Origin of the sequence: Tsuneonella rigui (assembly GCF_003958625.1) — a bacterium.
GTDB classification, from domain to species: Bacteria; Pseudomonadota; Alphaproteobacteria; order Sphingomonadales; family Sphingomonadaceae; genus Tsuneonella; species Tsuneonella rigui.
Map to the genome: position 1 here is coordinate 53,372 of NZ_RSEL01000007.1, position 111,882 is coordinate 165,253.

Genomic DNA, 111,882 nt, shown 5'->3' on the forward strand with positions numbered 1-111,882 from the left:
GGTTCGGCCGACGAAATCCGATACGCGCTCCGACAGACCCGTTCCGTCAGGCAGGATCGAACCGCCGTTGTTGAGGCGGTACGATTGGCCGATCGTGGTGCTGATGCGCCAGTTGGGACGAGTGTACTCCCAATCGAAGCCATAGGTAACGCGCGGACGGTCCTCGACCCGGTCGTAGCCGGGAAAGCGGTTGAGCGCGAAGAGGTTCGAATCTTCGAGGTCGATCGCGCGTGCGTCTTCGTTGGGCACGGCAAGGTTCTTGATCTTGGGCGACAGCACCAGTTGCACGCGCGGTGTGAGGACCTGGGTGCCGCCAAGGAACGAGCCCACGAAGGGCCATTCGACATCGGCCGCGGCGAGGGCCACGGCGCGTGTCTCCCACCCCGGATTGCCGCGATAGATGGCCGTGGCGGTGAGGCCGTTCTCGTCCGAATGATAGACATCGCCGCGGGCGAGGGCGGTCAGCGTGATCAGCTGGCCCCAGCTGGTCACGCGCTTGAGGTCCCACCGCGCTCCGCCGATTGCGCGCTGCGTATCCTGCCCTTCGGTGCGGTAAAGTGACAGGGTGTTGGCGAACAGCTCCACCTTGCCGCCGACGATGGGCGCGTCGAGCCGTTTGCGGAAATCGATCAGCGGCAGCGCCACCGGCACTTGTCCTTGCGGCGCGCCGAGCCGGAGCGTCTGCGTCGCAAAGCCCGAGATGGCGAGGTAGGAATCGAGGTCGATCCGCTCGAGCTCGAACATCGAGCGCAGCCGGTCGTCCCGGCTGATGTCGTAGCGGCGCAGGAACGTGCGGTCGGTCGCCCGGCGGGCGGAGAAGTTGAGGCTCCAGTTCGGGTTGAACTGGTAGCGGCCGTTGGCGAACAGATAGCCGCGGAAATCGTCTTCGGCGATGCCGTTCATGCCCACGCGCTGGCTGACGGTGCCGTAGCCGGTCACCTGATACGCGCCCTTGTCCATCAAGTGCCGCCACTGCGCGCTCGCCATGGGCGGGGCATCGGTGAAGGCGTAGGCGCTGAGCGTCAGGTCCTTGTTGGGCGCGAGGTTGAGATAGTAGCTTCCGCTGACCTCGAACCCATTGTTGCGCGAGAACTGCACGTCGGGAACGAGGAACCCCGACACCGGCCGGCCATCGGTGCGGATGGCAAGGCCCGGTAGCGGGATCAGCCGCGCGCCGAACAGCTCCAGAAATGCGCCATTGAACCGCACCCGCTTGTCGGCGGGCGAATAGACCACCCGATCGGCGGTGATGCGCCAGCTCGGTTCGCGCGGGCAACCGGTGGCGGTGACCACTTCGCAGCCGGTATAGGCGGCGCGAGTGAGTTCGATCGTGCCATCGGCCTGGCGGGTGCCGCTGGCCGCAGCGAGTCGTCCGCCTTCACGCAAGGCGAGGAGAAGGTCCTCCATCGCGCCCGCCTCGAACTCGTCGGTCAGTTCGATCCGGCTGGTGTAGAGCTGGTTGCCGTCCTCATCGACGAAGCGGACGTTGCCGCTGCCGACGATTTGGCCGGTCTTGCGGTTCCAGGTGACCTCGTCGGCGCGGACCGACTTGTCCTCGCTGCGCAAGACGACGTCACCCGACGCGGTGACCGTGTCGGCGTTCTGGTCGTAGGCGACCGAGTTCGCCTCGAAGTTGATCTGACGGTCGCTGGTCGGCGCGGCGGGCAGGGTCGCCGGGTCGATCGGCGGCATCGGCGTGGACAGCGGAGGCGGAGTGCCTTCCGGTTGCTCGGGGGTGCCCATCGCCTGACCCGCGCCATCCTGCGCGAACGCGGGTGCGGCAGCGAGCGCGAGGCCCATGGCGAGCACGCTCGCAGCCCATCCGCGCAAGCGGCGAGAACGAGCTTGCTGCAAACCGGTCGAAGCGGGGAGCATGCCTTGCCTATCGCAGCACTGCCGCCTAATCGCAATCGCCAACGCCGCCCCCTGTCGTTTCACCGCGGCGGACGGTCGCAGCCATGATATTTCCCGGAGTTTCCATGAAGATCGAATTCGCCTCCGCCGTACCCGCCGGCACTCAGATCGTGGCCCGCATCGTCGCGCAGGATTCGCTGCCCAACGGTCTGGAGCCGACGCTGGCGCACGGCGCGCAGGCGGCGCGCTTCAAGGGCAAGGCGGGGCAGGTGTTCGACGGTTCGGCGGAGCGGGACGGGCAGATCGTGCGCGTGGCCCTCGCGGGTGCGGGCGAGCCGGGTGATGAGGGGCGGATCGCGAACCTCGAGAAGGCCGGCGCGGCGCTGGCCGCCAAGTATGCGACCTCGGGCTCCGATTCGATCGCCATCGAGGCGGATGGCCTGACTGCCGAGGAGCTCGCGGCGGTGCTTACCGGCCTGCGGCTGCGGGCATGGCGCTACGATCGCTACCGCACGCGCATCAAGGATGAGCAGAAGGTCACGCTCGCAAAGGCCGTCGTGATCGGCGCGCCCGAGGGCGGCGAGCAGGCCTGGACCGAAGCGACCGCGCTGGCCGAGGGCGTCGAATTCACCCGCGAGCTGGTCACCGAACCGGCGAATATCATCTATCCCGAGAGTTTCGTGCAGCGTTGCCGCGAGCGCTACGAGGGCACCGGCCTGGAGATTACCGTGCTCGGCGTCGAGGAGATGACCAAGCTCGGCATGGGCGCGCTGCTCGGCGTGGGGCAGGGCTCTGAGCAGCCTTCCCGGCTGCTGTGCGTCAAGTGGAACGGCGGAGCGGCGGGCGAGCGGCCGATGGCGTTTGTCGGCAAGGGCGTCACGTTCGATACCGGCGGCATCTCGATCAAGCCGGGACCCGGCATGGGCGACATGAAGTGGGACATGGGCGGCGCCGGCGCGGTCGCGGGCGCGATGCTCACGCTTGCGCTACGCAAGGCGAAGGCCAACGTGGTCGGTGTGATGGGACTGGTCGAGAACATGCCCGACGGCAAGGCGATGCGTCCGGGTGACGTGCTTACCACCATGAGCGGGCAAACGGTCGAGGTGCTCAACACCGACGCCGAAGGGCGCCTGGTACTGTGCGACGCGCTGACCTGGGTGCAGAAGGAGCACGATCCGGTGGCCATCGTCGACTTCGCCACCCTCACCGGAGCGATGATCATCAGCCTCGGCTTCGAGTACGGCGGCATGTTCTCAAACGACAACGAGCTTGCCGACGCGCTTGCCAAAGCGGGTACTGCGTGCGGGGACAAACTGTGGCGGATGCCGCTCGGCCCGGCGTACGACAAGTTGATCGATTCCCCGATCGCCGACATGCAGAACATCGGTCCGCGCGAAGGCGGCTCGATCACCGCGGCGCAGTTCCTCCAGCGGTTCATCGACAAGGGGCGGCCTTGGGCGCACTGCGACATCGCGGGGATGGTGTGGGCGGCCAAGCCCGGTGCGACCTGGGACAAGGGCGCGACCGGCTACGGCGTGCGCCTGATCGACCGCTACGTGCGCGACGTCTTGGAGAGCTGATCTCGGCGCGCAATCGATGCAACTGGATTTCTGGCAGTACTCGCAAGGGCCGATCGAGCGCATCGTCGCGCTGATCGCCGAGCGGGTGCTGGCTGGGGGCGACCGCTTGCTGGTGGTCGATGCCGATGGCGACCGTCGCGCTTCGACCAGCAAAGCGCTGTGGGAGGCGAAGCCGGAACGATTTCTCGCCAATGGTGATGCGTCCGAGCCCCATGCCGCGCGTCAGCCGATCCTGCTGTCGAGCGAGTGCGAACCGGCCAACGGCGCCAAGGTGGTGGTGTTGGCCGATGGCGAGTGGCGTGAACCCGGTCCGTCGTTCGACCGGGTGATCCTGCTGTTCGGCGAGAGCCAAGCTGAACCGGCGCGCGCAGTCTGGCGGCAGTGCGATGGGCGAGAGGACGTAACCCGCGGCTACTTCGCGCAAGAGGCGGGGAAGTGGGTCAAGCGTCTGTGAGCCTTGCGCCGAGTGCGGCCCCTCGCTAGGGGCGCGCGCAAATCTCCCCACCATTCGTTTCGCAAGGACATTTCCCATGGCGGTCACCCGCACCTTTTCGATCATCAAGCCCGACGCCACCCGCCGCAATCTGACCGGCGCGGTCACCAAGATGCTCGAGGAAGCCGGCCTGCGCGTCGTCGCCTCGAAGCGCATCCATATGACCCGCGAGCAGGCCGAGGGCTTCTACGCGGTGCACAGCGAGCGTCCCTTCTTCGGCGAGCTGTGCGATTTCATGACCAGCGGCCCGGTGGTGGTGCAGGTGCTCGAGGGCGAGGACGCCGTGAAGCGCAACCGCGACGTGATGGGCGCGACCAATCCGGCAAATGCGGACGAGGGCACCATCCGCAAGACGCTCGCCGAGAGCATCGAGGCCAACACGGTCCACGGTTCCGACAGCGACGAGAACGCCAAAATCGAGATCGATTACTTCTTTAAGCCCGAAGAAATCGTCGGCTGATTTGACCCCGGCGAAGCGAGGTAGTCTCGCTTCGCCTGCCGATAACAAATGAGAGACTCGTTCCCGGGCATTCCGTGCTACGGCGCGTGAATGCTGTGGGGACGGGGACAGAAGTGCAAGGCGCTCGCCGGGCGATTCGTCGCGGCGCTGAACGCGCACGATACCGACGCCTTGAGCGCGCTGGTCACCGAAGATTTCACCTACATCGATAGCTGGCGCGAGGGCGTCACCGGCCGCGAGCGGGTGATGGAGGGATCGCGCATGCTGTTCGCGAGCGATCCGGACTTCGGGATCGAGGTTGAATCGATCAGCTACAGCGAGCCGTTCGCGCTGATGCGGGGCTGGGTGAACAGCTCGAACCCCGAAGTCGGCCGCCGCCGTGCGGTGTGGCGCGCGCGCTGCGAAGGCACGCGGATCGCGGAGTGGCAAGCCTGGGCCGAAGGCGCGCCGCCGCGGCTCAACCGGACGTTCTCGCCTGAGGCAACGATCGACATGTCCGACCGCGCGCCGGAGACTCCCGGCACGCCCTGACAGGTTATGCACCGCGCTGGTTTGGGCGCGGCGCGCGGCTGTGATATCCTGGTTCCGAGGGTCGCCTCCTTCTGGGGGAGGGATGCCATGAGCCGTTCGCTCGCCATGCTCACCGCGGTGCTGTGCTACGCCGCGTTTTTCGCTTCATTCGTCTACCTGGTCGGGTTCGTAGCCGGAATCGATCTGTTGCCGGTCCATGTCGACAAGGGGCTGATCGCGCCGCCGGCCACCGCCGCGCTGATCGACATCGCGCTGATTGCGCTGTTCGGCGTCCAGCACTCCGTCATGGCGCGGCCCGCGTTCAAGGCGGCCTGGACGCGTGTGGTCTCACCTGCAATCGAGCGTTCGATCTACTGTCTCGCTGCCGCGCTTTGTCTGATCGCGCTTTTCGCCTTCTGGCACCCGATCGAAGGCACGGTCTGGTCGATCGAGATGCCCGCGCTGCGGATGGCGATCTGGGGCCTGTTCCTGCTCGGCTGGACGATCCTGTTCATCGCCACCTGGCTCATCAGCCACTGGGAGCTGTTCGGCCTGGCGCAGGCTTGGCGTCACTTCCGTGGGACTGAGGCGCCCGCGCAGCCGTTTCGCACGCCGTTTCTCTACAACTGGGTGCGGCACCCGATCTACAGTGGCTTCCTACTGGCGTTCTGGGCGACGCCCGAGATGACCTATGGCCACCTGCTGCTGGCGATCGGCTTCTCGGTCTACATCTTCATCGGCATCGCGCATGAGGAGCGCGACCTGATCGGAACCTTCGGCGAGCATTACACCGATTATCGCAAGCGCGTCGGCGCGGTGATCCCCGGCGTGGGGCGGCGAACCTAGAACTCGTCCGCCGCGTCCATCAGCGCGGTGAGCTTCTTCGGTGCAACCGCGCGCCAGCTGCGCTGCAGCCAGCCGTCGATGGCGTTCCAATCGGTGTCGCCGAGGTCGAGACGGATACCGATCCAGTCGCCGCCGAAATAGGCGGGGCGGTAGTAGCGCTCGGGATCGAGGTCGATCAGTTGCGCTTGCTCATCCGGCCCGCTGATCTTGGCAAGCAGGGCGGTCTTGCCGTCGCCGTGGTGATCCACCGAGACCCAGGCGAACTTCTTGCCCTTGACGATGCCGAAGCACGGCATGCCATGGCTGGTGGTCTCTTCCGCCTGCGGCTGCGCCAGCGCCAGCGCGCGCACTTGCGCGACCAGCCAATCGGCGTCGAAGGGCCGCGAGACGTAGTCCGACAGCACCCGCGGATAGAGTTGGTGCTCCGCGATCAGCACCCGCGCGGCGAGCGTCTCCGGGGTATCGCCGGGCATCACCGCGACCTCGGCCTGGCCAAGCACCTCGCCGGAATCGAGGTCGTCGGTCACCAGATGCACCGAACACCCGGCCTTGGCATCGCCAGCATCGAGCGCGGCACCATGGGTGCGAAGCCCCGGATACTTGGGCAGCAGGGAGGGGTGGACGTTGAGCATCCGCCCGCTCCACCCTGCGACGAACTCCGTTCCAAGCACGCGCATGTAACCGGCCAGCGCGATATATTGCGCGCCGCTGGCACGGATGGCTTGGTCCATTGCCGCATCGTGCGCCGATCGGTCCATTCCTTTGTGGCTCAGCGCGAAAGTCGGCACTTCCTCGGCCTCAGCCAACTTGAGGCCCGCCGCATCGGGATTGTTGCTGGCGACCAGCACGATCTCGTAGCCGGCATCTTCGAACCGGCTCGCATAGAGCAGCGCGGCCATGTTGGTGCCGGCGCCCGAAATGAGCACGGCGACCTTGGCAGGCTCACGCGAGATGGCGTGCCTCCCACGCCTCGCGCGCGCTCCACGCGTCGGCGCTGCCGCGCACGGTGCAGCCGCGCGGACCTTCGATCACTTCGCCGATGCGCGTGACGGTCTCCCCGTTTGCTTCGAGATCGGCCGCAACCTCGCGCGCCAGCTCCGGCGTCACGGCGAGCACCATGCCGGTCCCGCAGTTGAAGGTGCGCGCCATTTCGCCCGGCTCGATCGCGCCTTGAGCCTGCAGAAATGCCATCAGCCGCGGCTGCTCCCACGCATCGGCGTCGATCACCGCATGCGCGCCCTCGGGCAGCACGCGCGGGATGTTCTCCAGCAGGCCGCCGCCGGTGATGTGCGCCAGCGCGTCGATCTTGCCGGCACGGACGAGCGGCAGCAGCGCGGCGACATAGATGCGCGTCGGTGCGATGAGCGCGTCGATTAGCAGCGTCTCGGGATCGAACAGGGCGGGGCGGTCGAGCCGCCAGCCCTTGTCCGCCGCGAGCCGCCGCACCAGCGAGAAGCCGTTCGAATGCACCCCGCTGCTCGCGATGCCGAGCAGGACGTGCCCCGGCGCCACCTTGTCGCCCGTAAGCTGCTCACCGCGCTCGACCGCGCCGACACAGAAACCGGCGAGGTCGTAGTCGCCCGCGGCGTACATCCCCGGCATCTCGGCGGTCTCGCCGCCGATCAGCGCGCAGCCGGCCTGCTTGCACCCATCGGCGATTCCGGCGATCACCCGCTCGGCGATGCCGTTCTCAAGCTTCCCGGTGGCGAAATAGTCGAGAAAGAACAGGGGCTCGGCGCCCTGGACGATCAGGTCGTTGACGCACATCGCGACGAGATCGATGCCGACCGTGTCGTGCCGGTCATGCTCGATTGCGAGCTTGAGCTTCGTGCCGACCCCATCGTTCGCTGCCACCAGCAGCGGATCGCTGTAGCCCGCCGCCTTCGGGTCGAAGAACCCGCCAAAGCCGCCCAGCTCGCTGGTCGCGCCGGGCCGCGCGGTCGCCTTGGCGAGCGGCGCAATCGCCCGCACGAGCGCGTTGCCGGCGTCGATCGAGACCCCCGCTTCCGCATAGGTGTAAGGACTGTTGCGGCCGGGCGTGTTCATGGCCGGGCGCGTAACGCTTTCGCTCTTGGATTTCCATGGGCCTTTCGGCAAAAGGCCGCGAGTTTCCCCATGGCTTCCGCACCCACCCTCCCGCGCGACCCGCGCCGCGCCGTCCTGATCGGTGTCGCCGCGCTCGCCGTAGCGGTGCTGGCGCTGCTCGGCGGCAAGGCGCTGTGGGCGCAGATCGCCGGCGATCGCGGCATCGCCGCGGTGGCCGCCTCGGGCGATATCCAGGTCGGCGGGATCGAGGTCGACGTCACGGCGAAGACGCCCGAGGAAGCGCGCGAGCAGGGCTGGCGCGAGGCGATGAAGCTCGCGTGGAAGAAGATCGGCGGGCCCGCGATCCCTGACGGCCAGCTTTATTCACTGGTCTCTTCGGTGGTGATCGAGAGCGAGGAACTCGGGCCGCATCGCTACATCGGCCGGCTCGGCATCGTGTTCGACCGCACCCGCGCGGGCGGCCTGCTCGGCCGGGGCGAGGCGATCGCGCATTCGGCGCCGATGCTGCTGGTGCCGGTGACGTTCAGCGGCGGCGCGCAGACGGTCTACGAGATCCGCAACCCGTGGCAGCGCGCCTGGGCCGAATACCAGCCGGGCGCAAGCCGGATCGATTACGTTAGGCCCACCGGCGCCGGCAGCGATTCGCTGCTCGTCACCTACGGTCAGACCACCCGCCGCAGCCGCACCTGGTGGCGCAACGTGCTCGACCAGTTCGGCGCGAGCGACGTGCTGATCGCTATCGCCGACCTCAAATACCAATACCCCGGCGGGCCGGTGCAGGGCACTTTCACCGCGCGCTACGGCCCGGACGACACTTTTCTCGAAAGCTTCACGCTCACCGCGCCCAACCAGGCCTCGCTGCCCAAGATGCTCGACCAGGCGGTGCAGCGCATGAACGCTGTGTACGAGCAGGCGCTCGCCGACGGGAAACTCAAGCCCGATCCCACGCTCAACCTGGGCGCGCCGCAGATCGATCCGGCGATCCAGCAGTTGATCGAGCTCGGCCGCGCGGCCGAGGCGCAGGCGCGCGCCGCCGCTCAGTCCGCAGCCGTGCCGACCCCGACACCCACCGAGACGGCCACGCCTGCGGTGATCAACAGCTTCACCGTGCAATTCCCGTCGCCCACCGCGAGCGCGTTCGAGGGCACCGTCGCCTCGGTGCGCGCGGCGATCGGCGTGCGCAGCGCGGCGGTCACCAGCACCGCGATCGGCGGCACCTCACTGATGACGGTGAGCTTTGCCGGCGACGCGGCGGGATTTGCCGCAGCGCTGCGGACCCGCGGTTACACCGTGCGCCAGTCGGGCAACCAGTTCTCGATCAGCAGGTGAGCGGGTTCGCATGAGCCAGATCGCGCTGCCGCTGACCACGCGGCGGGCGGACGACCCGGCGCGGATCGTGGTCGGCAACGCCAACCGCGCGGCGATCGACGCGCTCGCCGATCCCTCGGGTTGGCCCTACGGCGCGGCGATCCTCGCCGGACCTTCGCGTAGCGGCAAGACCTTGCTGGCCCGCTGGGCCGAAGGGCAGGGCGCGGTCGAGGCGATCGACGACGCAGACAGCGCCGACGAGACCGAGCTGTTCCACCGCTGGAACCGCGCGCAGGAAAGCGGCCAACCGCTGCTCCTCGTCACCAATCGCGACCCGTGGGAGATCGCGCTGCCCGACTTGCGCAGCCGCCTCGGCGCCGCGCTCCACCTTATGATCGGCATCCCCGACGACGAGATGATCGCCGCGCTGATCGAAGCGCATGCGGAGGCGCGCTCCCTTGTCCTCGGCGATGGCGCGCTTACCTATCTCGTGCCGCGGCTCGAACGCAGCTTTGCCGGGATCGAGGCGGTGGTCGCCACGATCGACCGGTTGAGCCTCGAACGCATGGCGCCGCCGACGCTGTCGGTCTGGCGCGACGCGCTCGAAGCGGTGCAGGGTGCGGAGCAGCCGCGCTTGCTTTGAGGCGCTTTTGGTGGGAGTCTCGCCCGCGATGCTGGATCGTTTGACCGAGTACCTGGATTCCGTCCGCGCCCGCGACCCCGCGCCGCACTCGCGGTGGGAGATCCTCCTCTACCCCGGAGTGATCGCGCTCGGCCTGCACAGGGTGGCGCACTGGCTCTACGAAGCGCGGCTCTATTTCCTGGCGCGGCTTATCAACCACGTCAGCCGGTTCCTGACCGCGATCGACATCCACCCCGGCGCCACGATCGGTCGCAACCTGTTCATCGACCACGGCTTCGTCGTGATCGGCGAGACGGCCGAAGTGGGCGACAACGTGACCATTTACCAGTGCGTGACGCTGGGCGGCACCAACCCGACCAACGGCGTCGGCGGCAAGCGTCACCCGACCGTGCGCGACAACGTCATCATCGGCTCGGGCGCGCAGATCATCGGCCCGATCACGCTCGGCAGCCGCGCGCGCGTCGGTGCCAACGCAGTGGTGACCGACGACGTGCCCGAAGGCGCAACGATGATTGGCCTCAAGGCGCGCAGCACGCTGGTGCCGGCCGAGGAGTGGATCAAGGATTTTATCCCCTATGGTACGCCCTGCGAGGAGAACTGCGCGCCCAGCCGCGATTGCGTCGAGAAGCTGGAGACCGAGCTCGCCTCCCTGCGTGCCGAGATGGCCGAGTTGAAAGCTGCCATGCCGACGCCGACTCCCGTGACCGCCAAGCGCAGTGGGGCCAAGCGCGGATGAGCTTCCTTCCGGGCAGCGGCTCGGTTGTCCTATTTCCCGGCCGCGTCCCGAACCAGATCGGCTTCGAGCGCACCGAGCTGATGCGCATCCTCGACCTCTACGGCCGGATGGTCGCGGCCGGTGAGTGGCGCGACTACGCGATGGACTTCACCCGCGACTTCGCCGCCTTCGCCGCCTTCCGCCGCGCCGCCGAGCGGCCCCAGGCGCGGATCGAGAAGCGCCCCGCACTACGTGGCCGGCAAGGCATGTGGACCTTGTTTGGGGAGCACGGGCAGGTCCTGAAACGCGGCCACGAACTCGCCGGGGTGCTGGCCCCGGTCGAGCGTCGTCTAGTCAAGGCAGTCGAGGATTAGTCAGCGGTCGAGCGTAGGCTCGCCGGACTGTAGTCGCAAAAAAGGCCGGCACCCCAAAGGGCGTCGGCCTCTTTCGTTGTCGATGCCTCAGGCCGAAGCCAACGCGACGCCGGTGACCGGCAGGCGTGCCTGCAGGTTGCCGGGCAGCATCGCCACCACGCTGCGGCGGATCGGAGTCCAGAATGCACTCAGCGTCAGCAGGGCCGAGCCGATCACCAGCGCGGTCAGCGCGATGTTGAGCTCCACCGCGCCGAAGCGGTCGAACAGCCAGGTCAGCGCCGCCAGCACATAGGCCAGCGCCGAGACCAGCAGCGCACGGCGGTCGATCGCGAGCGCGACGAGGCCGAGCGCGACATAGACCAGCAGCACGCCGACCACCCCGCCGACTCCGACAGTGTCGCCGCGGGTGATGCCGAGCCAGTAGAACAGCGGGTGCGCGATCATCGGCGCGGCCAGCAGGTGCAGCCAGAAGGCGACGTCGCTGCGGCGCGTGGTGCGGGTGCGGTCGCTCATGTCCCAACGCATCGCGAACGCGAAGATCGCAATGCCGGCGGCGAACACCAGCGGCATCAGCGTGCTCTCGGGCTCGAGGTTCTCGGGTCCGATCGCCGCGAGGATCAGTGCGATGACGGTGGCAGCGACCGCGGCCGCGCCGGCAGCGACGGTGATCGGAACCATGAAGCGCCGCCAGTGCAGCCACGCCGCGCCCGCGGTGAGCAGGGCCGAGCCTGCGACAAGTCCGGCAGCCAGTCGCTCGTTCGGATCCTGACCGTCGAACGCCAGCACCATGAAGCCGAGCAAGCTCTCCATCACTCCGCCCACAAACGCGAGCAGCAGCACGATGCTGGGCAGCGCCATGCGCCGCTTGCGGGTGAAGAATTCGGCCATCGTCCACGACGCGCCGGCGATCAGCAGGCCGGAGAACGGCGGCGGACCGTCGAGATTGGGGGTGAACACCTGGCCGATGCCCGCCATCGCGACCAGGATCATCGCCACCGCGATGGTGACGAAAATGTCGTTGAAGCCGGTGATGAGGCGGAAGTGCTCTTCGTCGCCCAGCGGCATGGCGTGGCGCGTGGCCACGTGCGCACGCAGCGCGTCGGCCGCCTCGGCGCTCAACGCGCCCGAGCTGACCGCCGATTGCAGGTCGTCGTCTGAATACATGGCGTACTCTCCCCGTTAGTCGGAGGAGAATACGCCGTGGTGTATTAGTGTGTCAATACGGCGGGACTAGCCGCGCGCGGAGGTCGGACCGCTGCCGCCGGTGACCTTCTGCATCGCGGTCATGATCGCGGCCGACTGCTCGCTGCCCGAGTTGGGCGAGCGCAGGTTGGTCTGCGCGCTGATCTCGTCCCAGTGCGCCGCGAAGCCTTCGACGGTGCGCTCGCCATCGTGAAGCCACACCGCGTCGTTCATCATCACCCACGCCGAGTGGTAGCCGCCGCCGCCGGCGCCGACGATGGCATTGGTCGGCGCATCCTCGCTAACGAGGTATAGCGCGGCCGGGACCACGTTCTCGGGCGCGAACAGCTTGTATGCCTGCTCGGGGAACAGGTCCTCGGTCATGCGAGTGCCGGCGACCGGCGCCAGCGTATTGACCTTGATCCCGTACTTCGCGCCTTCGAGCTGCAGCGTCTTGGTGAGGCCCGCGAGGCCGAGCTTGGCGGCGCCGTAATTGGCCTGGCCGAAGTTGCCGAACAGGCCGGTCGAGGACGCGGTCATCAGGATGCGGCCATAGGCCTGCTCGCGCATCAACTCCCACACCGCCTTCGACGCGAAGGCCGAGCCGTTGAGGTGCACGTCGACCACGAATTCGAAGTCCTTCGGCTCCATCTTGGCGAAGGTCTTGTCGCGCAACACGCCCGCGTTGTTGATCAGAATGTGCACGCCGCCCCACTTCTGCTTGGCGTCGGCGACCATCTTCTGCATCTGCTCGAACTCGGTGACCGAGGCGCCGTTGGAGATCGCCTCGCCGCCGGCGCGCTCGATTTCCTCGACCACCTGCAGCGCCATGTCCGAATGGCCGGTCCCGTCGCGCGCGCCGCCGAGATCGTTGACCACCACCTTCGCTCCGCGCCGCGCCAGCTCAAGCGCGTATTCGCGGCCCAGGCCACCGCCAGCGCCGGTGACGATGGCGACCTTGTCCTTGAACGAAATGGTCATGGCGTATTCCTCCAGAATGGCGGCGCTTGGGTTTACGCGCCCGTAAAGTAGGCCGCGGCGTTGGCACCAACCGCGGCGCGATGCAACCGGGTCAGATGCTTTCCAGCGCGGGTATCAGCTCGTCGTACGACATGATCACCGCATCGCCGCCGAGTTCGGCCGGCGGCTTGTCGCAGTAGCCGAAGCCGGCGACTACCACCGGCACCCCGGCGGCGCGTGCCGACAGCACATCGTAGCTGCTGTCGCCGACATAGGCGAAGCGCCCGCCGCCGAGCCGGGCGCGGGCTTCGATCAGCGGATCGGGCGCCGGCTTGGAGCGGCCCTTGCCGAGGGTGTCGCCGCCGAGGATCGTTTCGAAGTAGCGGGCCAGATCGAGTGTCTCGAGGATGTTTCGCGCGAAGCTTTCGAACTTGTTGGTGATCAGCGCCAGCCGAACACCCTGTTCGGCAAGCTGATCGAGCGCTTCATTGACGCCCGGATAGGGCCGCGTGTGGACGCAATTGTTCTCCGCGTAGAACGCCAGCAGCGCCTTGTAGAGCACGCGGAACTCATCCTCCGGCAATCCGCCGCGGCTGTCGATGACGCGCTTCAGCATCATCTTGGCGCCGCCGCCGATCAGGTCCTCGATGCTGTCGACCGGGACCGGCTCCTGCCCGCCGACGACCAGCGCGTGGTTGACCGCGGCGCCCAGGTCGCGGTGGGTTTCGAGGAGCGTGCCGTCGAGATCGAACCCGACGATGTCGAAGGGAAAATCGGCCATCGCGGGCGGCGATACCCTCCATTCTTCCAACCGCAACCAATTGGTGCCATTGGCGCCCAAATGAGAGATTTCGCCGCCGTCATCCTCGCCGCGGGCAAGGGCACCCGCATGAAGAGCGACCTGCACAAGGTGCTCCATCCGATCGGGGGGCGACCGATGCTGCACCACCTGATGGCGAGCGTCGACGCACTCGGGCCCAGCCACACGGTGGTGGTCGTCGGCAGCGGGCGCGAGCAGATCGAAAGCGCGGTGTCCGGCCGCGCGACCACCGCCTTGCAGGAGCCGCAGCTCGGCACCGGCCACGCGGTGCAGCAGGCGGAGGCCAGCCTCGCCGGGTTCCCGGGCGATGTGCTGATCCTCTACGGCGACGTGCCGTTCGTGCGGACCGAGACGATGCGCAAGATGCTCGACCGCCTGCACGCCGACGACGCGCCGGCGGTGGTCGTGCTCGGCTTCGAACCCGACGATACGCTGCAATACGGCCGGGTGATCGCGGGGGCCGACGGCACGATCGAGAAGATGGTCGAGCACAAGGACGCGAACGAGGCCGAACGCGCGTGCCGGCTGTGCAATTCGGGCCTGATGGCGGCGCGCGGCGAAGACCTGTTCGCGCTGCTCGGGCGGGTCGGCAACGACAACGCGGCGGGTGAGTTTTACCTCGTCGATGTCGTCAACGTCGCGCGGGCCGATGGCCGCAAGAGCGCCGTGGTGGTGACCGACGATCCGAACGAGGTCGCCGGCATCAACTCGCGCGGCGAGCTCGCCGCTGCCGAGGCGCAGTGGCAGGATTTCAAACGCGAAGAGGCGATGGCGAACGGCGCCTCGTTGCGCGCGCCGGAGACGGTTTTCTTCAGCTGGGACACGGCGCTCGGCCGCGACGTCACAGTGGAACCGAATGTTATTTTCGGCCCCGGCGTTTCGATCGCGGATGGTGCGATCATCAAGGCCTTTTCACACCTTGAAGGCGCGACCGTGGGCACGGGCTGTGAAGTCGGTCCATTCGCCCGGTTGCGGCCCGGTGCGGTGATGGAAGCCAAGTCCAAGGTCGGCAACTTCGTCGAGATGAAGAAGGCCGTGCTGGGCGAGGGCGCCAAGGCCAGCCACCTGACCTACCTCGGCGATGCAGAAATTGGCGCGGGCGCCAACATCGGCGCGGGCACGATCACCTGCAATTATGATGGGTACTTCAAGTACAAGACCGTCATCGGCCCGCGCGCCTTCATCGGCTCTAACAGTTCGTTGATTGCACCGGTGCGGATAGGCGCCGACGCGATCGTTGCGGCGGGCAGCGCCGTCAGTCGCGATGTGGCGGACGGCGAGCTACGCATGGTCCGCGCCGAGCAGCTGGTGAAGCCGGGCTGGGCTGATCGCTTCCACGACACGATGAAGAAGCGCAAAGCCGAAAAGAAGGGTTAGCGCCGGATCGGCTTTTCCCGCGCCAGGTGGTTGCGGATCGTGGTCGCCGCGACGCCCGCCTGACCCATCGCGTTGCTGATCTGGTCGAGCCCTTTCACCACATCTCCGGCGGCGAAGAGGCCGGGGATCGAGGTCTCGTAGTGATCGTCGGTAATCACGCACCCGTCCTCGGTGGTCCTGGCTCCGATCAAGCCGATTAGCTCCGACCGCACATGACTGCCGAGCGCGGGATAGACACTGTCGAACGATAGCCGCTTGTCGCCCGTATCGAACGCAAGCTGATCGCCCTCGATCTTATACCCGCCGCACGGGCCGTCTTCGACGACGATCCCGGCCTCCGACAATTGCGACGCGCATTCCTCGTCGAGGTCATGCTTGCCCTGCGGGCAAACGAGCGTGATGTCTTTGGTGAATCCGCGCAGGAACAGCGCTTCTGCGGTCCCGTGATCGCCCGATCCGATCACCGCGATGCGTTTGTCGGTGACTTCGTAGCCATCGCATACCGGACAATAGCGCAGCAGGCCGCGGGCGAGAGCCTCGTCATGCACGTCATCGGCGAGCGCATCGGGCCGCCGGTTGATCACCCCGGTAGCCAGCAGGACCGAACGGGCGCGATAGGTACCGCTGTCGGTCCCGACGACGAAATGATCCTCGACCTTGGCGAGGTGATCGACCTGCTTTTCTTCGCGTATCGCGCCGTACTTGCGCGCCTGCTCGCGCATCCGACGAAGCAGTTCCTTCCCCTCGATCCCGTCGGGATAACCCGCGTGATTGTGCGTGCACGGAATCCACGCCGCGCGGCTGGTGCCGCTGTCGAACAGCCGGATCGAAAGATGGTAGCGCGCGAGGTAGATCGCCGCCGTCAGGCCCGCTGGTCCGGCGCCGATGATGATGCAGTCGTCGGGCGCTACCTCGTCGGTCACTGTTGCCTTGCCCTCCAGCCTTGCGCATGGCGAGCCCGATGACCTTCGCCGCCACCGTCTTAACGCTCTATCCGGAGATGTTTCCCGGCCCGCTCGGCATTTCGCTCGCCGGGCGCGCGCTCGAGCGGGGCGATTGGACGCTTGAGACCGTCCAGATCCGCGACTTCGCGCGCGACAAACACCGCACCGTCGATGACACCCCCGCGGGCGGCGGCGCGGGGATGGTGCTTAAGGCCGATGTGCTGGCCGCCGCGTTTGATAGTGTTGCGAGCGACCGGCCGGTCCTGGCGATGACGCCGCGCGGCAAGCCTATCGCGCAGGACCGCATCCGCGAGCTTGTCGCGGGGCGGGGCGTGACCATTCTTTGCGGACGGTTCGAAGGGTTCGACGAACGTCTGTTCGAGGCGCGCCCAGAGATCGAGCAGGTCAGCCTCGGCGACGTTATTCTCTCGGGCGGAGAGCCCGCTGCGCTGGCCATCCTCGACGCTTGCATTCGCCTGCTTCCCGGCGTAATGGGCGCCCCGCTTAGCGGAGCCGAGGAGTCCTTCGAGGAAGGATTGCTCGAATATCCGCAGTACACCCGACCATTCGAATGGGAAGGGCGCACGATCCCCGAAGTGCTGCGATCGGGGGATCATGCGAGGATCGCGGCGTGGCGCAAGTCACAGGCCGAGACCGACACACGGCTACGCAGGCCGGACCTTTGGGAGCGCTACAGTGGCGCTCGGGGCCAGCCTGCCTCTGGTGCGCGGCGAGAAACGAAGGAATCGGACCAGTGAACCTGATCCAGCAGCTCGAGGCGGAAGCCGTCGAGGCCCTGACCCAGGGCAAGGAAATCCCCGCTTTCCGCGCCGGCGATACGCTGCGCGTGGGCGTGCGCGTCGTCGAAGGCACGCGTACCCGTACCCAGAACTTCGAAGGCGTGTGCATCGCGCGCTCGAACCGCGGCATCAACAGCAATTTCACCGTGCGCAAGATGAGCTTCGGCGAGGGCGTCGAGCGCGTCTTCCCGCTCTACTCGCCGAACATCGAGAGCGTTACTGTGGTCCGCCGCGGTGTCGTGCGTCGCGCCAAGCTTTACTACCTGCGCGGCCGCACCGGCAAGCGCGCCCGCATCGCCGAGCGCAAGCAGACCGTCAGCCAATAAGGCTTTCAGCCAAACGAAATCGAAGGGCGCTCCGGGAGACCGGGGCGCCCTTTTCGTTTGCGCGTGAAGAAAAATGGCGGGGCGGCGCCGGGGGGCCGATGGTGCCGCCCCGCCAATCGAGGGCGTAAGACTGATCCAGGAGACGCCGCAGCGCGAACGCTGTGGATCCCCCTCCCGCAGCGTCGCGGGCCGGCGCGCGTGCACGCCGTCGTGTCCTTTGCACGCCGGCCCCGTGTTGGTGGGGCGAGACGAGCCCCCGGTGCCGGCCCCGGCAGCTTGGAGGAGCGGCTGTTAGGCAAATCTCAAGAATTGCGGTCAACCCGAATTTAACCATGGCGAGAGATCGCTTGGCCGTCCGGGCGTTGCGCTTTGCGTCGATGAGCGTAGAGGGACCGTCCGTTTTTTGCATGTGCGAAGGAGTGTGCCCGTGGGTTACCGGGTGGCCGTGGTCGGCGCGACCGGCAATGTTGGACGTGAAATGCTCGCCGTTCTGGCCGAGCGCGAATTCCCCTGCGACGAGATCGCCGCGGTCGCAAGCTCGCGCTCGACCGGGACTGAGGTCGAATTCGGCGACACCGGCCGCATGCTCAAGTGCAAGAACATCGAGCATTTCGATTTTACCGGCTGGGACATCGCCCTGTTCGCCGCGGGCAGCGGCCCCTCGGCCGAATACGCGCCCAAGGCGGCAGCGGCCGGCTGCGTGGTGATCGACAACTCGTCGCTCTACCGCATGGACCCGGACGTGCCCTTGATCGTGCCCGAGGTGAACCCCGACGCGATCGACGAATACAAGAAGCGCAACATCATCGCGAACCCCAACTGCTCGACCGCGCAGATGGTCGTTGCGCTGAAGCCGCTGCACGATGCGGCCGGGATCAAGCGCGTGGTCGTCTCGACCTACCAGTCGGTCTCGGGCGCGGGCAAGCAGGGCATGGACGAGCTGTTCGAGCAGAGCCGCGCGATCTTCGTCGGCGACCAGGCCGAGCCCAAGAAGTTCACCAAGCAGATCGCCTTCAACGTGATCCCGCACATCGACAGCTTCCTCGACGATGGTTCGACCAAGGAAGAGTGGAAGATGGTGGTCGAGACCAAGAAGATCCTCGATCCCAAGATCAAGGTCACCGCGACGTGCGTCCGGGTGCCGGTGTTCGTCGGCCATTCGGAAGCGATCAACCTCGAATTCGAGCGCGAGATTTCGGCCGAGCAGGCGATGGAGATTTTGCGCGAGGCGCCCGGGGTGATGCTGATCGATAAGCGCGAGGACGGCGGCTACATCACCCCCATCGAGAGCGTGGGCGATGCCGCGACTTTCGTTTCCCGCGTGCGTGAAGACTCGACGATCGAGAACGGCCTCAACATCTGGTGCGTGTCGGACAACCTGCGCAAGGGTGCCGCGCTCAACGCGGTGCAGATCGCCGAGCTGCTCGGTCGGCGGCACCTCAAAAAGGGCTGAGCGTGCGGCTGACGATGGGCGTGCTCGCCGCCGCGTTGCTCGCGGCGGGCTGCCATGATCGCGCCCCCGCTCCTCCCAAGCCCACTGCTTCGACCGCCGCCAAGCCGAAGCCGATCAACCGCGCGGTCCTCGACCATGAAGGTGTGACGTTCGACTCGCCGGCGGGAAGGACGTTCGAGTACAACTTCGGTGCCAGCCGTACCGAGGTTGAGGCGGTCGCGAACCGCTTGTTCGGTGAGGGCGACCGCTCCGCCAACGGCGAGTGCGGCGCAGGACCGATGGAATTCACCCGCTACGGTCCGCTCACGCTCAACTACCAGCACGATAAGCTGGTCGGCTGGCTGGCAAACGAAGGGGTGCAGGTCGTCACGACCGACGGCGTGAAGCCCGGCACTTTCATGCGCGATCTCAAGGTCACTCGCAGCGTTCGGATGGTGGTGGACAGCACGCTCGAGGGCGAGTTCGACTATCTCGCCGCGGACGGCCACCCGATCGGCGGCTTCGCGAAGGGCAAGGGGCGTGACGCGAAGATCGCCAGCCTATACGCAGGGACGAATTGCTTCTTTCGCTGACAGGGGTAATGCGATGGCGCTGACGGCCGACTTGTTCTTCAGCTTTCGCAGTCCGTACAGCTATCTCGCGGTCGGCCGCTATCGCCAGCTGGCCGAAGACTACGCGGTCGATATCGCGCTGCGGCCGGTTTATCCGCTGGCGATTCGGGAGCCGGATTTCTTCGAGCGGAATCACCCGAACTGGCTGCGCTACACGATGCTCGACATGTTCCGTGTGGCGCAGTTCGAGGGCATTCCGTTCGGCCCGCCGCGCCCCGATCCAATCGTGCAGGACGTAGCCACCCGCAAGATCGCTGCGGAACAGCCTTATATCCGCCGGATCACCCGGCTGGGTCAGGCAGCGGCCCGGCGCGGAAAAGGGCTGGCGTTTGCCGCCGAAGCGGCGCGGCTGATCTGGGGCGGAGCGGAGAACTGGCACCAGGGCGACCATCTCGCCGGTGCGGCCAGCAGCGCAGGGCTGCATCTCACCGAGCTCGACGCCGAAGTGGACCGCGATGCCGAAGCGCTCGACGCCGAAATCGGCGCGAACCAGCAAGCGCTGGAGGATGCAGGCCACTGGGGCGTGCCGACACTGGTATTCGATGGCGAGCCGTTTTTCGGCCAGGACCGCATCGCCATGGCCAAGTGGCGCATGGAGCAGAAGGGCTTACAGCCTCGTCAGTGATCCATCGCCGGGGCAGGCCCGGGCCCTTGGGGCCGGCCGCGGCGCATCAGCAAGACCAGCGGCACCGCGGCAAGAGCCAGCCACATCATCAGGTAGAAGTCGTCCACGTAAGCGACCATCGCGGCCTGGCGATTGACCTCATTGTCCATCATCTGCAGCGCAACGTCCGCGGCCGATTGGTAACGGTCGATCGAAGACAGATCGATGTTCACGACACCCGATGGATCGAGCCGCGAGCCGATCTCCTCGTGGCCGCGCTGGATGTTAGCCGCGAGCGCAATGGTTGTGATCGAGATGCCCACCGATGCGCCCACCGACCGCGCCAGGTTCAGAAGGCTCGATCCGTCAGTGCGCAGGTGAGGGGGCAGGGTGGAGAAGGCCATCGTGTTCAGGGGAATGAACACCAGGCCCAGGCCTAGCCCCTGGATCAAGCCGGCGCTGACGAAATGCCAGGTGTCGGCCGCGAGCGACCAATGCGCCATCATGAGCTGCGAATATGCCGCGATCAGGAATCCGGTGCCGACAACAAAGCGCGCGTCGGCTCCGCGCCGGATCAGCAGGCCCGAGAGCTGCATGGAGATGAGGACGCCGACGCCACGGGGCATCAGCACGATGCCGGTATCGATCACACTGTAGCCGAACAGGCGCTGCAACATCGGCGGCATCAGCGCCATGTTGGCGAACATGACCACGCCGATCACGATCATGAAGCCGAGGGCGATGGCGAAGTTGCGGTCGGCAAATAGCGATCGCGCGAACAGCGGCTGCTTTGCAGTGGCGAGGTGGATCACTGCCATCCACCCGGCGCTCAAGGTCACGAAGGCGTAGAGCCAGATTTCTCCAGCGTCGAACCAGTCCACGTGATTGCCGCGGTCGAGCATCAGTTGCAGCCCCGACAGCGATAGGCCGAGCAGCGCGAAGCCCACGATATCGAACCTGCGTTTCGCGGCATCGCGACCGGGCAGCTCCGCCAGCAAAATAGCGAGCGACAGGATGCCGACCGGTAGATTGACGTAGAATACCCACCGCCAGTTGGCGCTTTCCGTCAGCCACCCGCCTAGGATCGGACCCAGGATCGGACCGATCATGATGCCCATGCCCCAGATGGCCATGACCTGGGCGTGCCGGCTCGGCCGATTGGTATCGAGCATGAAGCTTTGGCTGAGCGGGGGAATAAATGCGCCCGCGACACCCTGCAGCGCGCGAAAGACGACCATCGATTCGAGGTTCTGCGCCAATCCGCACAGCATCGAGGCAATGATGAACCCGGCGACGGAGCCGATGAAGAGCCGGCGCCCGCCGATGCGATCGGAGAGCCAGCCGGTGATCGGCATCGCCACCGCGCTCGCGACGATATAACTCGTCAGGACCCAGGTGATGCTGTCGGCGGTGGCGCCGAGCGAACTTTGCATATGCGGGATCGCCACATTGGCGATCGTGGTGTCGAGGATCTGCAGCAGGGAAGCCGCCATGATGCCGACCAGCAGCAGCGGCTGGTTGCCGACCGGCAGACGCGGCTCGTCCTTGACGACGGGGTCCGGGTCCGCCGTCGGTCGCCGGGGTAGCGCGGCGGATGCCATGCTGGCCTAGCGGCTGCGGCCGTCGGTAAAGACGGTGACGTCGCTGGAAATGCCGGCAATCATCTGCCGGGGCGGGGTTCCGTCGATCGCCACGCGAACTGGTACACGCTGGGTCACCTTGACCCAGTTGCCGGTCGCGTTTTGGGCCGGCAGCACCGAGAACTCCGATCCGGTGCCTGCGCCAATCGAGGCAACATGGCCTTTCACTCGCAGCTCGGGATAGGCGTCGAAGCGGATTTCCGCGGGCTGGCCGACCTTCATCTCGTCGAGATCAGTCTCTTTGAAGTTCGCCTCGACGTACGTAGTCCCGGTCGCCACCAGCGTGACCACCGGCAAACCTTGCACGATCTGGCTGCCGACCTGAAGCCGATCGGCCTGCGCAATGCGGCCGTCCATCGGCGCGCGCACAGTGGTGCGGCTCAGGTTGAGTTCGGCCACCGCGCGCTGCGCCTTGGCCGCGGCAACTTGCGGATTTTCACCCGGCACTTGCGCACCGGTAGCAAGTTTCGCCCGCGCGGCTTGCGCACGCGCCTCGGCCGCGCGCAGTTCCTCCCGGGCCTGCGCAACCGCGTGCTGCGCCGCCTGGTAATCCGCCTTGGTCGTGAAACCGCGGTTCCACAGCGCTTGCTGGCGGCTCAGAGTCGCTTGCGCAAAAGCGATATCCTCACGGGCTCCGGCGATATCCGCGCCGGACAGGTCCGACGAATTCTCAAGCGCGACGACATTTGCCTGGGCCAAGGCGATCTGCGCATCAGCCTGCTGAATTTGGAGGCGGAACGGCTCCGGGTCGATAACGAACAGCAGGTCGCCCTTGTGGACGATCTGGCCGTCCCTGACCGCGACCTGGACAATCTTGCCGCCCACTTCGGGGCTGACGGAAACCTTGTCCTGCTGGACGTAGGCATTGTCGGTCGAAACCTTGCCCTCGAGGCTCAGCCAATAGAGCACGCCTCCGATCAGTAGCGCGAGCGGCAGGGCCGCCATCAGGGCCAATCGGCCCCAACGGCGTTTGGGCTTGTCGGTGGTTTCGATCACCTGCTCGACCGGTTCGGCCTCGCTGGTTTCGATGGAGCTGGGGTCCGCCTCAGCCATGAGGCGCGCGCCGCTTGAAGCCGGTCGTCATGAGTTTCCCAAAGCGCAATCGGTTGCGAAATGCAATCATGCTCAAACGCCGCAAACGCCTTTCGTATTCCGTTTCGGGCGATAAAAGCTTGGCCATGGCCAAGATTGAGAAGAGCGGCGGCTGCCAATGCCGCCGCGTTCGCTACACCGTCCAGGTCGATCCGAATGACGCTGGACTTTGTCACTGCCGCATGTGTCAGCGCGCAACCGGCGGAGTTGCGGCGGCGCTGGTGAGCGTCAAGCAGTCCGACGTTGTCTGGGACGGAGAGCCCGCGTGGTACGATAGCTCTCCGATCGCCCAGCGGCCGTTTTGTCCGCACTGCGGCACCCCGATCGGCTTTCGCTTCCGCGAAGGATCGGAGAACATGGACTTCACGGTCGGCAGCTTCGACGAGCCGTGGGATTTCGTGCCGAAGACGCACTTCGGTGCGGAGAGCGTGATTGAAGCGTGGGTCGATACCAGTGCCCTGCCGCGCACCCGCACCGGCGAGCACGAGGTGATTATGAAGCGGTGGCGCGAAGCCGGCGCGGAGCCGCCTGCATGAGCGCGACTCAGCAGATGGTGCCGGGTTTCGACGGGCAGCCGCTCGCAGTGCATCGGGTCGGCGCGGGACGTCCGGTGCTCCTGCTGCACGGGCTGTTTTCCGAAGCGAACACCAACTGGATCAAGTTCGGGCACGCCCAGCGCCTCGCGGACGCGGGGTTCGAGGCGATCATGCCTGATCTCCGCGCGCATGGCGCGAGCGCCAAGCCGCATGACCCCGCTGCCTATCCGCGCGACGTGCTGGTGCGCGACTTGTTTGCGGTGGTCGAAGAATTGGGGCTCGAAACCTACGATCTCGTCGGCTTCTCGCTCGGCTCGCGCACGTCGGCGCGGGCGGTGCTTGCCGGGCTGTCGCCGCGGCGGCTGGTGCTGGGCGGCATGGGTCTCGAAGGCCTCGCCGGATGGAATCGGCGCGCCGACTTCTTCATCGACGCCATCGACCGCTTCGATAGCGTGAAGCACGGCGATCCCGCGTTCTTCGCGGTCAGCTTCATGAAGACCCAGAAGGTCGACCGCGAGGCGGCGCGGCTGCTGTTGCAGTCAGTCGGCGATACCGATCCGGCCGAGCTCGAGCGGATTACCATGCCCACGCTGGTGCTGTGCGGCGCGCAGGACCGCGACAACGGCGATCCGGTGAAATTGACCGAAGCGCTGCCCGATGCGCGTTTCGAGGAAGTGCCGGGCACGCACATGAGCTCGGTCACCGAACCCGCGCTGGGAGAGGCTATCGTGCGCTTCCTCGCCGGTTGATTCAGCGCGCACTCATGTGCGAGAGCGTGACCTATCCAAAGTAATCTTCCCCAGTTCAGAGAGGCTCTGTCATGAAATTCGCTTCGACCGCGCTCGCCGCGCTTGCCGTTGCGCTCGCCACGCCCGCCTTCGCGCAGGAGGCCGCGCCGGCCTATCCGATGACCGCAGAGGGCGCCGCGCAGTTCGTCGCCGCCGCGGAGCAGGACTTCGCCACCTTCTCGGTCGAGAACAACCAGATCAACTGGGTGAACTACAACTTCATCACCGACGATACCGACGCGCTTGCAGCGCGCAGCAACGCCGAGCTGACCGAGAAGGCGGTCAAGTACGCGCTCGACGCCGCCAAGTACGCCGCGCTCCCGGGCCTCGACGCCGATGTGAAGCGCAAGCTCAACATCATGCGCAACGGCATCGTCCTGCCCGCGCCGACCACGCCCGGAGCCGCCACCCAGCTCAGCGAGATCACCACCGCGCTCTCCAGCCAGTACGGCAAGGGCAAGGGCACGCTGAACGGCAAGGAGATCTCGGGCTCCGACATCGAGGCCGAGATGGGCAACCTCGAGCACACGCCCGCCGAGTTCGCCGAGATGTGGGCGAGCTGGCACGACAACGTCGGCGCGCCGATGAAGGACGATTACGCCAAGATGGTGACCATCGCGAACCAGGGCTCGAAGGAGCTCGGGTTTGCGGACACCGGCGCGATGTGGCGCTCGGGCTACGACATGACGCCCGAAGAGTTCACGGCGATGACTGAGCGGCTGTGGAACGAGACCAAGCCGCTCTACGAGGCGCTGCACACCTATGTGCGCTGGAAGCTCAACGAGAAGTACGGCGACGCGGTGCAGCCCAAGACGGGCCCGATCCGCGCGGACCTGCTGGGCAACATGTGGGCGCAGGAATGGGGCAACATCTACCCGCTGGTCGCTCCGGCCGGCTCGGGGGATCTCGGTTACGACATCGGCGAGCTGCTCAAGGCCAAGGGCAAGACCCCGCTCGACATGGTCCACTACGGCGAGAACTTCTATTCCTCGCTCGGCTTCGCCAAGCTGCCCGATACGTTCTGGACCCGCAGCCTGTTCGTGAAGCCGGCCGATCGCGAAGTGGTCTGCCACGCCTCCGCATGGGACATCGACAACAAGGACGACATCCGCATCAAGATGTGCACGAAGGTGAATGCGGACGACTTTGTCACCATCCACCACGAGCTGGGCCACAACTACTACCAGCGCGCGTACAATCAGCAGCCGTTTACCTACATGAACGGCGCGAACGACGGATTCCACGAGGCGATCGGCGATTTCATCGCGCTGTCGATCACCCCGCAGTACCTCGTCGACATCGGCCTGCTCGACAAGGCGCAGGTGCCGAGCGCGGACAAGGACACCGGCCTGCTCCTGCGCCAGGCGATGGACAAGGTCGCGTTCCTCCCCTTCGGGCTGCTGGTCGACAAGTGGCGCTGGGGCGTGTTCGACGGATCGATCACGCCGGATAACTACAACACCGCGTGGGTCGACCTGAAGAAGCAGTACCAGGGCGTGATCCCGCCGGTTGAGCGACCGGCGAATGCGTTCGATCCGGGCGCCAAGTACCACATCCCCGGCAACACGCCGTACACCCGCTACTTCCTCGCGCGGATCTTGCAGTTCCAGTTCTACCAGGCGGCGTGCAAGCAGGCCGGCTGGAAGGGCCCGCTGCACCGCTGCAGCTTCTACGGCAACAAGGAAGTCGGCGATAAGCTCAACGCGATGCTCGCGATGGGCGCCTCGAAGCCGTGGCCCGATGCGCTGCAGGTGTTCACCGGCACGCGCGAGATCAGCGCCAAGCCGATGCTGGAATACTTCGCGCCGCTTAAGAAGTGGCTCGACGAGCAGAACAAGGGCAAGCCCAAGGGCTGGTGACGGCCCGCAGATAGCCTCTTTGCGCGCAACGTGATTCCCGCCACAAGGCCAATCGGGCCGCGGTTGGCCTTTGGGGGGAATCACATGCGTATTACGGGCGGACTCGTCATGGCGGCTGCTGTCGCCGGCCTTTTGACCGGCACGCCGGCCGTTGCGGCGGATGACGTGGTCACAGCCTACAATCCCGGCGGGATGGCCAAGGTCATGCGCGATGCCGGGTACACGGCCGATCTCGACGTCGACGATTACGGCGATCCGGTCATCAAGACGTCGTTCGGAAACTACGGCGGAACGATCTATTTCTACGGCTGTGACGAGACCAATCACGATCGGTGCGATTCGGTGCAGTTCCGTGCAGGGCTCGACCGCAAGACAGCGATGCCGCTGTCGCTGTTGAATCAGGTGATCAAGAAGTATCGCTATTCGGCGGTGTGGCTGGACGACGAGGGCGATCCATGGGTCAACTTCGACGTCTTCACCAATGCCGGGATCTCGAAGGACGTCTTCCTGACCGCGCTCAAGGCTTACACCGAGAACCTCGAAAACGTGGCCGATCAGGTGTTTGCGGAGGAACGCGGCGAGTAGTTGCTTTCAGGCGTTGCGGGCCATCAGGCCGCCGTCGACGGGGATCACCGCACCGGTGATATAGCTCGCCGCGGGCAGCACGAGGCTGAGCGTGATGTGGGCGACTTCCTCCGGCTCGCCGTAGCGGCGCAGGGCGGTGCGACGGCGGGCGAACTCGGCCTTGGCCTCGTCGGGCACTCCGGCGGTCATCCCCGTATGGATCGGCCCGGGGCACACGCAGTTCACAGTGATTCCCTCCTTGCCGAGATCGACCGCGAGGCCGCGCGTCAGCCCAACGACGCCTGACTTGGCCGCCACGTAAGGCGTATCGCCCGCGGTCGCGCCAAGACCCTCGGTAGAGGCGACGTTGACGATGCGCGGGGCGTCGCTCCTTCGCAGGTATGGCAAGGCCGCGCGCACCATTCGCTGGTGCGCCGTCAGCATCACCACCAGCGCGCGATCCCACACTGCATCGTACTGGTCGCCCGCGTCGAGCGGCGCGAACGACGATACACCCGCGTTGTTGACCAGGATGTCGATGCCACCGAGTTTCGCCGCGATCTCCGCGACGACCCGCTCGATCGCGGCGCCATCGGCGACATCGAGCGCGAAAGCATGCGCGTTCTCGCCAGCCTCCTCAGCGACCTGCTCGCACGCCGCAAGGTCGAGATCGGTCACCGCCACCTTCGCGCCTTGCGCCGCAAACATCCGAGCGGTCGCACGGCCCATACCACTCGCGGCACCGGTGACGATGGCGACTCGACCGGCGATCGAGCGCGACCGATCCGGCGCGCTGCTCATCTAAACGGCGGCTCGTTGAACGCGCGCAGCTTGCGAGAATGCAGCCGATCGCCCTCGTCGCGCAGTCGGCGGCAAGCGGTGACGCCGATCTGGAGGTGGGCGGCGATCGCCTCTTCGTAGAACTTGTTCGCCTGGCCGGGTAGCTTGATCTCCCCGTGCAATGGCTTGTCGCTGACGCACAGCAGGGTGCCGTAGGGGACGCGGAAGCGGTAGCCTTGACCAGCGATCGTGGCGCTTTCCATATCGACCCCGACCGCGCGGCTTAGCGACATCCGGCGGGCGGACTGGGTGTACTGCAGTTCCCAGTTGCGGTCGTCGGTGGTGACCACGGTGCCGGTGCGCATACGCTGCTTGAGGTCGTTGCCGTGCGCGCCGCTGACTTCCTCGGCCGCCATGTACAGCGCCTGCTGGACTTCGGCGATCGCAGGCAAGGGAATCTCGGGCGGGAGCACGGGGTCGAGCACGTGATCGTCGCGCAAATAAGCGTGGGCGAGAACGTAGTCGCCGATCTTTTGGCTCGGGCGCAGGCCGCCGCAGTGGCCGATCATCAGCCAGGCCTCGGGCCGCAGCACCGCCAGGTGATCGGTGATCGTCTTGGCGTTCGACGGGCCGACCCCGATGTTGACCAGCGTGATGCCCGAGCGGTTCTCACCGATCAGGTGGTAGGCCGGCATCTGGTGGCGCCGCCATGCAGTGTCGGATAGCTGCAGACGCGCGTTGCTTTTGCGCTCGGTCAGCATCAAGCCGCCCGCGCCGGCGAGCGCCGTGCAGCCGTTCTCACCTAGTTGCTCGGCCGCCCAGTCGACGAATTCATCGACGTAGCGGTGATAGTTGGTGAACAGGATGAAGCGCTGGAAATCCTCGATCCGCGTGCCCGTGTAGTGCGCAAGGCGGGCGAGCGAGAAATCGGTCCGCAATCCATCGAACAGCGACAGGGGGATCGTCGGGCCGTCAAGGTCGATGCCATCGGCCAGTTCGTCGCCGATCAGCGCTAGCTCGGTCGCCGGGAAGTGACGAGCGAGCTCCTGCGGACTGATGCCGGCCATCTCCGCGCCGGCAGCCCCATCGAGCACGTAGGGGAAGGGGATTTCCTGGCGAGAGGCGCGCACTTCCATCTCGACCGGGTAGTCGCCCGTGATGTGCTCAAGCTGGTCGCGCAGGTAGTCGGCGAACAGCGTCGGACGAGTGACCGTGGTCGCGTAGGTGCCGGCCACGTTAAGCCGGCCGAAGGCCCGGCTCCGACTTTGAACTCGATCGCCGCCGCCGTAGCGTATCACCAGTTCTGGGTACGCGTAGCTGCCGTCGATACGCCGTGAGGGGGCGGGCAGGCTGCCGTCGCGGGCATAGGCGAGGACATCGGCACGCAGTGTGCCCACCGCACGTTCGTAGAGTTCGGACAGCTGCTGAAGGATCGTTTCGACTGATTGCATCGGAGGCCCGATAGACCGCGCGGCGGCAAAGAAAAAGGGGCGCGGAACCCGCTGGTCCCGCGCCCCTTGATCTGGGCTCCGTAGAGAAGCGCTTAGCCTTCGCTGGCTTCGGCGCGCTCTTCGAGCAAGTCGGCCGGGATTTCGCCAGGCTCGAGCGACGGATCGACTGCTTCGGTGAAGCCTTCGCTCTCGTTGCGCTCTTCCTCGGCCATCGCGCCGATGACGTCGACGCCCTGGCGCTGCAGCTCGGCTTCGTCGTCCGAACGGGCAACGTTGGCCTTGACGATTACGTGCACCTCGGGGTGCAGCGCGATGGTCACGTCGTGGATGCCGAGCGTCTTGATCGGGTGACCCAGAACGACCTGGCGCTTGTCGACCTTGTGGCCGCCGGCCTCGAGGCCCTGGACCACGTCGCGGACGCTGACCGAGCCGTAGAGCTGGCCGGCGTTCGAAGACGAACGGATCAGGACGATCTCGGCGCCTTCAAGCTTCTCGCCCGCCTTTTCGGCATCGCTGCGGCGGTTGGCGTTCTCGGTCTCGAGACGCTCGCGGTTGGCTTCGTAGACCTTGCGGTTCGCATCGTTGGCGCGGAGCGCCTTCTTCTGCGGCAGCAGGAAGTTGCGCGCGTAGCCGTCCTTGACGGTCACGACATCGCCCATGGCGCCAAGGTTGGCGACGCGTTCGAGCAGGATGATATCCATGTCCGTGCGCTCCTTACTTCACGATGTAGGGAAGGAGACCGATCTGGCGCGAACGCTTGATCGCGGTCGCCAGCTCACGCTGCTTCTTGCCCGAAACGGCGGTGATGCGGCTCGGCACGATCTTGCCACGCTCGGACATGAAGCCCTGCAGCAGGCGCACGTCCTTGTAATCGATCTTCGGCGCGTTCTTGCCCGAGAACGGGCAGGACTTGCGGCGGCGGAAAAACGGGCGGGCCATCAGTCGCGCTCCTCACGGTCACGGCGGGGCTTGCGATCGCGATCGCCGCCACGCTCACCACGGTCGCCACGGTCGCTCTTGCGCATCATCACGCTGGGACCAGTCTCGTGCTCATCGACGCGCACGGTCAGGTAGCGGATCACGTCTTCGTTGATCCGGGTCTGACGCTCGAGCTCGGCGACGACGCCACCGGGGCCTTCGATGTTGAGCAGCACGAAGTGTGCCTTGCGGTTGCGGTCGATCTTGTAGGCGAGGTTCTTGAGACCCCAGGTCTCGGTCTTGGTCACCTTGCCGTCGTTCGCTTCGACGATCTCGGTGGCCGTCGCGGCCAGTGCATCGACCTGAGCCTGGCTCAGATCCTGGCGCGCGAGAAAGATGTGCTCGTAGAGAGCCATATTCTCGGTTCCTTGTTGTGGCCGATCGCTGGCTTGTCCGCGCGGATCGCGGGGCCCCTCCGGCTTTCTTCTTTCCCGGCCCGGAGGCTGGGAAGCGGCGCACATAGCGGCATCGCCCACAAAAGCAAGTCTTGTGCGCCTGCGAAGGCGCGGGCAGGGCGGCGGCTGAAGGAGAACGCGATGCCCGGCGGTTTGGTTGCGCTGCTTGACGATATCTCGGTGATCGCGCGCGCGGCCGCCGCCTCGGTCGACGATGTCGGCATAGCCGCCGGCCGTGCGGGCGCCAAGGCGGCAGGCGTGGTGATCGACGATGCGGCGGTGACGCCGAACTACGTCACCGGCTTCACGCCCGACCGCGAGCTGCCGATCATCGCCAAGATCACCAAGGGTAGCCTCAAGAACAAGCTGCTGATCCTGCTGCCGGTGGCGCTGCTGCTGAGCGAGTTCCTGCCGTGGGCGATCACCCCGCTGCTGATGCTGGGCGGCGCCTACCTGAGCTATGAGGGCGCGGAGAAGATCATCGAAAAGCTCGGTGGCGCGAAGCACGGCGAGACGCTGGAGGACGACGTCGAGGATCCCGTGGCGTTCGAGCAGTCGCGGGTCAGCGGGGCGGTGCGCACCGACTTGATCCTGTCGGCGGAGATCATGGCGATCACGCTCGCCTCGGTCGCCGCGGAAAGCCTGCTCGCACGCGCCGCGGTGCTGGCGATCGTCGGCATCGGCATCACGGTGGTGGTCTATGGTGCAGTTGGCCTGATCGTGAAGATGGACGATATCGGGCTGCATCTCGCCAAGCGCAGTTCCGCGTCGGCGCAGCGCATCGGGCGCGGCCTGGTGCACGCAATGCCCCACGTGCTGACCGCGCTGTCGGCGATCGGCACCGTGGCGATGCTGTGGGTCGGCGGCGGAATCGTGCTGCACGGGCTGCTGGAACTGGGCGTCCCGGGCCCCGAACACCTCGTGGAGACTGTTCGGCACTCGGTTGAGGCTGTTTCCGGAGTGTTCAGCGGGGTGTTCGGCTGGCTGACTTATGCCGCGCTGTCAGCGGCATTCGGCCTCGCCCTCGGCGCGATTATCGCGACGCTGTTGCACTGGGTTCACAACTTGCGCGGCACGCACAAGCACGCCGACTAATCGAGGCGGGCGAACAACTCGCGGGCGAACTCGGTCAGCGTATCGTCGCGTGCGCCCATGACCACGATGCGATCGCCTGGACGTGCGAGCTGCGCGATGCGATCGGCAACGGCCTCGCGAGAGGGGACGTACTCGGCGTGGCCGCCAGCTTGCTCGATCAACCCGACGACTCGTTCCGCTCCTTCGCTCCTGTCGGCGGTGCCGCCGAAATAGACCGGATCGCACAGGATCGTCACGTCTTCGGGACCGAGCTCGCGCGCAAAGGTTTCGGCAAGCTCATGTCCCATCTGCCGTAGCGGCCCGTAGCCGTGCGGCTGGAAGAACGCGACTACCCGCCCGGGGTGTTGCTTGAGCGTGCGGAGAGTGGCGGCGCACTTCTCGGGGTTGTGCCCGAAGTCGTCGATCACGGAGATGCCGCTGGCGGTGGTGCCGACGATCTCGAACCTTCGCGCAAGGCCGGCAAATGTGCCGAGCGCGGCGACTGCGTCCTCCACCGGAACCCCTGCCGCACTCGCCCCGGCGATCGCGGCGAGCGCGTTGGACAGGTTATGCCGCCCCGGCATGGCGAGACGCAGCGGCTGCGCGGACCCGTCGCGCCGGTCGATGACGGTCGCGGCGACTGCAGTCGGCTGGTCCATGATCGAGCCGGGCTCGACCGACAGATCGGCCTCTGGCATGCCGAGCGCGAAAGTGGTCAGACCGTCGATATCGTGCGCTAGCGCGCGAACCTCGGCTTCGTCCCAGTTCACCGCGCACGCTTGAGACGCTCGGAGGTAGTCGTCGAACAACGTGCGCAACTCTTCCATGCTTTTGTGGTCGAGGCTGACGTTGAGCAGCACCCCCACCGAAGGCCGGTAGAGCGCGATCGAACCGTCGCTCTCGTCCACTTCGCTGACGTAGAGCGCGCTCCCGCCGACATGCGCGCTGGCGAACGGGCTGTCGGGGGATACGAAGTTCTTCATCACCGCCCCGTTCATGATCGTCGGGTCGCGGCCAGCTTCGTGCATGATCCAGCCGAGCATGGCAGTCACGGTGCTCTTGCCGCTGGTCCCGGCGATGGCGATGCTGGTGTCGGCAGCATTGAACAGCGCGGCGTTAAGTTCTGCGCGGGTCATGCGCGGGCAGCCCAGGTCCCCGGCTCGCACGATTTCCGGGACGGTGTCCTCGACCGCGGCGCTTGCCACAACGATCTGCTCCGCGCTGGTCACCCCCCTGCCATCCTGCGGGAACAGCCCGAAGCCGTTGCGTTCGAGCCAGCCGAACTTCTCCTGGGTCCGGCCCTGATCATGGCTGCGGTCCGAGCCGGCGACTTCGCCGCCGAGCCCGTGGACGATCTGCGCCAAGGGCAGCATGCCCGATCCTCCGATGCCGCAAAAGAACCAGGGCTGGGCGCGAAGGTCGAGGGGCTTGTCCATAAATCGGCGCGGTGCGTAGTCGGGGATGCACTGGATGTGAAGCGCTGCTAGGACCCATGCGATGAGCCGCATCGCGATCTGTGCGCCCGCCACGCCTATCACCCGCGAAGCTGCGGACCGCGTGACGGCGCTGGCGACGGCCGAGTTTCCCGGTCTGGAGCTCGATTTCCACGAGCAGTGCTTTGCGGTGGAGGGCCACTTCGCTGGACCGGACAGCTTGCGGCTCTCGGCTTTGCTCGACTGCGCTAATGACCCGGGCGTCGATGCGGTGTGGTTTGCGCGCGGCGGCTACGGATCGAATCGCATCGCCGAGCGGGCGATAACTGGGATGTCGCCCGCAGCGCGCGACAAGGCCTACCTCGGGTTTTCCGACTGTGGGTTCGTCCTCGCCGGGCTCTACAAGGCCGGGATCGGTCGGCCCGCGCATGGGCCAATGGCCGGCGGCATCATGGGGCCGGACGGGACGGGAAGCGTTCGGCGGGCGCTCGGCTGGTTCGCTGGCGCCACAGACGGCCTGGAGCCGTCGCTCGATGACCGGCCGACGGTTGCTTTCAACCTCATCACGCTCGCCGCGCTGACCGGCACGCCGCTGATGCCCGACCTGACCGGACACGTCGTCATCGTCGAGGAGGTGGCAGAGCACCTCTATGCAATCGACCGGCTGTTCTTTCATCTCGCCTCGCAATTACGGGGGATAGCGGGAATGCGGCTGGGGATGATCACCGCGGTGCCAGAGAACGATCGCCCCTTCGGCACCGAGGCGGAGGATATCGCCCGCCACTGGTGCACTTCGGCCGGCATTCCCTATCTCGGCCGGGCGCAGGTGGGACACGATCCCGCCAACCGGATCGTCCCGTTCGGTCTTGCCGCCAACGCCCCTCGCGCATAGGCGCGTCGCCCAAAGGAGATTGCGATGAGAGCGTTCGTCTTTCCGGGGCAGGGCAGCCAGAAGGTCGGCATGGGCGTCGAGTTGGCGGGAGCCAGCACCGCAGCGCGCGAGGTCTTCCAAGAGGTCGACGACGCGCTCGATCAGAAGCTGTTCTCGATCATGTCCGAGGGGCCGGAAGACCAACTGACGCTGACCGAGAACGCCCAGCCGGCGATCATGGCCCATGCCATCGCCGTGCTGCGAGTGCTTGAAAAGGAGGCCGGAATTGCGCTGACCGAAGCCGCGGATTGCGTCGCCGGGCACAGCCTGGGCGAGTACACCGCCCTCTGCGCCGCCGGCGCGTTCAGCCTCGCCGATACCGCGCGGCTGCTCAAGCTGCGCGGGCAGGCGATGCAGGCTGCGGTGCCCGTCGGTGTGGGCGCAATGTGCGCCTTGCTCGGCGCGGATCTCGAGAAGGCGCAGGCCTTGGCCGAGGCGTCGTCAGAGGGTCAGGTGTGCCAGGTCGCGAACGACAACGATCCGACGCAGGTGGTCCTCTCAGGCCATCGCGAGGCGATCGAGCGGGCGGTGGCGCTGGTCAAGGAACATGGCATCAAGCGGGGTGTCTTGCTGCCGGTGTCGGCGCCGTTCCACTGCGACCTGATGCAACCCGCGGCCGATGCGATGGCGGAGGCTTTGCAGAAAGTTCCTCCGAAGGCCTTCCGGCTGCCCATTTATGCCAACGTCACTGCCGCACAAGTGGTTCAACCTGAGGAAGAACAGCGGCTGCTGGTAGAGCAGGTGTGCGGCCGGGTTCGCTGGCGCGAGTCGGTGCTGGCGATGCGGGCCGCGGGCGTCGAGGAATTCGTCGAACTGGGCGGCAAGGTGCTCGGCCCGATGATCGGCCGGATCGATTCTGATGCCAAGGTGACCAGCGTGGTGACGATGGCCGATATCGAAGCGCTGGCGAAGGAGATCGCATGATGTTCAGCCTCGAAGGACAGACCGCGCTGGTCACCGGCGCCAGCGGTGGGATCGGCTCGGCGATCGCCTATGCCCTCGCGCGGCAGGGCGCGCGGATCGCGTTGTCCGGATCGAACAGCGAGAAGCTGCGGATCTTTCGCGAGCAGCTCAATCGCGAGGTGGGCGGCGATCATGTCGAGATCACCTGCGACCTGTCCAACACCACGCAGGTCGAGGAACTGGTTCCGGCTGCGATCGACACGTTCGGCAAGCTCGACATCCTGGTCAACAACGCCGGCATCACCCGCGACAACCTCGCGATGCGGATGAAGGACGAGGAATGGGACCAGGTCATCCGCATCAATCTCGAGGCCGCGTTCCGGCTGATGCGGGCGGCCTCGAAGCCAATGATGAAGGCGCGGTTCGGGCGGATCGTCACCATCACCAGCGTGGTCGGCGCGACGGGCAATCCCGGCCAGGCGAATTACGCCGCGGCAAAGGGCGGTCTCACCGCAATGTCGAAGGCGCTGGCGCAGGAACTCGCGAGCCGCGGGATCACCGTTAACTGCGTGGCGCCGGGCTTCATCCGCACCGCGATGACCGACCAGCTGCCCGACGCGCAGAAAGAGGCGCTCAATGGCCGCATCCCGATGGGCCGGATGGGCGAGGGCGAGGATATCGGCGCGGCGGTCGCCTACCTCGCATCGAAGGAAGCGGGCTACGTCACCGGCCAGACGCTCCACGTCAACGGCGGCATGGCGATGCTGTCCTAGGGCTTATCCCCAAGGGAATCGGCCACGGCGGGCTTCGTCCTTGCCGAAAACGGGCCTCCCGCTAAGGATAATCGGGTAATTTCCGGCGCTCGCGGGCGATTCCGGCTTCCGGTTCGCAAAGGCGGCGCTTGAGGGGTAAGAGTAGGAACCGATGAAGGCCACCATCGAACGCGCGACGCTGCTGCGCTGCCTGTCCCACGTGCAGTCGGTGGTCGAACGCCGCAACACCATCCCGATCCTGTCGAACGTGCTGCTCGATGCCTCGGACGGCGGCACGCTCAAGGTCATGGCGACCGACCTCGACCTGCAGGTGGTCGAGAACATCGCCGCCGCCTCGGTCGAGAGCGCGGGCGCGATCACCGTCTCGGCGCACCTGTTGTTCGACATCGCGAGGAAGCTGCAGGAAGGCAGCCAGGTCAGCCTGGAGACCGCCGAGAACCGCATGACGGTGAAGGCCGGCCGCAGCCGCTTCTCGCTACCCACGCTGCCGCGCGACGATTTCCCGGTGATCGTCGAAGGCGACCTGCCGACCAGCTTCGAGCTGCCCGCCAAGACGCTGGCGGAACTGATCGACCGCACCCGCTTCGCGATCTCGACCGAAGAGACGCGCTACTACCTCAATGGCATCTTCCTGCATGTGTCGGACGAGGACCAGCCGGTGCTCAAGGCCGCGGCGACCGATGGTCACCGCCTGGCCCGCTTCACCATTCCGCGGCCCGATGGGGCCGAGGGCATGCCCGATGTGATCGTGCCGCGCAAAGCGGTCGCCGAACTGCGCAAGCTGCTGGAAGAGGCGCTCGACGGAAACGTTCAGATCGACCTGTCGGCAAGCAAGATCCGTTTCACCCTGGGCGGTGAGGGCGGTGTGGTGCTGACCAGCAAGCTGATCGACGGCACTTTCCCCGATTATTCGCGTGTTATCCCAACGGGTAACGACAAGCTCCTGCGGCTTGATCCGAAGTCGTTTTACGAAGGCGTCGACCGCGTCGCGACCATCGCCACCGAGAAGACCCGCGCGGTCAAGATGGGGCTCGACAACGACAAGGTCACCCTGTCGGTCACCTCGCCCGACAACGGCACCGCGGCCGAAGAAGTCCCCGCCGACTACCGCGCCGACGGGATGGAGATCGGCTTCAACGCCAATTACTTGAAGGACATTCTTCACCAGATCGACGGCGACACGGTGGAACTGCACCTCGCCGATCCCGGCGCGCCGACGCTGATCCGTCAGGATGAGAAGAGCCCGGCGCTGTACGTGCTGATGCCGATGCGGGTGTGAGCAAAATGTTCCTGCGCATTTTTGCATCTGCGGCGCTGGTGGCAGTCCAAGGACCAGCAGTGGCCGAGTCGCGGCCAGGGTCGGCATCAAACCTCGACTGCGCCGTGATATACACGCTCGTCGGACAAGGAGCGGCAAGCGATGAAGATCGCGGCCACCTGTTCTATCTTGCCGCCTATTTCATCGGTCTTCACGAAGCGGAGACGACGAGCGACATCGACGATGCATTCGTCGATCGCTACACGAATATGACGAGCGACGAAGTTGAGCGGGAAGGCCCGCTTTGCAAGGCCCGCGCCGACGGTTTCGAGGCGCGTATGGATGTACTCGTCAAAAGACTGGGGGCGAACGCGGGCTGATAGGGTCGATCAGATCGCGACGGCGATCTTGCCAAAGTGCTTGTTCGCAACCTGATGTCGGAAGGCATCGGCCAACTCGGCTAGCTCGAAGGTATCGCTGATAACCGGCCTGATGCCGTTCACCTCCAGCGCGGCGATCATGTCGAGTTGCTGGGCGCGGCTGCCGACGGTCAGGCCCTGTACGGTCAGGTTCTTGGAGAACAGCAGCGCGGTCTGCACCGGACCCGCAACGCCGGTGAGCACGCCGATCAGCGCGATGTGGCCGCCGACGCGGGCGGCGAGCATCGATTGGTCGAGCGTGCCGGGGCCGCCGACCTCGACCACGGTGTCGACCCCGCGGCCGCCGGTCATCTGCAGCGCGGCCGGGCCCCAGACCGGCGTTTCCTTGTAGTTGATCAGTTCGTCGGCGCCGAGGTCGCGCAAACGCTCGAGCTTCTCGCCGCTCGAGCTGGTGGCAATCACCCGCGCGCCGGCGGCCTTGGCCATCTGCAGCGCGAAGATCGACACGCCGCCAGTGCCCTGGACCAGCACCGTGTCGCCGGGCTTGGTCTGCGTATCGACGAACAGTGCGCGCCAGGCGGTGAGGCCGGCACACACAAGTGTTGCGGCCTCGGCGGCGCTGTAGCCCTTTGGTGCGCGCGTGAACCACGAGGCGGGGAGGGTGACCGCTTCCCGCGCAAAGCCGTCGGTGCTGTCGCCCGGGACCATCCGCTGCGCCGCGTAGGGCACGTCGCGGCCGTCCTGCCAGCCGGGGAAGAACAGGCTGAGCGCCATGTCGCCGACCGCGAAGCCGGTGTCGCTGTCGCCGACCGCGATCACTTCGCCCGCGCCGTCCGACATCGGGATGCGGCCCTGCGGCGCGGGGATCATGCCGGTGACGACCGCGAGGTCGTGGAAATTGAGCGAGCTTGCGCGCAGGCGGACGGTGATCTCGCCAGGGCCCGGCGCGGGGGCGTCGGGCAGGTCGGTGAGACTGAGGGAATCGAGCCTGGAGGGCGAAGCGCCAGTTGTGATGGCTTTGACGGTCATCGGTACGAGTTCCTGATTTCACTCTTCATTTCGTCACCCCCGGACTTGATCCGGGGTGGTGCTGCCTTCGCGAAGAAAAGCACTGGCCCGGGTCCAGCCCGGGCCGACGATATCTGCAATTAGTCGTACATGGCGACCGCTGAATTTTACTCCGCCGCCTCGGCGAGTTCGGCGCGCTGCGGGCCGCGGATCAGACCGCCGGGGGCCTCGCCGGTCCACTGGCCTTCGCGGAAGGTCACCACGCCGCTCTTGATCGTGCAGACGTAGCCTTCGGCCTTTTGCAGCAGGCGCTTGCCGCCGGCGGGCAGGTCGAACGCCAGCCACGGCTTGCCGAGCTTCAGGCGGTCCATGTCGATCACGTTGAGATCGGCGAGGTAGCCGGGCGCGATCACGCCGCGATCTTCAAGGCCATAGAGCCGCGCGGTGTCGAGGCACTGGCGTTTGACCGCGTGTTCCAGCGAAAGGCGCCCGCCGCGCTTGCGGTCGCGTACCCAGTGCTGGAGCATGAAGGTGGGCGAGGCGGCATCGCAGATCGTGCCGCAATGCGCGCCGCCGTCCGACAGCGAGTTCACCGTGTCGTCGGCCGCCTGCAGCTCCTCGAGGAAGTCGAGGTTGCCATCGGCGTAGTTGAGCAGCGGCAGGTAGATGAACCCCTTGCCTTCGTCGCGGCAGAGCAGGTCGTAAGCATATTCCTCGGGCGAAACGCCCGCGGCGGCGGCACGGACCTGGATGCTGGCGTCGGCCTGCGGCTCGTAATCGAAATCCGGATCCATCTCGTACTGCATGGTCCAGCCGCCGCAGACGACCATGATCAGCCCGATGATGTCCTGGTTGATCTCGGAGAAGTCGTTTGGCTCGGCGAGCAGCTTGGCCTTGAACGCCGGGTCGAATAGCCTAGCTTTCTGCTGCTCCCACGGCAGCTCCGCGATCTGCTGCCAGCTCGGCTTGAGCCGGAAGGGGTGGACGGTGCCCTGCCACGCCATCACGATGCCGTTCCCGCGCAGCGCGATCTGGGCGACGATGTTGGCACCATTGTCGTTCTCGGCGCGCATTGTCGCGATCTGCTCTTCGAGCGGCAGTTCCTTGGCGATCGACTGCAGCGCGGCGAAGGTCACCGGAAGGCCGGTTTCGCGGGAGAGCTGGCCCATCCAGCCGAACTCGTTCCATTCGCGCATCATATCGCTGGCCATCTCGAACACGCCGTGCCCGGCGCGGCCCATCGCGCGGCCGATGCCGACCAGTTCCTCGGCTGTGGCGGTGGTCCCGGGCACCACTTCGCCGTCGATCGAGCGGTGGAGCACGGTGCGGCTGGTCGAGAAACCGAGCGCGCCGGCGCGAACGCCCTCCTCGACGATCTTGCCCATCGCCTCGATATCCTCGGGCGTTGGGACGGCGCCGGGCATCTCGCGATCACCGAGCACATACGCGCGCACCGCGCCGTGCGGCACGTGCGTGCCGACGTCGACCGTGCGGGGCAGCTCTTCCAGCGCATCGAGGTATTCGGGGAACGTCTCCCAGTTCCACTTCATGCCTTCGGCGAGCGCGGTGCCCGGGATGTCCTCGACGCCTTCCATCAGGCCGATCAGCCAGTTGTGGCGATCCGGATGGGCGGGCGCGAAGCCGACGCCGCAGTTGCCCATCACGACGGTGGTGACGCCGTGCCAGCTCGACGGGGCCATCTCCTGGTCCCAGGTGGCCTGCCCGTCGTAGTGGGTGTGGATGTCGACGAAGCCGGGGGTGACCACCTTGCCGCCCGCGTCGATCTCCTCGGCCGCGTCGCCGCGCACGTCGCCGACCTGCGCGATCAGGCCGTCCTTGATCGCGATGTCGCCGGTGAAACGCTCGTGGCCGGTGCCATCCACGATGGTACCGTTACGGATGATCAGGTCGAATGCGGGCATGTTGGTGCTCCTCTCTCCGGAGCGGACGGTCTCATAATGCAACTAGTGAGTCCAGCGCGGCCTCAGCGGCTCGCCGTGACGTAGCGTCAGGCGGGCCCGCGAGCGCGAATCATGCTTTCGATGTCGACGAATTTCTCGCGCGGGGCGCCGTCGCGGGCGGCCTGGTTTTCGGCTTCCTCGATCTTCTTCCAGTCGCGGAAGGTGACCACGTCGAGCTTGCGGTCCGCCGCGAGCGCATCGAAGCCTGCACGGCCTTGCTTGGGCGCGTTGCCGAGCGCGCCGCTCTCGAGATCCTCGGCGATCTTGTCGATCACGCCGAAGCCGTCGGGGCGGTTGGTGCCGATGGTGCCGGTCGGCCCGCGCCGCGCCCAGCCGACCGCGTAGAGGCCGGGGACGATGCGGCCTTCGTCGTTGGCGAACTTGCCCGCGCGGTCGTCGAACGGGACGCCCGGGATCGGCGAGCTGCGATAGCCGATGCACGCGACCACGAGGTCGGCGGGGATGACGTAGGTCTCGCCGGTGCCCACCGCGCGGCCGGCCTCGACCTTTGTGCGCTCGACCTCGACCCCTTCGACCTTCCCGCTGCCGACGAGACGCGTGGGCGAGGCGAACATGTCGAAGTCGATCTCGATCGCCTTGTCGGCGCGCTCGCTCTCGGGGATCGCCGCGAAGCTGCGCAGGTGGCTGACCGACTTGCGCAGGCCGGGCTCGAGGATGGCGTCGTCCTCTACCGCAGGGAGATCGGCTGGATCGACGCGAGGGGATGCGCGCTCGAGGTGCATCAGCTCCCCCAGCTCCTTGGGCGTCATCATGATCTGGTGTGGGCCGCGCCGGCCGACGATGGTGACGGTGCGGATGTTGGATGCCTTGAGCGCGTCGAGCGCGTGGTTGACGATATCGCTGCTGGCGAACTCTTCCTCGGTCTTCGACAGGATCCGCGCCACATCGAGCGCGACATTGCCCATGCCGATCACCACGGCGTGCCCGCCCGACAGGTCGGGATCGAGGCCGGCGAACTGCGGATGGCCGTTATACCACCCGACGATCGCCGCGCTGCCGAACACGTTGGCGAGATCCTCGCCCGGCAGGCCGAGCGGCTTGTCGTGCGGCGCCCCGGTGGCGAACACGACCGCGTCGTAAAGCTGCTGCAACTCCTCTACAGAGAGGTCCTTGCCGACCGTAACGTTGCCGACGAAGCGGACGTTGTCGCTCAGCGCGGTGGTCTCGTAGCGCCGGCTGACGCCCTTGATCGACTGATGATCGGGCGCCACCCCGGTGCGGATGAGGCCGTAAGGGACGGGGAGGGTGTCGAACACGTCGACCCGCACATCGTCGCCCCACTTCTTCTGGGCGGCTTCCGCGGTGTAGTAGCCAGCGGGGCCCGAGCCGACGATCGCGAGGTGACGGGTCATGCGGCTTGCCGCAGCTCCTCGCGGTTCAGGAATTCCCGGATCGAGGCGACCGATTGCTCGCGGTGGCTGAGCAGGAACAGGTGCCCGCCGCCTTCGAATACTTCAAGCTCGCTGCCGGGGATGAGGGCGTGGAGGAAGCGGCCGTTGACGAGCGGCACGATCGCATCCTCGTCGCCCATCATGATCAGCGTCGGTTTCCTGAGGAAGGGCAGGGCGGGTGCGCTGGTCCAGCCGAGCATGGCGATGAGCTGGTAGAGATAACCGCGCCGGCTCGGCGGCTTGAGGCGGCCGATGTGCGAGTTCTTGCCCGCGGTCTTGCCAAGCGCATCCCCGTAGAGCGTGGCGAAGTGCTTTTCCATGAAGGCGGCGTCGACGTAGCGGCGCGGGTCGGCCATTTTGCTCAGCGCAGCCGGACTGCCCGGCACCATCAGCATGCCGGCGGTTGTGGCGCACAGGATCAACCGGCGCACGCGGCTGCCGTGCTGGAGCGCGAAGTGCTGCGCCATTGCGCCGCCCCAGCTCACGCCCATGACGTCGACCTGCTCGAGCTTGAGCTGGTCGAGCAGCTTCGCGGTGGTCCAGCCCATCGTGAACGGGTTGTAGGGCACCGTCGGCTCGGGCGAGCCGCCTACGCCGGGCATGTCGAACATCACGAACCCGCGATCGTCGAGCGCTTCGGCGAGCGGGGCGACCGCCTCGATATTGGCGCCGATGCCGTTGAAGAACAGCACCGGCAGGTGCTCGGACGGCGTATCGAGCCGCCAGGTGGCGACGCGCAGGGTGCGCCCGCCTACTTCCATCAAGCGGACGTCGGCGGCGGTCATCGGATCGGTGGAGATGGCGAGTTCCTTCAAGCTTGTTCGAGGACGTAACGCCCGGGCGCGGGATCGGTCGCCTCGAAACCCTTGCCGCCGAGCTTTTTCGGCGCCGCTTTCTTCGCGCCGGAGCGGTCCTGCAGCCACTGCAGCCAGAATGGCCACCACGATCCGGCTTGCTCCTCGGTGCCCTGCAGCCACTCCTCGGCGGTGGCAGGGAGGGGACCGTCGCCCTTCTGGACGTAGTACTTCGCCTTGGGATTGCCCGGCGGGTTGAGGATCGCCTGCATGTGACCCGACTGGCTGAGCACGTACGTCACGTCGTCCGAGCCGAACAACTGGGTCGAGCGATAGGTTGCGCGCCAAGGCGTGATGTGGTCGGTCACGCCGCCAAGGATGAACAGGTCCGCATCGACCTTTGACAGGTCGATCTTGTGACTGGCCATCTCCACCTCACCTTGCTTGGTGAAGGCGAGCGTTTCCGACAGCGTGAGGAAATCGCCCATCAGCGTCGCCGACAGGTTGGTTGCATCGGAATTCCAGAACAGCACGTCGAACGCCGGCGGGTCTTCGCCGAGCAGGTAGTTGTTGATGACGTAGTTCCAGATGAGATCGTTCGGCCTTAGCCAGGCGAACCCGCGCGACAGGTCGTCGCCCTTGATGATCCCGCCTTTCGCGGCGCGCTTCTTCGCCAGCTCCAGGCCGTTGTCGGTCATCAAGGCGCCGGCCTCGATGTCGCCCTGCTGCGGATGGAGCACGCACACCATCAGTGTCAGCGCGCCGAGCAGGTCGCGGTTCTCCGCCGCCAGCTTGCTCGCGAGCACCGAAGCGGTCTGCCCGCCCGAGCAGCCGGCAGAGACGTTGACCTTGTCACTGCCGGTGATCTTCGCGACCGCCCGCATCGCCTCTTCGCAGCTGGCGACATAGTCGGCCATGCCCCACGAACCCTGCTCCTTGGTCGGGTTCTTCCAGCTGATGACGAAGGTTTGGATGCCGCCTTCGACCTGGTACTTCACCACCGATTTCTCCGGCGAGAGATCGTTGATGTACATCTTGTTGATCTGCGGCGGGATGGTGAGCTGCGGGATCGCGTACACCTCGTCGGTCGCGGGCGCGTACTGGATCAGCTCCATCATCTCGGTCCGCAACACGACCGAGCCCGACGTGGTCGCGACGTTCTCGCCCAGCTTGAAGGGGCGCTTGTCCACCTGGCTGACCATGCCCTTGTTGTGGACCATGTCGCTGTAGGCGTTCTTGAGGCCCTTGATGAGCGACAGCCCGCCGCTGTCGACCAGCCGCTTCTGCGCGGTCGGGTTACCCACCAGTGTGTTGGTCGGCGCCAGCGCGTCGATGATGATCTGGCTGATGAAGTTCGCCCGGTCACGCTCGATCGCGTCGAGCTCGAGGTCGGCGAGCCAGTTCTTCATTCCCTTCTGGACCGCGAGATAGTATTGCGCGCCGGCCTTCAGGAACGGGTTGTAGGTCCACGCCGGGTCCTTGAACCGCTTGTCCTTGGGATCGGGCGCGAGCTCGCTCTTGCCGGTCATGATCTGGATCATGTCCTCGCCCATGCTGCGCGCGTGCCGCATCGTGCGGGCGGGATCGCTGGCGGTCTCGCGGAGCAGGAGCGCGACCGCGCCGGCAAAATCCTCGCGCACCAGCCCGACCATAGGCCCGAGCGCGGTGGTCGATTGGGCGGCTTCGTTTTCCAGCCTCGTGGGCATCGCTCGCTCTCCCGGCGATCTCTTGATCGCTTCGGGTTGTTGCACGGCGCTGTCGGGCTTGGCAAGCGGACCCGGCAGGCGCTCCGCAACCGCGCGTTAACCATTGTCGGCGCAAGACTTTCTTGCTCACCTAACCTCCGGCAGGCGTCCCCTCTTAACCCATTATCAAGCGCGCGCGGGCAAAACGCGCGCATGGCCGGGACGCGCGCGAACGCCCTGAAGGCAACTCCACCAGACGGGGATCGGCCCGAGGAAGACGCGCGAGCGGCGCCAGCGGACGAGGCGCCCACGCCCTCGCGCCGCAATCAAGTCGCCCGCCGCCGCCCGCGCCGCGCGGGGTCGAAGGCGGACCGCAAACCGGCCCGCGCCGTCCCGCACATTCCTCGGCAATGGAACCGGGTTGCGATCTTCGTTGTCTGCGCCGTGCTGTTCTCGGCGGTTGCCGGCCATTCAATGCCGCCGCTGTTCAGCCTTGTCTGCCTCAGCGCGGCGGTAGGAATTTTCGCGCTCGCGCCGCAACTCGCGAAAGTCGAGGGTCACGTTCCGGCGAAGTCGTCGGCTGCGCTCGGCCTCATGGCGTTTGCGGTCATCCTGCCGCTCGCGCTGACCTCGGCCGCGTTCTCGTACTGGATGCTGTTTGCGGGGCTCGCTTACCACTGGGGCGTAGCTACGCTGATCTCGCTCACCGCGGTGCTGACCGCGCTGCTGGGCAATCGGCTCAACCACATCTTTGCCGGCAAGGCGGCGTGCTGGGGCATCTACGCGGCGATGGACGGCACGCTCAACGCGGTTGGCGCCACCGGTGCCGGGATCGCGGTCATGGTGCTGGTTACCCGCTATCAATCGCGCATCAACCGGGCCGAGGACGAGCGGCAGCGGGCGCTCGAACGCGTGCGTCACCGCGCCGAGGATATCCTCCACGACTACGAGGAAACCGGGCAGGGCTGGTTCTGGGAGACCGACCGGCGCGGTCAGATCACGTATGTGTCGGACAGCGTCGCCCGCACCCTCGATCGCGGCGAGGGCGAGCTGATCGGCCGCCCCTTCGCCGAGTTGTTCAACCTGGAAATCGACAATCACGACGGCGAGCGCACGCTGCTGTTCCACCTCTCCGCGCGCTCGGCATTCACCGATCTCGCCGTCCGTGCCGGCACCGAAGCCGAAGAACGCTGGTGGTCTGTCAACGGCCGGCCGGTGTTCGACGAGTTCCGCAACTTCTGCGGTTTCCGTGGGTCGGGCACCGATCTTACCGAAAAGCGCAAGAGCGCCGAGCATGCCTCCCGCCTCGCGCACTTCGACTCGCTCACCGGGCTCGCGAACCGCTTCCAGATGTCGCAGAGCCTCGAGAAGATCCTCACCGCGCCGCTCGAGATGCACCGCGATTGCAGCGTGTTCCTGCTCGACCTCGACCGCTTCAAGCATGTCAACGATACGCTTGGGCACCCGGCGGGCGATGCGCTGCTCAAGCAGGTCGCGCAGCGGCTGGAGCGCACGGTCGGCAAGATGGGCCTCGTTGGACGCTTGGGCGGGGACGAGTTCAAGGTCATCATTCCCGGCCGGATCGATCGCGACCAGCTGGGCGCTCTGGCGAAGGACATCATCGGCTCGCTGTCGCAGCCGTACTCGATCGAGGGTCACCGGGTCATCATCGGCGCTTCGATCGGTGTCGCGCTGGCGCCCGATGACGGGGTCACCAGCGAATCGATCATCCGCAACGCCGATCTTGCGCTTTACGCGGCCAAGGACGGCGGGCGCGGGCGCTTCCACTTTTATTCATCCGACCTGCACTCGCATGCCGAAGAGCGCAGCCGACTGGAGCAGGACTTGCGCGACGCGATCGCGCACGGCAGTCTTGAACTGTTCTACCAGCCGGTCGTGCACACCGCGACCGAGAAGATCGCCGGGTTCGAAGCGCTCCTGCGCTGGCGCCATCCCACCGAGGGCTGGCTGTCACCCGCCAAGTTCGTCCCCATCGCGGAGGAGTCGGGCCTGATCGGCGCGATCGGCGAATGGGCGATCCGCACTGCGTGCCACGATCTCGCGCGCTGGCCCGAGGATGTGCGGTGCGCGGTCAACGTGTCGGCGCTGCAGTTCGCTAACCCGAACCTCCCGACGATTGTGACCAACGCAATTGCGCAGGCGGGCATCGACCCGTCGCGGCTGGAGCTCGAGATCACCGAGAGCGTGTTCCTGAGCGACAACGAGGGCACCGACGCGATGTTCGCCGCGCTGAAGGCGGTCGGCGTGCGGTTGGCGCTCGACGACTTCGGGACGGGCTATTCCTCGCTCGGCTACTTGAAGAAGGCGCCGTTCGACAAGATCAAGATCGACCAGAGCTTTGTGCGCGGCGCGACCGAGCCGGGCAGCCGTAACGGCGCAATCATCGCCTCGATCACGGGTCTCGCGCAGGCGCTCGGCATGGATACGACCGCCGAAGGGGTCGAGACGCTCGACGAGCTCGATCTGGTGCGGATGTTCGGTTGCAGCCATGTCCAGGGCTATATCTACGAGCGCGCGCTGGACGCCGAATCCGCGACGCAACGGCTTGAAACCGGCCTTGCCGCGGTGGCCAAGGGACCGCGCTCGGCACGCGCCTCACGGCACACCATGCTTCGCAAGGTGGTGCTCGAGCACGGCGGCCAGCTCTATAACGGAACGATCCGCAACATCTCGGCCACCGGCGCCCTGGTCGAAGGGCTGTGGAACGTGCCGGAGGGCACGATCTTCCGGATCGCGATCGCCGAAGGCTACAGCGTGACGGCGACGACCCGCTGGTGCTCGGAAGACCGGCTGGGGGTAGAGTTCGCTATCCCGCTCGAGCGCGATGCATCGGGGATGCTCGCCGCACTGGCGGTCGACCCGCCGGTGCCGGTTCGGCGGGAAATTCGCCGGACGGCCTGAGCGGTTAGCAAATGAGTTAGGTATCGAGGGTATAGCGACCGAAAGGCCACCGGCGATCCCGCCGAGAACGGCCCCGGGTCACATTATGTGAAAGTTCTGGGAACGTGGCACTGAGCGGTATTTTTGCGCGTCGAAGCGGCGATCAGGCCGGGGGTCCGCGCGCGTCCGTTGTCGGTGACGCACAGCGGCTCGCGCTGCTCGACCAGTTCGAGGAATCCGAGCTGGGTTGGTTCTGGGCGACCGACGTCGACGGCAAACTCAGCTACCTTTCTGCGAGCGCGGCGCATCGCCTGGGGCTGGAGCCCGATCAGATGATCGGCACCGCGCTGACCTCGCTGTTCTTGCCCGATGAGAGTGAGGACGAAGATCGCGGCGAGCGACCGTTCGCCTTCCAGCTCCGCGCGCGCAGCTCGATCGCCGACATGCCCGTGCGGATCGCGGTCGATGGGCCCGAGCGCTGGTGGTCGATCTGCGCCAAGCCGCAACTCGACGCCAAGGGTGACTTCCTGGGCTATCGCGGCAGCGCCAAGGACATCACCGCGGTGCGCGACAGTCAGCGCGATGCGGCACGCCTGTCGCAGTACGACTCGCTGACCGGGCTCGCGAACCGCCACCGCATGAGCAAGCGGCTCACCGCGACGCTGATCGCCTACAAGGCGGCCAAGCGCAGCTGCGCGCTGATGATGCTCGATCTCGACCGGTTCAAGCAGGTCAACGACACGCTGGGCCACCCGGCGGGTGACGAGCTGCTCAAGCAGGTCGCGCAGCGGCTCGAACGGATCATCGGTCCCAAGGGCGAGATCGGCCGGCTGGGCGGTGACGAGTTCCAGGTCATGTTGCCCGACATCGACGACCGCGGCCGGCTGGGGGAGATCGCGAACAGCGTGATCCAGATGGTCTCGCAGCCCTATTCGCTCGACGGTAGCCGCGCGATCATCGGCACCTCGGTGGGCATCGCCATCGCGCCCTATGACGGGCTCGAAACCGACGAATTGGTCAGCAGCGCCGACCTTGCCCTCTATGCCGCGAAGGGCGGCGGGCGCGGGCAGTACCGCTTCTTCTCCAGCGAACTGAAGGACGGCGCGCGGCTGCGCCGCCAGGTCGAGGAGGACCTGCGCGACGCGATCCAGACCGATCAGCTCGAGCTGCATTACCAGCCGATCGTGCGCACCTCCGACCACACCGTCACCGCCCTCGAAGCGCTGGTGCGCTGGAACCATCCCGAGCGCGGCTGGATCAGCCCGGCCGAATTCATCCCGGTCGCCGAAGAGACCAACCTGATCAACGCACTGGGCGAGTGGGTGCTCAAGCGCGCATGCAAGGACGCGGTCGCCTGGCCACACTCGTTGCGGGTGGCGGTCAACGTTTCGGCGATCCAATTCTCCGGCACCGACGTACCCACGATCGTGCGCAATGCGCTCGGCAAAACGGGCCTGGAGCCCGAGCGGCTCGAACTGGAGATCACCGAGAGCGTGTTCCTCGGCGATCCGCAGGGCACCGCGGTCATGCTCAAGGCGCTGAAGAAGCTCGGGGTGCGCCTGGCGCTCGACGATTTCGGCACCGGTTATTCCTCGCTCGGCTACCTGAGCAGCGCGCCGCTCGACAAGATCAAGATCGACCGCAGCTTCGTCGCCGGGCTGACCGAGGACGAGAACAACAACGCCGCGATCATCACGGCGATCGTCAGCCTCGCGCGGGCGCTCAAGATGGAGACGGTGGCCGAAGGCGTTGAGGCCATGGATGAGCTGCAGCTCATCACCAAGCTCGGCGCGAGCCACATCCAGGGCTATATCTTTTCCAAGGCGCTGTCGCAGTCCGACCTGCTGGAGCGGTTTGCGGAGGGCGGTCTCAAATTCGACCCCGAAGGGCCGGCGAAGCACCGCGCCGACCGCCGCTCGACCTACCGCCGCGTGGGCGTGATCCACGAGGATCACCGCTACGAAGTGGTCATGCGCAACCTGTCGCGGTCGGGCGCGGGGATCGAAGGGTTGCTCGACGTACCGCTCGGCACGCCGCTGGTGCTCGACCTCGGCGGCGGGCAGTTGGTGGTGAGCACCGTGGTCCGCTCCGAAGGGTTCTCGCAGGGCCTCGAGTTCGAACAGAAGCTGATCAAGGATGGCGCCGAGGGCTTATGCACCCGCCATCGCATCAGCCCGTATGCGCTCGCCGCCGCGGGGATGCCGCTCGCCGCGCTGCCGCCGGGTTCGTACGTCCCGCAGGTGCGGGACGAAGGGCCCAAGAGCCGGCCTCAGTTCATGCAGGTCGATCTCGCGCAGACCTACCGCGCCGCCTGAGCGCGCTTGCGTGACAGCCGCCGCGCCCGCCGCTAAGGGCCCGCGCGATGACTGACCTTTCGCTGATACGCAACTTCTCCATAATCGCCCACATCGACCATGGGAAATCGACCTTGGCCGATCGCTTGATCCAGGCGACGGGCGGGTTGACTGCGCGCGAGATGAGCGAGCAAGTGCTTGATAACATGGACATCGAGCGTGAGCGGGGGATCACGATCAAGGCCCAGACGGTCCGGCTGAACTACACCGCCAAGGATGGGCAGACCTACGAGCTCAACCTGATGGACACGCCCGGGCACGTCGACTTCGCCTACGAAGTCTCGCGCTCCCTCGCCGCGTGCGAAGGCGCGCTGCTGGTGGTCGATGCGGCGCAAGGGGTGGAGGCGCAGACGCTCGCCAACGTGTACCAGTCGATCGAGCACGACCACGAGATCGTCCCCGTCATCAACAAGATCGACCTCCCCGCCGCCGAGCCCGAGAAGGTGCGGCACGAGATCGAGGACATCATCGGCATCGACGCATCCGAGGCGGTGCTCACCAGCGCCAAGTCCGGCATCGGCATCGAGGACGTGCTCGAGGCGCTCGTCGCCAAGATCCCGCCGCCCAAGGGTGACCGCGCCGCGCCGCTCAAGGCCATGCTGGTCGACTCATGGTACGACCCCTACCTCGGCGTGGTGATCCTGGTCCGGGTGATCGACGGGGTCATCAAGAAGGGCCTCCAGGTCAAGTTCATGCAGGGCGGCACCGAGCACCTGATCGACCGCGTCGGCGCGCACACCCCGCGCCGCATCGACCTGCCCGAAATCGGCCCCGGCGAGATCGGCTTCATCACCGCGCAGATCAAGGAGGTGGAGCAGGCCCGCGTCGGCGACACCATCACCACGGTCAAGCAGGGCGCCACCCAGGCGCTCCCGGGCTACAAGGAAGTGCAGCCGGTGGTGTTCTGCGGCCTGTTTCCGGTCGACGCGGCGGACTTCGAGAAGCTGCGCGAGAGCATCGCCAAGCTGCGCCTCAACGACGCGAGCTTCTCCTACGAGATGGAATCGAGCGCCGCGCTGGGCTTCGGCTTCCGCTGCGGGTTCCTCGGCCTGCTGCACCTGGAGATCATCCAGGAGCGCCTCTCCCGCGAATACGATCTCGACCTCATCACCACGGCCCCCAGCGTCGTCTACCGCATCCAGCTGCGCGCCAGCCGCACCGACGACGCGCGCGAGATCCTGCTCCACAACCCGGCCGACTATCCCGATCCCAGCCGGATCGAGAGCATCGAGGAACCGTGGATCAAAGCGACGATCTACACCCCCGACGAATACCTCGGCCCCATCCTCAAGCTGTGCCAGGACCGGCGCGGCATCCAGCGCGAGTTGACGTACGTGGGCGGCCGCGCGCAGGTGGTCTACGAGCTGCCGTTGAACGAGGTGGTGTTCGACTTCTACGACCGGCTGAAGAGCATCAGCCGCGGCTACGCCAGCTTCGATTACGAGCAGATCGGCCTGCGCGAAGGCGACCTCGTGAAGATGAACATCCTCGTCAACAACGAGCCGGTCGACGCGCTCTCGCTGATCGTCCACCGCTCCGTCGCCGAGGCGCGCGGGCGCGGCATGTGCGAGCGGCTGAAGGACCTCATCCCCCGCCACCTGTTCAAGATCCCCATCCAGGCTGCGATCGGCGGCAAGGTAATCGCCCGCGAGACGATCGCCGCCCTGCGCAAGGACGTGACCGCCAAGTGCTATGGCGGCGACATCACGCGCAAGAAGAAGCTGCTGGAAAAGCAGAAGAAGGGCAAGGCCAGAATGAGGGAATACGGAAACGTCTCGATCCCTCAGGAAGCTTTCATCGCCGCGCTACGCATGGGCGAAGAGTGACTTCATTATGAGGATGCGGGAGCGCCCGACGGGCGGCCTGTCCCCGAGAAGGCGGGGAGGAATGGGAGCATTCCGCAGGAGGCGTTTATTGCTGCGTTGCGGATGGGTGAGGAGTAGCCGCTCGTCCTGACAGCGGGGTGAGGACGGAGCTAAGGCGAATTTGTCGGACCTATCGCCCGTGACGGCGTGCTACTCCGTATGATTTAGCGATGGGGAATCTCTCTGCGTTTCGAGCAATTTTTCTTAGAACCTCATCTCGCGGGTTCAGGCCCATCCGATCGAACAATAGCAACGCATAAATTAAGACATCCGATGCTTCATCAGCGATATCTCGCACATCCAGTTTCTCAACATCATGGCCGTCATTACGCCATTGAAAATGCTCGAGAAGTTCACCGGCCTCGATGCTGATCGAAATGGCCAAATCCTTCGGTGTGTGGAACTGAGCCCAATCGCGCTCATCCCTGAAAGTTCGCAGAGCTTCGATTAGCTCGTCCACAATTTGCTCCTGCGCGATGCCAACTCGCCCTAGCCCATATCGTGATTCGAAACTACCCGTTCTGCTTCCTGCTCAAAATGCGGGATTGAGCGGAACAAGTGGAAGACCGGTGGAACGTGGCCGACGCCTATCTGAACGTCGCTGAGAAAATTCTGCTGGAAGCGCGCCGACCAATGCACGCGCGCGAAATTATCCAGATGGCCTATTTGCGCGAGCTCGTGCCATGGCACTTACACGGTCCTACTCAGGACAAGACCCTCCAGGCACGGCTTAGCGAAGATATTGCTTATCACCCTGAGGGCAGTCGATTTTTCCGGACAGCGCCAGGTATATTTTTTCTGCGTGCTCTCTTGGATGATCCGACAACCCCCGCTCAATTCAAGGAAACATACTTTGCAAAGCCACGACGCAAGGAGCTCCGGCGGGAGCGCGTCCTAACCTTTGATCGACTTGGGGCGTCGTCGCCTGTCCGCGCAAAATTTATCGATCTTTCGACGTTGCGGTCCGAGTTTGACGCACAGCGGTATCGTTTCATTCAACCTGATCAAATCTCGGCACATTCGGACAAAGCCCTAGCTCATAGCTTTGTAATCATCTTCAAGGGAAACAGTGTGCTCTCATATAGGTCGGGTCGTTTTTTCCCTGAAATTGATCCAACGCGGGGAATGAGAAGCGTAGGATTGGGTGGAGCAGTCTATGTTACCGACAGAGACCTTCTGTTCTACGACATGTTTGGCATTGTATCGGGCGGGATAAACGAGATGGCGCACGGTGTGGGCCTCTCAAAAACACTCGCTGAGCGAGCTAGATACGAAAATCAACTTCGCCTTCTCTCCGCAGTGCAATTGCCGCGAACTGAACTGCGCCCAGCCATCATTCAGGTTGTATTGGGGTATCGTTGCCCGGCGGAGTTCAGTCCGACCAAGGCCGCTTTGTCGATCAACGATTTGCGTTGGATAGAGGTTGGCAATCTATCCTCACAGCGCGAGCTAGATGAAACATCCAATCTGTTGGTATCGGCGGGCGCTCTAGCAAAATTTTCGTCGGAAATGATCGACCGTGGCTGAGCAAAAGATCGTCGCGGCCCGCTTTCTAAGCGACAGCGAGGAAAATTTCCTCCGCTTTCACATGCGGTTGTCAGCTAGACCCGAAGAGCAGAAACGGGCGCTGCAAAATCTTTGTGAATACTACGAAGCGGGCCGTATACTCCGTGATCCCACCGAGATTCGTCAGTTGGTTCACGGACATATTGGTGCGAGCGTCATACTTGTCCGCCGATGGGCGCTTAAAGCTCTCTCGCTGATAGGGCATCCCGACGATTTCCAACGTGTCGTCGATCGACTTAAAGTCGAGGACGATGTCGAGGCTCAGACCTGGGGCATCACGGGGTTAATCCGAAATGCTCAGGATCGAAGTATCGAAGAAGTGTGTGATCTTGCTGGATTGGAGGGCACTTCTGCCCTTCTACTAGCTGCTAGACTGTATGCCCCTCGACAGTGGCTCAAAAATCACGCGACAGACATCCGAATTTCCCTCTCCAGTGATGACCTTACCTTAAAATGGGCTACTTTTTTAATCGGTTATGGGAAGGCGCCGATTGATCTCTTTCATCCGAAATTTCAGAATGATATTTTCTTAGCGGAACTGCAAAAACATGATTCGCCGGAGATTAAGGAGTATGCCGTTTGGGCGCTCTGGGAACGTCCAGACTTCGACGCCAGCCATTCAAACATCGACCTCACTGCAATTAAGCGGCATGAGGAGAACGTCCGAAAGTGGCTGTACCGTCTCGCTTGTCAGTCTGCCGGTATAGTGAAGCTCGATGCAGACGCATTTGACCAACTTCGGCGAGATCGATCGAAGAAATCATTGGAAGGATTAGCACTTGGAGTGGCCGATTTGGATCCTAGCGGGTTCGATAGAGAGGTGTTGGAGTGGTTTTCAATTGAAGAACATCCCCAAGTCCGAGAGAATCTAATTGCATCGATGGCGGCGCGGAGTGCTGATAGTATCGAGTACGAAGATGCGGTTCTATCTGTTTTTCGAAAGGAAGCTACTGACAGCCCACTCGCACGGAGGATTCTGGCTACTAGCGCCTCGACTCCGCTGTATGGTAAGCTGAAGGCGTCGGTGGCGTCCGCCAGCCAACTGGCAATTATCGAAGCAAGTGGCGAGCAAGCGAACTTTTTTGGGCAGGCGTCGACACCGCCGCTTGTAATTGTTGTGAACGGAGATTTCGTGATGAACAAAGTCGAGTTTTCTGCGGGGCGAGACATAAACTCCCAGAATATGGTTGCTGGCGACATGATCAACAGCGCTAACGCGGCTGTTCAGAACCTCGCGAAGACGGACGGGATTACAGGCAAGGTGCTCGCTGATGTTCTCGCGATGTTATCGCAGACGGAATTCCAAGAAGGGAAGGAAGAGGTCGCTGCCGCCGTGAAGGAGCTTGCTCGCGCACCCTCCGAGGCGGCGAAGAAGACCCTCATTGATCGAGTAAAGAGCTTTGGAGTGGCCGCGGCAGCAGCGGGCGGAGCGATTGGTGGTATCGATAAGCTGATTGATGCGGTCGGAGCGTTGCCCATCTAACGTGAAGCTGAAACCAGCTTGCCGATTTCCATCGCAGCGATCGGAATGGCTTCAACGGAGCTTGCGTCGAAGGACACGTGACTAGCGGATTGGCTGCGGAGAATTTCAGCAATATGCGCGTCAACGGCTCTGCGAAGGAGAGGCGTCTCATGCTCGTCGCACATATCCGCGAAAAATGGTGACAGCCTGAGGTGAATCGAGAGGTGATACTGGCGAGAGGAGAGCTGTGTGACCCTTTCATACAACGCCTTCTCGGCTTCGGTGTTCACGCCTAGAGCTTTGACGTACGCGAGAGCATCGATCGTGGATCTATCAAGCAAAAACATCCCTCCTCGAAGATTTTGCTCTCGCTCGAGATGCGCCGAATAAATCAGAGCAACAGTGTCGCTGTTCGCCGTGGCCCCGACCGGTATTCCTAGGCTCCGAACTTGGTCGCCCAGTCCATCTAAAATGGTTAAAGGATACCCCCGGTCGGCAAGGTAGCTGCCAAGACCTTGGCAGAATGTTGTCTTTCCCACACTGTGGGCTCCAGTGATTCCGATGACTACATTTAGTTGCTCGTTCATCGCCGGAACCTCTTCTAGCTTGATACGAGGTATGTCCATTTCCGGAGAGCTTGCAAGAGGTGGTTGACTTTAGCTTCCTGCTTTCCAGTCGGCCGAGGTCTGCTTGTTACGCGGCCCAACAGTGCGAAGCTTTGCCGTTGACGCGAGCGCGATTTATCAGAACCATCAGCAGCCGGTTCTACGTTTCTGAAATAAGCTAGCGCACCGGCTCAAACCCCTCGATCAGCGCCGCGTTCGCATCGTCGATCTCGGCGTGGGACAGGCCGCTCGCCTCGCGCGCCTCACGCTGACGGCGTGCCTGGGCTTCGAGGATGTGCATCAGGCCGCGCAAGCTGAGGGGTGCGGGCGGGGGGAGCTGGTCGGTCGGCACCTCCCCGCCGTCGAGCGCGGCTTCCCATGCGCGGGCGAAGCTCTCCGCGCCGGGCTGGCGGCGCAGGTAGTACGCGCCCTCCGTGGTCATGCCGACGTGCTCGCAGGCGGCGGTCACATTGCCGCTCTCGGCGAGCGCGGCGATGAACGCCTTCTGCCGCTCAGGCGTCCAGCCGTCGTGGCGGTACTTGCGCGGGACGGGCTCGAACTGGGGGACGGCGTGGCCGGCCGCCGCCATCTCGGCAGACGGGGTGCGGGTGACGGCGGGGTCCTTGCGGCGGGTCATGGGCGGGGTGCTCCTAGCTGGGGTCAAGCAAATCGGCCAGGAAGCAGAAAATCGCCGTGTAGGAAAACCTTACGCATTGCCGGGAGCTATCGAGGGATAGGTGTGGCACGCGCGCAACTCACCGGCAATTTCGGCGCGCGCGGGTTTACGACAGATTTGTTTCCGACGAAAAGCGCCGCCTGGGACACAAGGGGAGGGGACGGCTATCTCGGCCGTCGTCCACTATGCGCGCGGACCCCGGCGCTGAGGGATAGTATGATCAATCGAACCATTGCACCCCGGTTGCTCACGGGCTCCGCCATGATCGCGCTCGCCGCGGTCGCCTCGCCCGCGTTCGCGCAGACCCCGCCGTCCGTGCCCGACACGGCCGTGACCGACGACAGCGCGGCGGCCACCGAAGGCACTCCGGAAATCGTCGTCACCGGCACCCTGCTGCGCCGCGGCAACCCCGAAACCGCGCTGCCGATCACGGTCGTGACCAACGAATCGCTGGAGCGCGCGGGCATCACCAACACGCAGGACGCGGTCCGCCAGGCCGCCGCCGACGGCGCCGGCTCGATCGGCGTGGGCTTCACCAGCGGCTTCTCGGCCGGCGGTTCGGCCGTTTCGCTGCGCAACCTCGGCGTGTCGTCGACCCTGCTGCTGGTCAACGGCCTGCGCTCGGCCAACTACCCGCTGAGCGACGACGGCCACAACTCCTACGCCGACCTCACCAGCATCCCGCAGGTCAACGTCGAGCGGATCGAAGTGCTGAAGGACGGCGCCTCGTCGACCTACGGCGCTGACGCGATCGGCGGCGTGGTCAACATCATCACCTACCGCCAGTTCAACGGCATGGAGTTCGGCGCCGAAGCCGGCGTCACCGAGAAGGGCGACGGCCACAAGTACCGCGTGAAGGGCCTGGTCGGCTTCGGCGACTACGAGGGCCAGGGCTGGAACGCCTACATCGGCGGCGAGTGGGAGCAGAACGGCAAGATCACCGCGAATTCGCGCGGCTTCCCGTTCAACACGCTCGACCTGCGCGCGATCGGCGGTACCGACAACAACCGCGCGGACGACACGCTGACCTCGTCGACCCCGGACGCGATCGTCACCCGCACCTTCCAGAGCGACCTCAACAACCCGCTGGCGGGCAGCGTGGCGAACGCCACCACCCCGGCGCTGTTCACCTCGCTCACCCCGCTGGCGAACTGCTCGAACGGGTTCTACTCGGAGAACACCTCGGCCCGCATCGGCTCGGCGTGCAAGCATGACCTGACGAAGGAATACATCCAGATCCTGCCGCCGCAGGAGCGTTACGCAGCGGTCGGCCGGTTCAGCCTGCGCCTGTCGGACAGCATTGAGGCCTACGTCGAGGGTAGCTACTCGCACAACAAGGTGGACATCACGCTGATCCCGCGCAGCGTCCGCCAGAACCAGGCGTTCGGCGGTTCGCCGAGCACCTCGACCACCAACCCGGGCATCGTGCTGCCGGTCTATATCTGCTCGTCGGGCGTCAACTGCGCGACCGCGGCCGATCGCCAGCTCAACCCGAACAACCCGTATGCGGCGGCCTATGCCAATGATCCGCAGAACGGTGCGGCGCGTCTCTACTATGCATTCGGCGACGTGAAGGCGGGCTCGCTCCGCATCAACGAACTCTACCGCATCAGCGGCGGGCTGCGCGGCACCTTCGCCGACGACTGGAACTGGCGCCTCGAGGCAGCGTACTCGCGCGACAACCTCGATCTGACCCAGACCGGGTTCGCCAACCTCACCGGCCTGATCAAGGCGATCAACACCGGTTCGTACAACTTCCGCAATCCGGCATCGAACCCGCAGTCGGTTCGCGATTCGGTGCTGCCGCCGATCACCTCGCTGTCGAACTCGAGCGAGTTCACCGTCGACGCCTCGATCGCGCACGACCTGTTCGAACTGCCGGGCGGTCCCCTGCAGCTCGCGGTCGGTGGGCAGTACCGCAAGGAGAAGCTGACCAACCGCAGCGCCAACCCGAACCTCGACGTGCCCGGTCTCTCGACCGCGCAGGCCTACGGTAACCGGGACGTGTACGCGGCGTTCTTCGAGATCAACGCACCGATCATCGAGTCGCTGGAGCTTACCGGGTCGGGCCGTTACGACCACTATTCGGAAGGCTTCAGCCACTTCTCGCCGAAGGTCAGCTTCAAGTTCCAGCCGATCGAGCAGATTGCGCTCCGTGGCTCTTACTCGGAAGGCTTCCGGGCCCCGACCTTCGCCGAATCGAACCCGCTCAGCTCGTTCTCGGGCTTCGTCGGCTTCAATCCGGGCAACATCCCCGCGTTCAAGGCTGCGCACATCGCCAACGCCGGTTACTACGCCAACTACTCGATCGGCCGCGGCTACGTGGGCAACCCGAACATCGAGCCCGAAACCTCGAAGAGCTACACGCTCGGCGCGGTGTTCGAGCCGGTCAACTGGCTGAGCTTCACGCTCGACTACTTCCACGTGAAGAAGTCGAACCTGATCGTGACCGGACCTTTGTCGGGTAAGGCGATCGATGCCTACTACTCGGTGTCGGGCCAGACCTTCGCGTCGGCTGCCGCCGCGTCCCAGGCCGGTTGCGCGGCGCTCGCCGCGGTCGCTCCGGGGTATTCGTGCAACGTCATCGACGGCGCGGATCCCTCGGCTCTCAATGCCCTGCCGCGCCTGCTGGTGCTCAACGCGCCGTACGTGAACGCGAACTTCGACATCGTGTCGGGCCTCCAGTTCACCGCCAACGCGAGCGTGCCGATCACCAATGGCCTGCGTCTGCACAGCCGTCTCGACCTCCAGGAAACCCTGAAGTTCGACCGTCACCTCGACACGGGTGAGGTGCAGGAGTTCACCGGCACGGTCGGTCCCGCGGACCTGTCGTCGGGCGGCGGCACGCCGAAGTGGCGCGGCAACTGGCAGAACACCCTCGACTTCGGGGACTTCTCGCTGACCGCGACGACCTACTACGTCGGCAAGATGAAGGGTGTCGCGACCGACCAGGGCAACCTGGATACGTCGTGCGCCGCGACGCTCTACAAGGACTCTTCGGGCGGCAACAGCTTCTGCAAGATCAAGAGCTTCGTCTACACCGACCTGAACGCCACGTTCGAAGTGAACGAGGACTTCAGCTTCTACATGATGGTCGGCAACGTCTTCAATCGGGGTGCGCCGCTCTACGCGAACGTGCTCTACACGTCGCAGCCGAACTACCTCGCCTCGTGGCACATTCCGGGCCTCGTCGGCCGGAGCTTCAAGGCCGGTGCGAACTTCCGCTTCTAATCGAGCGGCAGATTGTAACAGGAGCGGGCGGCGCCATTGGCGCCGCCCGTTTATTGTGGCGAACGCGCCTCCGCGCGTTCGTCCTCGGCGCTGTTCCCTACGCTACGCTCCGGTGCGCCTGCGGGCGCGCGCCTCTGGTAGGCTACCGCCTGTCGGCTACTTGAGCAAAGGTGCGCTTGCGGGCATGCTGGTCGCAAGCCCGTGCTCTCGCGGCAAGATGTGGGAAGCGATTGCGCGCGAGGCGGTCAGGCTTTTCCAGCCATCGCGGTGCTGGCGGTGGTGAAGACGTTTGCGAGGTTCAGGCCGAGTGCCTGGGCGGCGACGACCATGGCGATCGCGATCAACGCCACGATCAGGCCGTATTCGATCGCGGTTGCCGCGGTTTCGTCTTGTGCCAGCCGCTTGAACACAGTCGCTTCTCCCCTCGCGTCCAGAAGGGCAGGGGGTATCGGCCGATGGTTTAGCTCGTCATAACGGGTGCGCTTAAGACAGCGCTTACCATGTTGGGCGCGTAGAGCGTCAGCTTGCCTGTTCGTAGGCGGCCTTGACGCTTTCCATGTTCGCCTTCGACTGGTTGCCGAGAACCAGGAACGCCCCGATCGCGGCGACGGAGATCAGGCTGGCGATGATCGCATACTCGAGCGCCGAGGCGCCGGTGGTGTCGCTCAATAGCTTGCGGAGCATGGGTGTTCCTCTCGGCGGCGGGCTTTAGCGCAATAGGGTAAGCGGCGGGTTAACCGTGATCCCGGGGCATTTGCCGAGGGGGACATCTTCCCAACTTCACTTTGCGTTCACCCACGCGGACGGTATAGGCGCTGGCATATGCAGACCCGCCCCAAGCCGTCGACGAACCGCGCTTCGTTCAAGCTCCTCGCCACGGCCGCCGTGATCGGCGCCTCGCTTACCCTCACCGCGTGTGCGGGACGGGGCGGCGGGCCGAAGGACACCGCCTACGTCGCGCGCGATGTGGAAACGCTTTACGCCTCGGCCAAGGACCGGCTCGACCGCGGCCAGCCGACGCTCGCCGCCGCGCTGTTCGACGAGGTGGAGCGCCAGCACCCCTATTCGCCGTGGGCCCGCCGCGCGCAGCTGATGAGCGCGTTCAGCTATTACGTGGCGCGTGACTACAACAAGTCGGTCGAGAGCGCGCAGCGCTTCCTGTCGATCCACCCGGGCAACAAGGACGCGCCGTACGCCTATTACCTGATCGCGCTCTCATATTACGAGCAGATCAGCGACGTGACCCGCGACCAGAAGGTGACCGAGCAGACCCGCACCGCGCTGCAGGAACTGATCCGCCGCTATCCGAGCACCGAATACGCGAGCGACGCCAAGCTGAAGCTCGACTTGGTGGAAGACCACCTCGCCGGCAAGGAAATGGAGATCGGCCGCTGGTACGAACGGTCGGGCAACTGGCTGGCGGCGCAGATCCGCTTCCAGAACGTGGTCGACAACTACCAGACCACCAGCCACGCGCCCGAGGCACTCTATCGCTTGGCGGAAACCAACCTCGCGCTCGGCATCCCCGAGGAAGCGGTCAAGAACACCGCGGTCCTGGGCGCAAACTACCCGGGCAACGAGTGGTACCAGAAGGCGTATGAGCTGGTGCAGAAGCGTGCACCGGGGGTCACCGCCAGCTAGCGGCCCGGCTGCCGCTACCTTGAGCGGCGGCAACCGATTTCCCGTTGGCACTTCGCTGGGAGCGCATGCCCTTGAAATAGTTGGGCGATCTTCTCGTGCGCGCGAACGCGGGGCGTGGGCGAGGTCGCTCTGTGCTTTGCCGCAATCTTAAGGTTACAATTTTTTACCCTTTGGCGGGCTATCTACGGTCGCTGAAACCCGGCGGCCATCGAGGAGGCGTGCGCGCCACCTGCTACGAATGAATACGCAAGCAGCCCCCCAATCCCTCCGCGGACCGCGTCCGGCCGGTGGCTGGTTGCGCGCGCTGTTCGGGCGCGGGTCGGGGCGCAAGCGCGACAACAGCCTGCCCAGCGCCCGCCGCCGCATCGCGTTGTGGGCGATGGCGATCGGCCTGGTTGCCGGGGCGATCGAACTGTTCCTGCCGATCGAGGACTCCTATCGCGCAATTCGTGCGATGGTCCGCGAGCACCCGGCGGATCAAACCGCGGTGGTTGTGTTCGTCGACGATGGCTCGCTCAACGAACTCGGGGTCAACGATCCCAGCCGTGCCGACGATGCCCGGGTGCTCGACCAACTTTTCCGGCTGGGTGCCCGGCGCGTGTTTTTCGACCGCGCCTACGCCGACGCCAGCAACGAGAGCGACGATGCGCAGCTGGCAGCTGCCATGCGGCGCCATGCCGGACGGGTGTTCATCGGCGCAAGCCTGGCGAACGACGCGGACATGCCGAACCTGTTTCCGCATGCACGGTTCCGTTCGGCGGCGGGGATTGTCACGATCAACGGCCAGGAGGGTCCGCTCGGTCTATCGACGCGGTTCCCCACGTCGCTCACCATCGGCGGTGCCGAACGGCGTTCGCTGTCGGCCGAGCTCGCGAACGTGGACCGGCCCGGCGCGTGGTACATGGTCGACTTCGCGACCGATTATAAAACCATCCCGACCGCGCGTTATATCGACATCCTGCGCGGGCGCGGTGAGCTTGCGAAGTTTCGCGGTGCCGACGTCATCATCGCTCCGTCGAGCCGAACCTCGTCGGACTTCCATCCCATTCCGTTCAATACCAAGATTCCCGGCGCGCTGCTTCATGTCATGGGCGCCGAAACGCTGAAGAAGGGCTATCCGATCGACCTCGGATGGCTGCCCGCCTTTCTGGCCGTCGCGGTCTTCGTTGGTGCACAATCGCGCAAGCGGCAACCATCGGCCCGGGCTGCGACCGCGGGGTTCGCCGGACTCGCGGTCATTCCGTTTGCGCTCGATTTTGCACACGTGTCCATCGACGTGATGCCCGCGCTGGCCACGCTGTCGATCGCTTCAGTGCGCTTTGCGCGCCTTGCTCGCGACACTTATCGCGGTTCGACCGGTCTGCAGAACATCGCTGTCCTGCAGCGCAACCGCGCCAACGACCAGGTGGATGTAATCGCGCTGAAGATCCGCAACTTCGCCACGATCAGCGCACTGCTGACGCCCGACCAGATCGAGGAACTGCTGGTCAAGGCGCAGGCGATGCTGCAGGCGACCGACGAATCCGCCGAGTTCGCGTTCGACAAGGACACCTTCGTGTGGCTCGCCGCGCGGTTGCGGCAAGGGGACCTTGAGGATCACCTGCGCGGGTTGCACGCGCTGTTCAGCACCAGCATCACCGTCGGCGGGCAGGCGCCCGACGTCGCCTCGTCGATCGGCGTCGATACGGACTACAGCGCGCCGCTGCGCGAGCGCACCGAGAACGCCATCCAGTGTGCTGAAGACGCAGCACACGCCGGGCGCATCTACATGGTGGCCGAGCCGCGGATGGTCGAGGACCGCGTATGGCGCTTGCAGATCCTGTCGGAGCTGGAGACGGCCATCCGCAACGAGGATGTCGACGTATTCTTCCAGCCGAAGATCGCGCTGGCGACCGGCGCGATCATCGGCGCCGAAGCGCTCATGCGCTGGAACCATCCCACCCGCGGGCCGGTCGACCCGCAACAGGTGGTCGGCATCGCGGAGGAGCACAACCGGGTCGATATGATCACCCGGTTCGTCCTCAACCGCGCGATCAGCCAAGCCCGCAGGGCGATCGTGCTGGACCCCAAGTTCAAGATCGCGATCAACATTTCCGCGCTCGATTTGCGTGATCCGATGTTCGTCGGTCAGGTCGAGCATCTGCTCGCGGCCTACCGCTTCCCGGCGGCGAACATGGTGCTCGAGATCACCGAGACGGCGCCGATCGAGAACGACGAGATTATCGCCAACGCGCTGACCGGCCTCAAGCGGTTGGGCGTCCGCCTGTCGGTCGACGACTTCGGCATCGGGCATGCCTCGCTGCATTACCTGCGGCGCATCCCGGCGGACGAGGTGAAGATCGACCGCAGCTTCGTCACCCTGATGGATTCGTCGATCGAGGATCGCGCATTGGTGCGGACTTCGATCGAGATGATCCATTCGCTGGGCCGAACGGCCGTGGCTGAAGGCGTCGAAAACCAGGCGGTGGTCGATCTACTGCGCGAAATGGGGTGCGACGCCGCGCAGGGCTATTTCTTCGCCAAGGCGCTGCCGATGGACGAACTGCTACCGCGCATAGGGGAACACACTATCGCTGCTTAACCCCTTGCAAACCATTTACGATCTGTTAACTGTCACTGTTGAGACGTTCGTCGCAACAGGAGGCAGTGATGTCGATTTGGAAATTCTGGAACGACGTTTTCGGCGGCCGCTAAGCCTCCGGAAATGCTTGAAAAGCCCCGGTTTTTCCGGGGCTTTTTGATTCCGGGGCGAGGCCCTCTCGATCCCCTCTCCAAAGATAATAGTTAACGAAAAACGAATCGGTACTGTGGCAGCGCCAAGTATTACGCCGCCTTTTTCAGCTTCTCCTGCCGCCGCACGATCCCGCTCAGGCCCTTGGTGAGCTGGAACAGGCCGTTCAGACGGCTCTGCGGATCGCCCCACGCGCGGCTCAGCACCAGCTTCATGTCCGGGCGCAGCTTGGCGTCGCCACCGACGCGCTCGACCCAGCCGAGCAGGCCGTCGGGATCGGGGAAGCTGTCCTTATGGAAGGTCACCAGCGTGCCGCGGGCGCCGACGTCGATCTTGGCGATGTTGGCGACGATCGCCTGGTGTTTGATCTCGATCAGCTTGACGAGGTTCGCCGTCGGAGCGGGCAGGGGGCCGAAGCGGTCGATCATCTCGGCCGCCAGCGCTTCGATCTCGCCCTGGTCGCGCGCGTCGTTGAGGCGGCGGTAGAGGCCCATGCGGACGGTGAGGTCGGGCACGTAGTCCTCGGGGATCATGATCGGTGCATCGACCGTGATCTGCGGGCTCGGCCCGGCTTCGCGCTCGACACCCATGTCACCTGCCTTGGCGGCGAGGATCGCGTCCTCCAGCATCGACTGGTAGAGCTCGAACCCAACCTCGCGGATGTGGCCCGATTGCTCATCGCCGAGCAGGTTGCCCGCGCCGCGGATGTCCAGATCGTGGCTGGCGAGCTGGAAGCCGGCGCCCAGGCTGTCGAGATCGCCCAGCACCTTAAGCCGCTTCTCCGCCACTTCATTGAGCGCGGTGTCCTTGGGCGTGGTCAGGTAAGCATAAGCGCGCAGCTTCGACCGGCCGACGCGGCCGCGCAGCTGGTAGAGCTGCGCGAGGCCGAAGCGGTCGGCGCGGTGGATGACGATGGTGTTGGCGCTCGGGATATCGAGCCCGCTCTCGACGATCGTGGTCGACAGCAGCACCTCGTACTTGCCCTCGTAGAACGCGCTCATTCTTTCCTCGACCTCGGTCGGGGACATCTGACCGTGCGCGCTGATCGCCTTCACTTCGGGGACGTGCTTCTTCAGCCAGTCCTCGACTTCGGGCATGTCCTTGATGCGGGGGACGACGATGAAGCTCTGGCCGCCGCGGTGATGCTCGCGCAGCAGCGCCTCGCGCATGACCATGTCGTCCCATTCCATCACGTAAGTGCGCACCGCGAGGCGGTCGACGGGCGGGGTCTGGATGGTTGAGAGTTCGCGCAACCCGCTCATCGCCATCTGCAGCGTGCGCGGAATGGGCGTGGCGGTGAGGGTGAGCACGTGCACGTCGGCGCGGAGCTGCTTGAGCTTCTCCTTGTGGGTGACGCCGAAGCGCTGCTCCTCGTCGACCACCACCAGGCCGAGGTTCTTGAACTGGGTCGACTTGGACAGGATCGCGTGGGTGCCGACGACAACATCGATGTCGCCCGAGGCAAGGCCCTCGCGGGTCTCGGCCATTTCCTTCGACGAGACGAGGCGGCTGAGGCGGCCGACCTTGAGCGGGAAGCCGGAGAAGCGCGCGGCGAAGTTCTCGTAGTGCTGGCGGGCGAGCAGGGTGGTAGGGGCGACAACCGCCACCTGCTTGCCGCTCATCGCGGTGGCGAAGGCGGCGCGCAGCGCGACCTCGGTCTTGCCGAAGCCGACGTCGCCGCAGACGAGTCGGTCCATCGGCGCGCCGCTGGCGAGATCGGACAGCACCTCGAAGATCGCGCGGTCCTGGTCGTCGGTCTCCTCCCATGGGAAGCGATCGACAAAGGGCATAAAGCTGGCCTCGTCGACCTCTACCACCGGCGCCTTGCGCAGCGCGCGCGCGGCTGCGGTGCGCAGGAGCTCGTGCGCGATCTCGCGGATGCGCTCCTTGAGGCGGCTTCGGCGCTTCTGCCACGCCTCGCCGCCGAGCCGGTCGAGGCCGACCGATTCCTCGCTCGAACCGTAGCGGCTCAGGACCTCGAGGTTCTCAACCGGCACGTAGAGCTTATCGCCGCCCGCGTATTCGAGCATCACGCAGTCGTGCTGCGACTTGCCGACCGGGATCGCTTCGAGGCCGAGGTACTTGCCGATGCCGTGGTCGATGTGGACCACCAGATCGCCGGCGTTGAGCGCCTGCAGTTCGGCGAGGAAGGCGTCGGCGCTCTTGCGGCGTTTCTTGCGGCGGACCAATCGGTCGCCGAGCAGGTCGGCCTCGGTGACGAGGTCGATCTCATCGTTCGCGAACCCGGTCTCAAGCGGGACGACCAGCGCGGTCGGCTTGCCCTTGGCCGATAGCCCGAGCGCTTCCTGCCAGCTTTCCGCCAGCTCCATCGGCGCGCCCGCTTCGCCGATGATCGAAGCTATGCGGGCGCGGCTGCCCTTGGAGTAGAGCGCCAGCAGCGGGCGCTTGCCGGCCTTGCCCGCCGCCTTGAGGTGGTCGGCGGCGGCGGCGTAGATGCTGCCGCCTTCGCCGCTCGCCTGCCGCGCGCGCTCGGGCGCGAAGTCGCGGCCCGACTGGAAGGCGAAGTCGATCACGTTCGCGCTCTCGGGCTCGGCGAAGATCGAGGCGCGGTGGACCGGGCGGTCCTTGAGCGCGGCCTGGAACTCGTCGGCCGACAAGTACAATGCGTCTTCGGCCAGCGGGCGGTAGCTGCCGCTTTCGCGCTGTGTGTGATAGTCGGCGATGTCGGTCAGCCGCTCATCCGCAGCAGTGAGCGCGCCGCCGTCGATCACCATCAGGTCATTGTCGGCGAGATGGTCGAACAGCGTCGAGAGGCGCTCCTCGAACAGCGGCAGCCAGTGCTCCATCCCCGCGAGGCGGCGGCCTTCGCTGATCGCCTGATAGAGCGGGTCCTGCGTCGCATTGGCGCCGAACATCTCGCGGTAGCGGGTGCGGAAGCGCTTGATCGTGTCGTCGTCGAGCAGCGCTTCGCTCGCCGGCAGCAGCAAGTGCCGCTCGAGCGTGCCGGTCGTCATCTGCGTGGTCGGGTCGAACAGGCGCAGCGATTCGAGCTCATCGCCGAAGAAGTCGAGCCGCAGGCCGTGGTCGAGGCCCGAGGGGAACACGTCGAAGATCGACCCGCGCACCGCGAACTCGCCGTGATCGACCACCGTGTCGGTCCGCGTGTAGCCCTGCCGCTGGAGCACCCCGATCAGCGCCTCGCGCTCGATCGACATCCCAGGCTTAAGCTCACGCACCGCCTCGCGCACGCGGAACGGAGTGAGCACGCGCTGTAGCAGCGCATTGACCGTGGTCACCAGCAGTTGCGATCCGGTCTTGCCTGCCTGCAACCGGTGCAACGCCGACAGCCGGCGCGCGCTCACCGACAGGGCGGGGCTGGCGCGGTCGTAGGGGAGGCAGTCCCACGCGGGGAATTCGATCACCTCCAGCTCGGGCGCAAAGAATTGCGCCGCTTCGCTGACCGCGCGCATGCCGGCTTCGTCGGGCGCGATGAACACCGCGCGGCCTTTCGCGGCGCGGGCAAGGTCGCTCATCACCAGCGGTTGCGCGCCCCGCGGGATCGAAGCGAGCGTCAGCGGCGTCTTGGCGGACAGGATTTTCTGGAGGTCGGGCATCGGGATCCTGTCGGTTAGGCACGCGGCGGCGCCCGCCCGAGAGATTCGAGCGGGTTATTTCTGAAAGCTCAGATAGGGCGAACGCCCGGCATTCCAACCGGTTTCCGGCCCTCAAGCGATATCGACGTAGTCCAGCTTACGCATGGCTTCCATCAGCGGCCCGGCGAGCGCCGCAGGCGGCTCCTGCACGCGCAACGCCCACGCCATCACGTCGACATCGTCTTCTTCGAGCAAGGCTTCGAACCACGCCAGATCGCTCTCGGACCAGCGTCCGGAGTAACGGTCGAAGAACCCGCCGATCATGTAGTCCGCCTCGCGCGTACCACGATGCCACGCGCGAAACTTCGCGCGGGCGAGGCGAGGGGCGAGGGCTAGATCGGCCATGGCGGGCGCATACCCGCCACGGCGCAATCCGTCACGCTCAACTGGCGTCGGCGTCGACTGCGGTGAGCTCGGCGGCGGGCAGGCCGCCCGACTCGGCCTGCGCCTGCAATTCCTGCTTGCGGGCGAGCATCTGGTCGCGCAGGGCGACGAGGTCGATGTCGCTATCGCGCACCTGGGCGAAGTAGCCTTCGCCGCGCTTTTCCTCTTCCTCGACGTGATGCTCGATCTCTTCGGACAGCACCTTGACCTTGGCCTCGAAGAATTCGCCCTGACCGCCGCTCTCCATGATGTCGTTGATCAGCACCTTGGCGCCGTCGTGCTCGACGAAGGCTTCCTTGTAGAGGTCCTCCTCGACCGCATCCTTGGTTGCGGGGTAGAAGATCTCTTCCTCGATCATTGAGTGGATCTTGAGCTCGTTGCAGACCTTCTGCGCGATCTCCCACTTGCGGTTGTCGTCCTTCGCCTTTTCGAACTGGGCGAACAGGTCTTCGACTTCGCGGTGGTCGGCCTTGAGCAGCGCGATCGCGTCGGTGAATTCTTCGGTGGCCATCGGTCGTCTCCGCTTGAGTGGTGTAAGCTTGGTCACTCATCAAAGCGGCGAACCGGCAGACTCGTTCCACGCTAACAATTGTTGCAAACCGTCGGGGGCGACAAACCGCGCGTAAGTTGATTTAAGCGCGCCATGCGCCCCGACGTGCTCAATCCTTTATTTGCCGAAGTCGAGACGCTCGACGGGGTCGGGCCGAAGATGACCAAGCCGCTCGACAAGCTTGGGCTCACTCGTGTGCGCGATGTCGCCTATCACCTGCCCGATCGCTTCGTGACCCGTCGTCCGGTCGAGAACCTCGACCAGGCGAGCGTGGGCGAGCAGGTCGTCGTACCGCTGACGGTGATCGAGCACCGCGCGGCGCGCTCGGGGCGCGGGCCGTACAACGTGCTGGCGCAGGACGCCCTCGGCAACGTCGCCTCGCTAACCTACTTCGGCAAGGCGAGCTACACCGCGAAGAAGCAGTTGCCGGTCGGCGCGAAGCGCTGGGTCGCGGGGCGGCTCGACCAGTATGGCCAGATGCTACAGATCGTCCATCCGGACCATGTCGCGGAGGACAGCAGCGGGCTGTTGGGCACGCTCAACGAGCCGGTCTATTCACTGTCCGAGGGGCTCACGCAGCCCAAGGTCGCAGGCCTCGCCGCGCAAGCGCTGGCGCGGTTGCCGGCGCTGCCCGAATGGATCGAGCCGACCCATTTCGAGCGCACCAAGTGGCCCGCGTGGGCGGACGCGCTGAAGCTGGCGCACAAGGGCGAGCACCCTGCCGCGCGTGATCGGCTGGCGTATGACGAGCTGCTCGCCAACAGCCTCGCGTTGGCCTTGGTCAAAGCGGACAATCGCAAGCGGCGCGGGCAACCTTTGCGAGGTGACGGCAGCTTGCGCGCCAAGCTCGAGCTGCCGTTCCCGCTCACCGGGGCGCAGCGCCGCTCGATAACCGAGATTGAAGGCGACCTGCAGCAAGACACGCCGATGCTGCGCCTGCTGCAGGGTGATGTCGGCAGCGGCAAGACAGTGGTCGCGCTGGAGGCGATGCTGGTGGCGGTCGAAGCGGGTGCGCAGGCCGCGCTGCTCGCCCCGACCGAAATACTCGCGCGCCAGCACTTCGAGACGCTGCGCCGCATGCTCGCGCCGACCGGGGTCGAGATCGCGCTGCTGACAGGGCGCGACAAGGGCCGGGCGCGCGAATCGATCCTGATGGGGCTGCACGACGGCGGCATCCAGGTGCTGGTGGGCACCCACGCGATCTTCCAAGACACGGTGAACTACAAGAACCTGGGGCTGGTGGTGATCGACGAGCAGCACCGCTTCGGCGTGTCGCAGCGGCTGACGCTCGCGAGCAAGGGCCGTGTCACTCCGCACACCCTGGCGATGACCGCCACCCCGATCCCGCGCACGCTGACGCTGGCGCAGTATGGTGAAATGGACGTCAGCCGCCTCGACGAGATGCCTCCGGGTCGGCAGGCGATCGACACGGTGGTGATCAGCGCCGACCGCACGCCCGAGGTGATCGACCGTCTCGCGCGCCAGATCGAAGCGGGCGCGCAGGCCTATTGGGTCTGCCCGATGGTCCGCGAGCTCGAAACCGAGGACATCGCCGCTGCGGAAGCGCGCTATTTGAGCTTGCGTGAGCGGTTCGGCGAGGCGGTGGTATTGGTCCACGGCCAGCTGCGCCCAGAAGCCAAGGACGCCGCGATGGAGCGGTTCGCGCGCGGCGATGCCAAGCTGTTGGTCGCCACCACCGTGATCGAAGTCGGGGTCGACGTGCCCAACGCCACACTGATGGTGATCGAGCAGGCCGAGCGCTTCGGACTCGCCCAGCTCCACCAGCTTCGCGGCCGGGTCGGGCGAGGGAGCCAGAAATCAGTCTGCCTGCTGCTGCGCGGCGAGGCGCTGAGCGAAGTCGGCCGCGAGCGGCTGGCGCTGATGCGCGAGACGCAGGACGGTTTTCGCCTCGCCGAAGAGGACCTGCGGCTGCGCGGCGGGGGCGAATTGCTGGGGACCCGCCAGTCGGGCGATACACCGTTCCAAGTTGCCGACCTCGAACAAATCCAGCGCCTGCTCCCCATCGCCAGCGAAGATGCGCGCCTGCTGATGGAGCGCGACGGCGGCCTCGCCAGTCCTCGCGGGGAGGCGGCGCGCATCCTGCTGTACCTCTTCGAGCGCGACTGGGGCGTGCAATTGCTGCGCGGGGGCTGACGGGCACTGAAGCGGTCCCCGCGCATTAATCCATGATATGGCACGCTTTGTCTGGGGGCTTCTGACATTGCTGCTCGCGGCCTGCGGGCCGTTTCCGCGCGACATCGACGATACGTTACAGGGCATTCACGAGCGCGGCACCATTCGCGTCGGTTTGGTGACCATGCGTGATGTCGACGAGCCGCTTGCGCGCGATTTTCTAGCGCGGCTCCAGCGCGAGTCGGGCGCTCGGGTGGTCACCGAGCGTGGACCAGCCGAACTGCAACTGGCGCGGCTGGATCAAGGCGCGCTTGACCTGGTGCTCGGCGATTTCGCCTCCGACAGTCCGTGGCTGCCGGAAGTCGCCATCGTCGAACCGATCGTCGACCGCCCGGCCGGCGATCGTTCGCTCGGCCTGTCGCCGGTCGCCGCCAACGGCGAGAACCGCTGGGTCGGCGTGCTCGAGAAGACCGTCCGGGATATACGTGAGGATGCCGGCCGTGAGTGAGCACGCGGGTCATCCCGATGCCATCGCGCAGGACATGCGCGCGGCGGTCCGGCTCGAAAAGTGGAACATCTTCTGGACCATTACCTACGTCGGCGCGCTCGGCGCGGCGATGGGATCGAGCCAGGCGATGAAGACCGCGTGGGTTGAGGACATCCTCGGCCTGATCCCGCCGCTCGCTTTCCTGATCGGCGAGCGGTTCGAGCGGCGCGGGGCCGACGGGCGCTATCACTACGGCTACGACCGGGTGAACGGGCTCGGCTTTCTCGTCGCCGCGGTCGCGCTGGCAGCGGTCGGCGTGTTCCTGCTCAAGGACGCGGTCACCGCGCTGATGGCGCAGGAGCACGTCACCATCGGCACCGTCCGGGTGTGGGGACGCGACGTGTGGCTCGGCTGGTTCATGATCGCGGCGCAAGCCTACGCCTGCATCCCGCCGTTCATCATCGGCCGCAAGGAACTGAAGCTCGCCAAGAGCTTACGGGACAAGCTGCTTCACACCGATGCGCTGATGAACAAGGCCAATTGGCAGACGGGCATCGCCGGCATCCTCGGCATCCTGGGCATCGGCTTCGGGTTCTGGTGGGCGGACGCGGTGGCAGCGGCGATCATCTCGGCGAGCATCATCTGGGACGGCTGGAACGCGATGAAGGTCGCGGCGGGCGAGCTGATCGACGGCATGCCGCGCGAGCTCGGAGACGAGAAACTCTCGCAGGAAGCAGACGCCCTCGCCAAGAGCCTGCACCAGCAGTTCCCCGAGGCGAAAGCGATCCTGCTGCGCGAAACCGGCCGCTTCATCCGCGCCGAGGTGGTCGGCGCGCGGCCAGGCGACTTCAACCGCGACAAGCTGAAAATCGACGGCTGCGACGACTGGCGGATCGATTCGATCAGCTTCCGGCCATAGCCGCTCGGCCGCGGCTCAGTATAAAGTCAGCGCTGTGAATCGCCTGCTCGCCAGTCCGCGCCTGCTCGGCCTGATCTGCGCTGCAGGCGCAGTCGCCTTGGGCATTGGCTACCTGATCGCCGCCGGTGCACCGTCCCGATACCCGATCATCAACGCGGCGGCCTTTGCCGTGGGCGCTATGGCTTGGCTCGCATTGCGCGGCCGCAATGCCCCGCGGTGGAGCGGCTGGGTGGTTCTGGCACTGGCCGCGTTGCTGCTGGCCACCGCAGTGGCCGGTGCGGAGCTGAACGGCGCGTCCCGATGGGTTATGGTGGGACCCTTGAGCCTGCAAACTAGCTTCGTCGTCTTGCCCGCCTTGATCGTACTCTACGCGCGCACCACGGACGCGATTGGAACCGCCGGCGTCCTCGTCGCGGCCGCCGCGCTGGCTGCCCAACCGGATCGAGCGATGGCCGGCATGTTGGCCGTGGGCACAGCGGTGATCGCTTTCGGCAAGCCTGGCCGGATGACCGCAATTGCGACCGTAGCCTGTGCAGTTGCCTTCGTGGTCACGCTGTTCCGGCCGGATAGCCTGCCGGCTGAGCCGTTCGTGGAACGCGTGCTCTACACCGCGTTCGAGTCTTATGTGCTCGCGGGAATCGCAGTCCTGCTCGGATCCCTGCTCATTGTTGCGCCTGCCATGTTGGCTCACAGGCGCGTGCCGGAGCAGACGGTGCTGCTGGCGTTCGGCGTAAGCTGGACTGCCGCGATCGCCGCTGCTGCCATCGGGAACTATCCGACTCCGCTCGTCGGTTACGGCGGGGCCGCCGTGATCGGGTACCTGTTAAGCGTCGCGCTGCTGCCTGCAAACGCACGCGAGGCGTGACCGCGATTCTGGTGGATGAGAAGAAAAGAAAGTGGTCGGGGAAAGAGGATTCGAACCTCCGGCCCCTGCCTCCCGAAGACAGTGCTCTACCAGGCTGAGCTATTCCCCGACCGATGTCCGATGCCGTCATCCAGAGGATGGGGCTTCGAGGCAGGAGCGCGCCTATAGGGACGGGTCGGCGGGGTGGCAAGCGCGCAATTGGCGGTCTAGGAACTTCGCATGGCCACCGCCTTTCCGCTCGCCGATTCTCGCACCTCCGAGCATCCGGAGCAGCAGTACCTCGACCTGATGCGGCGTATCTGGACCGCGGGCTCCGAGCGGGTGGACCGCACCGGGGTCGGCACGCGTTCGGTGTTCGGGGCGACGCTGCGGTTCGATCTGGCCGACGGGGCGATGCCGCTGATCACCAGCAAGCGGGTGTACTGGAAGACCGCGACGCGTGAGCTGCTGTGGTTCCTGACCGGCGAGACCAACATCCGCCCGCTGGTGCTGCAGGGTGTGCACATCTGGGATGACTGGCCCCACGCGCGCTACGTCCGCGAGACGGGCGACGACGTGTCAATCGAGCGCTTCATCGAGCGCATCGAACAGGACGAAACGTTCGCCGAACAGTGGGGCGACCTGGGACCGGTGTACGGCAAGCAGTGGGTCGACTGGCCGACCTACCGCTACCGGCCGGACGGGCTCTACGAGCCGGGGCAGGGGATCAACCAGGTCGCAGAGGTGGTGCTCTCCTTGCGCGAGAACCCGGGCAGCCGGCGGCACATCATCGAGGGCTGGAACGTCGCCGAGCTCGACCGGATGGCGCTGCCGCCTTGTCATAAGACCTACCAGTTCCACGTTGCGGACGGGAAGCTCAACGGCCTGCTCTACCAGCGCAGTTGCGATGTCGCGCTGGGACTGCCGTTCAACTTGTGGTCGGCCGCGCTGTTGCAGCGGATGCTTGCGCAGCAGGCGGACCTCGAGCCGGGAGAGTTCGTGTGGATGGGCGGGGACGTGCACCTCTACCTCAACCACGCCGAACTGATCGAGGAGCAGCTCAGCCGGGAACCGCAGGGCCGCCCGCGGCTTGGGTTTGTGCGGCGGCCCGCCTCGATGTTCGATTACCGGATCGAGGATTTCGAGGTGTCCAATTACACGCCGCTCGGCGCGCTCAAGGCGCCGGTAGCGGTGTGACGGGGCTTTCTTGACTCGCTGACCCGCTTTGAAATAAAATAACGCGTTCGCATAACAATGCTGCACTGCGGGAGAGCGAGTTGGCTAACGGCTCAGATGGGACGGGACAGGCAGGGCACAATCGCCCGGCGCTGAGCTTCCACGTTCCCGAACCCAAGTTTCGCCCCGGTGACGCGGTTGATTTCTCGGACCTCAAGATCACCCAGGCTGGCGCGCAGGCGCGGCCCGACGAGACCTGCCCCGCGATCGATACCGCGCCGCTCGCCAACGACCTCATCCGCGTGCTGGGCGAGGACAACCGCGCGCACGGCCCGTGGGATCCGAAGCTCGATCCCGACACACTGCGTCGCATGCTGTCGGTGATGGCGCTGACCCGCGCCTTCGACGAGCGGATGTATCGCGGCCAGCGCCAAGGCAAGACCAGTTTCTACATGAAGTGCACCGGCGAAGAGGCGACCAGTGTCGCCGCCGCAATGGCGCTCGCGGCCGACGACATGGTGTTCCCGAGCTACCGCCAGCAGGGCATCCTCCTCGCGCGCGGCTATCCGCTGATCGAGATGATCAACCAGATCTACTCGAACCGCGGCGACAAGCTGAAGGGCCGCCAGCTCCCGATCATGTATTCGAGCCGGGCGCACAGCTTCTTCACCATCAGCGGCAACCTTGCGACCCAGACCCCGCAGGCGGTCGGCTGGGCGATGGCGAGCGCGATGCGCGGCGACAGCCGGATCGCCGCGACCTGGGTAGGCGAGGGCAGCACCGCGGAGGGCGACTTCCACGCCGCGTGCCTGTTCGCCACCGTGTACAACGCGCCCGTGATCCTCAACGTGGTCAACAACCAGTGGGCGATCAGTAGCTTCTCGGGATTCGCCGGCGGCGAGCGGGCAACCTTCGCCGCGCGCGGGGTCGGCTACGGCATCGCCAGCTTGAGGGTCGACGGCAACGACGCGCTCGCCTGCTATGCCGCCGAGCAGTGGGCCGCCAACCGCGCCCGCGCCAACGCCGGGCCGACGCTGATCGAGCACTTCAGTTACCGCGCCGAAGGGCACTCGACCTCCGACGATCCCAGCCAGTACCGCAGCGCGCAGGAGCGCAGCGAGTGGCCGCTCGGCGACCCAGTGATGCGCCTGAAGAACCATCTCATCGCGATGGGCGAATGGGACGAGGAGCGGCAGGAAAAGCTCGACCTCGACAGCGCCGAGCAAGTCAAGGCGGCGACCAAGGAAGCCGAGAAGAACGGCATCCTCGGCCACGGCCTCCACCATCCGTTCCACACGATGTTCGAGGACGTGTTCGAGGAACTGCCCTGGCACCTCGAGGAACAGGCCGCACAGGCGATCCGCGAAAGGGAAATCAAGTGGCCAGCAGCGTGATCGACGACGCCCCCGTCGGCCTGGCCGACGCGCCGGCGCGCAACATCAACATGATTGAGGCGATCAACGACGCGCTCGACATCATGCTCGGCCACGATCCGACCGTGATCATCATGGGCGAGGATGTCGGCTACTTCGGCGGCGTGTTCCGCGCCACCGCCGGCCTGCAGGAAAAGTACGGCAAGACCCGCGTGTTCGACACGCCGATCTCCGAATGCGGGATCATCGGCGCGGCGGTCGGCATGGGCGCATATGGCCTGCGCCCGGTGCCGGAAATCCAGTTCGCCGACTACATCTACCCCGGCATGGACCAGCTCATCAGCGAGGCGGCGCGGCTGCGCTACCGCTCGGCGGGCGAGTTCATCGCGCCGATGACCGTGCGCAGCCCGTTCGGCGGCGGCATCTTCGGCGGGCAGACCCACAGCCAGAGCCCCGAATCGCTGTTCACCCACGTCGCCGGGCTCAAGACCGTGATCCCGAGCACGCCCTACGACGCCAAGGGCCTGCTGATCGCCGCGATCGAGGACAACGATCCGGTGATCTTCTTCGAGCCGAAGCGGATCTACAACGGCCCCTTCAGCGGCTACTACGACAAGCCGGTCGAGCCGTGGAAAACGCACCCCGACAGCAAGGTGCCCGAGGGCTACTATTCGATCCCGCTCGGCAAGGCGCGCACCGTGCGCCAGGGCGATGCTCTGACCGTGCTGACCTATGGCACGATGGTCCACGTCACCGCCGCGGTATGCCGCGAGAAGGGTGTCGATGCCGAGATCATTGACCTGCGCACGCTGGTGCCACTCGACATCGAGGCGATCGAGGCTTCGGTCGAGAAGACCGGCCGCTGCCTGATCGTGCACGAAGCGACCCGCACGAGCGGCTTCGGCGCGGAGCTCTCCGCGCTGGTCACCGAACGCTGCTTCTATCACCTCGAAGCCCCGGTCGAACGGGTGACCGGCTTCGACACCCCCTATCCGCACAGCCTCGAATGGGCCTATTTCCCCGGCCCGGTTCGCATCGGCGAAGCGCTCGACAAGATACTGGAAGCATAATGGGCCGGTACACTTTCAACCTCCCCGACATCGGCGAAGGCATCGCCGAGGCCGAAATCGTCGCGATGCACGTCAAGCCCGGCGACAAGGTCGAGGAAGACCAGCAGATCGCCGACATGATGACCGACAAGGCGACGGTCGAGATGGAAAGCCCGGTCTCGGGCACCGTGGTTGAAGTCGCGGGCGAGGCCGGGGACGTGATCGCGATCGGTTCAATGCTGGTGGTGATCGAGACCGAGGGCGAGGGGAACGATGCGGCTCCGGCGCCAGCAGCCGCCGCTGCGGCTCCTGCGCCCAAGGCCGAAACGATCGAAGAACGTGTCGAAGCGGAGAACCCCGACGCGGGCGATGCGGACAAGGCGATCGCGGCGGATGTCGCGAATGGTCCTTCGACAAGCTCAGGACGAGCGGATGTCGCTAAGAAGGATCCAGCCCCAGAACCCGCTCAGCCTGAGCCTGTCGAAGGCCGCGCACAAACATCCGCCGCCAAAGTGCTCGCCACCCCGGCCGTCCGGCAACGCGCCAAGGACCTCGGCGTAAACCTGAATGAAGTGCGCCCGAGCGAGGAAGGCCGCATCCGCCACGCTGACCTCGATGCGTTTCTCTCCTATGGCGGTCCGACCGGGCACGCGCCGGCCGGCAAGGCTCGCGCCGACGAGACGGTCAAGGTCATCGGCCTGCGCCGCCGCATCGCCGAGAACATGGCGGCGGCCAAGCGTAACATCCCGCACTTCACTTACGTCGAGGAATGTGACGTCACCGAGCTGGAGCGGCTGCGCGAGCAGCTTAACGCCGCGCGCGGCGACAAGCCCAAGCTGACCATGCTGCCGCTGCTCATCAGCGCGATCTGCAAGACGCTGCCCGACTACCCGATGATCAACGCGCGCTTCGACGACGAGGCGGGCGTGGTCACGCGCCACGGCGCGGTGCACCTCGGCATGGCGACGCAGACCGACGGGGGCCTGATGGTCCCCGTGATCCGTGACGCCCAAGCCAAGAACCTGTGGCAGCTCGCGACCGAAATCCGCCGCCTTGCCGAAGCGGCGCGCGATGGGTCGGCGAAATCGAGCGAGCTGTCGGGCTCGACGCTCACCGTCACCTCGCTCGGCCCGCTCGGCGGCGTCGCGACCACGCCGGTGATCAACCGGCCCGAGGTGGCCATCATCGGACCCAACCGCATCGTCGAGCGGCCGATGTTCGTCTCCGACGGATTGGGCGGCGAGCGCGTGGAGAAGCGCAAGTTGATGAACATCTCGATCAGCTGCGACCACCGGGTGGTCGATGGCTGGGATGCGGCGAGCTTCATCCAGGCGATCAAACGGCTGATCGAAACGCCGGCGCTTCTGCTGGTCAACTGACCCGTGGTCTCTCCCTTCGTCACCCCGGGCTTGACCCGGGGGCGGTGCTTGCTTCTGGAGCAACGCTGAAGGAAAGCACTGGCCCGGATCAGGTCCGGGCCGACGATTGCGAGTACGGACCAATTTGCTACGCTGCGGGCATGAACACCGATCCGCGCATCGATGCCTACATCGCCAAGGCCGCGCCCTTCGCGCAGCCGATCTTGCAGCACATCCGCGCGGTCATTCGCGAGGCGCTGCCCGAGGCGGCCGAGACCGTGAAGTGGTCGGTCCCGCACTGGACTCACGCGGGCAAGAACGTCGCCGGGATGGCGGCGTTCAAGGCGCACTGCGCGATGATGATCCACGGCGAGGGCCGGCAGGGCGAGGGCGAGCAGAAAGAGGGGATGGGCGGCTTCGGCAAGATCAAGTCGATCGACGAACTCCCGCCGCGGGACGAACTGGTCGCCAAGCTGCGCTCAGCCGCGCAGCGTGTCGAGACCGTGGGCAGCGCCACTCCCAAAGTGAAGAAGCCGCCCAAGGCCGAGATCGCCATGCCCGACGACTTCGCTGCTGCACTGGCAGGCAATGCTAAGGCCAAGGCCGCGCTGGAGGGTTTTGCTCCATCGCACCGGCGCGAGTATCTCGAATGGATCACCGAGGCCAAGCGCGAGGAAACGCGTGCCAAGCGGATCGCTCAGGCGGTCGAGTGGCTCGCCGAGGGTAAGAAGCGTAACTGGAAGTACGAGAACTGCTGAGAGCTCAGCGGACGATCGCGCTGTAGGTCATCCGTCCTGCGGGCGCCGAACCGGGCACCTGCAAGCGCAGGTGCGTCACGTCCTCAGCCGAGGCAAGCCGGTTGCCCACACGCAGGCTCCCGAGGCGTCCCCAGTTGCGGCCGTTGTCGGTCGAAACTTCGACCGCGTCGTTCCCGGCGCGTTGAAACGCAAGCGGACGCGGCACGGCGCTTTCGACAGTGAATCCGCGGCCGCGCGGAGCGGCGCGCCATTCGAGCACCAGGACGACCTTGTCGCCCTTCTTGAGCGTCGTGGCCGGCTCCAGCGCCCGAACCCCGTCATTGCGCCGTTCGACATAGACCGAGCGGTCGATATCGACTCCATTGCCGGCGCTCGCCGCACTAGCGGCAACCCACAGCACGCTGCCCACAGCCAATCCCAAACGCATCGAAAATTCCCCCCACGCCCCGCGACCGGGGCAGGCGAAAGAGTGGCGCGATATGGTTAATTTTTGGTGACGCGGACGCGCTCGAAAAAGCCTTTGGAGCGCGGTTGACAGCCCCCGTTGCACCCCCTAGTGGCGCGGCTCCCAAGCGGTGCAAGCCCCGGATGCGCGGGTGTAGCTCAGTTGGTTAGAGTGCCGGCCTGTCACGCCGGAGGTCGCGGGTTCGAGCCCCGTCACTCGCGCCACTTGGGACTTCCTTGAGACGAGCGGACGGCCGACGCGCTTCAGCGCCGGTCGCCGGGCAAGCGGAAGCTGCCGGTCTCCATCCACACCAGGAAGCGCTTGAGCGGCAATAGCCAGATCACGCCAAGCACCAGATAGACCAAAGTCTGCGCCAGCGCGGGCCAGTCGCCGATCAACCCGGGTACGTAGTTCGCGATCACGAGCGCGTAGGCGCCGAGCGCCGCCAGAAGCGCGAGAATGCCGAGCGGGATGCGCAGGGTGGGCTCGGTCCTCATGCGAACGGTCCGTAAAGGCGCGTGGGCGTGACGACAGCCGCTAGTGGGCGATCGTGCGACTCGTGGGGCAGGTCATTTACCAGTTGGGTGTCCCATGCGAGGCCGATCGCGATCACATCCGGGTGCGCGGCAAGCCAGCGGTCATAGTGCCCGCCGCCCTGACCCAGTCTCCGGCCGTCGGCGGTGAAGCCGAGCAAAGGGACGATCAGCACTTGCGGCACGACTTCCTCCGCATCGGCGCGCGGCTGAAGCAGGCCGAAAGGCCCGGTTTCGAGGTCGCTCTCTCCGAACGGGTCGGTGTGCAGCGCAAACTCCATCGGCGCGTCGCGGTTCGCGAAGCGGGGCAGGGCGATCGCGTGGCCGTTTTCCTGGAAGTAACGTGCGTAGGCCGCGGCGGGCGCCTCGTTGGGGCTCGCCCGGTAGAGGCCAATCGTCGTGCCGTCCGCGATCAGAGCCTTGAGCGGTGCGGGCGGCACGCGGAACAGCAGCGCCCGCGTGGCATTGGGGAGCGCGGCGACAGTGCGGCGGCGTTCGGCGCGCAGGGCCTTGCGCAAGGCGGCTTTGGTCTCGGTCACGAAGCGGCCCCTAGCGCGGTTGGAGTGGCGGAACCACCATGGGTCGTTTGCCCCAGTATCCTCTGACGCCGAACGTCAGGTGGGGACCATGTACCCCGATTTCCTGGACGAACCAGGGCCTCAGGGCAGGGACAGCCCCCAGGATGTGCTTATAGCCCCAGGGATATTGATGCGGCTCGTGCCGGGCAGTCCCGCCGTGTCCTATCTAGGAACTCGACGCCGCACCCTCAAGCTTATCCGCCGTCTGCTCGAGCATTTCCGCCAGTCGCTCGAGTGCAGGGGCGAGGTCGGTTTCGGACGCACCGTCGCCGTCGGTTGCCGCTGGGCGCGCGGCCAGCTCGTCACGCTCGCGGGTCAGTGCCTCGATCTGATCGTGTAGCGCGGCCTCGTTGGCCTGTCGTTCGGTGAGCCGTTCGCTAAGCTCGGCCAGTCGCGCCTGTGCCGCTTCGACCTCGCGCGCCGCGTCGCGGCCGGCACTTTGTAGCTGCTCCAGTTCGGCGTCGCTGTTGGCGAGCGCGCTCTTCAACTCCTCGATTTCGCCGACCGCGGAGCCGGCCTGTGCCTTGGCCGCGGCAATATCCCCTTCAGCCCGCGCGACGGTATCGCGCCCCTCGTGCACCTCGTCGGCGAGCAGCAGCGCTGCGAACAGCAGGTTCTGCGCATCGTTGCCCGACAAGTTACCCATTGAGGATAGCTTGTCGTTGATCGCGGCGCCGAGGCGGGAGACGCGCTCCTCCTCGCCTGGGCCGCAGGCGACCCGATAGGTGCGCCCGCCGATCGACAGGGCGACCTCGCTCATGCCTCCAGCTCGCCGAGCAGCACGTCGAGTTCACCCAATGCCTGAGCGACCGTTTCACGCAGGGATTCGTGGCGCTCGACCAGCGCGGAAACCGATGGCGGCATCGCGGGCGGTGCGGCGCGCGCGCTGTCAGCGGCCTGCGCGATGCGCGCGAGTGCGGCTTCGATCCGCTGCACCGCTGCTTCGGTCCGATCCCCCGTCATGGCACGCGATTTACCGTGTTTTTCTTATCCACGCAAAGCTTTGCCGCGCCCTGTTGATAACTGACCTCCGGTGACCTTTCGGGGACGAGGCGGGCGCTCGCCTTGACCTCGCGCGGAGCCTCCGCGAAGGGGTCGGCGCGCAGTCGAATCGCCCCTTGCTGGAGACTTCCCGGATGACGCTCGATACCGCCCGCCTGGCGCCGATGGCGAACGCCATTCGTGCCTTGTCGATGGACGCGGTCCAGGCGGCGAACTCGGGGCATCCGGGCATGCCGATGGGCATGGCAGATGTGGCGACGGTGCTGTGGTCGAAGTACCTCCGGTTCGATCCCCAAGCCCCCGACTGGGCGGACCGCGACCGCTTCGTGCTCTCGGCCGGGCACGGATCGATGCTGATCTACAGCCTGCTCTACCTCTCGGGCTACGCCTCGCCGACGATCGAGGACATCCGCAACTTCCGTCAGCTCGGCAGCGTGTGCGCCGGGCACCCGGAGAACTTCCTCATCCCCGGCATCGAGTGCACCACCGGGCCGCTAGGCCAGGGGCTGGCGATGGCGGTCGGCATGGCGATCGCAGAGCGGCATCTCAACGCCGGCTACGGCGACGCGCTGGTCGATCACCATAGCTGGGTGGTCGCGGGCGACGGGTGCCTGATGGAAGGCGTCAATCACGAGGCGATCGGCCTTGCCGGTCACCTGCGGCTCGGGCGTCTCAAGGTGCTGTGGGATTCGAACCGCATCACCATCGACGGCTCGACCGACCTGTCGACCTGCGAGGACATCCCGGCGCGCTACCGCGCTGCGGGGTGGCATGTGATCGAGTGCAACGGCCACGACTACGCCGACATCGACCGCGCGCTGGGCGAGGCGGCGGCGCACGATGCCTCGCCAGTGCTGGTCGAATGCCGCACGGTGATCGGCAAGGGCGCGCCCAACAAGCAGGGCACCAGTGGCGTTCACGGCGCAGCGCTGGGCGCGGACGAAGTGACGGCGGCGCGGCAGGCGCTCGGCTGGACCTCCGAACCATTCGTGGTGCCGGATGAGATTCTTGCGGACTGGCGCGCGACGGGGACACGCGGCGCTGCGGCGCACCGCGAATGGCAGGCGCGGCTCGATAAGTCGGACAAGGCGGACGAGTTCAAGGCGCGCATGGCGGGCAAAGTGCCTGCGGGCGTGCTCGACGACTACATCGCCGGCCTGATCGCTGAACCCAAGACCGTCGCCACCCGCAAGGCGAGCGAGATGGCGCTCGAGGTGCTGACGGCGCAGCTACCGGCGATGATCGGCGGCTCGGCGGACCTCACCGGCTCGAACAACACCAAGACCAAGGCGACCGGGCCGCTCACCGCCGTCGAGTACGCCGGTCGCTACCTCTACTACGGTATCCGCGAGTTCGGCATGGCCTGCGCGATGAACGGCATGGCGCTCCACGGCGGGGTGATCCCCTACGGCGGCACCTTCCTGATCTTCAGCGACTACTGCCGCAATGCTGTGCGACTTTCTGCGCTGCAGCAGACCCGCGCGATCTACGTGTTCACGCACGACAGCATCGGGCTGGGTGAGGACGGCCCGACGCACCAGCCGATCGAGCAGTTGATGAGCCTGCGGCTGATTCCCAACCTCAACGTCTTCCGGCCGTGCGATACCATCGAGACCGCGGAATGCTGGGCGCTGGCGCTGTCGACGCCGGAAACCCCGTCGGTTCTGGCGCTCAGCCGGCAGAACCTGCCGCAGCTTCGCAGCGAAGAAGGCAACCTGTCCGCCAAGGGCGCCTATCGCCTGCGCGCCGCCAAGGCCGGCCGCAAGGTGATCCTGATCGCCACCGGCTCCGAGGTCGAAGTCGCCGTCGCAACCGCCGATGCGCTGGAGGCGCAGGGAATCGGTGCGGACGTGATTTCAATGCCTTGCATGGAATTGTTCGAAGCGCAGGACCAGTCCTACAAGGACGACCTGCTGCCGAACGTGCCGCCCGAGCAGTTGCTGCGCGTCTCGATCGAGGCCGGCGCCACGCTCGGCTGGGATCGCTACACGATGGCGAACGGCCTCAAGATCGGCCTCGACCGCTTCGGTGCCTCCGCCCCGGCGGAAGACCTCTACGCGAAGTTCGGCTTCACCGCCGAGGCTATCGTCCCGCAAATCAAAGCAAAACTAGGCATTTAGCAGGAGCTTCTCACATGGCGACCAAGGTTGCGATCAACGGTTTCGGACGCATCGGGCGGCTGGTGGCGCGCGCCATCCTCGAACGCACCGATCACGATCTGGAACTGGTCTCGATCAACGATCTGGCCGACACCAAGTCGAACGCGCTGCTGTTCGGCTTCGACAGCACCCACGGCCGCTTCCCCGGCACCGTCGAGACCGCGGGCAACGACCTCGTCGTCAACGGCAAGCACATCCACGTCACGGCGGAGCGCGATCCGGGCAACTTGCCGCACAAGGCCAACGGCATCGACCTGGTGCTCGAGTGCACCGGCTTCTTCCAGTCCGACGAGGCGAGCCGTCCGCACCTCACCGCCGGCGCCAAACGTGTGTTGATCTCGGCCCCGGCGACGGGCGTGTCGAAAACCATCGTCTTCGGCGTGAACCAGGACACGCTGACCGCCGACGACGACATCGTCTCGAACGCGAGCTGCACCACCAACTGCCTCGCCCCGGTGGCCAAGGTCCTCAACGACGCGATCGGCATCGAGCGCGGGTTCATGACCACGATCCACAGCTACACCAACGACCAGCGCATGCTCGACCAAATCCATTCGGACCTGCGCCGCGCCCGCGCCGGGGCGATGAACATGATCCCGACCACCACCGGCGCCGCGCGCGCGGTGGGCCTCGTGCTCCCAGAGCTGAAAGGCAAGTTGGACGGCTCGTCGGTTCGGGTGCCGACGCCGAACGTGTCGCTGATCGACCTCGTGTTCACCCCCGGCCGCGACACCACGGCCGAAGAGATCAATGCCTCGCTCAAGGCCGCCGCCGAGGGCCCGATGAAGGGCGTGCTCGACTTCACCGACCAGCCGCTGGTTTCGAGCGATTTCAACCACTACCCGGCGTCCTCTACCGTCGATTCGCTGGAAACCGCGGTGCTCGAAGGCAAGCTCGCGCGGGTCGTGTCGTGGTACGACAACGAGTGGGGCTTCTCCAACCGGATGATCGACACCGCCGGGGTGATGGCGAAGTTCCTCTGAGGCGCTGACGATGGCCGCGTTCAAGACTCTCGACGATCTCCCGGATGACCTGACCGGCAAGGTCGCGCTCGTCCGGGTCGATCTCAACCTGCCAATGAACGAGGGCCGGGCGAGCGACGTCACCCGCGTCGAGGCGAGCGCGCCGACCATCCTCGAATTGGCCGATGCCGGGGCCAAGGTGCTGCTCCTGGCGCACTTCGGCCGGCCCAAGGGCGAGCGCTACTCGACGATGAGCACCAGCATCGTCCAGGGCGACGTCGAGCGCGTGCTGGGGCGCGAGGTGATGTTCATCTCCGAAGTCAGCGGGCCGGTGGTCGAGCAGTCGCTCGCTATCCTGCGGCCGGGGGACATCGGCTTGCTCGACAACGTCCGCTTCTGGCCGGGCGAGGAGAAGAACGACCCCGAGTTCGCCAAGGCCATCGCGGCGAACGGCGACTTCTACGTCAACGATGCATTCTCCGCCGCACACCGCGCGCACGCGACGACCGAAGGGCTCACGCACTTCCTGCCGTCCTACGCCGGCCGCGCGATGGAGAAGGAACTGAAGGCGCTCGACGCCGCACTCGGCACCCCCGAGCAGCCGGTCGCGGCGGTGGTCGGCGGCGCCAAGGTCTCGACCAAGCTGGCGGTGCTGGAGAATCTTGTCGGGCGAGTGCAGCACCTGATCATCGGCGGCGGCATGGCGAACACCTTCCTCGCCGCGCGCGGGGTCGATGTCGGCAAGTCGCTGTGCGAGCACGACCTGACCGCGACCGCCAGCGCGATCATGGACAAGGCCGACCACGCCGGCTGCACGGTGCACCTGCCCTATGACGTCGTGGTTGCGAAGGAATTCGCCGCCAATCCGGCGTCCTTGCGCACCTGCAATGTCCACGAAGTCGCTGCCGACGAGATGATCCTCGACGTCGGACCGACCGCGGTCGAGGCGCTCGCCGATGTGCTCAAGACCTGCCGCACGCTGGTTTGGAACGGGCCGCTGGGCGCCTTCGAGACGCCGCCGTTCGATGCCGCCACGGTGGCGCTCGCCCGGACCGCGGCGGCGCTGACGCAGGACGGCAGCCTGGTTTCGGTCGCCGGCGGCGGGGACACCGTGGCGGCGCTCAATCATGCGGGCGTGGCGGACGGCTTCACCTACGTCTCGACCGCGGGCGGCGCGTTTCTCGAATGGATGGAAGGGCGTGAGCTTCCCGGCGTGAAGGCGCTGGAGCAATGAGCGAGGAAACGGCGCAGACCTCGCACGGACCGATCGAGGTCACCGAAGGCGAGTTCGCCGGCTGGATGAACTGGCCGCACGACGCGTTCGAGACGCGCGCCGGCCCGTTCTACTTCCGCAACGATGAGAACGGCCAGCCGGTCTGCGCATTCCGCGCCGAGCAGAAGCACATGAACGGCGGCGGGTTCATGCACGGCGGCTGCCTGATGACCTTCGCCGACTTCGCGCTGTTCTCGATCGCGCATCACGAGCTCAAGGAAAACTTCGCCGTCACGCTGTCGATGACGTCGGAATTCCTCGCCCCCTCGCGCGTCGGCCAGTGGATGGAAGCGCGCGGTGAGGTCGTCCGCGCCGGCGGCAAGACCATCTTCGTGCGCGGCACGATCACCGCCGACGCCAAGCCGGTGTTCACCTTCACCGGCATCATCCGCAAGGTCGGTAAACGAACCGGCTGATGGCCGACGTGCGCCACCTCTTCTCGACGCCCTTCGCGATCGAGACGGTGGACGACGCGTCGCTTGCCGCCGGACTGCGCGATGCGATCGCCGCCGAGCGCGCGCGAGACCCGGCCGGTATTGCCCACTCAAATCTGGGTGGGTGGCACTCGAACATGAACATGCTCGCGTGGGGCGGTGAGCCAGCGCGCAATCTCTCGCGCCATGCGATCGGCATGGCCGAGGCACTCACGATCGACCGGGGTAGCCCCGACGCGAGCCGCTACCGCTGGACCGCCGAAATGTGGGCCAACGTCTGCACCCGCGGGCATGCCAACCAGTTCCACGTCCACCCGGGTAGCTTCTGGTCGGCGGTTTACTATCTAGACGACGGCTACGGGGGCAGCGACGATCCGGCGCTGGGCGGCGAACTGCAACTGACCGATCCGCGCATGCCGATGGTGGCGATGGCGAGCCCCGAGCTCGCCTTTCGCGAACCCGACGGCGCCATCCAACACGCCGAGCTGGCCCTACGGCCCCGGACCAGGGTGATGGTCATGTTCCCCTCCTGGCTGCAGCACGGCGTCCGGCCCTATCTGGGCGACGCCGAGCGGGTCAGCATCGCCATCAACCTGAAGGCCTCAAAGCCCGAGCCGGCCAGCGGTTGAAGCCCGCTCGCGCCAAAGCTAAGGCCCGCCCACATTTCACACAGAGGATCTGCATGAACACCGACGACATGACCCGCCGCATCGCCACCGGCGAGGGCTTTATCGCCGCGCTCGACCAGTCGGGCGGATCGACGCCCAAGGCCCTGACCGGCTACGGCATCGAAGATGGGGCGTGGGCCAATGACGACGAGATGTTCGCCCTCATCCACGCGATGCGCGAGCGGATCATCGAGAGCCCGTGCTTCGGCGGCGGCAAGGTGATCGGCGCGATCCTGTTCGAAAAGACCATGGACGGAACCAGCGGCGGCAAGCCGGTGCCCGAGCGCCTCGCCGAGCGCGGCGTGGTGCCGTTCCTCAAGGTCGACAAGGGGCTGGAGGACGAGGCCGACGGCGTGCAGCTGATGAAGCCGATGCCCGAGCTCGAAAACCTGCTCGCCCGCGCCCGCGAGAAGGGCGTATTCGGCACCAAGATGCGCAGCGTCATCAAGTCGAACCAGCCCGGCGGGATCGTGAAGATCGTCCGCCAGCAATTCGAGGAGGGCAAGCGTATCCTCGCCGCTGGACTGATGCCGATCCTCGAACCCGAGTACGACATCAAGGCCGCCGACCGCGCCGAGGGCGAGCGGGTGCTGCGCGACGCAATCCTCGCCGAGCTCGACGCGCTGCCCGAAGGCCAGCAGGTCATGCTCAAGCTGTCGATTCCGGTCGAGGCAAACCTCTACCGGCCGCTGATCGACCACCCCAAGGTGCTGCGCGTGGTGGCGCTATCGGGTGGATACTCGACCGACGAGGCGTGCGCCAAGTTGGCCGAGAACCAGGGCGTGATCGCGAGCTTCAGCCGCGGCCTGCTGCAGGACCTGCGCCACCAACAGTCGGACGAGGAGTTCGATTCGACCCTCGGGTCGGCGATCGACCAGATCCACCTCGCCTCGGTGCGCTAACGCGCCTCGTAAGTGAAGCGGTAGTCCACCGGCTGCGTCTCGGTCCCGGCCATCTTGTCTGGCCGGACCGAGACCAGCGCCAGCATCTTGCCGTGCGTGCCGAAAGGCTCACCGAGGGTGAGGTCGGCGGTGTCGGAAAAGTTGCTGCCGACGATCCGCGTCGTCACGACGACGCGGCCCGCCCACACGCACCGCGCGTTCATCGGGCAGCGGCTGTCCTCGGCCACCTTCTTTGGCGTCACGACGAGATCGCCCACGCGCACCGGCTGGCCGAGCGGCACCGCGTAGCCTTGCGGCTGCGGCGGGGTGCTGTCGGGCGGCGGCACCATCGTGCAGCCTGCGAGGGCGAGGGGCGCGAGGGCCAGGGTCAGCAGCTTGTTCATGCCGGCGAGATAGCGGGCTCGCGGCTTTCGCGCATCTGAACGCTGGCGGGCTGCGCCTGCCGCACCATCGCGCGCAAGGTTTGCGCGTCCTCGATCGCGTGGCCGTTGATGTCGTTGTTGAAGTAGGCCCAAACAGCGCGGCCGTCGCGGGCCTGCGTCGCGATCCAGTCCGCCCAATTCGCCAGAGCTTCGTCGGAGTAGCGGCCGACGTACTTCCCGGTCGTCCCGTGAAAACGCAGGTAGCACACAGGCCCGAGCCCAATGCGTGGACTCACCGAACCAGGCATGTCGTGAACCACCAGGCCCGCGCCGTAGCGCTCAAGTAGCCCGAAGACGGCATCGCAGTACCAAGTCGGCTCGCGGAACTCGAATACGCATGCCGTGTCGTGCGGCAGCAGCGTGAGGAAGCTTTCCAATCGCTCGAGGTTGGCCGCGAACTTGGGCGGCAGCTGGAACAAAAGCGGGCCCAGCGCCGGACGCAGCGCGTCGACCGAAGTCATCATCCGCGCCATGGGCTCCTCGCAGTCCTTTAGCTTCTTGGCCTGGGTGAGGAAGCGGTTGGCTTTCACCGCGTAGCAGAACCCTGGCGGAGCCTGCCGGCGCCACGCCTCGAACGTCGTGGGCGGCGGCAGGCGGTAAAAGCTGTTGTTGACCTCGACCGTGTCGAATGTCTCGGCATACCACGCGAACCAGCGCTTGACGGCGAGGCCTTGCGGATAGAACAGCCCGCGCCAATGCTTGTACATCCAGCCGGAGCAACCGATGCGCACCGGTGCGGGCCGAGGTGAACCGTGAGCACTCATAGCAACCAGAACGCCGGCGGCGCGGCCTCGTGCCAGCTCTACCTGATCTCCCCGCTCGAAGTGGGTGGAGACTTCCCCACGCGCCTCGAGCGCGCGTTGGGCGCCGGCGACGTTGCGGCGTTTCAGTTCCGGGTGAAGGGGATCGACCAGCACGAGGCGGCCGCGCTCGCCGCGCCGTTGCAGGCGATCTGCGCCGCGCACGACTGCGCGTTCATCGTCAACGACAGCATCGGTCTCGCCAAGCGGCTGGGCGCCGACGGCGTGCACCTCGGACAGGGCGACGGCGACGTGCGCGATGCGCGCGAGCAACTGGGACGGGAGGCGCAGATTGGCGTCACCTGCCATGCCAGCCGTCACCTCGCGCTTGAAGCAGGCGAGGCGGGGGCCGATTATGTCGCATTTGGCGCTTTCTTTCCCAGCACCACCAAGGTGAGCGAGCACCGGCCCGAGCTCGAGCTGCTTCAATGGTGGCAGGCGATGATGGAGCTGCCGTGCGTCGCCATCGGCGGGATCACGCCGGTCAACTGCGGCCCGCTGGTGACAGCGGGCGCGGACTTCCTAGCGGTGTCGGCGGCGGTGTGGAACGGCGACGAGGTGGAGAACGTGCGCGCCTTCCACCGTGCAATCGCCGAGGCTGCTTCCCAAGCCGCGACGGATGTGCAAACTCCCGAGTAACAATCTGACCGGGGAGAGCGGATGATGGCGACACAGGCAGAAGCAGGCGCTCCCGTGCGCGAGATGACGCTCCGTGCGCTGATCATCGGCGGGCTGCTGACGGTCGTGTTCACCGCCGCCAACGTCTATTTCGGCCTGCGCGTCGGCCTGACCTTCTCGACCGCGATCCCGGCGGCGGTGATCTCCATGGCGATACTGCGCACGATGGGCGGGTCGTCGATGGTCGAGAACAACATCGTTCAGACCATCGGCAGCGCGGCGGGCGCGGTCGCGACGATGGTGTTCGTGCTACCCGGCCTCGTCATCGTCGGTTGGTGGACCCGCATTCCCTATTGGGAGACGATGCTGGTCTGCGCGACGGGCGGGGTGCTCGGCGTGATGCTATCGGTGCCGATGCGCCGCGCGCTGGTGATCGACAGCGACCTGCCGTACCCCGAAGGCGTCGCGGGCGCGGAGATCCTGCGCGTCGGGATGGGCGACGCGGAAGGCGCGCGCGAGAACAAGGCGGGCCTCGCCACGATCATGTGGGGCGCGGCGGCGGGCGCGTTTTTCTATTTCCTGACCGCGATCCGGGTCGCTGCGGCCGAGGTCGGCAAGAACTTCAAGTTTGCCGGCGGGGTCAGCGGGCTGGGCGGATCGATGTCGCTCGGGCTGCTTGCCATCGGCCACCTGATTGGGCTCACCACCGGTATCGCCATGCTGGCCGGCGTGATCACCTCGCGCTTCGTGCTGCTGCCGTGGCTCAGCAATGGCGTCGCGGGACCGATCGACGATGTCGCGGGCACCATTTTCTCCGAGCAGGTCCGGTTCGTGGGCGCGGGCGCGATGGCGGTTGCGGCGGTGTGGGCGCTGATCCGGATCATGGGCTCGATCATGCGCGGCCTCGCCGGGATCGCCGCCACCGCGCGCGCACGGCGTGAAGGCACGGCGATCGCCATCACCGAGCGCGACCTGCCGGGCGGCTGGGTGCTCGGCATCAGCGCGGCGATGTTCGGCCCGATCCTGTTCCTCGTCTGGCAGTTCGTCCAGGGCGGACCGCTGGCCGGCTCGATCGGCGCGGTGCTCCTCCTCGCGCTGGTGTTCATCGTTATCGTCGGCGTCTTCACCGCGGTGGTGACCGGTTACATGGCCGGCCTTGTCGGCACTTCGAACAGCCCGGTATCGGGTGTCGGCATCCTATCGGTGCTCATTGCTTCGGTGATCGTTGCTGCATTGTTTGGCGCCGAAGTGGCGCCCGATCAGCGGGCGCCGCTGATCGCATTCGCGCTGTTCATTGTCGCCTTCGTGTTCGGCATCGCGATCGTCGCCAACGACAACCTGCAAGACCTCAAGACCGGGCAACTGGTCGGCTCGACCCCGTGGAAGCAACAGGTCGCGCTGGTGGTCGGCGTGATCGCCGGATCGCTGGTGCTACCGCCGGTGCTGCAGATGCTGGCGGACAGCTTCGGGTTCCTCGGCGCGCCGGGCGCCGGGCCCAACGCCCTCGCGGCCCCGCAGGCGTCGTTGTTTGCTGCCATCGCGCAAGGCGTGCTCGGCGGCTCGCTGCGATGGGATCTGGTCGGGACCGGTGCGGCGATCGGCGTCGGCATCGTCATCATCGACGAACTGCTGGCCAAGAGCGGCAAGGGGCGCTTCCCGCCGCTCGCTGTCGGCATGGGCATTTACCTCCCCGTTGCGCTGGTCCTCCCCACGGTGATCGGGACGGTCATCGGTCATGTCTGGAACAAGATGGCGCTGACCACAAAGCGGCCGGAGTTCACCGTGCGCCTCGGCGTCCTGCTCGCGACCGGCCTGGTGGTCGGGGACAGTCTCATGGGCCTCGCATACGCCGGGGCGGTCGGTGCTTTGGGTGATCCCGAGCGGCTGTCGGTGGTGCCGGAAGGCTTCGAGCCCATCGCCGGGTGGATCGCAGTCATCGCGGTTATCGCGCTGATGGTCGGGGTCTATGCGCGAACCAAAGTGGCTGCGCTTCGGGCTGACTGACGCGGCGGATACATTTTTCCTATCATGGGTTGTCCTTGGCGAAGGGGCGGGTCGCGTCCCGTAACCTGGGGAATTCCATGCGTTTCATCTTTGCCGCCGCTTCCCTGCTCGCGCTTGCCGCGTGCGGGATGAACGGGACCGACCGCTACAAGGGCGATGCGGCGGCCGACCGCGACGCCAACGCCACCACCAAGAACTTGGCCGATACGATGGCGTCGCACGATTCGGGCGACGTGTCGTCCGACGTGCCGGACATTCCCGATCCCGAGGCGCGACCGGTGATGCAAGCGCAGGTCGTGCTCGACCGTCAGGGCTTCGGCCCGGGCGTGATCGACGGCAAGATGGGCCTCTCGACCGAGAACGCGCTCAACGGCTTCCAGGAGGCCAACGGGCTGACCGTGACCGGCGAACTGGACGAGGCGACCAAGGCCAAGCTCGGCCAATGGCAGACCATCCCAGCCACCCGCGTCGTGCGCATCCCGGCCGATTGGGGCAGCGAGCAATACGTGCGCACGCCGAAGGAACCCGCCGATCAGGCCAAGCTTCAGCGGCTCGGCTACCAGAACCTCGACGAGCGGCTGGCCGAGCGCTTCCACACCACTGTCGATGTGCTGAAGGCGCTCAATCCCGGCGGTCGGCCGGCGGGCATGAAGGCCGACGCGGCGGACGGCCCGACGCCAACCCCGTCGGCAAGTGCCAGCCCCAGTCCGACGCCGAGCGTCTCGGGCGCAGCGGACACTTCGCCGCTGCCGTCGACCTTTGCGGCGGGCCAGCTGATCCGCGTCCCCAACATTGGCGGTGACCGCATCGCGCCGGGCGCGATCGACGACAACAATTGGCAAACCACGCTGGTGAGCCTCGGCGTCGGCACCGAGCAGCCCAAGGTGACCAAGGTCGTCGTCAGCAAGAAGGGCGGCACGCTCAAGGCCTACGACGGCGGCGGCAAGCTGGTGGCCCTGTTCACCGTCACCTCGGGCTCGAGCCACGATCCGCTGCCTCTCGGCCAGTGGAAGGTCAACGGGGTCAGTCGCAATCCGCCGTTCCACTACAATCCCGACCTGTTCTGGGATGCCAAGGCGACCGACGAGAAGCAGAAGCTGCCGCCGGGGCCGAACGGGCCGGTGGGCGTGGTGTGGATCGATCTCAACAAGGAGCACTACGGCATCCACGGCACGCCTGAGCCGCAAACGATCGGCCGCACCCAGTCGCACGGCTGCGTGCGCCTCACCAACTGGGATGCGGCGCGGCTGGCGCAAATGGTCAGCCCCGGCACCCAGGTGATCTTCGAGGCCTGACCGTGGCGCTACCCGTGATTGACCGGCTGCTGACGGTAGTGGTGACCGCCACGCTGACGTCGGCAGTGTGGATCGTTGCGGGTGGCACCATCATGCAGCACGCGGGGCTCGCGAGCGGGTTCGCGGGCGTGGTTGCGACTACCAAGCCGGCCGCGACCGGTGTCCACCCGGCAGCCCATGCGGCTTCGCCAGCACGCGGCGCCCAGCTCGTCATCCCAGTGCGCGGCAAGGGACCGAAGGACCTCACCGACACCTTCACCGCCGCGCGCGCGGGCGGGGCTCGGGTGCACGACGCGATCGACATCATGGCGGATGAGGGCACCCCGGTGATCGCCGCGGCCCCAGGCCGGGTCGAAAAGCTGTTCCTGTCCAAGCCCGGCGGCAACACGATCTACGTCCGCTCGTCCGACGGCAACACCATGTACTACTACGCGCACCTGCGCAGCTACGAGCCGGGGCTGGCCGATGGACAGCTGGTGATCGCAGGTCAGCCGCTCGGCGCGGTCGGCCACACCGGCAACGCCAGTCCGGACGGACCGCACCTCCACTTCGCCATCATGCGCACGAGCCCGACTGCGAAGTGGTGGGAGACCGCGACCGCGATCAATCCCTACCCGCTGCTCGTCGGCAAATAGTCTAGCGTTTCGGGCCGGTTCGGACGCAGCGCATTTTTGCCTGCGGTCCAATCAGGTCGGTGCGCTTGAGCGTTCGCGCACCGCTCCGCTCGAAGCGCGCGCCGCGCATCGGGCCGCGGGTGAAGACCACCTCGTCGCCGGTCAGCAGGTAGGTCCCGTCCCCGCGCTCGGAATCGTAGCTGGAGGCGTTGATCACATCGAACCACGCCCCCGGCACGGGCTTGGATGCGAGACCCGCAGCATCGCCCGGCAATTCGCACAGATAGCGGCCCAGCGGCAGCGTGCCGAGCGGTCCCGCCGCCTGCGCGCCGGTTGAAGCGACAGCTCCCGCGGCCAGCAAAATACAGAAAATCGGACGAAACATTTGGCGCAAAGCTACCATGTCCGGCCGCCTGCCACCACCCACCTTGCCCGCGCATGAGCGAGCCGCTAAGGCGCGCACCGCATCGGGCCCCGGCTTCACCGGCGCGGCCCGTCTTTCAAGAAGGCTCTTTGATCCATGAAAATCTCCGGCGTGGACATCCGTCCCGGCAACATCCTCGAATACGAAGGCGGGATCTGGAAGGTTGCCAAGATCCAGCACACCCAGCCGGGCAAGGGCGGTGCTTACATGCAGGTCGAGATGAAGAACCTGCAGGACGGCCGCAAGACCAACGTCCGCTTCCGCAGCGCCGACACGATCGAGCGCGTGCGGCTGGACCAGAAGGGCTACCAGTACCTCTACGCCGATGGCGACCAGCTGGTGTTCATGGACAAGGACAACTACGAGCAGATCAGCCTGCCGGCCGACCTCGTGGGTGAGGCCGCGGCGTTCCTGCAGGATGGCATGGAAGTCGATCTCGAGCTGTGGGACGAGAAGCCCATCTCGGTCGCGCTGCCGTCGCAGATCGAAGCGACGATTGTCGAGGCTGATGCGGTGGTGAAGGGCCAGACTGCTTCGTCCAGCTATAAGCCCGCCGTGCTCGACAACGGCGTGCGTGTGATGGTGCCGCCGCACATCGAAAGCGGTACGCGCATCGTGGTCGACGTGTACGAGCGGACTTACGTCGGCAAGGCGAGCTGAGCACGGCACGATGGCGGCGATTTCGGGCCTCATTCGGGTAATGGAAAAAGCCGCGCGCAAGGCGGGCGGCAAGCTGCGGCGCGACTTCGGCGAAGTCGAGCACCTGCAGGTCAGCCGCAAGGGGCCGGCCGACTTCGTCTCCAAGGCGGACCAGATCGCCGAGCGGACGATCTACGACGAACTGCTCCACGCGCGGCCCGACTGGGGCTTCGAACTGGAAGAGGGCGGCACGATCGAGGGCAAGCCGGGCAGCCCGCGCTGGATCGTCGATCCGCTCGACGGGACGAGCAATTTTTTGCACGGCATCCCACACTTCGCGATCTCGATCGCGGCGCAGGAGCCCAAGCTCGACGGTTCGGGCTGGGGCGAGGTGGTCGCGGCGGTCGTCTACCAGCCGATCACCGACGAGACCTTCTGGGCCGAGAAGACCCGCGGCGCCTGGCTGCAGGACAAGCGGCTGCGTGTATCGAGCCGCAAGGCCATGGCGGATTCGCTGATCGCGACCGGAATTCCCTACGGCGGCCACGGCGATTTCGGCGAATGGACCCGCGTCCTGGCCGAGATCGGCCCCCAGGTCGCCGGCATCCGCCGTTTTGGCGCGGCGTCGCTTGATCTCGCGTGGGTCGCGGCAGGCCGCTTCGATGGCTTCTGGGAGAGCGACCTCGCGCCGTGGGACACCGCCGCCGGTTGCCTGCTGGTGCGCGAGGCAGGCGGTTTCGTGACCGATTATCGCGGTCGCAGTCTACCGGTGTGCGACCGGCAGGTGCTCGCCGCTAATGACGGTCTGCATTCCAAACTGCACAAAGCCTTGGCGAGCGCGCTCAAGGTATAGGTCGCGACGAAGCACGCTTGCCGCACACGGAAGCGCCCGCTATCCGGCGCGCCTGCCCGGCGCCCCCGTGGTGGAATTGGTAGACGCGCTCGACTCAAAATCGAGTTCCGCAAGGAGTGCCGGTTCGACCCCGGCCGGGGGCACCAGCGATTTCGTCAGTCGCCCGGGGTGGCCGTGCCGGAGCGGGCGCGGCTGGCGGCGAGCAAATCTTCGATTTGCTTGGCGCGTTCGGGCGTTTGCGCAGCGGCGCTCTCGGCTTTCTGTCGGGCGATCAGCGCTTTTCGTTGGTCATCGCTGAGCGAAGCCCAAACCTGGGACGAAACGCCGTATTGCGTGAAGCCGGCCGGCACGCCGTGGGTTTCCGCCTGCGTGAAGTTGTCCGGGACCACTCCATCTTGCGCCGCGGCGCCCGTGGTATCCATCGGTTCACCGAAGTTACTGTCGAGCGCGGCGTCCGTGGTGAAGCTGCCGTGTGCCCGCGCATCTTTGCGTACGAGCTTGGTCGGCCCGGCGAGCGGTTTCGGTGCGGCGGCGTGGGCTTCGCTCGCGATCGCCTTGCGGCTCTCGCCATCCGCGAACACGCCTACCGCTAACGTCACGCCTACCGTCAGCACCGCGAAGTGCCGGTACATCTGCGCCGTGACGGCTTTGGTCTGCGCTCTGCGGGCCATGACGCCGCATTACGCGGCAGGGTTGAACGGTCGGCAACCATCGATGGTTGCATTCAGGTTGACGGCCGCCGGGGCTGGGGGACCCCGACGGCCGTCTCTCCTCCCCAGGAGATCGGTTAGGTGTAGCTGCCGAGCCGGTGATGCAGCGCGTTGATCTTGGCGAGTTCCTCGCGGTCGTCGACCGAGCGGGCATAGGCGGTCAGCGCGGTGCGCAGCAGCTGGAAATCGGCGGTCGACAGCAGCGCGCGGGCGCGGCTGGGCTCGGCGGCGGGGCGATCCTCGGTCATCGTTGTCATCCTCTTGTCCCTTAGGCAGCGGCGAACTGGTTCATCGTGTTGGCAGAACCACCGGCCTTCAGCGCCGCTTCGCCGGCGAAGTAGTCCTTGTGGTCGTCGCCGATGTCCGAGCCGGACATGTTCTGGTGCTTCACGCAGGCGATGCCTTGGCGGATTTCCTCGCGCTGCACGTTCTTGACGTAGCCGAGCATGCCGGCGTCGCCGAAGTACTCGCGGGCGAGGTTGTCGGTGCTGAGCGCCGCGGTGTGATAGGTCGGCAGGGTGATGAGGTGGTGGAAGATCCCCGCCTCGCGCGCCGCGTCTGTCTGGAACGTGCGGATGCGCTCGTCGGCCTCGGCGGCCAGCGGGGTCGCGTCGTAGTCGACGCTCATCAGCTTGGCGCGGTCGTAGGCCGAGACGTCCTGACCGGCCTTCTCCCACGCATCGAACACCTGCTGGCGGAAATTCAGCGTCCAGTTGAAGCTCGGGCTGTTGTTGTACACCAACTTCGCGGTCGGGATCACCTCGCGGATGCGGCTGACCATCCCGCCGATCTGGCCGATGTGCGGCTTCTCGGTCTCGATCCACAGCAGGTCGGCGCCGTTCTGCAACGAGGTGATGCAGTCAAGCACGCAGCGGTCCTCGCCCGTGCCGGCGCGGAACTGGTAAAGGTTCGACGGCAGCCGCTTCGGGCGCAGCAGCTTGCCGTCGCGGGTGATGAGGACGTCGCCGTTGCCGATCTGGCTAGCGTCGACCTCGTCGCAGTCGAGGAAGCTGTTGTACTGGTCGCCGAGGTCGCCCGGCTCCTTCGAAAACGCGATCTGCTTGGTCAGGCCCGCGCCTAGGCTGTCGGTGCGCGCGACGATCACGCCGTCCTCGACGCCGAGCTCGAGGAACGCGTAACGGACCGCGCGGATCTTCTGCAGGAAGTCCTCGTGCGGCACGGTGACCTTGCCGTCCTGGTGACCGCACTGCTTCTCGTCGGAAACCTGATTCTCGATCTGGATCGCGCAGGCGCCCGCCTCGATCATTTTCTTGGCGAGCAGGTAGGTCGCCTCGGCGTTGCCGAAGCCCGCATCAATATCGGCAATGATCGGCACGACGTGCGTCTCGTGATTGTCGATCGCCTGCTGGATGCGCTGTGCCTCGACCTCGTTGCCGGCCTCGCGCGCCTTGTCGAGTTCACGGAACAGGCCGCCGAGCTCACGCGCGTCGGCCTGGCGCAGGAAGGTGTAGAGCTCCTCGATCAGCGCGGGGACCGAAGTCTTCTCGTGCATCGACTGGTCGGGCAGGGGGCCGAACTCGCTGCGCAGCGCGGCGATCATCCAGCCGGAGAGGTAGAGATAGCGCTTGTTGGTGGTGCCGAAATGCTTCTTGATCGCGATCAGCTTCTGCTGGCCGATGAAGCCGTGCCAGCAGCCGAGGCTCTGGGTGTAGGCGGCGGGATCGGCGTCGTAGGCGGCCATGTCCTCGCGCATGATCTTTGCGGTGTAGCGCGCGATGTCGAGGCCGGTGGGGAAGCGGTTCTGCAGCCGCATGCGCGCGGCGCTCTCGGCGTCGATCGCCGCCCACGGCGCGCCCGCCTCGTCGATGGTGCGGCGGTAGTCGGCGATGCTGCTCTGGTAGGTCATTGATCGAATCCCGTGGCGGAAGGTTTCGTCCGGAATGACACACGGCAGCGGCAAAAGATCACGAAAATTACAAACTATCTTGTCCACTAGGCCCGTTCAGAGCAATCAGTGCTGCAAATCTGTAAAGGAATTTACAAATGGCCGAAGCTGGGTTGTTCGCTGGAGCGGCGCTGCGGCGGCTGCGTAAGCGCGAGGGGCTGACCCAGTCGGCGATGGCCGCACGGTTGGCCATTTCGCCCAGCTATCTCAACCTGATCGAGCGCAACCAGCGTCCGCTCTCGGCGCGCGTGGTGCTGCAGGTTGCCGAACAGTTCGACTTCGATCCGCGCTCGTTGCGCGAGGACGAGGCGATCGGCGGTGTCGATGGCCTCGCCCGCCGCATGGCCGACGAACGCTTTGCCGATCTCGGTATCGACCGCGACGAGCTCGCCGAATTCCTCTCCGCCGCGCCGCAAGCGGCTGCTGCCTTCGCGCGTTTGTTCGACAACGCGGTCCCCGCCGAGCGCCGCGACGACCCGACCGACGCCGCACGGCGCGAGATCGAACGCTGGCGCAACCATTTCGCCGACCTCGATAGCGCGGCTGAAGCACTCGCCGACGAACTGCGCCTGTCGCGCGGCGACACCTATGCCGCGCTGGCCGATCGCCTGCGCGAGCGGCACCAGCTCGCGATCCGCATCCTGCCGCGCGAGGTGCTGCCTGACGCGCTCCGCCGGCTCGACCTGCACGCGCGCCAGCTCCAGCTCAACGAGATGCTCGATCCCGCCTCGCGCACGTTTCAGGCTGCGCTGCAGATTGCCGCGCTCGAGTTCCGCACCGACATCGCCAATCTCGCCGCCGGGCCGCAGTTCGCCGATCCAGCCGCGCGAGCGCTGTTCGAGCGACACCTGACCGCCTACGTCGCCGCCGCGCTGATCATGCCCTATGGCCGGTTCCTCCGCGCGTGCGAGGCGACTGGTTACGACTTCGACGTGCTGACGCGCCGTTTCGGGGTGGGGTTCGAGCAGCTCGCGCACCGCCTGACCACCCTGCAACGCGTCGGCCAGCGGGGGCTGCCATTCTTCATAGCGCGGCTCGACCGAGCGGGCCAGTATTCCAAGCGCTACGCCGGAGCGAGCGGGGCGACCCTTCTCGAAAGCCCGGATTCCTGCCCGCTCTGGCACGCCCATCGCGCGTTCGAGCGGCCAGGGGAACTGCTGGTGCAGGCTGTTTTGCAGGACGGAGCGGGCGCGGCGCCCGCGCACTGGCTGACGATGGCGCGCATCGTGCAAGGGCGAGGCGGGGCGCGTTTCGTCGTTGCGCTGGGGATCGAGGCACGGCTTGCGGGCGACCTCGCGGCGGCGCGCGGTATCTCGTTGCGGCCCGAGGACGCGACCGCGATCGGCCTCGGCTGCGCGCGCTGTCACGTGCCGGGCTGTGTCCAGCGCTCGCTGCCACCGCGCGGCGCGGCGCTGCAGTTTTCGGCCCTCGAACAGGGTGTGACTCCGTTCCGCTTCGCCGGTTAACCATCCATCGCGGAACCGCGCCGCGCGCCCGACCGTTTCTCTGGCATCCTAATAAATGAGGGAGAGTCCCCATGGCCGAAGAACGCATTACCGAAGTTGAGACGCCCTCTGGCGATACGCATACCACGCACACCATCGTGACCGATGGAGACTCTCGCAGCGGTGGCGGCGGCTCAGGATGGCTGATCGCGATCGTGCTGATCATCGCGGTCATCGCGGGCTTCTGGTTCTTCTCCGGAATGAGCGGCGCCGAAACCAACAAGGACAACGCCATCGCCAATGCGGCGAACGATGTGGGCAACGCGGCGCAGAATGTCGGCGAAGCGGCCAAGGACGCGGCGAACAACGTTACCGATAACAAATGACCGCTTAACCACGGGCAGACGCGACCGCAGAGTCGCGTGTAAAATTTACCGACATTTCATCTCTCGGTCATAGGGCTGTCACTCCGACAGGAGCGCACCCGGGCCGAGACGATGATCCGCCTTTTCAAGCATTATATCCCGCATGCGGTGATGCTGCTGGGCCTGTTCGATCTCGCTCTGCTGGTCATCGCGGGCGAGGTCGCATGGGAGGTGCGCGCTTCGCAGATCGATACCGACGTCGGCCTGTTCAGCGACCGGATCCCGATGCTCGCGGGTTTTGCCGGTACGGTATGGCTCGCGATGATCGCGGTCGGAACTTACGGCGCGGATTCGCTTCGGTCGATGCGCTACGCCGGCGCGCGATTGCTGGTCGCGGTGAGCCTGGGCATCATCGCGCTCTCGGTCATCGAGTTCATGCTGCCGGGCCACACTTTCTGGCGCTCGACCCTGTTTTACGCGATGTTCCTGGCAATCGGCTTGCTCGTCGCCAACCGGCTGTTGGTCGGCAGCGTCATTGGCACCGCGGCGTTCCGCCGTCGCGTGCTCGTGCTCGGTGATGGCCAGCGCGCGCGCCGCATCCGCGAGCTTGCCGAGCGGCCGGAGAGCGGCTTCGCTGTCGTCAGCTTCATCGGCATGAACGAAGGTTCGCCGGTGATCGAGGAGGCGATCCCTCGCGCCGCGATCCACGATCTTGGGCGTTTTGTCGAAAACATCGGCGCGAGCGAAGTGGTGCTGGCGCTGGAGGAACGGCGCAACTCGCTCCCCTTGAAGGACCTGCTGCGGATCAAGACTCACGGCGTTCACGTCAACGACTTCTCCAGCTTCATGGAGCGGGAAACAGGGCGGGTCGATCTCGATACGCTCAACCCGAGCTGGCTTATTTTCAGCGACGGCTTCTCATCGGGCCGCATCGTGTCCAGCGCGGCCAAGCGCGTGTTCGATGTCACCGCCAGCGGCCTTCTGCTCGCGCTCACCCTGCCGATCATCGCGCTGTTCGCTTTGCTGGTGAAGCTCGACAGCAAGGGCCCCGCGTTTTTCCGCCAGACGCGCGTCGGCCTCTACGGGCAGAGCTTCCAACTGGTGAAGCTCCGTTCGATGCGCACCGATGCCGAGAAGGACGGCGCGCAGTGGGCGCTGAAGGACGATCCGCGCGTTACCCGGCTGGGGCGCTTCATCCGCAAGGTTCGGATCGACGAATTGCCGCAAGTGTGGACGGTGCTCACGGGGCGAATGAGCTTCGTCGGCCCGCGCCCCGAGGTGCCGCAATTCGTCACCGATCTGGAGGACAAGCTGCCCTACTATGCGGAGCGCCACATGGTGAAGCCGGGCATCACCGGCTGGGCGCAGATCAACTATCCCTACGGCGCGAGCGTCGAGGATTCGCGCGCCAAACTCGAATACGATCTCTACTACGCCAAGAACTACACGCCCTTCCTCGATCTCCTGATCCTGCTCCAGACGTTGCGCGTCGTGCTGTGGCCCGAAGGGGCGCGCTGACATGGGGCTGATGCACGTCTGGATCGTGGTGGCGTTCTTCCTCTACCTTGCGGGGACGGTGGCTTGCACGATCGTGGCTGGCTTCCTGTGGCGCAAGGAAAGCCCGCGCAAGGAGCGCGGCACCGTTATCGCCGCGCTGGCGATCACGGCGGCCTGGTGCGTCACAAACGCGGCGTGGGGCGCGGGCACCGTTCCCGCCAACCTGCTTGAAAGCGTCCGCAACGTCGCGTGGATCATCGTGCTCTATCGCCTGTTCGGCAACGACGGTCGCGACCAAAGTTTGGCGCCGATCCGTCCGCTGGTGATCGCGCTCGGATTTGTAGAGTGCCTGCAGCCGGCGGTGATGGTGCTCGACGTGCGGTTCGGCGGCGATCCTCGCGTGCACGAGGCGGCGTTCTCGGTCGCCGCGCTGCTCCGCGCATTAGTTGCGGTTGGCGCGCTGGTCTTGCTGCATAACCTCTACGCCGGCGCATCTAGTGTCTCGCGCCAGGTGCTGCGCTGGACGGCCGGTGCGCTGGCGCTGATGTGGGGCTATCAGCTCAACCTCTACACCATTGCATGGTTCGCGCAGTCGCTGCCCACCGAGTTGACCGCGCTGCGCGGTCTGCTGGTCACGCTGATGGCGGTGCTGATCGCGATCGGCGCCAACGCGAGGGCCGCCAATCTCAAGCTGGTGCCGAGCCGGACGGTCGCGTTCCAGACGCTCTCGCTGATCGTGATTGGTGCGTACCTGCTGGCGATGCTGCTGCTTTCGCAGTCGCTCAACCTGCTCGGCGGCGATTTTGGACGGCTGACGCAGGTCGGCTTCCTGTTCGCGGCGGTGACGGCGGCACTGTTGTGGCTGCCTTCCGCGCGGGTTCGCAGCTGGCTACGGGTGAAGGCGTTCAAGCACCTATTCCAGCATCGCTACGATTACCGGGCCGAGTGGCTGCGCTTCACCGGCACGATCGGTCGCGCCGGTCCCGATGCTCCCGCGCTACCCGACCGCGCGGCACAGGCGCTGGCCGATATCGCTGATAGCCACGGAGCGATCCTGTTGCTGCCGGGCGAAGATGGCCGAATGGAGCTCGCCGGTAGGTGGCAATGGAATGACCTTACGGTGCCTGCGCTCGCCTGTCCGCCTGAGCTGGTGACGATGTTCGAGCGCAGCGGAGCGGTGGTCGAACTCGACCAGGTCCGCGCAGGGTCGGATCATTTCGGTGAGCAGGCGCTCGTGCCGGCGTGGATGCGGCAGGACCTGCGCATCTGGGCGCTGGTGCCGCTGCTCCACTTCGATCGCCTGGTGGGCGTGGCAATCCTTGCGCGCCCGCCGGTGGCGCGGCGGCTCGATTGGGAAGATTTTGACCTACTGAAGGTCGTAGGCCGGCAGCTTGCCAGCTACCTCGCCGAACAGGCCGGACACGAAGCGCTGATCGAAGCGGCGCGCTTCGATGAATTCAACCGCCGCATCGCGTTCGTGATGCACGACATCAAGAACCTCGCCAGCCAGCTGTCGCTGCTTTCACGCAATGCCGAGAAGCACGCGGACAATCCCGAATTTCGCAAGGATATGCTGGTCACTTTGACCAAGAGCGCGGGCAAGCTCAACGCGCTGCTCGCCCGCCTCGGCCGTTACGGGGCGGCTGGGCAGGTCGCGCGGCGGCCGATGGATCTCGCTGAACTGTGCCGACGCGTGGCCGACCGATTCGATGGAATCCACCCGGTTGATCTGACGCGCGCCGACAAGTGCGATGTGCTCGCCGACCCTGAAGGGCTTGAACAGGCGCTGGTCCATCTGGTGCAGAACGCCGTCGACGCGAGCGCCGATACGCCAGTCTATCTCGATGTCTCGTGCGACGGTTTGCAAGGCCGCGTCGAGGTAGTCGATTCCGGCGCCGGCATGTCGCCGCATTTCGTGCGCGACGGTCTGTTCAAGCCGTTCGTCTCGTCAAAGGAAGGCGGCTTCGGGATCGGCGCGTTCGAGGCGCGCGAACTGGTCCGCGCGATGGGCGGCCGGCTCGACGTCGATTCGCGCGAGGGCCTCGGCACCCGCTTTTCGATCCTGCTGCCGCTATCCGCCGCGGCCGGATTCATCGGTCGCAAGCATGTTGAAAGTGAGGTCGCCTGATGGCGCAAGACAAGCCACGCCTGCTCATCATCGAAGATGACGAAGGGCTGCAGGCGCAGCTCAAATGGGCATACGAGGACTTCGCGGTAACCATCGCGGGCGACCGCGACAGCGCGCTCGCGGCGCTGCGGTCGGAAGAGCCGGACGTGGTCACGCTCGACCTGGGCCTGCCGCCCGATCCGGATGGAACCAGCGAAGGGTTCGCGGTGCTCGACGCGATCATGGCGCTGAAGCCGGATACCAAGGTGATCGTCGCGTCGGGCCACGGCGCGCGCGAAAGCGCGCTGCAGGCGATTAAGCGCGGTGCATACGACTTCTACCAGAAGCCGGTCGATATCGATGCCCTCGGCCTGATCGTCCGCCGCGCGTGCGCCTTGCGCGAGATCGAGGCCGAGAACCGCCGGCTTGCTGCCAAGGTGGGCGAGGACAAGACCGTCCTTGGCACCCTCATTACCGCCGCACCCGAGATGGCCAAGGTCGCGCGCACGATCGAGCGGGTGGCCAACACCAACGTGTCGGTCATGCTGCTGGGCGCGAGCGGGACGGGCAAGGAACTGCTCGCACGCGGCCTCCACGAGGCGAGCGACCGGCGCGGCGGTGCGTTCGTGGCGCTCAACTGCGCGGCGATCCCCGAAACGCTGCTCGAGGCCGAGCTGTTCGGCCATGAGAAGGGCGCGTTCACCGGGGCAGTGCGGACCAACGAGGGCAAGATCGAGCTGGCGCACGGCGGCACGCTGTTCCTCGACGAGGTCGGCGACATCCCGCTGCCGCTGCAGGTCAAGCTGTTGCGCTTCCTGCAGGAGCGCACGATCGAGCGCATCGGCGGCCGCAAGCCGATCGAGGTGGACACCCGCATCGTCTGCGCCACCCACCAGGACTTGGAAGCGATGATCGCTGCGGGCACATTCCGCGAAGACCTGTTCTATCGCCTCGCGGAAATAGTGGTGAAGGTTCCGACGTTGGCTGAGCGGCCGGGGGATGCGGTGCTGCTCGCCAAGGCGTTCCTCGCCCGCTTTGCCAAGGAGATGAACCCTGCGGTCAAGGGCTTTGCGACCGATGCGCTCGCCGCAATCGATGCGTGGCCCTGGCCGGGCAACGTGCGCGAGCTCGAAAACCGGGTAAAGCGCGCGGTGATCATGGCTGACGGCAAGCTGGTCGCCGCAGGCGATCTGGATCTGGATGAGACCGAAGCCGACACCGCCGACGTGCTCAACCTGAAGAGCGCGCGCGAGCGGGCCGATCGCACGGTGATCCGCCATGCGCTCGCTCGAAGCGAGGGCAACATCTCGAACAGCGCCAAGCTGCTCGGGATCAGCAGGCCGACGCTGTACGACCTGCTCAAGCAGTATGATCTCCACGCGTAGCCTCACGCCGGTTCTCCTCCTGGCGTTGGCGGCGTGCGGCGGTGCGGCTGTGCCGGATGCCGACGATTGGCACGCTGCTTTGCGGAGGGGCGATGGTGTCGGAGCCGAGATTGCTCTGAAGCATGACCTAACGCGCGGCGCCTCCGCGATCGAGCTCGCGCCTTTCCTTGGCGAGGCGGAGTTGCTGCAAGGCAACCTCGATGAGGCGCGGCGTTGGCTTGCGCGGGGGAACTTTGCTCCCGATGTTGCGGGGCACGGTTTCCACATGCTGGGTCGGCTGCGGCTGGCCGAACGCGAATTGCCGGCCGCCGGAAAAGCCTTCGACCGCGCCCTCAAGACCGCGCCGAACGACCCGGAGCTGTGGGTTGATATTGCCCGGCTGCGCTACCGGGGCGGCGAGCAGAAACAAGCGCTAATGGCGTCCCGCAAGGCACTCGCGCTCGGGCCGCGCAATCCCGCGGCGCTTCTGCTAAGCGCGCAGCTCGTGCGTGATGCCCAAGGCAATGCCGCCGCGTTGCCACTGTTCGAGCGCGGACTGGAAGCAGCCCCGAACGACCCCGATCTTCTCGCGGACTACGCTGCGACTTTGGGAGAACTGGGCCGCGCGACCGACATGCTCGCAGTAGTGCGCCGGTTCGCTGCGGCGGCTCCAGGCGACCGGCGCGCGCTCTACTTGCAAGCAGTGCTCGCCGCGCGCGCTGGCAATCACGATCTCGCGCGCAGCCTGCTTCAGCGCAGCGGCGACCTTGACCGAGAGATGCCGGCCGCGATCCTGCTGCTGGCGTTGGTGGACCTCGACAACGGCAATCCGGCCGTCGCGGCCCAAGGCTTCGACCGGCTGCTGAGCTTGCAACCCGATAACGTGCGGGTGCAGGCGCTGCTCGCCCGCGCGCTCGCCGTTGCCGGCAACGACCGCGAGCTCATCGCGCGTTTCGCGGGCACGGCGGATGATCGCTACACCGCGCTGTTGGTCGGGCGCGCCTACGAGAACCTTGGCGACCGCGCCAAGGCGGCGCCCTTCCTTGATCGTGCGCTTCGCGACCCTTTGCCGGCGCATCTCGCCGCGCTGCCGCCGGCGGCATCGCTAGAGGTCACGACACTGCGCGGTACCGCCGATGGTCCGAACACCGTCGCATTGGTGCGGGGGCTGATTGCGGCTCGGCGCACTCGAGATGCGCGTGCCAAGGCCGAAGAGTGGCTTAAGCGGCATCCCGGCTCGGGCGAGGCAATGGCGCTGGCTGGAGATGCGGCGCTGGCGGCTCGCGATCCGCGTGGCGCCCTTAGGTGCTACCGCGCGGCCGCGGCTGTCCGTCGTCCTTGGCCGCTCACCAAGCGCATGGCCGCCGCACTGGAGGCGTCAGGCAAATCGGCGAGCGCGGAGGCGCTGGTTACTGCGCAGCTTGCGGGTGAGCCGAGCAACGCCGAGGCCGCGATGATGCTGTCGCGCCGCTTGGCCGCTCGCGGAGAGCGCAAGCGTGCCGAGTTGTTGAAGGCGCACGCGGCGGCGCACGGCGGCTGACGCCTCGACAAGCGAAGCACCGCAGGCCAGACGCACGCGGGTGCGGCGGTTCTTCTCCAGCATCGATCTGATGGTTCGCCTTCTGGTCCTGGCGATCGTGCTCGCGAGCGTGCTGCCCGCGACCGGACAATGGCGCGGTGTCGCACAGGGCGTGTCGAATGCGGCGATCTTCGTGTTGTTCCTGCTCAACGGCCTGCGCCTGTCGCGGGCCGATGTTCGGCGCGGGATCGGGCACTGGCGGTTTCTGCTTCCCCTGACGCTGTGGTGCTTTGTCGCGATGGCGTTGGTGGGGAAGGGGTTTGAGTTGGTGGTGGCGCCGGTGCTCCCGCCATTGGTCGCGCTCGGGTTTCTCTACCTCGGGGTCCTGCCATCCACTGTGCAATCGGCGACCGCCTATTCCTCGCTCGCAGGTGGCAACGTGGCGAATTCGGTGGTCGCGGCGGCGCTACTCAATGTCGCGGGCGTGTTCGTCAGTGTGCCCTTGTTCGCTGCGCTCGGCGGGGGCGGGGCGGCGAGTATGGGCGTGGACGGCCTCATCAAGGTAGTCCTCATCCTGATCCTGCCGTTCGCGATCGGTCAGGCGCTGCAGTTGCGGCTGGCGCCATGGATCGGCGATCATCGCGCGCTGGTGACCTGGATGGACCGGCTGTCGATCGCAATCGCGGTCTATGTCGCCTTCTCCGGTGCGGTTGAGCAGGGGCTGTGGACGCTGGTTTCGCCGCTCGAGTGGCTTGTGATCCTCGGCGGCGTGATCCTTTTCCTCGCGCTCGGCTTCGGCGGAGCGTGGGCGCTGTCCGGTGCCATCGGGCTCAACCGGCCCGACCGCATCGCCTTCCTGTTCGCCGGTGCGCACAAGAGCGTGGCGATGGGCGCGCCGCTCGCCGCCGTGCTGTTCCCGCCGCAAGTCGCCGGCATGGTCCTGCTGCCGCTGCTGATCTACCACCTGCTCCAGCTAGTCGCTTCCGCGCCCCTGGCGAACCGGTTGGTCAGTTCGTAGCGGGGGCTTCCCGGCGGTTCGCGCGGACCGACCACCACAGCGAGAAACCGATCAATACCGCGCCGATCAACCCGGTGACGGTCTCGGGCACCTCGAACCGTGCCGACAGGAGCATGATCGCCGCGAGCGCGAGGATCGCCCAGAATGCCCCGTGCTCGAGGTAGCGATAGGCCGAGAGCGTGCCCTTGCGCACCAGCATCACGGTCATCGAACGGACGAACATCGCCCCGATCGACAGGCCGAGCGCGATGATGACCATGTTGTTGGAGAGGGCAAACGCCCCGATCACCGCGTCGAAGCTGAACGAGGCATCGAGCACGTTTAAATAGAGAAACCCCCCGAGTCCCGCGTGCACCGCGGCACCCGACATCTTCAGCTTCTCCTCGCGCTTCTGCATGATTTCGCCCAACGCGTGGACCGCGATGAAGCAGACGATGCCGAGTAGGCCGGCGACCACGAAGGTATGATCGGCGGGCGCGGGCAGCAGCAGCGAGATGCCCCACAGCGCCAGCAGCATGGTCGCGATCTCCACCGCCGGGACCGATGAGGCGTAAGCGAGCTTTTCTTCGATCAGGTGGATCCAGTGGACGTCCTTGTCCTCGTCGAAAAAGAATTTGAGCCCGACCATGCCGAGGAACGCGCCGCCGAACCCGGCGATGCCGACATGGGCGCTGGAGACGATCTTCTCGTACTGCTCGGGCTGGTTGAGCGACAGCGTCACCGCCTCGACCGGGTTGAGGCCCGCCGCCACCGCGACGATCGCCAGCGGAAACAAGATGTACATTCCATAGACCGCGATCACCATGCCCCAGGTGAGGAAGCGGCGCTGCCACACCTCGTCCATATCTTTCAGCACGGTGGCGTTGACCACCGCGTTGTCGAAGCTGAGCGAGACCTCGAGCACCGATAGCACGAGCACGATCCACAACGCGCGCAGCAGGGCGACGACGGTGTGCCCCTCGGACCAGCCGTAAACCGCGGCGAGGATGAAGCAGACGATCGCGAACAGGATCGATCCGCGGAAGAACCGGAGCATGCGTGGCTGGCCTTACTTGGGCTGGTAGGTCTGGTCTGCGGTCGGGAAAGCGCGGCTGCGCACCTCGCCGGCGTAGGTTTCGGCCGCCTTGGAGATCACGCTCGCAAGGTCCTCGTAACGTTTCACGAAGCGGGGGACGCGTTCGAACATGCCGAGCATGTCCTCGGTCACCAGTACCTGCCCGTCGCACTGGGCGCTGGCGCCGATCCCGATGACCGGGATTTCCAGGCTCTGCGTGAGTGCCACGGCGATCGGCTCGACGACACCTTCCGCCACCACGGCGAAGGCACCGGCTTCCTGCACGGCCTTCCCATCGGAAATGATCTTGGCGTGTTCTTCCTGGCTGCGTCCGCGCGCGCCGTAACCTCCGAGCGCGTTCACCGCCTGGGGCGTGAGACCGACATGCGCCATCACCGGGATGCCGCGCTGGCTGAGGAAGGCGATCGTTTCCGCCATCGCGGCGCCGCCTTCCAGCTTGACGCCCGCGGCGCCGGTTTCGGCCATGATCCGGCTGGCGCTCTCGAACGCCTTCTCCGGGCTCGCCTCGTACGCGCCGAACGGCATGTCGACGATCACGAGGCTGTGATAGCTCCCGCGCACCACCGCCGCGCCGTGGGCGATCATCATTTCGAGCGTGACCTGCAGCGTCGAGGGCAGGCCGTAGATCACCTGGCCGAGCGAATCCCCCACCAAAAGGATGTCGCAATGCGCGTCGAGCAACTGCGCCTGGCGGGCGGTGTAGGCGGTCAGCATGACCAGCGGCTCGCGGGTCGCGCCGTCTGCCTTGCGGCCCTTGATCGCAGGCACGGTGAGCCGCCGCATCGGCTGCGGGGTCGGGTGCGCGCGGCTGGTCGCGGTGTCGAGCTGAAAGGTCGTGGACATGGGCTAGGGCTCTAGCGGGGCCACACAAGCGGGGAAAGGCTTTCGAATAAGCCTTGCCTTGAGGGGAGGCGGCGCTAGCTTCGCGCGCCATGAGGGAGGGGAGCCGCAACGGCCTCCTTTGAGAGAGGGAATAACGGGTCATGCTACTCGACCGCGTCAAGCCGCTCGACGCCATCCTGGCGACGGCGGAGAAGAAATCGCTGAAGCGCACGCTGGGCTGGTTTCAGCTTACCTTGTTCGGGATCGGCTGCGTCATCGGCACCGGCATCTTCGTGCTCACCGCCGTGGGAGCGCAGAAGGCGGGTCCGGGTTTGATGCTGGCGTTCGCCATCGCCGGCGCGGTCTGCATCGTCGCCGCGCTCTGCTATGCCGAGATCGCCGCGATGATCCCGGTTGCGGGCAGCGCTTACACGTACAGTTACGCAACCGTGGGCGAGTTTTTCGCCTGGACGGTCGGCTGGGCGCTGATCATGGAATATGCGATCGCCGCCTCGGCGGTTTCGGTCGGCTGGTCCGGGTACTTTACCGGCACCTTCCTGAACGAATTTTTCGGTATCCATCTACCGACGTGGCTTAGTGCCGGTCCGCTTTCGCTCGGCGGGGTGGAGGGCGGCTTCATCAATCTACCCGCCATGCTTATCGCGTTACTGGTGACCTGGTTGCTGGTCATCGGCACCAGCGAGAGCGCCAAGGTCAACGCCATCCTGGTGCTGATCAAGGTCGTCGCGCTGACGGGCTTCATCGCTCTGACCCTGACGAGCCCGGCGTTCGACGCGGCGAAGTTCAACCCGTTCCTGCCGGCCGGCGTGTTCGGCGGTTTCGGTACGGGGGTCGGCGCGGTCGGCGCCGCGGCGACAATGTTCTTCGCTTACGTCGGCTTCGACGCCGTCTCGACCGCGGCGGAAGAGACCAAGAACCCACAGCGGAACGTGCCGATCGGGCTGGTCGGCTCGCTGCTGTTCTGCACCGTGTTCTATATCCTGGTCGCGGCCGGTGCGATCGGCACCATCGGGGGCGACCCGATCATGGGCGCGAACGGTCCGCTCGTGACCGGCTCGCCCGAACTGGCCCGCCAGTGTGCGATGCCGCAATATGCCGACGCGCTGGTCTGCTCGAACGAACCGCTCGCCCACGTCCTCCGCGTGCTCGGCTTCTCCTGGGCCGGCAACCTAATCGGGGTGGCGGCGTTCCTGGCGCTGCCGTCGGTGATCTTGGTGCTGATGTTCGGCCAGACGCGCATCTTCTTCGTGATGAGCCGCGACGGGCTCCTGCCGGGCGCGCTGAGCAAGGTGCACCCGAAGTTCCGCACCCCCCACGTCGTGACCATGATCACCGGCGTAGGTGTAGCGATCGCGGCAGCGTTCTTCCCCGTGGGTAGTCTCGCTGACATCTCTAACGCCGGGACGCTCTACGCATTCACGATGGTTGCGGTGGCAGTGATGATGCTGCGCAAGCAGGATCCGGGCCGCGCGCGGAGCTTCCGCGTTCCCGCCGTGTGGGTCATCGCGCCGCTGACCATCGCGGGTTGCGTGTTCCTGTTCCTCAACCTGCCGAGCGCGGCGATGCTGTTCCTGCCCGGCTGGAGCGTGCTGGGGCTGCTGGTGTACTTCCTGTACAGCCGCCAGCAGAGCCACCTCGGCCGCGGAATCGTCGAAGTGGTCGACGAAGTCGGCGGCGAGGAGACGATGATCCCGATCCATCCGCCAAAGGACTGATTGGCGACAGGCAAACGAAAGGGCCGCCCCTCGTAGTGAGGAGCGGCCCTTTCCTTTTGATTTGCCGGTTAGAGCGCAGCTTCGGCGTGACTGCCGATCACGTCCTTCCGCACGTCCATGCCCAGCGCCATCTTGGCGGTGGTGAGCAGGCCCTGGTCGCCGCTCCACAACTCGGCATCACCGAGGTCCATGCGCAGGAATAAGAGGTTGGGATCGTCCTTGCCGCCGGGGAACCAGGCCTCGACGAAGTTGGACCACTGCTTGTCGAGTCGCTCGCGGCTGGTCTCCTCGCTCAGCACGCCTTCGAAGCGGGCGAAGAAGTCGTGGCCCTTGGCAGCGAAATGACAGGTCGCCTTGCCCATTTCGGCGAGGTGATTGTCGCGCCCGGTGAAGAACCAGATCGCGTGATTGGCATCCTTGTCGAGGCTCGCGGTCATCGGCACCGCGTCGTTGGCGGTCGATTGCAGCGAAACAAACACAAACGGGGAATCCGCGAAGGATTTCCAGAAGGTTTCCTTCAACTCGTCGGTGTTGCCGGCTTCGTACTTCATCGCGGGTCTCCTGTGTTGGAGTGCGAACGCCAGGGGAGGGCGCGCGGTTCCGCGTTGCGAATCGATCGAGTGTGGAACATACAGGGAACAAGTGAGTCGTTCCCCTGTCATGAACCGCGATGCCTTGCCCGCCGATCTGGTGCCCGCTTCGGAGCTGGCGCACGTCTCCGCGCGCGCGCCGCGCTGGCAGCCGGGCCTTGCTTCGCCGCATCATAGCGAGGTGTTCGCGGAGGGCGGGGAAGCGAGCGGGGCGGCCGCCGCCTTGGCCTTTGCCGCCGATGCCTTGCGAACCGGCTCGGCTGCCGAAACGGAGGATCACCGCGCGCTGCTGTGGGTGCAGGATCGCGCCGCGCTCAAGCTGGGCGGGCGCCCCTATCGCCACGGTTTGCCCGAAGCGTTCCGCCACCGGCTGATCCACGTCGTCTGCGAAAGTTGCGAGGACGCGCTGTTCGCGCTTGAGGAAGGCTTGCGCTGCCGCGATCTCGCCGCGGTGATTGGGGAGGTGGCGGGCAATCCCAAGGCGCTCGATTTCACCGCCTCGCGCCGGCTGACGCTGGCGGCTGAGCGGTACGGCGTGCCCTTGTGGCTGGTGCGGCTCAACGCCGCGCACGATCTGTCTTCGGCGCGCATGCGGTGGGATGTGCGCGCCGCCCCTTCGCCGCATCCGCGGTGGAACCGCGACGCGCCGGGCACCCCCGCCTGGCATGCCGAGCTGTTCCGCGCGCGGATGCACCCCCCCGGCACCTGGATCCTGCGCGATGACGGACTTGCTCTCGTCGCCGCCCGAGATGCCCGCGACGATGCCGCCGTCCACGAAAACACCACGCCGTATCCTCTCGGTCTGGCTTTCGCGGCTGGCGATCGATCGCTGGCGCCTCGGTGAGCGGCTGGCGCCGGGTGAAGGCGCCGACGGCGAACCCCTCGCCCTGATCACCGAGACCGCGCACGGTCCCCGGATCGATGCGCTCAACGCCGCGGGGCTCGATGCGGGCCCGCGCGAGGGGATGATGCTCGCCGATGCGCGCGCGGTGTGCCCGCGGCTCAAGGTCGCGCCGAGCGATGCCGCAGGCGACCGCGCGTTCCTCGAAAAGCTCGCCGCATGGGCGCGCCGCTGGGGGCCATGGTCGGCCCTCGACGAACCCGACGGGCTGGTGGTCGACGTGACCGCAGTGGCGCACCTGTTCGGCGGCGAGCGGCGCTTGCTCGCCGATGTGGCGGCGCGGTTCGCCGCGCGCGGGCTGACCGTGCGCACCGCCATCGCGCCGACCGCGGGTGCAGCCTGGGCGCTGGCGCATTACGGGCGACCGGGATCGATCCTGCCGCCCGACGCGGATATCGCCGCCGCGCTCGCCGACTTGCCGGTGGGGGCGCTGCGGCTCCACGATGATGTGCTGGTGGTGCTGCGGCGATTGGGTCTCAAGCGGATCGGCGATATGACCGGGCGGTTCGTGGAAGGCAGCGGGCGCGACGCGCTGCGCCGCCGCTTTCGCCGCAAGACGCCGGGCATCAACCCGCTGCTGCGGCTCGACCAACTGACCGGGCGATTGCCCGAGCCGCTACTGCCGGTGGTCCCGTCGCTCATGCCGCTGGTCCAGCGCCGGCTGATGGAGCCGATCCGCCACCGCGATCTGCTCGACCAGGTGATTGCCGATCTCGCCGCCGACATGGCGCGGACCCTTGAAGGATTGGGGCTGGGCGCGCGGCGGTTGGAGGTGGGCCTGTGGCGGGTCGATGGCGAGGTGATCGTGCGAGCGCTCGAGCTCGCCGCCGCGACCCGCGACGCACCGCACATCGCGCGGCTGTTCGCCGCCAAGCTCGACGATGTCGACGCCGGTTTCGGGATCGAGACCGTGCGCCTGCGCGC

At 66.1% G+C, this 111,882-nt stretch carries 107 protein-coding genes, 3 tRNA genes and 1 other RNA gene (2 of these 111 only partly in view); 66 read left to right on the forward strand and 45 right to left on the reverse strand.

Translation table 11 applies throughout. The features are described from left to right. Positions 1-1,875, reverse strand: the 5' portion of a protein-coding gene (locus ELY12_RS03565; RefSeq protein WP_126175338.1) for an LPS-assembly protein LptD. Its footprint begins 450 nt before the window's first position; 1,875 of the gene's 2,325 nt are visible here — the first part of the coding sequence; it begins with the start codon at positions 1,873-1,875; the stop codon falls past the left edge of the window. A 104-nt stretch (positions 1,876-1,979) separates the two neighbouring features. Here ELY12_RS03565 and ELY12_RS03570 point away from each other — a divergent pair, with 104 nt between their 5' ends. The 5 genes from ELY12_RS03570 to mddA all read left to right on the forward strand — a co-directional run bounded on the left by ELY12_RS03570 (position 1,980) and on the right by mddA (position 5,743). After that, on the forward strand, positions 1,980-3,434 hold the full coding sequence (locus tag ELY12_RS03570; protein WP_126175339.1) for a leucyl aminopeptidase: 1,455 nt from the start codon (positions 1,980-1,982) through the stop codon (positions 3,432-3,434). Positions 3,435-3,450: 16 nt separating this feature from the next. Next, entirely contained in the window at positions 3,451-3,888 is a 438-nt protein-coding gene (locus ELY12_RS03575) for a DNA polymerase III subunit chi (protein ID WP_126175340.1), read from the forward strand. A gap of 76 nt (positions 3,889-3,964) precedes the next feature. Next, positions 3,965-4,387: a nucleoside-diphosphate kinase gene (gene ndk, locus ELY12_RS03580; protein ID WP_126175341.1), complete on the forward strand. Its 423-nt coding sequence runs from the start codon at positions 3,965-3,967 to the stop codon at positions 4,385-4,387. A gap of 90 nt (positions 4,388-4,477) precedes the next feature. After that, complete coding sequence (locus ELY12_RS03585) at positions 4,478-4,918, forward strand: nuclear transport factor 2 family protein (RefSeq protein WP_126175342.1); 441 nt, start codon at positions 4,478-4,480, stop codon at positions 4,916-4,918. Between the two features lie 87 nt (positions 4,919-5,005). Further along, entirely contained in the window at positions 5,006-5,743 is a 738-nt protein-coding gene (gene mddA, locus ELY12_RS03590; RefSeq protein ID WP_126175343.1) for a methanethiol S-methyltransferase, read from the forward strand. On the opposite strand, the gene purN is transcribed toward mddA, so the two are convergent. Further along, positions 5,740-6,669, reverse strand: coding sequence for a phosphoribosylglycinamide formyltransferase (gene purN, locus ELY12_RS03595; RefSeq protein WP_277600237.1), 930 nt, complete (start codon positions 6,667-6,669; stop codon positions 5,740-5,742). The two genes, mddA and purN, sit on opposite strands and share 4 nt — an antisense overlap. 16 nt (positions 6,670-6,685) lie before the next feature. After that, the gene (gene purM / locus ELY12_RS03600) at positions 6,686-7,789 is read right to left on the reverse strand and encodes a phosphoribosylformylglycinamidine cyclo-ligase (RefSeq protein WP_126175345.1); all 1,104 of its coding nucleotides are present in this window, start codon (positions 7,787-7,789) and stop codon (positions 6,686-6,688) included. Between the two features lie 69 nt (positions 7,790-7,858). Here purM and ELY12_RS03605 point away from each other — a divergent pair, with 69 nt between their 5' ends. The 4 genes from ELY12_RS03605 to ELY12_RS03620 are packed head-to-tail and all read left to right on the forward strand — an operon-like array spanning position 7,859 to position 10,829. Continuing rightward, positions 7,859-9,118, forward strand: a complete 1,260-nt coding sequence (locus tag ELY12_RS03605; RefSeq protein ID WP_126175346.1) for a heavy-metal-associated domain-containing protein — start codon at positions 7,859-7,861, stop codon at positions 9,116-9,118. A 10-nt stretch (positions 9,119-9,128) separates the two neighbouring features. Beyond that, a complete protein-coding gene (locus ELY12_RS03610) occupies positions 9,129-9,740 on the forward strand; it encodes a P-loop NTPase family protein (protein ID WP_126175347.1) in 612 nt (203 codons plus the stop codon). Positions 9,741-9,768: 28 nt separating this feature from the next. Next, positions 9,769-10,476, forward strand: coding sequence for a serine O-acetyltransferase EpsC (gene epsC, locus ELY12_RS03615; RefSeq protein ID WP_126175348.1), 708 nt, complete (start codon positions 9,769-9,771; stop codon positions 10,474-10,476). Then, positions 10,473-10,829, forward strand: coding sequence for a DUF2794 domain-containing protein (locus tag ELY12_RS03620; RefSeq protein ID WP_126175349.1), 357 nt, complete (start codon positions 10,473-10,475; stop codon positions 10,827-10,829). Before epsC ends, ELY12_RS03620 begins: the two co-directional genes overlap by 4 nt. A gap of 87 nt (positions 10,830-10,916) precedes the next feature. On the opposite strand, the gene ELY12_RS03625 is transcribed toward ELY12_RS03620, so the two are convergent. From ELY12_RS03625 to ELY12_RS03635, 3 genes are all read right to left on the reverse strand, one after another. Beyond that, positions 10,917-11,993: a hypothetical protein gene (locus ELY12_RS03625; protein ID WP_126175350.1), complete on the reverse strand. Its 1,077-nt coding sequence runs from the start codon at positions 11,991-11,993 to the stop codon at positions 10,917-10,919. A 66-nt stretch (positions 11,994-12,059) separates the two neighbouring features. Further along, positions 12,060-12,992 carry an SDR family NAD(P)-dependent oxidoreductase gene (locus tag ELY12_RS03630; RefSeq protein WP_126175351.1) on the reverse strand — a complete coding sequence of 311 codons (933 nt, stop codon included), beginning with the start codon at positions 12,990-12,992 and terminating at the stop codon, positions 12,060-12,062. Positions 12,993-13,083: 91 nt separating this feature from the next. Further along, a complete protein-coding gene (locus ELY12_RS03635) occupies positions 13,084-13,752 on the reverse strand; it encodes an HAD-IA family hydrolase (protein ID WP_126175352.1) in 669 nt (222 codons plus the stop codon). 60 nt (positions 13,753-13,812) lie between these two features. On the opposite strand from ELY12_RS03635, the gene glmU reads away from it, so the two are divergent. Beyond that, entirely contained in the window at positions 13,813-15,168 is a 1,356-nt protein-coding gene (glmU, locus tag ELY12_RS03640; protein ID WP_126175353.1) for a bifunctional UDP-N-acetylglucosamine diphosphorylase/glucosamine-1-phosphate N-acetyltransferase GlmU, read from the forward strand. Here the strand turns inward: glmU and ELY12_RS03645 are convergent. Then, positions 15,165-16,091, reverse strand: coding sequence for an NAD(P)/FAD-dependent oxidoreductase (locus ELY12_RS03645; RefSeq protein ID WP_126175354.1), 927 nt, complete (start codon positions 16,089-16,091; stop codon positions 15,165-15,167). The two genes, glmU and ELY12_RS03645, sit on opposite strands and share 4 nt — an antisense overlap. Before the next feature lie 38 nt (positions 16,092-16,129). Between ELY12_RS03645 and trmD the strand changes: the two genes are divergently transcribed. The 5 genes from trmD to ELY12_RS03670 all read left to right on the forward strand — a co-directional run bounded on the left by trmD (position 16,130) and on the right by ELY12_RS03670 (position 19,927). Beyond that, positions 16,130-16,870, forward strand: a complete 741-nt coding sequence (gene trmD / locus ELY12_RS03650) for a tRNA (guanosine(37)-N1)-methyltransferase TrmD (RefSeq protein ID WP_126175355.1) — start codon at positions 16,130-16,132, stop codon at positions 16,868-16,870. After that, on the forward strand, positions 16,867-17,238 hold the full coding sequence (gene rplS, locus ELY12_RS03655) for a 50S ribosomal protein L19 (protein ID WP_126175356.1): 372 nt from the start codon (positions 16,867-16,869) through the stop codon (positions 17,236-17,238). Before trmD ends, rplS begins: the two co-directional genes overlap by 4 nt. A gap of 427 nt (positions 17,239-17,665) precedes the next feature. After that, the gene (locus tag ELY12_RS03660) at positions 17,666-18,691 is read left to right on the forward strand and encodes an aspartate-semialdehyde dehydrogenase (RefSeq protein ID WP_126175357.1); all 1,026 of its coding nucleotides are present in this window, start codon (positions 17,666-17,668) and stop codon (positions 18,689-18,691) included. Positions 18,692-18,693: 2 nt separating this feature from the next. Then, positions 18,694-19,263: a hypothetical protein gene (locus tag ELY12_RS03665; protein ID WP_126175358.1), complete on the forward strand. Its 570-nt coding sequence runs from the start codon at positions 18,694-18,696 to the stop codon at positions 19,261-19,263. 13 nt (positions 19,264-19,276) lie between these two features. After that, positions 19,277-19,927, forward strand: a complete 651-nt coding sequence (locus tag ELY12_RS03670; RefSeq protein WP_126175359.1) for a 2-hydroxychromene-2-carboxylate isomerase — start codon at positions 19,277-19,279, stop codon at positions 19,925-19,927. Here ELY12_RS03670 and ELY12_RS03675 read toward each other — a convergent pair. Together ELY12_RS03675 and ELY12_RS03680 are read right to left on the reverse strand one after the other, a co-directional pair. After that, entirely contained in the window at positions 19,921-21,507 is a 1,587-nt protein-coding gene (locus ELY12_RS03675; protein WP_126175360.1) for an MDR family MFS transporter, read from the reverse strand. The genes ELY12_RS03670 and ELY12_RS03675 overlap by 7 nt on opposite strands. 6 nt (positions 21,508-21,513) lie before the next feature. After that, complete coding sequence (locus ELY12_RS03680; RefSeq protein ID WP_126175361.1) at positions 21,514-22,599, reverse strand: HlyD family secretion protein; 1,086 nt, start codon at positions 22,597-22,599, stop codon at positions 21,514-21,516. Between the two features lie 125 nt (positions 22,600-22,724). On the opposite strand from ELY12_RS03680, the gene ELY12_RS03685 reads away from it, so the two are divergent. From ELY12_RS03685 to ELY12_RS03700, 4 genes are all read left to right on the forward strand, one after another. Then, positions 22,725-23,174 (forward strand): GFA family protein, encoded by a 450-nt coding sequence (locus ELY12_RS03685; protein WP_126175362.1) that lies wholly within the window; start codon positions 22,725-22,727, stop codon positions 23,172-23,174. Next, positions 23,171-23,923, forward strand: a complete 753-nt coding sequence (locus tag ELY12_RS03690; protein WP_126175363.1) for an alpha/beta fold hydrolase — start codon at positions 23,171-23,173, stop codon at positions 23,921-23,923. Before ELY12_RS03685 ends, ELY12_RS03690 begins: the two co-directional genes overlap by 4 nt. Before the next feature lie 71 nt (positions 23,924-23,994). Next, a complete protein-coding gene (locus ELY12_RS03695) occupies positions 23,995-25,821 on the forward strand; it encodes a M2 family metallopeptidase (RefSeq protein ID WP_126175364.1) in 1,827 nt (608 codons plus the stop codon). Between the two features lie 84 nt (positions 25,822-25,905). Continuing rightward, on the forward strand, positions 25,906-26,406 hold the full coding sequence (locus ELY12_RS03700; protein ID WP_126175365.1) for a YbjN domain-containing protein: 501 nt from the start codon (positions 25,906-25,908) through the stop codon (positions 26,404-26,406). Positions 26,407-26,412: 6 nt separating this feature from the next. On the opposite strand, the gene ELY12_RS03705 is transcribed toward ELY12_RS03700, so the two are convergent. The 5 genes from ELY12_RS03705 to rpsF form a co-directional block, all read right to left on the reverse strand. Continuing rightward, entirely contained in the window at positions 26,413-27,186 is a 774-nt protein-coding gene (locus ELY12_RS03705; protein WP_126175366.1) for an SDR family NAD(P)-dependent oxidoreductase, read from the reverse strand. Then, positions 27,183-28,616 (reverse strand): AMP nucleosidase, encoded by a 1,434-nt coding sequence (locus ELY12_RS03710; protein WP_126175367.1) that lies wholly within the window; start codon positions 28,614-28,616, stop codon positions 27,183-27,185. The genes ELY12_RS03705 and ELY12_RS03710 overlap by 4 nt, the downstream gene beginning before the upstream one ends. Before the next feature lie 92 nt (positions 28,617-28,708). Then, positions 28,709-29,317 (reverse strand): 50S ribosomal protein L9, encoded by a 609-nt coding sequence (rplI, locus tag ELY12_RS03715; RefSeq protein WP_126175368.1) that lies wholly within the window; start codon positions 29,315-29,317, stop codon positions 28,709-28,711. A 13-nt stretch (positions 29,318-29,330) separates the two neighbouring features. Further along, positions 29,331-29,555, reverse strand: coding sequence for a 30S ribosomal protein S18 (rpsR, locus tag ELY12_RS03720; protein ID WP_126175369.1), 225 nt, complete (start codon positions 29,553-29,555; stop codon positions 29,331-29,333). Next, the gene (gene rpsF, locus ELY12_RS03725) at positions 29,555-29,950 is read right to left on the reverse strand and encodes a 30S ribosomal protein S6 (RefSeq protein ID WP_126175370.1); all 396 of its coding nucleotides are present in this window, start codon (positions 29,948-29,950) and stop codon (positions 29,555-29,557) included. Before rpsF ends, rpsR begins: the two co-directional genes overlap by 1 nt. Positions 29,951-30,130: 180 nt before the next feature. On the opposite strand from rpsF, the gene ELY12_RS03730 reads away from it, so the two are divergent. Beyond that, positions 30,131-31,084: a DUF808 domain-containing protein gene (locus tag ELY12_RS03730; protein ID WP_126175371.1), complete on the forward strand. Its 954-nt coding sequence runs from the start codon at positions 30,131-30,133 to the stop codon at positions 31,082-31,084. Here ELY12_RS03730 and ELY12_RS03735 read toward each other — a convergent pair. Next, positions 31,081-32,499 carry a glutamate ligase domain-containing protein gene (locus tag ELY12_RS03735; RefSeq protein ID WP_126175438.1) on the reverse strand — a complete coding sequence of 473 codons (1,419 nt, stop codon included), beginning with the start codon at positions 32,497-32,499 and terminating at the stop codon, positions 31,081-31,083. The genes ELY12_RS03730 and ELY12_RS03735 overlap by 4 nt on opposite strands. Positions 32,500-32,560: 61 nt before the next feature. On the opposite strand from ELY12_RS03735, the gene ELY12_RS03740 reads away from it, so the two are divergent. The 5 genes from ELY12_RS03740 to ELY12_RS03760 all read left to right on the forward strand — a co-directional run bounded on the left by ELY12_RS03740 (position 32,561) and on the right by ELY12_RS03760 (position 36,741). Further along, positions 32,561-33,388 (forward strand): LD-carboxypeptidase, encoded by an 828-nt coding sequence (locus ELY12_RS03740; RefSeq protein WP_126175372.1) that lies wholly within the window; start codon positions 32,561-32,563, stop codon positions 33,386-33,388. Between the two features lie 24 nt (positions 33,389-33,412). After that, positions 33,413-34,351 carry an ACP S-malonyltransferase gene (fabD, locus tag ELY12_RS03745; protein WP_126175373.1) on the forward strand — a complete coding sequence of 313 codons (939 nt, stop codon included), beginning with the start codon at positions 33,413-33,415 and terminating at the stop codon, positions 34,349-34,351. Then, a complete protein-coding gene (fabG, locus tag ELY12_RS03750) occupies positions 34,351-35,103 on the forward strand; it encodes a 3-oxoacyl-[acyl-carrier-protein] reductase (RefSeq protein ID WP_126175439.1) in 753 nt (250 codons plus the stop codon). The genes fabD and fabG overlap by 1 nt, the downstream gene beginning before the upstream one ends. Positions 35,104-35,254: 151 nt before the next feature. Further along, positions 35,255-36,382, forward strand: coding sequence for a DNA polymerase III subunit beta (gene dnaN, locus ELY12_RS03755; RefSeq protein WP_126175374.1), 1,128 nt, complete (start codon positions 35,255-35,257; stop codon positions 36,380-36,382). Between the two features lie 5 nt (positions 36,383-36,387). Continuing rightward, complete coding sequence (locus ELY12_RS03760; protein WP_126175375.1) at positions 36,388-36,741, forward strand: hypothetical protein; 354 nt, start codon at positions 36,388-36,390, stop codon at positions 36,739-36,741. A 9-nt stretch (positions 36,742-36,750) separates the two neighbouring features. Here the strand turns inward: ELY12_RS03760 and ELY12_RS03765 are convergent, their stop codons facing one another. The 5 genes from ELY12_RS03765 to ELY12_RS03785 all read right to left on the reverse strand — a co-directional run bounded on the left by ELY12_RS03765 (position 36,751) and on the right by ELY12_RS03785 (position 43,622). Then, positions 36,751-37,770: a zinc-dependent alcohol dehydrogenase family protein gene (locus ELY12_RS03765; RefSeq protein ID WP_126175376.1), complete on the reverse strand. Its 1,020-nt coding sequence runs from the start codon at positions 37,768-37,770 to the stop codon at positions 36,751-36,753. Between the two features lie 146 nt (positions 37,771-37,916). Continuing rightward, positions 37,917-39,671: an N-acyl-D-amino-acid deacylase family protein gene (locus ELY12_RS03770; protein WP_126175377.1), complete on the reverse strand. Its 1,755-nt coding sequence runs from the start codon at positions 39,669-39,671 to the stop codon at positions 37,917-37,919. 86 nt (positions 39,672-39,757) lie between these two features. Beyond that, a complete protein-coding gene (locus ELY12_RS03775) occupies positions 39,758-41,083 on the reverse strand; it encodes an FAD-dependent oxidoreductase (protein ID WP_126175378.1) in 1,326 nt (441 codons plus the stop codon). After that, positions 41,080-41,937 (reverse strand): alpha/beta fold hydrolase, encoded by an 858-nt coding sequence (locus tag ELY12_RS03780; RefSeq protein ID WP_338142043.1) that lies wholly within the window; start codon positions 41,935-41,937, stop codon positions 41,080-41,082. The genes ELY12_RS03775 and ELY12_RS03780 overlap by 4 nt, the downstream gene beginning before the upstream one ends. Next, positions 41,934-43,622 carry a PHA/PHB synthase family protein gene (locus tag ELY12_RS03785; RefSeq protein WP_126175379.1) on the reverse strand — a complete coding sequence of 563 codons (1,689 nt, stop codon included), beginning with the start codon at positions 43,620-43,622 and terminating at the stop codon, positions 41,934-41,936. Before ELY12_RS03785 ends, ELY12_RS03780 begins: the two co-directional genes overlap by 4 nt. Before the next feature lie 453 nt (positions 43,623-44,075). On the opposite strand from ELY12_RS03785, the gene ELY12_RS03790 reads away from it, so the two are divergent. The 3 genes from ELY12_RS03790 (at position 44,076) to lepA (ending at position 50,682) form a co-directional block, all read left to right on the forward strand. After that, on the forward strand, positions 44,076-46,523 hold the full coding sequence (locus ELY12_RS03790; RefSeq protein WP_241229708.1) for an EAL domain-containing protein: 2,448 nt from the start codon (positions 44,076-44,078) through the stop codon (positions 46,521-46,523). Between the two features lie 104 nt (positions 46,524-46,627). Further along, on the forward strand, positions 46,628-48,817 hold the full coding sequence (locus ELY12_RS03795) for an EAL domain-containing protein (protein ID WP_126175381.1): 2,190 nt from the start codon (positions 46,628-46,630) through the stop codon (positions 48,815-48,817). 47 nt (positions 48,818-48,864) lie between these two features. Further along, entirely contained in the window at positions 48,865-50,682 is a 1,818-nt protein-coding gene (gene lepA, locus ELY12_RS03800; RefSeq protein WP_126175382.1) for a translation elongation factor 4, read from the forward strand. Between the two features lie 169 nt (positions 50,683-50,851). Here the strand turns inward: lepA and ELY12_RS03805 are convergent, their stop codons facing one another. Next, complete coding sequence (locus ELY12_RS03805) at positions 50,852-51,181, reverse strand: nucleotide pyrophosphohydrolase (protein WP_206435760.1); 330 nt, start codon at positions 51,179-51,181, stop codon at positions 50,852-50,854. Positions 51,182-51,297: 116 nt separating this feature from the next. On the opposite strand from ELY12_RS03805, the gene ELY12_RS03810 reads away from it, so the two are divergent. Together ELY12_RS03810 and ELY12_RS03815 are read left to right on the forward strand one after the other, a co-directional pair. Further along, complete coding sequence (locus tag ELY12_RS03810) at positions 51,298-52,248, forward strand: winged helix-turn-helix domain-containing protein (RefSeq protein ID WP_126175384.1); 951 nt, start codon at positions 51,298-51,300, stop codon at positions 52,246-52,248. Next, complete coding sequence (locus ELY12_RS03815; RefSeq protein WP_126175385.1) at positions 52,241-53,770, forward strand: hypothetical protein; 1,530 nt, start codon at positions 52,241-52,243, stop codon at positions 53,768-53,770. Before ELY12_RS03810 ends, ELY12_RS03815 begins: the two co-directional genes overlap by 8 nt. Here ELY12_RS03815 and ELY12_RS03820 read toward each other — a convergent pair. Together ELY12_RS03820 and ELY12_RS14460 are read right to left on the reverse strand one after the other, a co-directional pair. Further along, the gene (locus ELY12_RS03820; protein ID WP_164549391.1) at positions 53,767-54,336 is read right to left on the reverse strand and encodes an AAA family ATPase; all 570 of its coding nucleotides are present in this window, start codon (positions 54,334-54,336) and stop codon (positions 53,767-53,769) included. The genes ELY12_RS03815 and ELY12_RS03820 overlap by 4 nt on opposite strands. 196 nt (positions 54,337-54,532) lie before the next feature. Continuing rightward, entirely contained in the window at positions 54,533-54,991 is a 459-nt protein-coding gene (locus ELY12_RS14460) for a hypothetical protein (protein WP_241229709.1), read from the reverse strand. Positions 54,992-55,291: 300 nt separating this feature from the next. Here ELY12_RS14460 and ELY12_RS03830 point away from each other — a divergent pair, with 300 nt between their 5' ends. Then, entirely contained in the window at positions 55,292-58,261 is a 2,970-nt protein-coding gene (locus tag ELY12_RS03830) for a TonB-dependent receptor (protein ID WP_241229710.1), read from the forward strand. A 245-nt stretch (positions 58,262-58,506) separates the two neighbouring features. Here ELY12_RS03830 and ELY12_RS03835 read toward each other — a convergent pair whose 3' ends face one another. Together ELY12_RS03835 and ELY12_RS03840 are read right to left on the reverse strand one after the other, a co-directional pair. Next, positions 58,507-58,671 (reverse strand): Flp family type IVb pilin, encoded by a 165-nt coding sequence (locus ELY12_RS03835; RefSeq protein WP_241229711.1) that lies wholly within the window; start codon positions 58,669-58,671, stop codon positions 58,507-58,509. Positions 58,672-58,780: 109 nt separating this feature from the next. Continuing rightward, the gene (locus ELY12_RS03840; RefSeq protein ID WP_126175389.1) at positions 58,781-58,945 is read right to left on the reverse strand and encodes a Flp family type IVb pilin; all 165 of its coding nucleotides are present in this window, start codon (positions 58,943-58,945) and stop codon (positions 58,781-58,783) included. Between the two features lie 138 nt (positions 58,946-59,083). On the opposite strand from ELY12_RS03840, the gene ELY12_RS03845 reads away from it, so the two are divergent. Further along, positions 59,084-59,902 carry an outer membrane protein assembly factor BamD gene (locus ELY12_RS03845; protein ID WP_126175390.1) on the forward strand — a complete coding sequence of 273 codons (819 nt, stop codon included), beginning with the start codon at positions 59,084-59,086 and terminating at the stop codon, positions 59,900-59,902. A 238-nt stretch (positions 59,903-60,140) separates the two neighbouring features. Further along, positions 60,141-62,483 (forward strand): EAL domain-containing protein, encoded by a 2,343-nt coding sequence (locus tag ELY12_RS03850; RefSeq protein WP_126175391.1) that lies wholly within the window; start codon positions 60,141-60,143, stop codon positions 62,481-62,483. Positions 62,484-62,725: 242 nt separating this feature from the next. Here the strand turns inward: ELY12_RS03850 and mfd are convergent, their stop codons facing one another. From mfd to ELY12_RS03865, 3 genes are all read right to left on the reverse strand, one after another. Further along, complete coding sequence (mfd, locus tag ELY12_RS03855) at positions 62,726-66,208, reverse strand: transcription-repair coupling factor (RefSeq protein ID WP_126175392.1); 3,483 nt, start codon at positions 66,206-66,208, stop codon at positions 62,726-62,728. 111 nt (positions 66,209-66,319) lie between these two features. Continuing rightward, positions 66,320-66,592: an FAD assembly factor SdhE gene (locus ELY12_RS03860; RefSeq protein ID WP_126175393.1), complete on the reverse strand. Its 273-nt coding sequence runs from the start codon at positions 66,590-66,592 to the stop codon at positions 66,320-66,322. A gap of 37 nt (positions 66,593-66,629) precedes the next feature. Further along, on the reverse strand, positions 66,630-67,142 hold the full coding sequence (locus ELY12_RS03865; protein ID WP_126175394.1) for a hemerythrin domain-containing protein: 513 nt from the start codon (positions 67,140-67,142) through the stop codon (positions 66,630-66,632). A gap of 132 nt (positions 67,143-67,274) precedes the next feature. On the opposite strand from ELY12_RS03865, the gene recG reads away from it, so the two are divergent. The 4 genes from recG to ELY12_RS03885 are packed head-to-tail and all read left to right on the forward strand — an operon-like array spanning position 67,275 to position 71,585. Continuing rightward, the gene (recG, locus tag ELY12_RS03870) at positions 67,275-69,335 is read left to right on the forward strand and encodes an ATP-dependent DNA helicase RecG (RefSeq protein ID WP_126175395.1); all 2,061 of its coding nucleotides are present in this window, start codon (positions 67,275-67,277) and stop codon (positions 69,333-69,335) included. A gap of 37 nt (positions 69,336-69,372) precedes the next feature. Beyond that, the gene (locus tag ELY12_RS03875; RefSeq protein ID WP_126175396.1) at positions 69,373-69,822 is read left to right on the forward strand and encodes a hypothetical protein; all 450 of its coding nucleotides are present in this window, start codon (positions 69,373-69,375) and stop codon (positions 69,820-69,822) included. Continuing rightward, positions 69,815-70,720: a cation efflux transmembrane domain-containing protein gene (locus ELY12_RS03880; RefSeq protein ID WP_241229712.1), complete on the forward strand. Its 906-nt coding sequence runs from the start codon at positions 69,815-69,817 to the stop codon at positions 70,718-70,720. Before ELY12_RS03875 ends, ELY12_RS03880 begins: the two co-directional genes overlap by 8 nt. A gap of 34 nt (positions 70,721-70,754) precedes the next feature. Then, positions 70,755-71,585: a hypothetical protein gene (locus ELY12_RS03885; RefSeq protein WP_126175397.1), complete on the forward strand. Its 831-nt coding sequence runs from the start codon at positions 70,755-70,757 to the stop codon at positions 71,583-71,585. Between the two features lie 32 nt (positions 71,586-71,617). Here ELY12_RS03885 and ELY12_RS03890 read toward each other — a convergent pair. Further along, positions 71,618-71,694 (reverse strand) — tRNA-Pro (locus tag ELY12_RS03890). A 110-nt stretch (positions 71,695-71,804) separates the two neighbouring features. Between ELY12_RS03890 and ELY12_RS03895 the strand changes: the two genes are divergently transcribed. The 5 genes from ELY12_RS03895 (at position 71,805) to ELY12_RS03915 (ending at position 77,278) form a co-directional block, all read left to right on the forward strand. Continuing rightward, positions 71,805-72,761, forward strand: a complete 957-nt coding sequence (locus ELY12_RS03895; protein ID WP_126175398.1) for a thymidylate synthase — start codon at positions 71,805-71,807, stop codon at positions 72,759-72,761. Positions 72,762-72,841: 80 nt separating this feature from the next. Next, positions 72,842-74,134: a 3-methyl-2-oxobutanoate dehydrogenase (2-methylpropanoyl-transferring) subunit alpha gene (locus ELY12_RS03900; protein ID WP_126175399.1), complete on the forward strand. Its 1,293-nt coding sequence runs from the start codon at positions 72,842-72,844 to the stop codon at positions 74,132-74,134. 50 nt (positions 74,135-74,184) lie between these two features. Next, the gene (locus tag ELY12_RS03905) at positions 74,185-75,183 is read left to right on the forward strand and encodes an alpha-ketoacid dehydrogenase subunit beta (RefSeq protein WP_206435764.1); all 999 of its coding nucleotides are present in this window, start codon (positions 74,185-74,187) and stop codon (positions 75,181-75,183) included. Beyond that, positions 75,183-76,541, forward strand: coding sequence for a dihydrolipoamide acetyltransferase family protein (locus ELY12_RS03910; protein ID WP_126175400.1), 1,359 nt, complete (start codon positions 75,183-75,185; stop codon positions 76,539-76,541). The genes ELY12_RS03905 and ELY12_RS03910 overlap by 1 nt, the downstream gene beginning before the upstream one ends. 140 nt (positions 76,542-76,681) lie before the next feature. Then, positions 76,682-77,278: a YdeI/OmpD-associated family protein gene (locus ELY12_RS03915; protein WP_126175401.1), complete on the forward strand. Its 597-nt coding sequence runs from the start codon at positions 76,682-76,684 to the stop codon at positions 77,276-77,278. Positions 77,279-77,282: 4 nt separating this feature from the next. Here ELY12_RS03915 and ELY12_RS03920 read toward each other — a convergent pair whose 3' ends face one another. Then, complete coding sequence (locus ELY12_RS03920; RefSeq protein WP_126175402.1) at positions 77,283-77,705, reverse strand: hypothetical protein; 423 nt, start codon at positions 77,703-77,705, stop codon at positions 77,283-77,285. A gap of 165 nt (positions 77,706-77,870) precedes the next feature. Here ELY12_RS03920 and ELY12_RS03925 point away from each other — a divergent pair. Then, a tRNA-Asp gene (locus ELY12_RS03925) sits at positions 77,871-77,947 on the forward strand. A 39-nt stretch (positions 77,948-77,986) separates the two neighbouring features. Here ELY12_RS03925 and ELY12_RS03930 read toward each other — a convergent pair. The 5 genes from ELY12_RS03930 to ELY12_RS03950 all read right to left on the reverse strand — a co-directional run bounded on the left by ELY12_RS03930 (position 77,987) and on the right by ELY12_RS03950 (position 79,797). Beyond that, positions 77,987-78,220: a DUF2842 domain-containing protein gene (locus tag ELY12_RS03930; protein WP_126175403.1), complete on the reverse strand. Its 234-nt coding sequence runs from the start codon at positions 78,218-78,220 to the stop codon at positions 77,987-77,989. Next, positions 78,217-78,795 carry a 5-formyltetrahydrofolate cyclo-ligase gene (locus ELY12_RS03935; protein WP_126175404.1) on the reverse strand — a complete coding sequence of 193 codons (579 nt, stop codon included), beginning with the start codon at positions 78,793-78,795 and terminating at the stop codon, positions 78,217-78,219. The genes ELY12_RS03930 and ELY12_RS03935 overlap by 4 nt, the downstream gene beginning before the upstream one ends. A gap of 26 nt (positions 78,796-78,821) precedes the next feature. Continuing rightward, positions 78,822-78,990: non-coding RNA, 6S RNA (gene ssrS, locus ELY12_RS03940), on the reverse strand. A 10-nt stretch (positions 78,991-79,000) separates the two neighbouring features. After that, the gene (zapA, locus tag ELY12_RS03945) at positions 79,001-79,594 is read right to left on the reverse strand and encodes a cell division protein ZapA (RefSeq protein WP_126175405.1); all 594 of its coding nucleotides are present in this window, start codon (positions 79,592-79,594) and stop codon (positions 79,001-79,003) included. Further along, the gene (locus ELY12_RS03950; protein WP_126175406.1) at positions 79,591-79,797 is read right to left on the reverse strand and encodes a hypothetical protein; all 207 of its coding nucleotides are present in this window, start codon (positions 79,795-79,797) and stop codon (positions 79,591-79,593) included. The genes zapA and ELY12_RS03950 overlap by 4 nt, the downstream gene beginning before the upstream one ends. A gap of 173 nt (positions 79,798-79,970) precedes the next feature. On the opposite strand from ELY12_RS03950, the gene tkt reads away from it, so the two are divergent. From tkt to ELY12_RS03980, 6 genes are read left to right on the forward strand one after another with little or no spacing between them, the layout of a single operon-like run. Then, positions 79,971-81,956, forward strand: coding sequence for a transketolase (gene tkt / locus ELY12_RS03955; protein WP_126175407.1), 1,986 nt, complete (start codon positions 79,971-79,973; stop codon positions 81,954-81,956). Between the two features lie 14 nt (positions 81,957-81,970). Further along, the gene (gene gap / locus ELY12_RS03960) at positions 81,971-82,978 is read left to right on the forward strand and encodes a type I glyceraldehyde-3-phosphate dehydrogenase (RefSeq protein ID WP_126175408.1); all 1,008 of its coding nucleotides are present in this window, start codon (positions 81,971-81,973) and stop codon (positions 82,976-82,978) included. A 10-nt stretch (positions 82,979-82,988) separates the two neighbouring features. Continuing rightward, positions 82,989-84,191 (forward strand): phosphoglycerate kinase, encoded by a 1,203-nt coding sequence (locus tag ELY12_RS03965; protein ID WP_126175409.1) that lies wholly within the window; start codon positions 82,989-82,991, stop codon positions 84,189-84,191. Next, positions 84,188-84,646: a PaaI family thioesterase gene (locus tag ELY12_RS03970; RefSeq protein ID WP_126175410.1), complete on the forward strand. Its 459-nt coding sequence runs from the start codon at positions 84,188-84,190 to the stop codon at positions 84,644-84,646. The genes ELY12_RS03965 and ELY12_RS03970 overlap by 4 nt, the downstream gene beginning before the upstream one ends. Then, positions 84,646-85,293: a TIGR02466 family protein gene (locus ELY12_RS03975; RefSeq protein ID WP_126175411.1), complete on the forward strand. Its 648-nt coding sequence runs from the start codon at positions 84,646-84,648 to the stop codon at positions 85,291-85,293. Before ELY12_RS03970 ends, ELY12_RS03975 begins: the two co-directional genes overlap by 1 nt. Positions 85,294-85,346: 53 nt before the next feature. Then, positions 85,347-86,234 carry a fructose bisphosphate aldolase gene (locus ELY12_RS03980; protein WP_126175412.1) on the forward strand — a complete coding sequence of 296 codons (888 nt, stop codon included), beginning with the start codon at positions 85,347-85,349 and terminating at the stop codon, positions 86,232-86,234. Here the strand turns inward: ELY12_RS03980 and ELY12_RS03985 are convergent. Together ELY12_RS03985 and ELY12_RS03990 are read right to left on the reverse strand one after the other, a co-directional pair. Beyond that, positions 86,231-86,617 carry a hypothetical protein gene (locus ELY12_RS03985; protein WP_126175413.1) on the reverse strand — a complete coding sequence of 129 codons (387 nt, stop codon included), beginning with the start codon at positions 86,615-86,617 and terminating at the stop codon, positions 86,231-86,233. The genes ELY12_RS03980 and ELY12_RS03985 overlap by 4 nt on opposite strands. After that, positions 86,614-87,387, reverse strand: a complete 774-nt coding sequence (locus ELY12_RS03990; RefSeq protein WP_241229713.1) for a DUF72 domain-containing protein — start codon at positions 87,385-87,387, stop codon at positions 86,614-86,616. The genes ELY12_RS03985 and ELY12_RS03990 overlap by 4 nt, the downstream gene beginning before the upstream one ends. Before the next feature lie 21 nt (positions 87,388-87,408). Here ELY12_RS03990 and thiE point away from each other — a divergent pair, with 21 nt between their 5' ends. From thiE to ELY12_RS04010, 4 genes are all read left to right on the forward strand, one after another. Next, positions 87,409-88,095 (forward strand): thiamine phosphate synthase, encoded by a 687-nt coding sequence (thiE, locus tag ELY12_RS03995; RefSeq protein WP_126175415.1) that lies wholly within the window; start codon positions 87,409-87,411, stop codon positions 88,093-88,095. A 24-nt stretch (positions 88,096-88,119) separates the two neighbouring features. Next, a complete protein-coding gene (locus ELY12_RS04000) occupies positions 88,120-90,078 on the forward strand; it encodes an OPT family oligopeptide transporter (RefSeq protein ID WP_126175416.1) in 1,959 nt (652 codons plus the stop codon). Between the two features lie 77 nt (positions 90,079-90,155). Further along, the gene (locus ELY12_RS04005) at positions 90,156-91,373 is read left to right on the forward strand and encodes a L,D-transpeptidase family protein (protein WP_164549392.1); all 1,218 of its coding nucleotides are present in this window, start codon (positions 90,156-90,158) and stop codon (positions 91,371-91,373) included. Between the two features lie 2 nt (positions 91,374-91,375). Next, positions 91,376-92,008: a M23 family metallopeptidase gene (locus ELY12_RS04010; protein WP_241229714.1), complete on the forward strand. Its 633-nt coding sequence runs from the start codon at positions 91,376-91,378 to the stop codon at positions 92,006-92,008. 1 nt (position 92,009) lies between these two features. On the opposite strand, the gene ELY12_RS04015 is transcribed toward ELY12_RS04010, so the two are convergent. Continuing rightward, positions 92,010-92,372 carry an elongation factor P gene (locus ELY12_RS04015; RefSeq protein WP_126175417.1) on the reverse strand — a complete coding sequence of 121 codons (363 nt, stop codon included), beginning with the start codon at positions 92,370-92,372 and terminating at the stop codon, positions 92,010-92,012. Between the two features lie 135 nt (positions 92,373-92,507). Between ELY12_RS04015 and efp the strand changes: the two genes are divergently transcribed. The 3 genes from efp to ELY12_RS04030 all read left to right on the forward strand — a co-directional run bounded on the left by efp (position 92,508) and on the right by ELY12_RS04030 (position 94,049). Next, positions 92,508-93,071: an elongation factor P gene (gene efp, locus ELY12_RS04020; protein ID WP_126175418.1), complete on the forward strand. Its 564-nt coding sequence runs from the start codon at positions 92,508-92,510 to the stop codon at positions 93,069-93,071. A 10-nt stretch (positions 93,072-93,081) separates the two neighbouring features. Further along, a complete protein-coding gene (locus ELY12_RS04025; RefSeq protein ID WP_126175419.1) occupies positions 93,082-93,903 on the forward strand; it encodes an inositol monophosphatase family protein in 822 nt (273 codons plus the stop codon). 61 nt (positions 93,904-93,964) lie between these two features. After that, a tRNA-Leu gene (locus ELY12_RS04030) sits at positions 93,965-94,049 on the forward strand. 9 nt (positions 94,050-94,058) lie between these two features. Here the strand turns inward: ELY12_RS04030 and ELY12_RS04035 are convergent. The 3 genes from ELY12_RS04035 to ELY12_RS04040 form a co-directional block, all read right to left on the reverse strand. Beyond that, complete coding sequence (locus ELY12_RS04035; RefSeq protein WP_126175420.1) at positions 94,059-94,574, reverse strand: type 2 periplasmic-binding domain-containing protein; 516 nt, start codon at positions 94,572-94,574, stop codon at positions 94,059-94,061. 116 nt (positions 94,575-94,690) lie between these two features. Next, positions 94,691-94,861 (reverse strand): hypothetical protein, encoded by a 171-nt coding sequence (locus ELY12_RS14225; RefSeq protein ID WP_164549393.1) that lies wholly within the window; start codon positions 94,859-94,861, stop codon positions 94,691-94,693. Between the two features lie 20 nt (positions 94,862-94,881). Then, positions 94,882-96,480 carry an isocitrate lyase gene (locus ELY12_RS04040; protein WP_126175421.1) on the reverse strand — a complete coding sequence of 533 codons (1,599 nt, stop codon included), beginning with the start codon at positions 96,478-96,480 and terminating at the stop codon, positions 94,882-94,884. A 137-nt stretch (positions 96,481-96,617) separates the two neighbouring features. On the opposite strand from ELY12_RS04040, the gene ELY12_RS04045 reads away from it, so the two are divergent. From ELY12_RS04045 to prsR, 5 genes are all read left to right on the forward strand, one after another. Beyond that, on the forward strand, positions 96,618-97,985 hold the full coding sequence (locus ELY12_RS04045; protein WP_126175422.1) for a helix-turn-helix domain-containing protein: 1,368 nt from the start codon (positions 96,618-96,620) through the stop codon (positions 97,983-97,985). A gap of 71 nt (positions 97,986-98,056) precedes the next feature. Next, a complete protein-coding gene (locus ELY12_RS04050; protein WP_126175423.1) occupies positions 98,057-98,350 on the forward strand; it encodes a hypothetical protein in 294 nt (97 codons plus the stop codon). 111 nt (positions 98,351-98,461) lie between these two features. Further along, a complete protein-coding gene (locus tag ELY12_RS04055) occupies positions 98,462-99,847 on the forward strand; it encodes a TIGR03013 family XrtA/PEP-CTERM system glycosyltransferase (RefSeq protein ID WP_126175424.1) in 1,386 nt (461 codons plus the stop codon). Between the two features lies 1 nt (position 99,848). Beyond that, positions 99,849-101,954, forward strand: coding sequence for an XrtA/PEP-CTERM system histidine kinase PrsK (gene prsK, locus ELY12_RS04060; RefSeq protein ID WP_126175425.1), 2,106 nt, complete (start codon positions 99,849-99,851; stop codon positions 101,952-101,954). Further along, positions 101,954-103,318: a PEP-CTERM-box response regulator transcription factor gene (gene prsR, locus ELY12_RS04065; protein ID WP_126175426.1), complete on the forward strand. Its 1,365-nt coding sequence runs from the start codon at positions 101,954-101,956 to the stop codon at positions 103,316-103,318. The genes prsK and prsR overlap by 1 nt, the downstream gene beginning before the upstream one ends. A 127-nt stretch (positions 103,319-103,445) precedes the next feature. Here prsR and ELY12_RS14465 read toward each other — a convergent pair whose 3' ends face one another. Beyond that, entirely contained in the window at positions 103,446-103,727 is a 282-nt protein-coding gene (locus tag ELY12_RS14465) for a hypothetical protein (protein ID WP_241229715.1), read from the reverse strand. Here ELY12_RS14465 and ELY12_RS04070 point away from each other — a divergent pair. Continuing rightward, positions 103,617-104,837 (forward strand): tetratricopeptide repeat protein, encoded by a 1,221-nt coding sequence (locus ELY12_RS04070; RefSeq protein ID WP_420907045.1) that lies wholly within the window; start codon positions 103,617-103,619, stop codon positions 104,835-104,837. The two genes, ELY12_RS14465 and ELY12_RS04070, sit on opposite strands and share 111 nt — an antisense overlap. 70 nt (positions 104,838-104,907) lie before the next feature. Beyond that, on the forward strand, positions 104,908-105,834 hold the full coding sequence (locus ELY12_RS04075; RefSeq protein WP_126175428.1) for a bile acid:sodium symporter family protein: 927 nt from the start codon (positions 104,908-104,910) through the stop codon (positions 105,832-105,834). Here the strand turns inward: ELY12_RS04075 and ELY12_RS04080 are convergent. Further along, a complete protein-coding gene (locus ELY12_RS04080) occupies positions 105,824-106,870 on the reverse strand; it encodes a DUF475 domain-containing protein (protein ID WP_126175429.1) in 1,047 nt (348 codons plus the stop codon). The genes ELY12_RS04075 and ELY12_RS04080 overlap by 11 nt on opposite strands. Before the next feature lie 12 nt (positions 106,871-106,882). Continuing rightward, complete coding sequence (panB, locus tag ELY12_RS04085) at positions 106,883-107,752, reverse strand: 3-methyl-2-oxobutanoate hydroxymethyltransferase (protein ID WP_126175430.1); 870 nt, start codon at positions 107,750-107,752, stop codon at positions 106,883-106,885. 140 nt (positions 107,753-107,892) lie between these two features. Here panB and ELY12_RS04090 point away from each other — a divergent pair, with 140 nt between their 5' ends. After that, positions 107,893-109,467: an amino acid permease gene (locus ELY12_RS04090; protein WP_126175431.1), complete on the forward strand. Its 1,575-nt coding sequence runs from the start codon at positions 107,893-107,895 to the stop codon at positions 109,465-109,467. Between the two features lie 68 nt (positions 109,468-109,535). Here ELY12_RS04090 and ELY12_RS04095 read toward each other — a convergent pair whose 3' ends face one another. Then, the gene (locus tag ELY12_RS04095; RefSeq protein WP_126175432.1) at positions 109,536-110,018 is read right to left on the reverse strand and encodes a pyridoxamine 5'-phosphate oxidase family protein; all 483 of its coding nucleotides are present in this window, start codon (positions 110,016-110,018) and stop codon (positions 109,536-109,538) included. Between the two features lie 91 nt (positions 110,019-110,109). Here ELY12_RS04095 and ELY12_RS14395 point away from each other — a divergent pair, with 91 nt between their 5' ends. Beyond that, positions 110,110-110,901 (forward strand): hypothetical protein, encoded by a 792-nt coding sequence (locus tag ELY12_RS14395; protein ID WP_206435761.1) that lies wholly within the window; start codon positions 110,110-110,112, stop codon positions 110,899-110,901. Beyond that, positions 110,819-111,882 carry the 5' portion of a Y-family DNA polymerase gene (locus ELY12_RS04105; protein WP_206435762.1) on the forward strand. Its footprint extends 517 nt past the window's final position, so only the first 1,064 of its 1,581 coding nucleotides appear in the window; it begins with the start codon at positions 110,819-110,821; the stop codon falls past the right edge of the window. The genes ELY12_RS14395 and ELY12_RS04105 overlap by 83 nt, the downstream gene beginning before the upstream one ends.

What these genes read in the sequence shown, in the direction of transcription:
- ELY12_RS03570 (WP_126175339.1), top strand. Translation starts at nt 1,980, where the DNA reads ATGAAGATCGAATTCGCCTCCGCCGTACCCGCCGGCACTCAGATCGTG.
- ELY12_RS03575 (WP_126175340.1), top strand. Translation starts at nt 3,451, where the DNA reads ATGCAACTGGATTTCTGGCAGTACTCGCAAGGGCCGATCGAGCGCATC.
- ndk (WP_126175341.1), top strand. Translation starts at nt 3,965, where the DNA reads ATGGCGGTCACCCGCACCTTTTCGATCATCAAGCCCGACGCCACCCGC.
- ELY12_RS03585 (WP_126175342.1), top strand. Translation starts at nt 4,478, where the DNA reads ATGCTGTGGGGACGGGGACAGAAGTGCAAGGCGCTCGCCGGGCGATTC.
- mddA (WP_126175343.1), top strand. Translation starts at nt 5,006, where the DNA reads ATGAGCCGTTCGCTCGCCATGCTCACCGCGGTGCTGTGCTACGCCGCG.
- purM (WP_126175345.1), bottom strand. Translation starts at nt 7,789, where the DNA reads ATGAACACGCCCGGCCGCAACAGTCCTTACACCTATGCGGAAGCGGGG.
- ELY12_RS03605 (WP_126175346.1), top strand. Translation starts at nt 7,859, where the DNA reads ATGGCTTCCGCACCCACCCTCCCGCGCGACCCGCGCCGCGCCGTCCTG.
- ELY12_RS03610 (WP_126175347.1), top strand. Translation starts at nt 9,129, where the DNA reads ATGAGCCAGATCGCGCTGCCGCTGACCACGCGGCGGGCGGACGACCCG.
- epsC (WP_126175348.1), top strand. Translation starts at nt 9,769, where the DNA reads ATGCTGGATCGTTTGACCGAGTACCTGGATTCCGTCCGCGCCCGCGAC.
- ELY12_RS03620 (WP_126175349.1), top strand. Translation starts at nt 10,473, where the DNA reads ATGAGCTTCCTTCCGGGCAGCGGCTCGGTTGTCCTATTTCCCGGCCGC.
- ELY12_RS03625 (WP_126175350.1), bottom strand. Translation starts at nt 11,993, where the DNA reads ATGTATTCAGACGACGACCTGCAATCGGCGGTCAGCTCGGGCGCGTTG.
- ELY12_RS03630 (WP_126175351.1), bottom strand. Translation starts at nt 12,992, where the DNA reads ATGACCATTTCGTTCAAGGACAAGGTCGCCATCGTCACCGGCGCTGGC.
- ELY12_RS03635 (WP_126175352.1), bottom strand. Translation starts at nt 13,752, where the DNA reads ATGGCCGATTTTCCCTTCGACATCGTCGGGTTCGATCTCGACGGCACG.
- glmU (WP_126175353.1), top strand. Translation starts at nt 13,813, where the DNA reads ATGAGAGATTTCGCCGCCGTCATCCTCGCCGCGGGCAAGGGCACCCGC.
- trmD (WP_126175355.1), top strand. Translation starts at nt 16,130, where the DNA reads ATGACCTTCGCCGCCACCGTCTTAACGCTCTATCCGGAGATGTTTCCC.
- ELY12_RS03670 (WP_126175359.1), top strand. Translation starts at nt 19,277, where the DNA reads ATGGCGCTGACGGCCGACTTGTTCTTCAGCTTTCGCAGTCCGTACAGC.
- ELY12_RS03675 (WP_126175360.1), bottom strand. Translation starts at nt 21,507, where the DNA reads ATGGCATCCGCCGCGCTACCCCGGCGACCGACGGCGGACCCGGACCCC.
- ELY12_RS03680 (WP_126175361.1), bottom strand. Translation starts at nt 22,599, where the DNA reads ATGGCTGAGGCGGACCCCAGCTCCATCGAAACCAGCGAGGCCGAACCG.
- ELY12_RS03685 (WP_126175362.1), top strand. Translation starts at nt 22,725, where the DNA reads ATGGCCAAGATTGAGAAGAGCGGCGGCTGCCAATGCCGCCGCGTTCGC.
- ELY12_RS03690 (WP_126175363.1), top strand. Translation starts at nt 23,171, where the DNA reads ATGAGCGCGACTCAGCAGATGGTGCCGGGTTTCGACGGGCAGCCGCTC.
- ELY12_RS03695 (WP_126175364.1), top strand. Translation starts at nt 23,995, where the DNA reads ATGAAATTCGCTTCGACCGCGCTCGCCGCGCTTGCCGTTGCGCTCGCC.
- ELY12_RS03700 (WP_126175365.1), top strand. Translation starts at nt 25,906, where the DNA reads ATGCGTATTACGGGCGGACTCGTCATGGCGGCTGCTGTCGCCGGCCTT.
- ELY12_RS03705 (WP_126175366.1), bottom strand. Translation starts at nt 27,186, where the DNA reads ATGAGCAGCGCGCCGGATCGGTCGCGCTCGATCGCCGGTCGAGTCGCC.
- ELY12_RS03710 (WP_126175367.1), bottom strand. Translation starts at nt 28,616, where the DNA reads ATGCAATCAGTCGAAACGATCCTTCAGCAGCTGTCCGAACTCTACGAA.
- rplI (WP_126175368.1), bottom strand. Translation starts at nt 29,317, where the DNA reads ATGGATATCATCCTGCTCGAACGCGTCGCCAACCTTGGCGCCATGGGC.
- rpsR (WP_126175369.1), bottom strand. Translation starts at nt 29,555, where the DNA reads ATGGCCCGCCCGTTTTTCCGCCGCCGCAAGTCCTGCCCGTTCTCGGGC.
- rpsF (WP_126175370.1), bottom strand. Translation starts at nt 29,950, where the DNA reads ATGGCTCTCTACGAGCACATCTTTCTCGCGCGCCAGGATCTGAGCCAG.
- ELY12_RS03730 (WP_126175371.1), top strand. Translation starts at nt 30,131, where the DNA reads ATGCCCGGCGGTTTGGTTGCGCTGCTTGACGATATCTCGGTGATCGCG.
- ELY12_RS03735 (WP_126175438.1), bottom strand. Translation starts at nt 32,499, where the DNA reads ATGGACAAGCCCCTCGACCTTCGCGCCCAGCCCTGGTTCTTTTGCGGC.
- ELY12_RS03740 (WP_126175372.1), top strand. Translation starts at nt 32,561, where the DNA reads ATGAGCCGCATCGCGATCTGTGCGCCCGCCACGCCTATCACCCGCGAA.
- fabD (WP_126175373.1), top strand. Translation starts at nt 33,413, where the DNA reads ATGAGAGCGTTCGTCTTTCCGGGGCAGGGCAGCCAGAAGGTCGGCATG.
- fabG (WP_126175439.1), top strand. Translation starts at nt 34,351, where the DNA reads ATGTTCAGCCTCGAAGGACAGACCGCGCTGGTCACCGGCGCCAGCGGT.
- dnaN (WP_126175374.1), top strand. Translation starts at nt 35,255, where the DNA reads ATGAAGGCCACCATCGAACGCGCGACGCTGCTGCGCTGCCTGTCCCAC.
- ELY12_RS03760 (WP_126175375.1), top strand. Translation starts at nt 36,388, where the DNA reads ATGTTCCTGCGCATTTTTGCATCTGCGGCGCTGGTGGCAGTCCAAGGA.
- ELY12_RS03765 (WP_126175376.1), bottom strand. Translation starts at nt 37,770, where the DNA reads ATGACCGTCAAAGCCATCACAACTGGCGCTTCGCCCTCCAGGCTCGAT.
- ELY12_RS03770 (WP_126175377.1), bottom strand. Translation starts at nt 39,671, where the DNA reads ATGCCCGCATTCGACCTGATCATCCGTAACGGTACCATCGTGGATGGC.
- ELY12_RS03775 (WP_126175378.1), bottom strand. Translation starts at nt 41,083, where the DNA reads ATGACCCGTCACCTCGCGATCGTCGGCTCGGGCCCCGCTGGCTACTAC.
- ELY12_RS03785 (WP_126175379.1), bottom strand. Translation starts at nt 43,622, where the DNA reads ATGCCCACGAGGCTGGAAAACGAAGCCGCCCAATCGACCACCGCGCTC.
- ELY12_RS03790 (WP_241229708.1), top strand. Translation starts at nt 44,076, where the DNA reads ATGCCGCCGCTGTTCAGCCTTGTCTGCCTCAGCGCGGCGGTAGGAATT.
- lepA (WP_126175382.1), top strand. Translation starts at nt 48,865, where the DNA reads ATGACTGACCTTTCGCTGATACGCAACTTCTCCATAATCGCCCACATC.
- ELY12_RS03820 (WP_164549391.1), bottom strand. Translation starts at nt 54,336, where the DNA reads ATGAACGAGCAACTAAATGTAGTCATCGGAATCACTGGAGCCCACAGT.
- ELY12_RS14460 (WP_241229709.1), bottom strand. Translation starts at nt 54,991, where the DNA reads ATGACCCGCCGCAAGGACCCCGCCGTCACCCGCACCCCGTCTGCCGAG.
- ELY12_RS03830 (WP_241229710.1), top strand. Translation starts at nt 55,292, where the DNA reads ATGATCGCGCTCGCCGCGGTCGCCTCGCCCGCGTTCGCGCAGACCCCG.
- ELY12_RS03840 (WP_126175389.1), bottom strand. Translation starts at nt 58,945, where the DNA reads ATGCTCCGCAAGCTATTGAGCGACACCACCGGCGCCTCGGCGCTCGAG.
- ELY12_RS03845 (WP_126175390.1), top strand. Translation starts at nt 59,084, where the DNA reads ATGCAGACCCGCCCCAAGCCGTCGACGAACCGCGCTTCGTTCAAGCTC.
- ELY12_RS03850 (WP_126175391.1), top strand. Translation starts at nt 60,141, where the DNA reads ATGAATACGCAAGCAGCCCCCCAATCCCTCCGCGGACCGCGTCCGGCC.
- mfd (WP_126175392.1), bottom strand. Translation starts at nt 66,208, where the DNA reads ATGCCCGACCTCCAGAAAATCCTGTCCGCCAAGACGCCGCTGACGCTC.
- ELY12_RS03860 (WP_126175393.1), bottom strand. Translation starts at nt 66,592, where the DNA reads ATGGCCGATCTAGCCCTCGCCCCTCGCCTCGCCCGCGCGAAGTTTCGC.
- ELY12_RS03865 (WP_126175394.1), bottom strand. Translation starts at nt 67,142, where the DNA reads ATGGCCACCGAAGAATTCACCGACGCGATCGCGCTGCTCAAGGCCGAC.
- recG (WP_126175395.1), top strand. Translation starts at nt 67,275, where the DNA reads ATGCGCCCCGACGTGCTCAATCCTTTATTTGCCGAAGTCGAGACGCTC.
- ELY12_RS03875 (WP_126175396.1), top strand. Translation starts at nt 69,373, where the DNA reads ATGGCACGCTTTGTCTGGGGGCTTCTGACATTGCTGCTCGCGGCCTGC.
- ELY12_RS03895 (WP_126175398.1), top strand. Translation starts at nt 71,805, where the DNA reads ATGGCCACCGCCTTTCCGCTCGCCGATTCTCGCACCTCCGAGCATCCG.
- ELY12_RS03905 (WP_206435764.1), top strand. Translation starts at nt 74,185, where the DNA reads ATGATTGAGGCGATCAACGACGCGCTCGACATCATGCTCGGCCACGAT.
- ELY12_RS03910 (WP_126175400.1), top strand. Translation starts at nt 75,183, where the DNA reads ATGGGCCGGTACACTTTCAACCTCCCCGACATCGGCGAAGGCATCGCC.
- ELY12_RS03915 (WP_126175401.1), top strand. Translation starts at nt 76,682, where the DNA reads ATGAACACCGATCCGCGCATCGATGCCTACATCGCCAAGGCCGCGCCC.
- ELY12_RS03920 (WP_126175402.1), bottom strand. Translation starts at nt 77,705, where the DNA reads ATGCGTTTGGGATTGGCTGTGGGCAGCGTGCTGTGGGTTGCCGCTAGT.
- ELY12_RS03930 (WP_126175403.1), bottom strand. Translation starts at nt 78,220, where the DNA reads ATGAGGACCGAGCCCACCCTGCGCATCCCGCTCGGCATTCTCGCGCTT.
- zapA (WP_126175405.1), bottom strand. Translation starts at nt 79,594, where the DNA reads ATGAGCGAGGTCGCCCTGTCGATCGGCGGGCGCACCTATCGGGTCGCC.
- ELY12_RS03950 (WP_126175406.1), bottom strand. Translation starts at nt 79,797, where the DNA reads ATGACGGGGGATCGGACCGAAGCAGCGGTGCAGCGGATCGAAGCCGCA.
- tkt (WP_126175407.1), top strand. Translation starts at nt 79,971, where the DNA reads ATGACGCTCGATACCGCCCGCCTGGCGCCGATGGCGAACGCCATTCGT.
- gap (WP_126175408.1), top strand. Translation starts at nt 81,971, where the DNA reads ATGGCGACCAAGGTTGCGATCAACGGTTTCGGACGCATCGGGCGGCTG.
- ELY12_RS03965 (WP_126175409.1), top strand. Translation starts at nt 82,989, where the DNA reads ATGGCCGCGTTCAAGACTCTCGACGATCTCCCGGATGACCTGACCGGC.
- ELY12_RS03970 (WP_126175410.1), top strand. Translation starts at nt 84,188, where the DNA reads ATGAGCGAGGAAACGGCGCAGACCTCGCACGGACCGATCGAGGTCACC.
- ELY12_RS03975 (WP_126175411.1), top strand. Translation starts at nt 84,646, where the DNA reads ATGGCCGACGTGCGCCACCTCTTCTCGACGCCCTTCGCGATCGAGACG.
- ELY12_RS03980 (WP_126175412.1), top strand. Translation starts at nt 85,347, where the DNA reads ATGAACACCGACGACATGACCCGCCGCATCGCCACCGGCGAGGGCTTT.
- ELY12_RS03985 (WP_126175413.1), bottom strand. Translation starts at nt 86,617, where the DNA reads ATGAACAAGCTGCTGACCCTGGCCCTCGCGCCCCTCGCCCTCGCAGGC.
- ELY12_RS04000 (WP_126175416.1), top strand. Translation starts at nt 88,120, where the DNA reads ATGGCGACACAGGCAGAAGCAGGCGCTCCCGTGCGCGAGATGACGCTC.
- ELY12_RS04005 (WP_164549392.1), top strand. Translation starts at nt 90,156, where the DNA reads ATGCGTTTCATCTTTGCCGCCGCTTCCCTGCTCGCGCTTGCCGCGTGC.
- ELY12_RS04015 (WP_126175417.1), bottom strand. Translation starts at nt 92,372, where the DNA reads ATGTTTCGTCCGATTTTCTGTATTTTGCTGGCCGCGGGAGCTGTCGCT.
- efp (WP_126175418.1), top strand. Translation starts at nt 92,508, where the DNA reads ATGAAAATCTCCGGCGTGGACATCCGTCCCGGCAACATCCTCGAATAC.
- ELY12_RS04025 (WP_126175419.1), top strand. Translation starts at nt 93,082, where the DNA reads ATGGCGGCGATTTCGGGCCTCATTCGGGTAATGGAAAAAGCCGCGCGC.
- ELY12_RS04035 (WP_126175420.1), bottom strand. Translation starts at nt 94,574, where the DNA reads ATGGCCCGCAGAGCGCAGACCAAAGCCGTCACGGCGCAGATGTACCGG.
- ELY12_RS14225 (WP_164549393.1), bottom strand. Translation starts at nt 94,861, where the DNA reads ATGACCGAGGATCGCCCCGCCGCCGAGCCCAGCCGCGCCCGCGCGCTG.
- ELY12_RS04040 (WP_126175421.1), bottom strand. Translation starts at nt 96,480, where the DNA reads ATGACCTACCAGAGCAGCATCGCCGACTACCGCCGCACCATCGACGAG.
- ELY12_RS04045 (WP_126175422.1), top strand. Translation starts at nt 96,618, where the DNA reads ATGGCCGAAGCTGGGTTGTTCGCTGGAGCGGCGCTGCGGCGGCTGCGT.
- ELY12_RS04050 (WP_126175423.1), top strand. Translation starts at nt 98,057, where the DNA reads ATGGCCGAAGAACGCATTACCGAAGTTGAGACGCCCTCTGGCGATACG.
- ELY12_RS04055 (WP_126175424.1), top strand. Translation starts at nt 98,462, where the DNA reads ATGATCCGCCTTTTCAAGCATTATATCCCGCATGCGGTGATGCTGCTG.
- prsK (WP_126175425.1), top strand. Translation starts at nt 99,849, where the DNA reads ATGGGGCTGATGCACGTCTGGATCGTGGTGGCGTTCTTCCTCTACCTT.
- prsR (WP_126175426.1), top strand. Translation starts at nt 101,954, where the DNA reads ATGGCGCAAGACAAGCCACGCCTGCTCATCATCGAAGATGACGAAGGG.
- ELY12_RS04075 (WP_126175428.1), top strand. Translation starts at nt 104,908, where the DNA reads ATGGTTCGCCTTCTGGTCCTGGCGATCGTGCTCGCGAGCGTGCTGCCC.
- ELY12_RS04080 (WP_126175429.1), bottom strand. Translation starts at nt 106,870, where the DNA reads ATGCTCCGGTTCTTCCGCGGATCGATCCTGTTCGCGATCGTCTGCTTC.
- panB (WP_126175430.1), bottom strand. Translation starts at nt 107,752, where the DNA reads ATGTCCACGACCTTTCAGCTCGACACCGCGACCAGCCGCGCGCACCCG.
- ELY12_RS04090 (WP_126175431.1), top strand. Translation starts at nt 107,893, where the DNA reads ATGCTACTCGACCGCGTCAAGCCGCTCGACGCCATCCTGGCGACGGCG.
- ELY12_RS04095 (WP_126175432.1), bottom strand. Translation starts at nt 110,018, where the DNA reads ATGAAGTACGAAGCCGGCAACACCGACGAGTTGAAGGAAACCTTCTGG.